106 protein-coding genes and 1 tRNA gene (1 of these 107 running past the window's edge) are annotated in these 115,343 nt (G+C 44.0%); 16 read left to right on the top strand and 91 right to left on the bottom strand.

The window, feature by feature from the left end:
* The 3 genes from BLU87_RS10830 to BLU87_RS10820 all read right to left on the bottom strand — a co-directional run.
* On the bottom strand, positions 1 to 1,038 hold the 5' portion of the coding sequence (locus BLU87_RS10830) for a sensor histidine kinase (RefSeq protein ID WP_217637497.1). Its footprint begins 339 nt before the window's first position; 1,038 of the gene's 1,377 nt are visible here — the first part of the coding sequence; its start codon is at positions 1,036 to 1,038; its stop codon lies beyond the left edge, outside the window.
* On the bottom strand, positions 1,025 to 1,705 hold the full coding sequence (locus tag BLU87_RS10825) for a winged helix-turn-helix domain-containing protein (RefSeq protein ID WP_092348102.1): 681 nt from the start codon (positions 1,703 to 1,705) through the stop codon (positions 1,025 to 1,027). The genes BLU87_RS10830 and BLU87_RS10825 overlap by 14 nt, the downstream gene beginning before the upstream one ends.
* A gap of 124 nt (positions 1,706 to 1,829) precedes the next feature.
* On the bottom strand, positions 1,830 to 2,276 hold the full coding sequence (locus tag BLU87_RS10820) for a hypothetical protein (RefSeq protein WP_092348099.1): 447 nt from the start codon (positions 2,274 to 2,276) through the stop codon (positions 1,830 to 1,832).
* Positions 2,277 to 2,551: 275 nt separating this feature from the next.
* Between BLU87_RS10820 and BLU87_RS10815 the strand changes: the two genes are divergently transcribed.
* Positions 2,552 to 3,334, top strand: coding sequence for a 4Fe-4S binding protein (locus tag BLU87_RS10815; protein ID WP_092348096.1), 783 nt, complete (start codon positions 2,552 to 2,554; stop codon positions 3,332 to 3,334).
* 219 nt (positions 3,335 to 3,553) lie between these two features.
* Here BLU87_RS10815 and BLU87_RS10810 read toward each other — a convergent pair whose 3' ends face one another.
* Genes BLU87_RS10810 through dsrO form a run of 4 tightly spaced genes read right to left on the bottom strand, consistent with a single transcriptional unit; the run spans position 3,554 to position 8,993 of the window.
* Entirely contained in the window at positions 3,554 to 4,126 is a 573-nt protein-coding gene (locus BLU87_RS10810; RefSeq protein ID WP_092348093.1) for a TorD/DmsD family molecular chaperone, read from the bottom strand.
* A complete protein-coding gene (locus BLU87_RS10805; RefSeq protein ID WP_092348090.1) occupies positions 4,126 to 7,191 on the bottom strand; it encodes a molybdopterin dinucleotide binding domain-containing protein in 3,066 nt (1,021 codons plus the stop codon). The genes BLU87_RS10810 and BLU87_RS10805 overlap by 1 nt, the downstream gene beginning before the upstream one ends.
* Before the next feature lie 3 nt (positions 7,192 to 7,194).
* The gene (gene nrfD, locus BLU87_RS10800) at positions 7,195 to 8,289 is read right to left on the bottom strand and encodes an NrfD/PsrC family molybdoenzyme membrane anchor subunit (protein ID WP_092348087.1); all 1,095 of its coding nucleotides are present in this window, start codon (positions 8,287 to 8,289) and stop codon (positions 7,195 to 7,197) included.
* Positions 8,290 to 8,291: 2 nt separating this feature from the next.
* A complete protein-coding gene (dsrO, locus tag BLU87_RS10795; protein ID WP_092348084.1) occupies positions 8,292 to 8,993 on the bottom strand; it encodes a sulfate reduction electron transfer complex DsrMKJOP subunit DsrO in 702 nt (233 codons plus the stop codon).
* A 299-nt stretch (positions 8,994 to 9,292) separates the two neighbouring features.
* Here dsrO and BLU87_RS10790 point away from each other — a divergent pair, with 299 nt between their 5' ends.
* The 3 genes from BLU87_RS10790 (at position 9,293) to BLU87_RS10780 (ending at position 13,723) form a co-directional block, all read left to right on the top strand.
* Positions 9,293 to 11,215 carry a sensor histidine kinase gene (locus BLU87_RS10790; RefSeq protein ID WP_175498358.1) on the top strand — a complete coding sequence of 641 codons (1,923 nt, stop codon included), beginning with the start codon at positions 9,293 to 9,295 and terminating at the stop codon, positions 11,213 to 11,215.
* A gap of 2 nt (positions 11,216 to 11,217) precedes the next feature.
* On the top strand, positions 11,218 to 12,576 hold the full coding sequence (locus tag BLU87_RS10785; protein WP_092348072.1) for a sigma-54-dependent transcriptional regulator: 1,359 nt from the start codon (positions 11,218 to 11,220) through the stop codon (positions 12,574 to 12,576).
* Between the two features lie 118 nt (positions 12,577 to 12,694).
* Complete coding sequence (locus BLU87_RS10780; protein ID WP_092348069.1) at positions 12,695 to 13,723, top strand: zinc-dependent alcohol dehydrogenase family protein; 1,029 nt, start codon at positions 12,695 to 12,697, stop codon at positions 13,721 to 13,723.
* Positions 13,724 to 13,997: 274 nt separating this feature from the next.
* Here the strand turns inward: BLU87_RS10780 and BLU87_RS10770 are convergent, their stop codons facing one another.
* Positions 13,998 to 14,657 (bottom strand): glutathione S-transferase family protein, encoded by a 660-nt coding sequence (locus BLU87_RS10770; protein ID WP_092348063.1) that lies wholly within the window; start codon positions 14,655 to 14,657, stop codon positions 13,998 to 14,000.
* Positions 14,658 to 14,814: 157 nt separating this feature from the next.
* The gene (locus BLU87_RS10765; RefSeq protein ID WP_092348060.1) at positions 14,815 to 16,008 is read right to left on the bottom strand and encodes a diadenylate cyclase; all 1,194 of its coding nucleotides are present in this window, start codon (positions 16,006 to 16,008) and stop codon (positions 14,815 to 14,817) included.
* Between the two features lie 142 nt (positions 16,009 to 16,150).
* Here BLU87_RS10765 and BLU87_RS10760 point away from each other — a divergent pair, with 142 nt between their 5' ends.
* On the top strand, positions 16,151 to 17,098 hold the full coding sequence (locus tag BLU87_RS10760) for a 2-hydroxyacid dehydrogenase (RefSeq protein ID WP_092348057.1): 948 nt from the start codon (positions 16,151 to 16,153) through the stop codon (positions 17,096 to 17,098).
* Between the two features lie 172 nt (positions 17,099 to 17,270).
* On the opposite strand, the gene glnA is transcribed toward BLU87_RS10760, so the two are convergent.
* The 19 genes from glnA to BLU87_RS10670 form a co-directional block, all read right to left on the bottom strand.
* Entirely contained in the window at positions 17,271 to 18,680 is a 1,410-nt protein-coding gene (glnA, locus tag BLU87_RS10755; RefSeq protein ID WP_092348054.1) for a type I glutamate--ammonia ligase, read from the bottom strand.
* An 80-nt stretch (positions 18,681 to 18,760) separates the two neighbouring features.
* A complete protein-coding gene (locus tag BLU87_RS10750; RefSeq protein ID WP_092348506.1) occupies positions 18,761 to 19,099 on the bottom strand; it encodes a P-II family nitrogen regulator in 339 nt (112 codons plus the stop codon).
* A gap of 231 nt (positions 19,100 to 19,330) precedes the next feature.
* Positions 19,331 to 20,647: a 23S rRNA (uracil(1939)-C(5))-methyltransferase RlmD gene (gene rlmD, locus BLU87_RS10745; protein WP_092348050.1), complete on the bottom strand. Its 1,317-nt coding sequence runs from the start codon at positions 20,645 to 20,647 to the stop codon at positions 19,331 to 19,333.
* Positions 20,648 to 20,649: 2 nt separating this feature from the next.
* Entirely contained in the window at positions 20,650 to 21,924 is a 1,275-nt protein-coding gene (locus BLU87_RS10740; RefSeq protein WP_092348047.1) for a diaminopimelate decarboxylase, read from the bottom strand.
* 17 nt (positions 21,925 to 21,941) lie between these two features.
* On the bottom strand, positions 21,942 to 22,418 hold the full coding sequence (locus tag BLU87_RS10735; protein ID WP_092348044.1) for an Lrp/AsnC family transcriptional regulator: 477 nt from the start codon (positions 22,416 to 22,418) through the stop codon (positions 21,942 to 21,944).
* A 135-nt stretch (positions 22,419 to 22,553) separates the two neighbouring features.
* Positions 22,554 to 23,528 carry a calcium/sodium antiporter gene (locus tag BLU87_RS10730; protein WP_092348503.1) on the bottom strand — a complete coding sequence of 325 codons (975 nt, stop codon included), beginning with the start codon at positions 23,526 to 23,528 and terminating at the stop codon, positions 22,554 to 22,556.
* A gap of 137 nt (positions 23,529 to 23,665) precedes the next feature.
* Positions 23,666 to 23,803, bottom strand: coding sequence for an SEC-C metal-binding domain-containing protein (locus BLU87_RS17870; protein WP_342743669.1), 138 nt, complete (start codon positions 23,801 to 23,803; stop codon positions 23,666 to 23,668).
* A gap of 187 nt (positions 23,804 to 23,990) precedes the next feature.
* Complete coding sequence (locus BLU87_RS10720; protein WP_092348038.1) at positions 23,991 to 24,515, bottom strand: DUF6691 family protein; 525 nt, start codon at positions 24,513 to 24,515, stop codon at positions 23,991 to 23,993.
* Complete coding sequence (locus BLU87_RS10715; RefSeq protein ID WP_092348035.1) at positions 24,503 to 25,057, bottom strand: YeeE/YedE thiosulfate transporter family protein; 555 nt, start codon at positions 25,055 to 25,057, stop codon at positions 24,503 to 24,505. Before BLU87_RS10715 ends, BLU87_RS10720 begins: the two co-directional genes overlap by 13 nt.
* A gap of 116 nt (positions 25,058 to 25,173) precedes the next feature.
* On the bottom strand, positions 25,174 to 25,674 hold the full coding sequence (locus tag BLU87_RS10710; protein ID WP_092348032.1) for a zinc ribbon-containing protein: 501 nt from the start codon (positions 25,672 to 25,674) through the stop codon (positions 25,174 to 25,176).
* A 117-nt stretch (positions 25,675 to 25,791) separates the two neighbouring features.
* Positions 25,792 to 25,965 (bottom strand): tumor necrosis factor receptor family protein, encoded by a 174-nt coding sequence (locus BLU87_RS17320; RefSeq protein ID WP_175498357.1) that lies wholly within the window; start codon positions 25,963 to 25,965, stop codon positions 25,792 to 25,794.
* Positions 25,966 to 26,307: 342 nt separating this feature from the next.
* A complete protein-coding gene (locus BLU87_RS10705; RefSeq protein WP_092348029.1) occupies positions 26,308 to 26,508 on the bottom strand; it encodes a hypothetical protein in 201 nt (66 codons plus the stop codon).
* Between the two features lie 125 nt (positions 26,509 to 26,633).
* Positions 26,634 to 27,788 carry an iron-containing alcohol dehydrogenase gene (locus tag BLU87_RS10700; protein WP_092348027.1) on the bottom strand — a complete coding sequence of 385 codons (1,155 nt, stop codon included), beginning with the start codon at positions 27,786 to 27,788 and terminating at the stop codon, positions 26,634 to 26,636.
* Between the two features lie 364 nt (positions 27,789 to 28,152).
* Positions 28,153 to 29,172 (bottom strand): glycine betaine/L-proline ABC transporter substrate-binding protein ProX, encoded by a 1,020-nt coding sequence (proX, locus tag BLU87_RS10695; protein ID WP_092348024.1) that lies wholly within the window; start codon positions 29,170 to 29,172, stop codon positions 28,153 to 28,155.
* Positions 29,173 to 29,217: 45 nt separating this feature from the next.
* Positions 29,218 to 30,057, bottom strand: coding sequence for an ABC transporter permease (locus tag BLU87_RS10690; protein ID WP_092348022.1), 840 nt, complete (start codon positions 30,055 to 30,057; stop codon positions 29,218 to 29,220).
* Entirely contained in the window at positions 30,057 to 31,310 is a 1,254-nt protein-coding gene (proV, locus tag BLU87_RS10685; protein WP_092348019.1) for a glycine betaine/L-proline ABC transporter ATP-binding protein ProV, read from the bottom strand. The genes BLU87_RS10690 and proV overlap by 1 nt, the downstream gene beginning before the upstream one ends.
* Positions 31,311 to 31,752: 442 nt before the next feature.
* Positions 31,753 to 31,827: transfer RNA gene (locus tag BLU87_RS10680), tRNA-Gly, on the bottom strand.
* 110 nt (positions 31,828 to 31,937) lie between these two features.
* Entirely contained in the window at positions 31,938 to 32,528 is a 591-nt protein-coding gene (gene pgsA, locus BLU87_RS10675) for a CDP-diacylglycerol--glycerol-3-phosphate 3-phosphatidyltransferase (RefSeq protein WP_092348016.1), read from the bottom strand.
* On the bottom strand, positions 32,528 to 33,097 hold the full coding sequence (locus BLU87_RS10670) for a lytic transglycosylase domain-containing protein (protein ID WP_245706461.1): 570 nt from the start codon (positions 33,095 to 33,097) through the stop codon (positions 32,528 to 32,530). Before BLU87_RS10670 ends, pgsA begins: the two co-directional genes overlap by 1 nt.
* Before the next feature lie 161 nt (positions 33,098 to 33,258).
* Here BLU87_RS10670 and nadB point away from each other — a divergent pair, with 161 nt between their 5' ends.
* The 3 genes from nadB to BLU87_RS10655 are packed head-to-tail and all read left to right on the top strand — an operon-like array spanning position 33,259 to position 35,363.
* Positions 33,259 to 34,872 carry an L-aspartate oxidase gene (gene nadB / locus BLU87_RS10665; protein ID WP_092348011.1) on the top strand — a complete coding sequence of 538 codons (1,614 nt, stop codon included), beginning with the start codon at positions 33,259 to 33,261 and terminating at the stop codon, positions 34,870 to 34,872.
* A 4-nt stretch (positions 34,873 to 34,876) separates the two neighbouring features.
* Positions 34,877 to 35,152, top strand: coding sequence for a chorismate mutase (locus tag BLU87_RS10660; protein WP_092348008.1), 276 nt, complete (start codon positions 34,877 to 34,879; stop codon positions 35,150 to 35,152).
* Position 35,153: 1 nt separating this feature from the next.
* Positions 35,154 to 35,363, top strand: coding sequence for a hypothetical protein (locus BLU87_RS10655; protein WP_092348005.1), 210 nt, complete (start codon positions 35,154 to 35,156; stop codon positions 35,361 to 35,363).
* A 36-nt stretch (positions 35,364 to 35,399) separates the two neighbouring features.
* Here the strand turns inward: BLU87_RS10655 and pyrE are convergent, their stop codons facing one another.
* From pyrE to BLU87_RS10630, 5 genes are read right to left on the bottom strand one after another with little or no spacing between them, the layout of a single operon-like run.
* Complete coding sequence (pyrE, locus tag BLU87_RS10650) at positions 35,400 to 35,951, bottom strand: orotate phosphoribosyltransferase (protein WP_092348002.1); 552 nt, start codon at positions 35,949 to 35,951, stop codon at positions 35,400 to 35,402.
* 54 nt (positions 35,952 to 36,005) lie between these two features.
* The gene (purF, locus tag BLU87_RS10645) at positions 36,006 to 37,415 is read right to left on the bottom strand and encodes an amidophosphoribosyltransferase (protein WP_092348000.1); all 1,410 of its coding nucleotides are present in this window, start codon (positions 37,413 to 37,415) and stop codon (positions 36,006 to 36,008) included.
* A 29-nt stretch (positions 37,416 to 37,444) separates the two neighbouring features.
* Positions 37,445 to 38,263 carry a phosphoribosylformylglycinamidine synthase subunit PurQ gene (locus tag BLU87_RS10640; protein ID WP_092347997.1) on the bottom strand — a complete coding sequence of 273 codons (819 nt, stop codon included), beginning with the start codon at positions 38,261 to 38,263 and terminating at the stop codon, positions 37,445 to 37,447.
* A gap of 1 nt (position 38,264) precedes the next feature.
* Complete coding sequence (locus tag BLU87_RS10635) at positions 38,265 to 41,243, bottom strand: phosphoribosylformylglycinamidine synthase subunit PurS (RefSeq protein ID WP_092347994.1); 2,979 nt, start codon at positions 41,241 to 41,243, stop codon at positions 38,265 to 38,267.
* Positions 41,244 to 41,269: 26 nt separating this feature from the next.
* On the bottom strand, positions 41,270 to 42,061 hold the full coding sequence (locus BLU87_RS10630; protein WP_092348500.1) for an MBL fold metallo-hydrolase: 792 nt from the start codon (positions 42,059 to 42,061) through the stop codon (positions 41,270 to 41,272).
* A 220-nt stretch (positions 42,062 to 42,281) separates the two neighbouring features.
* Here BLU87_RS10630 and gap point away from each other — a divergent pair, with 220 nt between their 5' ends.
* The 3 genes from gap (at position 42,282) to tpiA (ending at position 45,333) form a co-directional block, all read left to right on the top strand.
* On the top strand, positions 42,282 to 43,283 hold the full coding sequence (gap, locus tag BLU87_RS10625; protein WP_092347991.1) for a type I glyceraldehyde-3-phosphate dehydrogenase: 1,002 nt from the start codon (positions 42,282 to 42,284) through the stop codon (positions 43,281 to 43,283).
* Positions 43,284 to 43,355: 72 nt separating this feature from the next.
* A complete protein-coding gene (locus BLU87_RS10620; protein ID WP_092347989.1) occupies positions 43,356 to 44,546 on the top strand; it encodes a phosphoglycerate kinase in 1,191 nt (396 codons plus the stop codon).
* A gap of 34 nt (positions 44,547 to 44,580) precedes the next feature.
* Entirely contained in the window at positions 44,581 to 45,333 is a 753-nt protein-coding gene (gene tpiA, locus BLU87_RS10615; protein WP_092347986.1) for a triose-phosphate isomerase, read from the top strand.
* A gap of 5 nt (positions 45,334 to 45,338) precedes the next feature.
* On the opposite strand, the gene BLU87_RS10610 is transcribed toward tpiA, so the two are convergent.
* The 4 genes from BLU87_RS10610 to BLU87_RS10595 all read right to left on the bottom strand — a co-directional run bounded on the left by BLU87_RS10610 (position 45,339) and on the right by BLU87_RS10595 (position 48,276).
* Positions 45,339 to 46,286 carry an AEC family transporter gene (locus tag BLU87_RS10610; RefSeq protein ID WP_092347983.1) on the bottom strand — a complete coding sequence of 316 codons (948 nt, stop codon included), beginning with the start codon at positions 46,284 to 46,286 and terminating at the stop codon, positions 45,339 to 45,341.
* A 102-nt stretch (positions 46,287 to 46,388) separates the two neighbouring features.
* Positions 46,389 to 47,060 (bottom strand): response regulator, encoded by a 672-nt coding sequence (locus BLU87_RS10605; protein ID WP_092347980.1) that lies wholly within the window; start codon positions 47,058 to 47,060, stop codon positions 46,389 to 46,391.
* Positions 47,061 to 47,210: 150 nt separating this feature from the next.
* Positions 47,211 to 47,681, bottom strand: coding sequence for a nitrous oxide-stimulated promoter family protein (locus BLU87_RS17865; protein ID WP_092347977.1), 471 nt, complete (start codon positions 47,679 to 47,681; stop codon positions 47,211 to 47,213).
* Entirely contained in the window at positions 47,590 to 48,276 is a 687-nt protein-coding gene (locus BLU87_RS10595) for a Crp/Fnr family transcriptional regulator (RefSeq protein ID WP_217637495.1), read from the bottom strand. Before BLU87_RS10595 ends, BLU87_RS17865 begins: the two co-directional genes overlap by 92 nt.
* An 84-nt stretch (positions 48,277 to 48,360) precedes the next feature.
* On the opposite strand from BLU87_RS10595, the gene BLU87_RS10590 reads away from it, so the two are divergent.
* The gene (locus BLU87_RS10590; protein WP_092347971.1) at positions 48,361 to 49,251 is read left to right on the top strand and encodes a fibronectin type III domain-containing protein; all 891 of its coding nucleotides are present in this window, start codon (positions 48,361 to 48,363) and stop codon (positions 49,249 to 49,251) included.
* Between the two features lie 12 nt (positions 49,252 to 49,263).
* On the opposite strand, the gene prsR is transcribed toward BLU87_RS10590, so the two are convergent.
* Genes prsR through BLU87_RS10575 form a run of 3 tightly spaced genes read right to left on the bottom strand, consistent with a single transcriptional unit; the run spans position 49,264 to position 54,134 of the window.
* Positions 49,264 to 50,694: a PEP-CTERM-box response regulator transcription factor gene (gene prsR, locus BLU87_RS10585; protein ID WP_092347968.1), complete on the bottom strand. Its 1,431-nt coding sequence runs from the start codon at positions 50,692 to 50,694 to the stop codon at positions 49,264 to 49,266.
* Between the two features lie 41 nt (positions 50,695 to 50,735).
* Entirely contained in the window at positions 50,736 to 52,796 is a 2,061-nt protein-coding gene (prsK, locus tag BLU87_RS10580; RefSeq protein WP_092347965.1) for an XrtA/PEP-CTERM system histidine kinase PrsK, read from the bottom strand.
* The gene (locus tag BLU87_RS10575) at positions 52,797 to 54,134 is read right to left on the bottom strand and encodes a UDP-glucose dehydrogenase family protein (RefSeq protein WP_092347962.1); all 1,338 of its coding nucleotides are present in this window, start codon (positions 54,132 to 54,134) and stop codon (positions 52,797 to 52,799) included.
* 328 nt (positions 54,135 to 54,462) lie between these two features.
* On the opposite strand from BLU87_RS10575, the gene BLU87_RS10570 reads away from it, so the two are divergent.
* Entirely contained in the window at positions 54,463 to 54,747 is a 285-nt protein-coding gene (locus BLU87_RS10570) for a nucleotidyltransferase family protein (RefSeq protein WP_092347959.1), read from the top strand.
* On the top strand, positions 54,744 to 55,079 hold the full coding sequence (locus tag BLU87_RS10565; RefSeq protein ID WP_092347956.1) for a HepT-like ribonuclease domain-containing protein: 336 nt from the start codon (positions 54,744 to 54,746) through the stop codon (positions 55,077 to 55,079). Before BLU87_RS10570 ends, BLU87_RS10565 begins: the two co-directional genes overlap by 4 nt.
* A gap of 348 nt (positions 55,080 to 55,427) precedes the next feature.
* Here BLU87_RS10565 and BLU87_RS10560 read toward each other — a convergent pair whose 3' ends face one another.
* The 50 genes from BLU87_RS10560 to BLU87_RS10315 form a co-directional block, all read right to left on the bottom strand.
* Positions 55,428 to 56,795, bottom strand: a complete 1,368-nt coding sequence (locus tag BLU87_RS10560; RefSeq protein ID WP_092347953.1) for an MBL fold metallo-hydrolase — start codon at positions 56,793 to 56,795, stop codon at positions 55,428 to 55,430.
* A gap of 156 nt (positions 56,796 to 56,951) precedes the next feature.
* A complete protein-coding gene (locus BLU87_RS10555) occupies positions 56,952 to 57,266 on the bottom strand; it encodes a CcdB family protein (RefSeq protein WP_092347951.1) in 315 nt (104 codons plus the stop codon).
* On the bottom strand, positions 57,266 to 57,517 hold the full coding sequence (locus BLU87_RS10550) for a type II toxin-antitoxin system CcdA family antitoxin (protein WP_092347948.1): 252 nt from the start codon (positions 57,515 to 57,517) through the stop codon (positions 57,266 to 57,268). The genes BLU87_RS10555 and BLU87_RS10550 overlap by 1 nt, the downstream gene beginning before the upstream one ends.
* Positions 57,518 to 57,933: 416 nt before the next feature.
* Positions 57,934 to 58,572 carry an exosortase C-terminal domain/associated protein EpsI gene (locus BLU87_RS10545; RefSeq protein WP_092347946.1) on the bottom strand — a complete coding sequence of 213 codons (639 nt, stop codon included), beginning with the start codon at positions 58,570 to 58,572 and terminating at the stop codon, positions 57,934 to 57,936.
* A 124-nt stretch (positions 58,573 to 58,696) separates the two neighbouring features.
* The gene (locus BLU87_RS10540) at positions 58,697 to 59,080 is read right to left on the bottom strand and encodes a GxxExxY protein (protein ID WP_092347943.1); all 384 of its coding nucleotides are present in this window, start codon (positions 59,078 to 59,080) and stop codon (positions 58,697 to 58,699) included.
* Positions 59,081 to 59,164: 84 nt separating this feature from the next.
* On the bottom strand, positions 59,165 to 60,001 hold the full coding sequence (gene xrtA, locus BLU87_RS10535) for an exosortase A (RefSeq protein WP_245706460.1): 837 nt from the start codon (positions 59,999 to 60,001) through the stop codon (positions 59,165 to 59,167).
* 292 nt (positions 60,002 to 60,293) lie between these two features.
* Complete coding sequence (locus tag BLU87_RS10530) at positions 60,294 to 61,646, bottom strand: phosphohexomutase domain-containing protein (RefSeq protein ID WP_175498356.1); 1,353 nt, start codon at positions 61,644 to 61,646, stop codon at positions 60,294 to 60,296.
* Positions 61,647 to 61,648: 2 nt separating this feature from the next.
* Positions 61,649 to 63,073: a mannose-1-phosphate guanylyltransferase/mannose-6-phosphate isomerase gene (locus tag BLU87_RS10525; RefSeq protein ID WP_092347937.1), complete on the bottom strand. Its 1,425-nt coding sequence runs from the start codon at positions 63,071 to 63,073 to the stop codon at positions 61,649 to 61,651.
* 103 nt (positions 63,074 to 63,176) lie between these two features.
* Positions 63,177 to 64,079, bottom strand: a complete 903-nt coding sequence (locus tag BLU87_RS10520) for a glycosyltransferase family 2 protein (RefSeq protein ID WP_092347934.1) — start codon at positions 64,077 to 64,079, stop codon at positions 63,177 to 63,179.
* A gap of 35 nt (positions 64,080 to 64,114) precedes the next feature.
* Entirely contained in the window at positions 64,115 to 65,443 is a 1,329-nt protein-coding gene (locus tag BLU87_RS10515) for a polysaccharide pyruvyl transferase family protein (RefSeq protein ID WP_092347931.1), read from the bottom strand.
* Between the two features lie 199 nt (positions 65,444 to 65,642).
* The gene (locus BLU87_RS10510) at positions 65,643 to 68,153 is read right to left on the bottom strand and encodes a NosD domain-containing protein (protein WP_092347928.1); all 2,511 of its coding nucleotides are present in this window, start codon (positions 68,151 to 68,153) and stop codon (positions 65,643 to 65,645) included.
* A 10-nt stretch (positions 68,154 to 68,163) separates the two neighbouring features.
* Positions 68,164 to 69,294 (bottom strand): glycosyltransferase, encoded by a 1,131-nt coding sequence (locus BLU87_RS10505; protein WP_175498355.1) that lies wholly within the window; start codon positions 69,292 to 69,294, stop codon positions 68,164 to 68,166.
* A 35-nt stretch (positions 69,295 to 69,329) separates the two neighbouring features.
* Positions 69,330 to 69,914, bottom strand: a complete 585-nt coding sequence (locus tag BLU87_RS17815) for an acyltransferase (protein WP_092347922.1) — start codon at positions 69,912 to 69,914, stop codon at positions 69,330 to 69,332.
* 18 nt (positions 69,915 to 69,932) lie between these two features.
* On the bottom strand, positions 69,933 to 71,258 hold the full coding sequence (locus BLU87_RS10495) for an O-antigen ligase family protein (RefSeq protein ID WP_092347919.1): 1,326 nt from the start codon (positions 71,256 to 71,258) through the stop codon (positions 69,933 to 69,935).
* A 29-nt stretch (positions 71,259 to 71,287) separates the two neighbouring features.
* Complete coding sequence (locus BLU87_RS10490; RefSeq protein ID WP_092347916.1) at positions 71,288 to 72,163, bottom strand: glycosyltransferase family 2 protein; 876 nt, start codon at positions 72,161 to 72,163, stop codon at positions 71,288 to 71,290.
* 39 nt (positions 72,164 to 72,202) lie between these two features.
* Positions 72,203 to 73,705 carry a lipopolysaccharide biosynthesis protein gene (locus BLU87_RS10485; protein WP_139167537.1) on the bottom strand — a complete coding sequence of 501 codons (1,503 nt, stop codon included), beginning with the start codon at positions 73,703 to 73,705 and terminating at the stop codon, positions 72,203 to 72,205.
* 46 nt (positions 73,706 to 73,751) lie between these two features.
* On the bottom strand, positions 73,752 to 74,858 hold the full coding sequence (locus BLU87_RS10480) for a glycosyltransferase (RefSeq protein WP_245706459.1): 1,107 nt from the start codon (positions 74,856 to 74,858) through the stop codon (positions 73,752 to 73,754).
* A 77-nt stretch (positions 74,859 to 74,935) separates the two neighbouring features.
* Positions 74,936 to 77,515 (bottom strand): RIFT barrel domain-containing protein, encoded by a 2,580-nt coding sequence (locus BLU87_RS10475; RefSeq protein WP_092347907.1) that lies wholly within the window; start codon positions 77,513 to 77,515, stop codon positions 74,936 to 74,938.
* Entirely contained in the window at positions 77,512 to 79,380 is a 1,869-nt protein-coding gene (gene asnB / locus BLU87_RS10470) for an asparagine synthase (glutamine-hydrolyzing) (RefSeq protein WP_092347904.1), read from the bottom strand. Before asnB ends, BLU87_RS10475 begins: the two co-directional genes overlap by 4 nt.
* A gap of 1 nt (position 79,381) precedes the next feature.
* Complete coding sequence (locus BLU87_RS10465) at positions 79,382 to 80,350, bottom strand: glycosyltransferase (RefSeq protein WP_245706457.1); 969 nt, start codon at positions 80,348 to 80,350, stop codon at positions 79,382 to 79,384.
* Entirely contained in the window at positions 80,343 to 81,617 is a 1,275-nt protein-coding gene (locus BLU87_RS10460; protein ID WP_092347901.1) for a TIGR03087 family PEP-CTERM/XrtA system glycosyltransferase, read from the bottom strand. Before BLU87_RS10460 ends, BLU87_RS10465 begins: the two co-directional genes overlap by 8 nt.
* 46 nt (positions 81,618 to 81,663) lie before the next feature.
* Positions 81,664 to 82,317 (bottom strand): PIG-L deacetylase family protein, encoded by a 654-nt coding sequence (locus BLU87_RS10455; RefSeq protein WP_217637493.1) that lies wholly within the window; start codon positions 82,315 to 82,317, stop codon positions 81,664 to 81,666.
* Positions 82,286 to 83,125, bottom strand: coding sequence for a sugar phosphate nucleotidyltransferase (locus tag BLU87_RS10450; protein ID WP_092347895.1), 840 nt, complete (start codon positions 83,123 to 83,125; stop codon positions 82,286 to 82,288). Before BLU87_RS10450 ends, BLU87_RS10455 begins: the two co-directional genes overlap by 32 nt.
* Before the next feature lie 12 nt (positions 83,126 to 83,137).
* The gene (locus BLU87_RS10445) at positions 83,138 to 84,304 is read right to left on the bottom strand and encodes a class I SAM-dependent methyltransferase (protein ID WP_092347892.1); all 1,167 of its coding nucleotides are present in this window, start codon (positions 84,302 to 84,304) and stop codon (positions 83,138 to 83,140) included.
* A 23-nt stretch (positions 84,305 to 84,327) separates the two neighbouring features.
* Positions 84,328 to 85,563 carry a class I SAM-dependent methyltransferase gene (locus BLU87_RS10440; protein WP_092347889.1) on the bottom strand — a complete coding sequence of 412 codons (1,236 nt, stop codon included), beginning with the start codon at positions 85,561 to 85,563 and terminating at the stop codon, positions 84,328 to 84,330.
* A gap of 18 nt (positions 85,564 to 85,581) precedes the next feature.
* Positions 85,582 to 86,124, bottom strand: coding sequence for a dTDP-4-dehydrorhamnose 3,5-epimerase (gene rfbC / locus BLU87_RS10435; RefSeq protein ID WP_092347887.1), 543 nt, complete (start codon positions 86,122 to 86,124; stop codon positions 85,582 to 85,584).
* 10 nt (positions 86,125 to 86,134) lie between these two features.
* Entirely contained in the window at positions 86,135 to 87,181 is a 1,047-nt protein-coding gene (locus tag BLU87_RS10430) for an NAD-dependent epimerase/dehydratase family protein (protein WP_092347884.1), read from the bottom strand.
* 142 nt (positions 87,182 to 87,323) lie between these two features.
* On the bottom strand, positions 87,324 to 87,740 hold the full coding sequence (locus BLU87_RS10425; protein WP_092347881.1) for a hypothetical protein: 417 nt from the start codon (positions 87,738 to 87,740) through the stop codon (positions 87,324 to 87,326).
* Between the two features lie 26 nt (positions 87,741 to 87,766).
* The gene (locus tag BLU87_RS10420; protein WP_092347878.1) at positions 87,767 to 88,804 is read right to left on the bottom strand and encodes a FemAB family XrtA/PEP-CTERM system-associated protein; all 1,038 of its coding nucleotides are present in this window, start codon (positions 88,802 to 88,804) and stop codon (positions 87,767 to 87,769) included.
* A gap of 71 nt (positions 88,805 to 88,875) precedes the next feature.
* On the bottom strand, positions 88,876 to 90,189 hold the full coding sequence (locus BLU87_RS10415; protein WP_175498354.1) for an Ig-like domain-containing protein: 1,314 nt from the start codon (positions 90,187 to 90,189) through the stop codon (positions 88,876 to 88,878).
* 246 nt (positions 90,190 to 90,435) lie between these two features.
* Positions 90,436 to 91,317 carry an XrtA system polysaccharide deacetylase gene (locus BLU87_RS10410; protein WP_175498353.1) on the bottom strand — a complete coding sequence of 294 codons (882 nt, stop codon included), beginning with the start codon at positions 91,315 to 91,317 and terminating at the stop codon, positions 90,436 to 90,438.
* A gap of 101 nt (positions 91,318 to 91,418) precedes the next feature.
* Positions 91,419 to 92,735, bottom strand: coding sequence for a nucleotide sugar dehydrogenase (locus tag BLU87_RS10405; RefSeq protein ID WP_092347872.1), 1,317 nt, complete (start codon positions 92,733 to 92,735; stop codon positions 91,419 to 91,421).
* Between the two features lie 111 nt (positions 92,736 to 92,846).
* A complete protein-coding gene (locus tag BLU87_RS10400) occupies positions 92,847 to 93,779 on the bottom strand; it encodes an NAD-dependent epimerase/dehydratase family protein (RefSeq protein ID WP_092347869.1) in 933 nt (310 codons plus the stop codon).
* Positions 93,780 to 93,873: 94 nt separating this feature from the next.
* Positions 93,874 to 95,004, bottom strand: coding sequence for an XrtA/PEP-CTERM system-associated ATPase (locus BLU87_RS10395; protein ID WP_092347868.1), 1,131 nt, complete (start codon positions 95,002 to 95,004; stop codon positions 93,874 to 93,876).
* A 3-nt stretch (positions 95,005 to 95,007) separates the two neighbouring features.
* Positions 95,008 to 96,252 carry a TIGR03016 family PEP-CTERM system-associated outer membrane protein gene (locus BLU87_RS10390; protein WP_092347865.1) on the bottom strand — a complete coding sequence of 415 codons (1,245 nt, stop codon included), beginning with the start codon at positions 96,250 to 96,252 and terminating at the stop codon, positions 95,008 to 95,010.
* Between the two features lie 64 nt (positions 96,253 to 96,316).
* Positions 96,317 to 97,105, bottom strand: coding sequence for an XrtA-associated tyrosine autokinase (locus tag BLU87_RS10385; RefSeq protein WP_245706455.1), 789 nt, complete (start codon positions 97,103 to 97,105; stop codon positions 96,317 to 96,319).
* Between the two features lie 63 nt (positions 97,106 to 97,168).
* Positions 97,169 to 98,671: an XrtA system polysaccharide chain length determinant gene (locus tag BLU87_RS10380; RefSeq protein WP_092347859.1), complete on the bottom strand. Its 1,503-nt coding sequence runs from the start codon at positions 98,669 to 98,671 to the stop codon at positions 97,169 to 97,171.
* A 13-nt stretch (positions 98,672 to 98,684) separates the two neighbouring features.
* On the bottom strand, positions 98,685 to 99,485 hold the full coding sequence (locus BLU87_RS10375) for a polysaccharide biosynthesis/export family protein (RefSeq protein WP_245706453.1): 801 nt from the start codon (positions 99,483 to 99,485) through the stop codon (positions 98,685 to 98,687).
* Positions 99,486 to 100,805 carry a TIGR03013 family XrtA/PEP-CTERM system glycosyltransferase gene (locus BLU87_RS10370; protein WP_245706465.1) on the bottom strand — a complete coding sequence of 440 codons (1,320 nt, stop codon included), beginning with the start codon at positions 100,803 to 100,805 and terminating at the stop codon, positions 99,486 to 99,488.
* Between the two features lie 59 nt (positions 100,806 to 100,864).
* The gene (gene prsT, locus BLU87_RS10365) at positions 100,865 to 103,501 is read right to left on the bottom strand and encodes an XrtA/PEP-CTERM system TPR-repeat protein PrsT (protein ID WP_092347856.1); all 2,637 of its coding nucleotides are present in this window, start codon (positions 103,499 to 103,501) and stop codon (positions 100,865 to 100,867) included.
* 224 nt (positions 103,502 to 103,725) lie between these two features.
* On the bottom strand, positions 103,726 to 104,427 hold the full coding sequence (locus BLU87_RS10360) for a DUF4114 domain-containing protein (RefSeq protein ID WP_175498351.1): 702 nt from the start codon (positions 104,425 to 104,427) through the stop codon (positions 103,726 to 103,728).
* A gap of 282 nt (positions 104,428 to 104,709) precedes the next feature.
* On the bottom strand, positions 104,710 to 105,411 hold the full coding sequence (locus BLU87_RS10355) for a cytochrome c biogenesis CcdA family protein (RefSeq protein ID WP_092347851.1): 702 nt from the start codon (positions 105,409 to 105,411) through the stop codon (positions 104,710 to 104,712).
* A complete protein-coding gene (locus tag BLU87_RS10350) occupies positions 105,411 to 105,764 on the bottom strand; it encodes a thioredoxin family protein (RefSeq protein ID WP_092347848.1) in 354 nt (117 codons plus the stop codon). The genes BLU87_RS10355 and BLU87_RS10350 overlap by 1 nt, the downstream gene beginning before the upstream one ends.
* Positions 105,765 to 105,772: 8 nt before the next feature.
* The gene (locus tag BLU87_RS10345; RefSeq protein ID WP_092347845.1) at positions 105,773 to 106,006 is read right to left on the bottom strand and encodes a thioredoxin family protein; all 234 of its coding nucleotides are present in this window, start codon (positions 106,004 to 106,006) and stop codon (positions 105,773 to 105,775) included.
* A 28-nt stretch (positions 106,007 to 106,034) separates the two neighbouring features.
* Positions 106,035 to 107,342, bottom strand: coding sequence for a permease (locus BLU87_RS10340; protein ID WP_092347842.1), 1,308 nt, complete (start codon positions 107,340 to 107,342; stop codon positions 106,035 to 106,037).
* A gap of 47 nt (positions 107,343 to 107,389) precedes the next feature.
* Positions 107,390 to 107,722 carry an ArsR/SmtB family transcription factor gene (locus tag BLU87_RS10335; RefSeq protein ID WP_092347839.1) on the bottom strand — a complete coding sequence of 111 codons (333 nt, stop codon included), beginning with the start codon at positions 107,720 to 107,722 and terminating at the stop codon, positions 107,390 to 107,392.
* 194 nt (positions 107,723 to 107,916) lie between these two features.
* On the bottom strand, positions 107,917 to 108,321 hold the full coding sequence (locus BLU87_RS10330; RefSeq protein ID WP_175498350.1) for a pyridoxamine 5'-phosphate oxidase family protein: 405 nt from the start codon (positions 108,319 to 108,321) through the stop codon (positions 107,917 to 107,919).
* Between the two features lie 108 nt (positions 108,322 to 108,429).
* Positions 108,430 to 109,527: a glycoside hydrolase family 3 protein gene (locus tag BLU87_RS10325; protein ID WP_217637492.1), complete on the bottom strand. Its 1,098-nt coding sequence runs from the start codon at positions 109,525 to 109,527 to the stop codon at positions 108,430 to 108,432.
* Between the two features lie 227 nt (positions 109,528 to 109,754).
* On the bottom strand, positions 109,755 to 111,155 hold the full coding sequence (locus BLU87_RS10320; RefSeq protein WP_092347830.1) for an NAD(P)(+) transhydrogenase (Re/Si-specific) subunit beta: 1,401 nt from the start codon (positions 111,153 to 111,155) through the stop codon (positions 109,755 to 109,757).
* A gap of 7 nt (positions 111,156 to 111,162) precedes the next feature.
* Positions 111,163 to 112,695, bottom strand: a complete 1,533-nt coding sequence (locus BLU87_RS10315) for a Re/Si-specific NAD(P)(+) transhydrogenase subunit alpha (RefSeq protein ID WP_092347827.1) — start codon at positions 112,693 to 112,695, stop codon at positions 111,163 to 111,165.
* 736 nt (positions 112,696 to 113,431) lie between these two features.
* Here BLU87_RS10315 and BLU87_RS10310 point away from each other — a divergent pair.
* On the top strand, positions 113,432 to 113,956 hold the full coding sequence (locus tag BLU87_RS10310; protein WP_139167533.1) for a hypothetical protein: 525 nt from the start codon (positions 113,432 to 113,434) through the stop codon (positions 113,954 to 113,956).
* Between the two features lie 318 nt (positions 113,957 to 114,274).
* On the top strand, positions 114,275 to 115,021 hold the full coding sequence (locus BLU87_RS10305; protein ID WP_175498349.1) for a Gmad2 immunoglobulin-like domain-containing protein: 747 nt from the start codon (positions 114,275 to 114,277) through the stop codon (positions 115,019 to 115,021).
* Positions 115,022 to 115,145: 124 nt separating this feature from the next.
* Here the strand turns inward: BLU87_RS10305 and BLU87_RS18005 are convergent.
* The coding region (locus BLU87_RS18005) for a hypothetical protein (protein WP_092347818.1) at positions 115,146 to 115,343 on the bottom strand (198 nt) is incomplete at its 5' end.

The raw sequence follows: 115,343 nt of genomic DNA, 5'->3' as shown, positions 1-115,343 counted from the left end.
AGGTTTTATCGATTGTGTTTCAAGGACGATACTCTGCCCCTTTTCTTCACTCAAAGGATCATAAAACTCAATCAGATCGTGCAACAATTCGGCAACGTCAACTGCTTGAAAACCAACCAACCGACTTCCAGATTCGACTTCACTTATACGCAATAACGCTTTAAAGGTTGCCAGCAGACCATCGGCTTCACCGATAGCTTGCTCAATCAATTCATCATCGCAATTATCACCATGATCATTTTCGCGGAGCATATCAAGACGTCGCCGTAATCGGCTCAACGGTGTTCGCAGATCATGGGCAATGTTATTGGTCACCTGTTTCACCCCTTGCATCAATATTTCTATCTGGTCCAGCATTCGATTAAGAGTAGCAACCAACTTATCAAAATCATCATCCCCTCCTGAACTCGGGATACGATGGGTCAGATCTCCAGCCATGATGCGGTGACAGGTGTCATTGATAACTTCGATTTTGTGAACCATCGTCCTGCTCATCATAAAGCCCCCAACCAATGCGAGCACCACGGTCATCATCAACCCCCAGAAGAGGGCTTCACGTATCAGCACCTGGATCTCCACCAATGCATGGATATCTCGTCCAACCAAAAGATGAAAATCATCCCGCAAAGGAAATACTCTGACCAAAGCTTTATGTCGGTGATCCGAAGGGACAAGCGTTGAATCAAGTTGAAAGGACAACCATCCCTGTTCAGATGGTTGCTCCACAGGCCAAGTCCCGATGTTACCCAAAAGGGGTTTAAACTGATTGTCCGTGAGAAGGTAGATGGACGTATTCATCCCCTGCCGCGACAGGCGTTCATTGATCACCTCTTTCAGACCCGAAAAGCCTGAAAGGTCATAGCGCTCAGCCAAACCAGTAATTTCAGCATCAATCGTGGCTTCCGTCTGGCGCACCATATAGCCCGCTGTAGACCAATAAATAAAACCAAGCAGAAGCAACACTGACAGACCAAACAAGGTCATATAAATCAGGGCCAGCCGAAAAGTTGAACTTTTAAAGAGTTTAATGATCTTCACGGAGGACATACCCTGCACCACGGATCGTGTGCAGTAGAGGATTATCGAAATGTTTGTCAATTTTACTACGTAATCGACTGATATGAACATCGATGACGTTCGTCTGAGGATCAAAATTATAGTCCCAGACACTTTCCAGTAACATCGTACGCGTGACGACCTGACCACTGTAGCGCATAAGAAACTCCAACAAGCGAAACTCTCGCGGCTGTAAATCGACCTCGACCCCATTCCGTTTCACTCTCCTGGAAAGGAGATCCATCTCCAGATCACCAACCTTGAGCTTGGTCAGCTGATCGTTGGCTGTTGTATTTCTCCGAATAAGAACCTCTAGTCTGGCGAGTAACTCAGAGAAAGCAAACGGCTTGGTCAAATAATCGTCGCCCCCAGCACGAAGCCCTTCAACGCGAGCATCAACATCACCAAGGGCACTAAGAATAAGCACCGGAGTGCTGTTCCCTGCAGCGCGGACAGCACGGACAATCCCCAAGCCATCCAAACCCGGCAACATCCGGTCAACAACAAGAACATCATACGGCTGATCAAGAGCCATAAACAGACCATTGTTGCCATCATCCGCGTGATTCACACCATGACCACATTCGCCTAAACCTTTAGTCAGATACGCCGCAGTATCAGCATCGTCTTCGATCAGCAAGACTCTCATTTTACAGCCCCTATCGATAATCATCATCGGCATAATTGGATAACTCAAGTTCATTCTAAATATTAATCAGACCGGATGCAATTTAATCCCCGACAAGGAGAGAAACAATCTGAACAGAGCAGGTTCAACTCTTCATAAAGCTGAATTCGTCAGTTAACAACCATCCATTGGTCACAACCTCTGCTTCAACCCGATATCGCCCCGGCATCAAATGATGAGTGGGGAGTAAATATCCGCTTCTAAATGGTTGAGCGATGCCCATCATTTGCCTGCCGTCAGGAGCTATTATCGTTGCGACCACGTGAGCATTTTTGACAATTTTCCCCATCGAATCACTCACAAAGAGCATTGGAGATTCTGCGTTTGGGGTCGAATCTTCTGTCAAAAATTGTGTTCCAAAGTTGCCCATAATAAACCGGAGGTAGTAGTTCTCAGGCTCTGAAGCCTTGGTCGCAGTTTGTTCACCGACAGTATCGTCAATTTCCTCGGTTGGAGTCGCCAATGCCTCTGCGGGGAGAGAGATCGTCGTTGCAAAGAAAATAGAGAACAGGACTTGTAGCAATTTTTTCATGGTTTTCTCCTTTATGATTGTGCACGTCTTTGCACCTTTCTTTTTGGTGTGAATTATACACGCCCTCCATGAACAAGGGCTTACCACAACATTACAAATTGGTAAGGTCAATCATCGTCCTCTGTCTGTTGCCATCATCAGGACGAGATCAGAGGAAGTGAAACGTTTAAGTGTTCAGATCATTGCGAATGTGATAAAGATGTTTACCCTTAGACTCGATTTGTTATAAATTGCCTAAAAATAAACCTATCGCTTAACCACACGAAAGATTCTATATGGCCATAAACACTGCACATCTCATCTATTTTTCACCAACGGGGACGACAAGACGAACCTTAGAAGCCATTGTTACAGGGATTGCCCCAACACAAATCCACCATCATAACTTAACCCACAATTCTGCAAATTCGCCCTTACAAATATCTTCCGGAATTGCCATCATCGGAGTTCCTGTCTATGCAGGCCGTGTTCCTGCAGACTGTTTGCACAGAATAGCCAACTTCAAATCTGACAACGTTCCTACAATTATCGTGGCACTCTATGGAAATCGTGAATTTGAAGACGCTCTCGTAGAGTTGCGGGATGTCGCAACCACCCAGGGGTTCAGTGTCATTGCCGCAGGGGCTTTCATCGGCGAGCACTCGTATTCTACGCCAGAGAATCCTATTGCGGCCGGCAGACCAAATGCCGATGATTTGAAACTTGCACTCACCTTTGGACAGCAGGTTGCCAAAAAGTTAAAAAATCGCGACTTTAATACCCCGGAGATCGAAGGAAATGTTCCCTACAAAGAGAGGGTCAAGTTTGGTGGCCTGGCACCGGAGACCAATGAGGAAAACTGTACACTTTGTGGAAAATGTGCGGAAGTCTGTCCTGTTGAAGTGATTACTGTTTCAGACTCTGTCAAGACAGATGCGGCACACTGCATCATGTGTTGTTCCTGTATCAAAAACTGTGGATTTAATGCCAGAGCTTTTAACCATCCTGTCATCCAGGAACGGACAGAGTTGCTGGTCAATAATTGTGCTGTCCCTAAGACTCCCAAGATTTTCATCTAGTGAATATAGCTATCCTACTTGCCTAATAATTAAACTATTTTATTGAGTAATAGATTTTAACTATCTATTTATTAGTTCTTATTTATTTCAGGATCTTCTGAACAAAAAACAAAACTGAACTGCACTCTGCCGACATTCACGACAAGTGCAGTTCAGTTTATATGCTGCAGACACAAAGAAGATTATCGTATCAGAAATAATTCAGGGCAAATAATCACTTCAGCCCTCCTCCAAAGAGATCTCTGCAACTTCACAGGTTAAAGTGCCCAACAGCCGGTAAAGAGACGTTCGGGCTTCACGTTGGAGACGAGCTCCATATTCTCCCATCCAGCTGTTAATATGTTCAGTATGGAACATACGCGCCGTTTTAAGCAACTCATCCGCTGCATCAGCCTGCGCTTCTGCACTCTTGAGCAAAGCACTGAAAAAAGCCATCTCAAAGCCGATCTGATCAGGCATGCGTTGATTTTTCCAATAGACTTCGCTGCGAAGTGATTGTGGATCAAACTCAGCCTGTCGGTAATACTCTCTGACATCTATCGCTGCCTCTCCCCAATAACGTTGCTCACGTGCAAACGATTCAAAGGGACAGATAAAATGGGTAGATACCGGGTTAAAAAACAGTTCGTGATACTCCTCTAACAACAAATTGAGGGGTTCTTCACTGAATTCTTCTGGATCGGTAAAAACGCTTTTAAGCTCATTAATCAATTCGGCTGAAGGCGCTTTCAGGTAAATCGCCGCAGCGAGTTCAGAGACGGCTGCGGCTTCCTGTAGCGCATGGTTAGACATCAGACCTTCTCCACGCGGGCCGGTAATCCATTGCGGGCATTGGCGCCAAGAACAAAGTCCGCAAGGGTTGAAACCCCAGGACGGCTAGAATCGGTTAACCCGAGGCGATTAATAGCCACCCCGGCACTATAAGCTGAATCAGGTGTAAGTTTTTGTTGACCAAAGCTCATGGCATCGGCGCCGAAACGCCAATGCCCAAAGCCGTGCTCGATGCCAATGACACCCGGCATAATACCATCGCGAACGGAGACAACCCCGACAGCCTCGCCACTGGCAGTGACAAGGCGGAGACGATCACCGCTCTTGACTCCCAAACGACGGGCATCATCAGCATGCATGGCCAATTCATTGCTCGGCTTCAAATCACGCAAACGCTTAGCGGAGATAGTCCCGGAATTCATAAATTGACTCTTTGACGAAACCAATTTGAAGGGCCATTTAGCAGCAGGATAGGTATCACTTAGTTTGTCTCCATTGAGAAAGACCGGTGGAATCCAGCGTGCGGTGCCATGAAACCGCTCACCTGTCATGCTGTTACGATGATGCGCAAGAGTTTCGTTATAAATTTGCATCGGCGCCTTATATTTATGTGTCAAACCATCCGCCTGATAACTCTCCTTTTCACTTTCAAAACGTCCACCATGCGACATAACATAGGCCACCTTACGTTGTTCTTCGGGCTTAAGAACTTCTGCAAGTCGTGGAGCAAAGCGGTCAAGACCGGTCAGATTCATATCCTCATCATTAGCATCTGGAACTGGTTTGCCATCAAAGGCAATATTAGCAAAAAGGCGTAAATACCAGTCTTGTGGTCGATTCAACGGCCATAATTTACCATCGGCGTCAGGGATGGCTTTATCACCAAACCCAGGCAGATCCATCCGCTTGGCAACATCAATCAGGAAGCTCTCCATGCTGATCGGATCTCCAGCTGGTGTGGTTTGTTGAGGAGCGTCTACCGCGGGCCAACCGACAGTACTGATCTTTGTCAGCGTCCCACTCCAGGGGGTAGTTGAAGCAAAATATTCATAGAGAGAGGTATCTGGCACGATATAGTCACATTCAGCCGCAGTCTCTGAAACAAAGGAGTCGATACAGATCAACAAGGGAATCCGTTTCGGGTCGCGCAACTTATCCAGTTGGTTGGACAACCCAGACTGACCGTAAACCGGATTCGTGTTCCAAAACATCACCGCCTTAAGAGGATATGGGTAGCTATTTAACCCACCAAGCACAAATTCCGGCTGTAATCCTGCCGCCAGTGGAAACCATGGACCATCTGCCGGATAAGGGTTGCCAGTTTTCTTCTTACGTTTATATTCGGAGGTTTTTTCATAAGGGAAATCCTGTCTGGAGATGGTCACCCCCTTGCCTCCCACCTTGCCCGGGAATTTAACCATATTGTAACGGGGACCAGGCTTAACATCGGCATAACGCCCTCCTCCACTACTCATGCCACCCTTCCAGTTGAGGTTACCAACCAGGGCATTCAACATAACGATGGAATAGGCGGTATAAAATCCGTTGGATTGCATCGTGCCACCATGAGTGTCTGCCACCGCCCGACGTCCATAAGAGGTGAATTCCTGTGCTAGGCGTACGATGGTCTTAACGGGGACACCACAGGCTTCACTATATTCTGCCAGGGTCTGCTTGCGCGCCTCATCAAACAAAACTTGCAGCGCCGTTTTGACCGCGATTTGCTGATCTTTCACTTTGATAGTTTCGGCATAAAACAGACGTGCCGGGCCATTGGCTCGATCTTGGGCTACCGGTTGGCCACTGGCCTGATCAATGACAACCATACTTTCAGCGCTACCAATGCCAAGAGCATCAGCCCTGAGAATCGTCCCATCTAACGGTGAAGAGCTATCAGTGACCACCAGATGGGTTGCATTTGACCAACTGAGTTCACCCGCCTGTTTTGCTGCAGCAGCATTAGGTTGGCTGAGAAATTGTTCATTATAGCGTCCATTTTCAATGATCCAACGGATCATCCCCATGACCAGCGCACCGTCGGTTCCAGGGGTGATCGGCAACCATTCAGAACGGGTTCCAGACGCCAGACTGTTAGAATTAGACTGTACGGGATCAACAATAACGTACTTCATCTTTCCAGTGCTTCGAGCCTCAGCTAACAGCATTGCCTGTCGTTTAAACGGATTGCCAGCATTCCCCGGTGCTGTACCGATAGAGAGGTAATACTCACAATTGCTATAATCGGGCTTAAGGTGCGGGTATTTCTTCCAGTCTCCCAGCAACGCAGCGTAACCACCACGCATAGTGAGACCACAGTTACCCCGATGCCCAGTAAAATTCTTCGAACCAAAGCTCAATACGCCAAAACGTTTAGCAAAACTGAGCCGTCCATTTTTAAATCCGTTGATCATCGCCAGTTGATTGGAGCGAGGTCCCAATTCTGGAGCATTTGGATCAATCGGTGTTTTGGTATCACGGATAGCGCGCAATCCGTCGACCTGTCCTTCTCCGAACAGATTACCTCCTTCAACAACTTCATTGAGCAATTGTTCGTAACTGATTGGCTCCCATTGTCCAGCACCTCGCGATCCGACCCTTTTGAGAGGTGTGAGCACCCGTTTGGGGTCTGCGAGCATATCCAGTGCAGCATTACCACGGCTACAAGCCACAGAGCGTTGCTCCAGACCCTGCCCTTTGAATCCACTCATCGCCTTGAAACTATCACTGATGCGGACATCGTAGTCCAATGCTGGTGCGGTCGATAACGGATGGTATGGGTTACCACTGACTCGCAGGACCTGATTTGTCTTCCGATCGACCCGTGCCCGGATACCACAGAGGCTGGTGCAAGCGGTACAGAGACCATTAGCGACATATTGATCAGGGTTGGCAATAACTTCTCCGGTCTCAGGATCAACAGAACACTCAGGAGGGAGAGCATTGCCAGCGAGTAAATCAACTGGTTTTTCTCCAGCCCACCACCCCTTAGAGACAGCTTTGAGAGTGGAGGCACTCCCTGCAGCGAATACACCCAAGGCACCAACAGCACCAAGACCCTTAACAAAATTACGACGTTTAATCTTCATCGACTATAATCCTTCCTGTTGCTGACCGAAGACCTGCTTCCAAGGGCTGGTCCAGGTGACGAGAATCATCAATAATACCCACAATGCTAGAGGAGCCAAGGCTTGCATGAGTCCACCATGAGACCATAGATCAGCCGAAAACGGAGTCATCTCGAGACCACTGCGTGGAATTTGCTGTCCAGTGACAATAATATTCCAGCGTACAAGATAGGCTCCTGCCAGAGTCAGCACGCTGGCGAATAACAACATGGCTTTTGACTGACTGGAAAAATAGAGCAACACCATGGGGAGCAGGATGGCACCACCAAGGCCGAGAACAATGAAGTTTTGAAATCCGGCACTGAGGATATAGTCGAAAGCATAACGGCCCAAACTATCGCCAAAAACAAAGGCAATGAGAAACCAGAGGACTTGAGCAAACAGTTGCAGAAGCAGAAAGAATGCCATCCATCCACGTAGCAATTTGAAATGTTCGGGGTTTTTCCTCCCTGTGAGCACCGCAAAGAGGGTTATCAAACCTGCAGAAGCGGCCATAGCTGAACAGATAAAAATAATCGGCACAATTGAAGAGTGCCATAAATCCCGACCTTTAACTGCGGCTAAATCCATACTGCTGTAGAGAAACACACAACATGCGGCTACCAAGGCGAGATAAGCCAATAGCCGCAGAGACTTCTCACTTGTTTTCCCTGATCTAACAATCATTGTCGCCAAACTACCTGATCCAGAAACATGCCGTTGTTGCAGCGTCTGTCGCAAGATCACCAGTGCAAACAATGCTATCACGGTCATATAGCTCAAAAGAATAAAGACTCCCCAGGATAAAGGCGAAGTAAAGTGGGTGTTATAGATCATCGAAATAAAACGTAAAGGTTGATGCAGTTCGAGAATCAGATTAAGAGGTGCAGTTATTCCCAACCCTAATCCCAAAATCAGCCCGAAACTCGCGTACGGCTCTAGAGCTTTGATGCCAAAAGCACGCTGCGCGGCGGCCAAGGCAGAACAGGCTGCGCTGACCTGAATCATGAAGAAAAATTGGATGCTCGTCATTCCCCAATAGAGATCCTGAGATGGTCCCATAAATTCTATAATATGCATAATTATCCCCTTTTTCCAATCGAACGGCGTCCCTGAATGAGAGAAGTCGCTTCCTCCCCCAAGGTATTTTGTAGAGCACCATCAAGCGAAATATAATAAACTTGTGGTCGGGTCCCTTTGTCGGATTTCAGCACCTGCACCGGGTTATCCCGCAGATATTTAGAAATCATACTGTCAGGGTCGTTTAGATCACCAAAAATTCTCGCTTTACCAACGCAGGATTCAACACAGGCAGGGAGTAAGCCATTGCTGGTGCGTTGAATACAAAAGGTGCACTTATCAGCTGTTCGCGTTTGCTCATTCATAAAGCGTGCGTCATAGGGGCAATTTTGCACGCAATAGGCGCAACCGACACACATGGAGCTATCAACAACAACCACGCCGTCCTCTCTCTTGTAAGTCGCGCCGGTAGGACAGCCCGCTGTACAGGAGGGTTGCTCACAATGATTACACAAGCGTGGCAAAACAGCGCGGCGTGTCTGACCAAATGCCATCAATTCATAGTCTGCGACTGTGGTCCTGTGTTGCCCCTCGGGAAGGCGGTTTTCCATTCCACAAGCGATCGTGCAAGCCTGACAACCGACACAACGACGCAAGTCAATCAACATGGCATAGTGGGGTGAACGTGACTGACTTTGGAGACTGCCAGCCTGTGCCTTCGTCGGGACAAATAACTCAAGAAAATGTCTTCTGTTTGGATCCATTTGGCGTCCTTTTCATTCAGAACTTGGCGTTTAATCGTTCATGACACGGTGAGTACTTAAAGCAGAGTGGTTTCTATCCGTGACAAGACATAAGAGAATTCTTGATTACCAATTACAACTGTTATGCCAAGTTTTATAAAACTGCATCACTTCACGCTAACCTTCTGAAAAGTAGGAGTTTTTATTCCTTATTGACAAAACAACCCAATCCTCATACTTTACGGATGGTGCATGTTGCAACCATTTACAGCAACGAAAGAGACCATAAAGGTGCAAGTTGCAAAAAGGAAACAAAGACAATGCGCATGAGAATCAGTCAGAAAGTTCTCCTCGCCATGCTGGGAGTGACCATCGTATCACTTGGTATCTTTTCGTTCTTGATGATCACATCGACAGGTCAGATTCTACAACAAAACATCACTGGAAGAATTCAGGGGATGGCCGAATCATCAGTACAAAACCTGGTAGATCTGGTTGATCGTTCGGGGCGAACTCTCCATAGCATCGCCGCAACGATTGATGTTGCGGCTGTTCTTGCTGCTGAAGAGAATGGTGACCCCGCAGCAACTGTTGCAGCGCTACAACGATTGGAGACCACTTTTTTACAGTTTCAACGTCTTGATTCATCGCTACAGGCAATCCGGTTGGTCAATAATGCTGGACAGGAAATTGTCAAAATTCGCGAAGGAAAAATTCTACCTCGTTCAGGTGAAGATATCCCTGGCCTTGATCTGAAAACCATCGGCTCCATCGAAGACCGCTCCTTTTTTCAACACACCATGGAACTTCCTGAAGGAGAGACCTGGATTTCCAATTTGGAGCGAGGCTGGACTGAAGGAGGATTATATTGGTGTCCGGCTATGGTCCGCTTTTCGACACCGCTTTTCTATTCAGATGGCCGGCGCGCCGGAGCGCTGATCATCAACGTCTGGGGAGCCACACTCGGAGCAAAAATTAATAGTCTTATTACCGCCGATCAAGGACAAGCCTTCCTCATTGAACGTAATACTACAAATCCTGAGCGCAACGGAATCTACCTTTTTTCTCAGGATTCAACCTGCGAGTTTGGCAACCAGACCGGAAGTCATATCAATGTGTTCCAGCATTATCCAGAAACAATCACAACACAATGGATGGAGAATGATGAAGGGGTTATTTCTACCCCGGATTCCCGCGATCTACTCGCGTATACATTTTATTCTCCCTACAATGATGACAGTCGCGGCTGGGTCGTTGTTGTTGAAGCGCATAAAAAATACTTCATGCTCCCGCTCGTCGCCATCAAACAACAAATTCTCATCTCCACTGTCCTTGTTCTCATTTTTGCAGCTCTTGTCGCCGGTTTTTTCTCCCGTTCAATTACCCGGCCCATCCAGACAGTCATCGATGGAACCCATTGCATTTCTCATGACCTTTCTTGCCGGATTCCATTGCGCTCTCACGATGAAATCGGCACATTGACCAGCGAAATCAACCGTATGGCAATGAATTTACAAAGTAATCTTGAAGAGAAAGAACGGATTGAGGAGCAGATTCATAACTCTGAAAAACTTGCTTCTATCGGGGAAATGGCTTCGGGTCTCGCCCATGAACTCAATACCCCTCTCGGCAATATCCGCGCCCTCTCCTCTCTTGCCCGACAAGATTTGCAAAATGGTACCTTGAATCAGGAAACTCTAGGACAGGATTTCAGCGATATTATCGATCAAATTGACAAATCAAGCAAAATCATTTCGGGTCTACTTAGTTTTGCGCGGCGTCAAGCCAGCGAAAAAACTCTTTGCGATATTAACCAGTTAGTAGAACATTCTCTCGATTTAACCCGGATTAAAAGCACAAATCACAATATTCAGATCAGCTTTACCCCCAGTGACAACCTCCCGTTGATTAAAATCGATCAAAACCAGATTCAGCAGGTTTTTGTCAATATTCTCCTCAATGCTATTGACGCGATTGGTCATAATGGCTTTATCACTGCTGCCACTGCATTTCACAACGGTCAGATTGCGATAAAATTTAGTGACAACGGTAGCGGTATCGCCCCTGAAAATCTCAACCGTATTTTTGATCCATTTTTTACCACCAAAGAGGTTGGTAAAGGGACAGGGCTTGGCCTTTCAGTGAGTTATGGAATTGTCAAAAACCATGGAGGGACCATTGAAGTCGACTCAACAATTGGCACCGGAACCAACTTTACAGTGTTCCTGTCCGCAGGAGAATAATCATGAGTAAAGCTAAAATTATCATTGTTGAAGACGATGCCATGACCCGCCGGATTCTGGTACGGATGCTCTCTCCTCTTTATAATGTCAGTGATTTTGGCAATGGCGAGGATGCTTATCGACACTTTCTCGACCAAGGCGCCCAACTGGTACTTACTGACATGAAGATGCCCAAAATGGATGGTATGGAATTGTTGACGCGGGTCAAAGAAGCGAGTCCCGATACTGTCGTCATTATGATCACCGGCTTCTCCAGTATTGACTCGGCTGTCACCGCCATAAAACATGGGGCTCACGACTATATAGCCAAGCCTTTTGAGCCAGCAGATGTTGCCCATCGCCTGCAACGGGCGTTGCGCGAAAAGCGCCTGGAACAGAAGGTTGAAGCTTTAAATCAAGAGCGAGCGATAGATTCTGGACGTTACCATTTTGTCACCGCAAACGCTGAGATGTTGAATGTTCTTGAGCTTGCCAAACGGGTCGCGCGAACCGATAGTACCGTCCTGATTCAAGGAGAAACCGGCGTCGGGAAAGAGTTGGTCGCCCGCCTCATCCATCAATGGAGTCCTCGTAACGAATTCCCCTTTGTTCCTGTCAACTGTAGCGCCTTGGCTGATGGTGTCGTCGAAAGCGAACTTTTCGGCCATGAAAAAGGGGCCTTTACTGGTGCCGTGGGACACAGAATCGGCTACTTTGAAATGGCCGATCAAGGGACTCTATTATTGGATGAAATTGGCACGGCCAACAGTAACTTTCAAGTTAAACTATTGCGAGCTTTGCAAGATCGATCCATCTATCGTGTCGGCAGTGCCACTGCAATCAACGTCAATGTGCGGGTGATTGCTTCAACCAATCAGAATCTTAGACAGGAGGCAGAAGCAGATCTGTTCCGCAGCGATCTCTATTATCGACTCAGCGTCATGACCTTGCATATTCCACCGCTACGTGAACGTAAGGATGACATCCCCCTGCTGGTTGAATACTTTCTCAGCAAATATCGCCACATCAACCCGCGAGTCGTTGATATTGATGCCGCAGGCCTGACAGCACTCAATGCTTATAACTTTCCTGGTAATGTCCGCGAGTTGGAGAACATCATCGAAAGGGCAATGATCTTAGAGCGCGGCCGAACCCTGTCGTCAGAAAGTCTGTTCATTGATAGCCGTCATGTCTCTCCACCTGAGGAACCAACCGCGACAATGCCTCCGGGGGAAAATCTACCCATTCGCGAAGCTGAGAAACAGCATATTCTCAAAGTGTTGGAAAAATGCAACGGTAAAAAATTGTTGGCCGCAGAGATGCTGGGGATTAACAAAACGACGCTCTGGAGAAAAATGAAAAAATACGGGCTGGATGGTTAACCTCTCCTTGACCGCCAGGCAAAGCAACAGAGTTATTTTTTTCTTAAAAACTTCAGAGTAAGAAGAAAAACCTCCCCTTTATTGCATCGCATGCTATATTTTTTATAGGAGCGATAAAATGAAAGCGATGATATTGGAAAAGATCTGTGACCTTACGGTCGAGCGTGAACCGTTACGGTTGATTGAAATGTCAATCCCTGAACCTGCAGCTCATGAGGTACGAATCAAGGTGACAACCTGTGGCGTTTGTCACACCGAGCTGGATGAAATTGAGGGTCGAACACCGCCACCAGTGTTCCCGATGGTTCTAGGTCATCAAGTGGTCGGAGTCATCGACAAAGTCGGGCAACAGGTAGATCCAGGACGGATTGGTGAACGGGTCGGTGTGGCTTGGATCTATTCGTCTTGCGGCAAATGCCGCTGGTGTTTGCAGGGTCTGGAAAATCTCTGTCCAGAATTCAAAGCGACCGGACGTGATGCCAACGGTGGTTATGCCGAATATATGGTTGCCCTTGCAGACTTTGCCCATCCGATTCCAGCTGTTTTCAAAGATTCCGAAGCGGCTCCTTTACTCTGTGCCGGGGCAATCGGATATCGATCGCTCAACCTTGCAAAACTCACGTCCGGCGGTCCGCTGGGGTTAACTGGGTTTGGGGCGTCGGCTCATCTGGTTTTGAAACTGGCGCAAAAGAAATACCCTGATATGCCAATCTATGTCTTTGCTCGCAGTAAAAAAGAACAACAGTTTGCCCTTGAACTCGGCGCTGACTGGGCGGGTGGGACAGAGAGTGATCCGCCAGAGTTACTGGAATCGATCATCGACACAACCCCGGCTTGGCTGCCGATTGTGAACGCCATGCATCATCTGATGCCTGGTGGCCGTCTGGTGATCAATGCCATCCGCAAAGAAAATTTTGATCGCCACCTTTTGGCTGAGATTGATTATCCACAAGACTTGTGGCTCGAAAAAGAGATTAAAACTGTGGCCAATGTCACTCGCCAAGATGTGACTGAATTTCTCGAACTCGCAGCAGAAATCCCCCTGCATCCAACTTATGAGGAATTCCCTCTGGAGGCAGCTAACATCGCTCTGCTTGAACTGAAAGAACGTAAAATCCGTGGAGCCAAGGTCTTAAGAATTGGTTAAAAAATTCTTTACCCAAGCACGACCATACCACCTATCTATTTTTAGAAAGTCATTGGGATGAAAAATATTGCCATCTTGTCTCACATAATATTGCTTGGTTTACTGACTTTTGTCTTTATCAAATCCGGAGTTCCTGAAAGATCAGTTGATTGGGCGTGGAGAGCCCTGTTCATTGCCCTTCCCGTTATCAATTTGTACGTCCTCTTTAAATTCAAAAAAGAAAAAATGACGAAAGAGTAGACGGCTTCAACGGCAGAACATCAGTGTCATCTTATCACTTCTTGCCGGCAGCATAAGCGGCGTACTGGCCAATATAATAATCAACAGGCTCACCACCTAATTTAACAGCATCTCGCCCTTGCATTGCAGCGATCCAATCCAGTAATGAATGCAGTTGGTCAGGTATCTTCAACCCGCGATAGTGCTCAAGCAAAATCCAACGTTCGAACCAGGGATAAAAAGCAATATCAGTCAACCCAACCTGCCAACCATACCAATACGGCCCCTCACCTTTGCTCCGCTTTAATTCATTATCCAGAGTTTCAAGGACACGATACATTTCGGCAATAGATCGCTCCTGCCGATCTTCATCCTGTGCTTTGAGGGTTCGGTAAAAAGCTGGGACAAAGCTGGCGCCGGCATAGCTGATCCACTGTCTAGCCTCAGCTCTTTTTTGCATAGATTGCGGAAGAAGGGGTATTTCTGAAAAACATTCATTAATATATTCGTTGATGACCAAAGATTCATGTAACACAAAGTCCCCTTGTCGCAGAGCAGGGACTGATCCTGCAGGATTCATGTTAAGGAACCAATCCGGTTTGTTATGCAGGTTAATTTCGATCAGGGTAAACGGTAAATTCTTTTCCATCAACGCCAGACGACTCCGATGGGCAAAAGGACAGACACGTGCGCTAAACAATTCTATATCATTCATAATCGATCCCTATAAGTTTGCGAGAAAACGGCCGATGCTCATTTCGGGTTATTTATCGTCCTCGACGAACAGGTGGTGAAATCTGAGTTGCAATGACTTTGTGATAAGGAGGATATTACCACAAACAGGGGAATGGATAAATCGTCGGCAAAAATGACTACGGCCTGATCCTATCTGTCACAGAGACTTTTTCAACCAAAACCTTAACAGAGGTCGGGATCATTTTTTCGACGGTGAGCGTTCCCGGTAACATTATCTGAGAGTTATTCAATGAATAAGTCTGCCTTCCCAGCGCAGTCAAGGTCCCATCCAGAGAGATTAGTAAATCACCAGCTTTCAGTTTAAATAACTCCCTCCTCTCGCCGGTTAATGAGACGACCGCTTCAGGGGGAGTCACAGAGACAAACGCATAACCATCGGGAATATCCTGTACCGCAATGGGGACCGCAAAGTCCATGGTAACAACTGCGGAACCGGGGACAATCACCAACCAGATAATAGCGGTGACAAGCACCGAAAGAATTAACCGCACCCCTCCCCTAAGGTAAGATTGATAACGCTTTCTGCCACTCTCACGCGAAGCCAGATCTGCACCGAAAGCATTAATTTCATTAAGCAGCATCTGACTGTCGGTGATTGTTTCGAGTACACCCTCCCTGGCAACTGAGATATTGCCAGTCTCTTCGGAAACTACAAGAATAAGGGCATCGGACTTTTCTGACAGACCAATTGCAGCGGCATGACGGGTTCCACGCTCCTGCACTTGATCGTCGTGCTCCGTCAACGGCAACCGGCTGCTAAAACACTCAATCTGGTCACCATGAAAAACCACGGCACCGTCGTGTCCGGGAGAACTTGGATCAAACAAGCTCAAGAGTAATGGACGACTGACGCGTCCGTCCAGTCGGGTTCCCTCGGTTATAATATTATCCAGAGCCAGTTGCCCCGGCAGGATAATCAACGCTCCCCAGCGCCGATCGGATAATTCATACGCAACCCTGACTAGCATTTCGGGGACGCTTTTTTCACCCGGTAATAAATTTGTCCGCCGTCTGAAAACTAGATGAAACATATCATCGACAACCCGCCGGATCTCATTCTGATAAATGACGACAATAGTCAAGATAACGACAGCGGAAAGCCCTTGTAGAATTTTCACCGTAAGATTAAATTCCAGCTCATGAGTTATCAGCAGGATCACCCCGTAACCAATCAACCCAGCACCAATCTTCCAGGTTCTTCGAGCGCGAAACAGAGAAAACAAAAACCAGATAATCGCAGACGAAAATGCGATATCAAGTAAATCAGGAAAGCGGATTTCTTTGAGCAAGGCAAGATAGTTCAGAAACATCGGTCGACTCTCACGGCTAAGATTTTCAAATGCAAATGATCTTTTTTATTTTAGGGATGGATCTGTGATATAGAGAACTATAAGCTATATCAATATATTGATAGAATAACTATTATTTTTTTCTGACCATGAAGGACCAGATATGAAGATATTATTTGCAGCACCCGAAAACGCATGGGGTGGAATTTTCGATAAATTGCGTCACGCTCATCCTGACGTCGAATTCAACGCATCTGGCAGCTATAAAATTGACAGCCTCAAAGGGTTTGACGTTTTAATTCCAACCATGAGCCCCGTCAGTGAAACGTTGCTGAGGAGTGCCGATTCATTGCAATTGATTCAACAAATCGGTGCCGGGCTTGAAGGTGTTGATATTGAAGCCGCCACCTCACGGGGAATCACCGTTGCAAACGTCCCTACCGATGTATCCGGTAATGCTGATTCCGTTGCTGAGTTAGGCATCTATCTCATGATGGCGCTAGCACGTCAATCCCGGGAGATCCATACACATCTGCAAAACAGACAAATTGGAGCACCCATGGGTAAAGCATTGCAGGGGAAAACAGCAGGTTTGGTTGGCTTAGGAGGGATCGGCAAAGCGCTGATCCAACGTCTTCGCGCTTTCAATATGCGTCTGATAGGGATCAAATCAGTAGCCAGTGAAGAGTTTGCTGAACAATTCGGGCTCGACTGGGTTGGAAACCTTGCCAATCTACCTCAACTGTTGTCAGAGTCCGATTTTGTGGTTTTAAGTTTGCCAGACAGCGACGAGACTCATCACCTATTGAACCATAACGTCTTTCAATACATGCGACCTGGAACTTTCCTCGTCAACCTTGGTCGCGGTGGAGTGATTGAACGTCAGGCACTCCTCACTGCCCTGGAAGACGGAACCCTTGGGGGCGCGGGGTTGGATGTATTCTGGCAAGAGCCACCAGACCCACAGGATCCAATTTTTTCGCAAAATGTCATTGCCACACCCCATATCGGCGGCGTCACTGACGTATCCCTTGAAGGAATATATCAAAATGTCATTGAAAACATTCGCAGGTTAAAACAAGGGGAACCATTGCTACATTGTCGCAACTGACCTGTTTAGTAATCGCCTGCCCTCCGCACTGACCTGTTTTTGCACCCTTCTGAAACCCCGTAGCATAAACTAGCGCTGATCGACAACGACAAAGCCCCCGCATTGATCAATGCGGGGGCTTGAATTTTGAAAGGTTCCGCAATTGCGGAATTATTGTCTCAAATCAAGAGGACTAACAATCAAAATAGAGGGCAAATTCTTCTGGACATGGGCGCATCCTTACAGGGTCAATTTCTGACTCGCGCTTATAACTGATCCACATATCAATAACATCAGGGGTAAACACATCACCTTTAAGAAGGAAGTCATGATCTTTTTCCAGATGATCCAATGCGTCCTCCAAAGAACTGGCAACGACAGGAACATCTTTCAACTCCTCAGGAGACAGGCCATAGATATCCTTGTCTAAAGGTTGACCAGGATCAATTTTGTTTTCAATGCCATCCAAACCGGCCATCAACTGGGCAGCAAAAGCGAGATAACCATTAGCTGAGGCGTCAGGAGTACGATATTCGACCCGCTTGGCTTTTTCATTATTAGTGACAGGAATCCGTAAAGATGCTGAACGGTTGCGGTTAGAATAAGCTAGATTTACAGGAGCTTCAAAACCTGGGACCAAACGCTTGTAAGAGTTCGTGGTCGGGTTTGTGAAAGCACAAAGTGCTTTAGCATGCTTCATGATCCCGCCGATGTAATACATCGCCATTTTTGACAAGCCACCATAACCATCACCGGCAAAGAGGTTTTGTCCATCTTTCCATAATGATTGATGACAGTGCATCCCTGAGCCATTATCATTATAGATAGGTTTTGGCATAAAGGTGACCGTTTTACCGTTACGGAAAGCGACATTCTTAACGATATACTTGAACCATTTAAGGGTATCACCCATCTTCAAAAGAGAGTCAAAGCGCATGTCAATTTCGCTCTGACCACCAGTTGAAACTTCGTGGTGAACAGCTTCAATGGTCATGCCGACGCTCTGCAGAACCTGGACCATTTCATTCCGCAAATCAACATGTGAATCGGTCGGAGCGCAAGGGAAATAGCCCTCTTTGTGACGAGGCTTATAGCCTAAGTTAGGAAATTCTTCACGACCGGTATTCCAGACACCTTCGATGGAATCAACGGCATAGAAAGATTCGTTAGCACTGGAGGCGTAACGGACATCATCAAAAACAAAGAATTCTGGTTCAGGTCCGAAATAAGCAGTATCGGCAATACCGGTTGATTTAAGGAACGCTTCAGCTTTCTTAGCGATAAAGCGTGGGTCACGGGTGTAACCTTCACGCGTAATTGGATCCATAACATCACAAATAAGACTGAGGGTTGTCACCTCAATGAAGGGGTCAATTTGGACAGTTGAAGGATCTGGAACGAGCAACATGTCAGAATTGTGGATTGGTTGCCAACCACGAATAGATGAGCCATCGAAGCCGATACCTTCTTCAAAAGTTTCCTCGCTGAATTCAGCAATCGGAGTGCTGAAATGTTGCCAGATCCCGACAAAGTCCAGAAACTTATAATCTACCATCAAACAGTTATTTTCTTCTGCAAACTTAACGACTTCACTTGGTGTCATCTGTAATATCTCCTTTAAATGATTTATAAATTATCCATGTGCAAACAAGGAAAGGGAAACAACGAACAAGAGCGATTATTCTAAATGGCATCCTCACCGCGTTCTCCGGTACGGATGCGAACAATTTCATCAATAGGGGTTACGAATATTTTGCCATCACCGATGCGACCAGTCTTAGCGGCATCTGCAATCACATCTACGACTTTTGTCACTTGATCATCGGCGACGATAATCTCCATTTTGATCTTGGGGATAAAATCAACAACATATTCAGCTCCACGATAAAGCTCAGTATGTCCTTTCTGGCGACCAAAACCTTTAACTTCGCTCACCGTGATCCCCTGAATACCAATTTCATTCAAGGCTTCTTTCACTTCATCCAACTTAAATGGTTTGATGATGGCTTCTACTTTTCGCATTTGAAAGTCCTCCTGTGAATTCAACTCACTCATAATTTTTTTTATTGCTCCATAGGTTATAGCAAAGAGCAAGCCAGTATTGAAAAAAAATGAATCCCCCTATTTTTCAAATAGATAAGATAATCAAATGCTATAACCATTTTACAGCACAGCAACAACTGCCTAGAAAATAATCAGCTGAGATTCAATATGACTTAAATATATGCACACCAAGACGGTCTGGTGGTAGAATCATGAAAGGTGCCTAAGGAGTGAAATGCTCTCACAGTGATAAGTCTGTGGAAACATATCAATCGGTTGACTTGTCAGCAGTTCATAACCATTGCGGGTCAGAAATTGTAAATCTCTTCCCAGAGTTTGCGGATCACACGAAATGTAGATGATTTTATTCACTGGATGAGCCTGCAACTCTTTCATCGTAGCATAAGCACCACTACGGGGAGGATCCAAAACCAAAACATCAGGACGTTCTTTATCTCCCAAACGAACCAGGGCCCCTTGAGCAGATTGATTATAAAAGTCAACATTAACAATTTTATTCTGCCGACTATTTATTTTGGCCGCGTTGATGGATGCTGCTGCCCCCTCAATGCCAATAACGTGTTTGGCGCGCCGAGCAAGGGGGAAGGAAAAGTTTCCCATACCACAGTATAAATCCAGCACCCGCTCTGTCCCCTTCAGTTCGGCTAGCTTGAGAACAGATTCGATTAACAGACGGTTTTGTTCTAAATTAATCTGGGAAAAGCTACCAATCGCATATTTTAACAGGATTGGAGGCTGATCAACCACGATCTGCAAGGAAGCATTGCCAGAGATATGAACTAACTTGTTAGTCACAGTATTCTTGATAAACAGAGCAGCAGTAATATTTTCACTGATCAATAATTCAGTGAGGCCATCGACATCATGCCCCGAATAATGGACAACCGCAGAACAACAGCCACAGTCATCAACTCCAAGGTCTAGTTGGGCGATATCAGCAGCAAAAGGCGTCTGATCAATACAATCACGCAAGCGGACAAGTAACGTGTTGAGTTCGGGGGCGATGACTGGACATTCTTTCACTGCAACAACACTGTGACTTTTAGAGCGGAAAAAACCGGTGATAAATCCAGCAGAGCTATTCTGACACTTCACTTGGACCCGACTGCGATAATTCCATGGATTGACTGCGGGTATGATAGGTAATACGTTATTGATATCAATTCCACATTGATGTGCTAGCGTCTCCCGAAACAAAGAATCTTTCCAGAATAACTGTTCAGAGTAAGGGAGGTGTTGCCACTGGCAGCCGCCACAATCACCTGCGACAGGACACACGGGCTGACAACGGGTTGACGATGGTTTAATTGTTTCTATAATCCGAGCTTCAAGAAACTTCTTTTTTTCCTTTGTAACCCGACAAGTGACTACATCGCCGACAGCAGTATCTGGGATAAAAACCACCCGGCCTTCAAAGCGGGCCAAGCCTGCGCCACCATTAACCAGTGTTTCAATGGTTAATGGTGGCAGTTCTTGCCCAATCAGTGAGCTACCCAATGAGTGCAAAACTAACCCTTATTCTGTGCGGGGTGAAATTGGTCTACCTTAAAGTTCAGAGTTGCAAAATAGTCATCAAGTGTTTCTTCGCGGCGAATTAATTCGACCGAGCCATCGGCACGAAGTAACAATTCTTTGGGGCGCAGTTTAGCATTATATTGAAAGCCCATAGCATGACCATGAGCGCCCGTATCATGAATAGCCAAAATATCACCTTCGTCAATCTTCGGCAATTCCCGCTGGACAGCAAATTTATCATTATTTTCACAAAGCGAACCAGAGACATCATAGATATGATCCTTGGGTAGCGCTTCTTTACCGATAACATCAAGGTGATGATAAGCACCGTACATGGCCGGGCGCATCAACGCAGACATACACGCGTCGACGCCAATATAGTCACGATAAATATTTTTATGATTAATGGCAGAGGTGATTAAACATCCGTGTGGACCCGTCATAAAACGGCCACTTTCCATATACATCCGAGGTACATATTGATGCTTTGCCCGAAAAGCATTGAATAAAGCCGTAATTTCGGCAGCCATGGAATCCACATCCAGCGGAGCTTGGTCAGGACTATAAGGAATACCAAAGCCTCCACCGATATTGACAAATTCAAACTTGATCCCCAGCTCGGACTCTACCAGTTCAGCTATCTCTAGAACCATACGTGCCGTTTCCACCATATAGGTGTAATCAAGCTCATTGGAAGCGACCATCGTGTGCAATCCAAAGCGCTTAGCCCCGCGCTGTTGTGCCTGACGATAGGCAGAAACAACCTGTTCATGAGTGACACCATATTTAGCTTCAACCGGATTGCCAATAATCACATTTCCGGTTCTCCTTGGCCCTGGATTGTAGCGGAAACAGATCAACTCAGGAAACTCTGGGACCTTATCGATTAAAGAGATATCATCAAGATTAAGAACACAACCACCCTCCTCGGCTGCGACAGCAAATTCGACTTGGTTGGTATTGTTTGAAGTGAACATGATCTGTTCGCCACGCGCACCAACCTGACGGCTCAGACGGAGCTCACCAATAGAACTACAGTCAAACCCAAACCCCATATCAAACATGAGCTTGAGAATACTGGGATTAGGTAAAGCCTTAACAGCATAATACTCACGAAAACCATCAATCCCCGAAAAAATTTTCTTCAGCATCTCGCCTGTTTCGCGAATCCCGACCTCATCATAGATATGGAAAGGGGATCCATAATGGTCTACAAGCTGCGCGGCAATAGGGAATAGACGATCTTTGAAACTTTGTGACATTGGCATAAAAACGACTCCTTAAATTATGATGAATAACGGTTTAAATCTAACTTTCTAGTCTCTTTTATCGTGTTGAGAACAATATTGGTTTTTGTTTGTAACACCCCGGCCAGAGAACATATTTCGTCAGCTAGAACCCTGCCCAACTCCGCATTATCAGCCACACGTAACTTTAACAAGTAACCATCTTCACCAGCGACCTGATGAACATCTTGAACCCCTGTAACTTGAGTTAAAAGTGTAGCAAGATCAGCACGACTTGCTGACTGAACTGTAACCAGAACAAAGGCCATAAGCCCTTGATTAAAGGGGTGTGGATTAAGGCGAACTTCGTATCCTTGAATTATCTGCCGATCTTCGAGTTTTCGAATTCTCTCCAGAACGGCAGAAGGAGCCATACCAACTTGCCGGGCGACTTCAGCATTGGGAATCCGAGATTTCTCCTGAAGTATCTGCAGTATTTTATGATCTATATCGTCGATCGTTCTCTTTATATCCATAGTTAAAGAATATCATTCATTCCCTCGAGAATGTCAACCCATAGAGTCATAGATTCTTGATCTTTTTTACTTACTCGAGAAAATAAACCAACATGGTTGAGATAAGAGGAGGATATCAGGATAAAAAGTAAGGAGTTATGCGACACCAAAAACTTTTGCAATCAAGTAACCAGAATAACCAAGATAGATAGTTAAAAGCAACAATCCATCAATTCTAGAAATCTTCTTTTCACCATCTTTGTCAGCGCGTACCAAAAATAATGCCACGGTTAAAAGGCCCATCAACAGAGTATCACGATAGAGCACCTCAGCTCCTATTTCCATGGGACGAATTGCTCCTGCCAAGCCGACAACAGCCAAAGTATTGAACATATTTGAACCAATAACATTACCAATTGCGAGATCATGCTCCCCTTTACGGGTCGCTGCCAAAGCAGAGGCCAATTCTGGCAAGGAGGTTCCAATGGCAACCACAGTTAAACCGATAATCAGATCACTGACACCAAACCCACGGGCGATTTCTACAGCGCCCCAAACAAGAATCCGTGAACTGATAACGAGAAGAACAATACCAGCAATAAGCCAGATAAAAGCGCTTCTTCGAGACATAATGTTTTCATCTAACATCTCATCAACATCGGTCCCTAGACTGTCTTGTCGGTGCCGCAAACCGTGCCAGATTGACCACCCCATAAGAACGGTAAACACCAGCAACAAAATCCAAGAATCTAACCGGCTCAGAGTTAAATCCAGCAGAAGAGTAGCGCCAAGAGCTGTCACCCCAAGCAGAATGGGCAATTCTTTACGGAGGACCCCTGATTTCACCGTGATTGGACTGATTAAAGCGGTCAGTCCCAAGATCAGAGCAATGTTAGAAATGTTCGATCCATAAGCATTACCAAGAGCCAATCCGGGATTTCCTTGTAACGCAGAGACTGCAGAGACAACTAGCTCGGGTGCAGAAGTGCCAAAACCAATCACCACCATGCCAATCAATAGTGGAGGCATTCCTGCATATTGTGCTGTTGCTGCCGCCCCGTCGACAAAACGGTCAGCACTCCAAACCAGTAGAATTAAACCAAAAAGAAGGGCACAACCTGGTAAAATCAACGTCATAAAAAACCTGTAAGCTCAAAACATTAAATATAAATTGGGGACAGAATTTTAGTTCTGTCCCCAAAAAATTACAACTTCATAATGACTTGCAACCGAAATTAAACCCGCACCGGGTTTTAACGTCTCGACATTCAGCCATATTTCGGACTACAAGATTTGCTTGCTTCCTTTTTCTTCAATCGTAACTTTTCCAGATAGATCTGATCTTGTTCGAGATGACACTTCTTGTACTTAAGGCCACTGTTGCACCAGCAAGGATCATTTCTCATTGGAAGCACTGTTGGAGGAGCTGGTCCAAGATCCTCCTTCTCTTTAGATTTAAACAAACGACGGAACAGACCCATCATAATCTCCTGTAAAACTGTGTCGAAATAGAAGAAACAGATAAACATCCAAATACTTCGACGTGCATTTATTATTCATTAGCAAAACATAGCAACAAGCCTGGTTTAATCATCATAAGCCCTTCTTTTCAGCCCAGACAAAGAAACCAACACCGAAAGCAGCAAAGGCGACAATGATCGGCCAGGCTGGCACTCCAAGCAATTGAGGTAATGTTATTTTCCCGTAAGAGCCCCAACTTAAAACAGAATTCTCAAGGTAGGGATAAATCTCAGCATAAGCCGCTGCGCCCACCAACATCCCAAGGATAGCCCAAATAGCATGAATCCGCCCTTCAGCAAGCGCACCGACCGAAGTTCCAGGACAATAACCGGCAATCGCCCAACCGATACCAAACAGCAAACCACCAATGACAATGGCTGCAACCTGAGTAGCCTTCACACTCAATGCGATCAATCCCAATGAATGACAGGTATAAATACCGATCATTCCGACAATCACAGCGGTCAACATAAACTTGATGATGGTCATATCTTTAAGCAGCATGAAACCGACCTGTCTTTCAAAACGGAGGACTTCACCCTTCTGCAGCAAAAACCCAAAAATGATTCCGGTTATGAGTCCAATTATTTGTTCCATGACCGGCCTCCTGATCCATAAACTATCCGAGCAGTAATAATAGCGCCAAGGAGGAAAAACCCTAGGGCGAGTAAGCCGCTGACAGCAAGTTGCATATTCCCTGACATCCCATGTCCACTCGGACACCCCCCTGCCATTCGCGCTCCAAACATTAAAATAATACCGCCAATAAAGGCACCAACACCTCTAACAACAATGCTTGGTCCAAATCGCTCCCGCCAGATCGGTGGTACCATTTCAATTTTTGCGGTCTTTCCCATTCTTGATGAGATCAAGGATCCAGCAAAAATACCGACAACAAAAAGCATTTGCCAATCAACCTTGATCTTTTTCGACATAAAATAGGCGTTCTCTGCCACATGCTCAGAAGAGACAACCTGTTCAACAAATCCGACGGCTCTGACAAATGTCGTCGATGCCCCAATATACTTAGGTTTATCTAGGATAACAGTCGTCACTAAAACAGATAGAACCGCAAGCACTCCGACAAAAGCACCGGCGATATACGGACTCCATCGAGAGGCAAAAAACGAGATGTTCATATAATTTCCTTTCAAGCTTGCAACACACTAAATATTATTTACCATATATATGACTTTAAATATGATAACTAAACAAGTCGTATTTAGCAAATAAAATCGGTGGGAGGAAATTATTGTCAATAAGATTTTCGATAACGTGTCTCATGACACTTAGGACAAGGAGGAATCCGGCCGGTATGCCGCATATGAATTTCTTCCTTGCAATTTTTGCAGGTTAACGTTCCAGGACTGGTCACCTCCCCGGTTTTATACTCGAGTTGCTGTTCAGATTTTTTGGCCCAATCACTTAATGTTTCAGACGCATTGAGTAAAACTTTTGAAAAAAGGCTTTGTGCTCCGGCGACAATACGCTTAGGGTCAACGGCCTCCTTAACCGTTTCTTTGCCTTTTTTAGCGTTAGCAAAAGCATGTTCAAGGTCACGTCTTACATAAGAGGAGATCTTTTCCGCCTGCTCACGGGTAAAAGTTCCAGCAGAGGAGAGCTCATCACTCGCCTTTTTTAATGCCTCATCTAGATTTTTTCGTCCTCCCTCTAAAAGTTCCTCGGTACGAGACACAATTTTTTCATAAACAGTGACATCTTCTTGTTCTTGTTTTGGTTGGTTGTTTTCAGTCATGATTCCACTCCTTTATGCAATGTGATCATCGAAAGATCCCATATTAAGGATAACAGATTTTACAAGAAGCGTAAGAAGACAAGGATTTTAGAATGTGTTTTTTTGAGAAGAACGGAATCAATCAATTTTTTTATCTTCACCAGGTTTAATCGACATCAGCGCCAGAATTAACACTGCAAATGGACCGAGGATGAAACCGAGACAAAACCAGAGGTAACGATTCCTCCCTTTAGTTGAGGCAACAGAATAGGCAGCACAAGCAAATACAATTAACATTAATATTAAAGGCATTCAGGTCTCCCCTGCTCTAGTAAAATTATCAAGAGAATGATAATTCATTATATGAATAAATTTCCCTGACTGTTGCAATGGTTGTTAGCAGTTCAAGTGCCAATTCTTCAACCTTTATCTGCCGACAGAGCTTGAACATATTGGAATCGGTGTTACTCTATAAGTAGCAGGAAAGGAGGAATGCCTATCGAAGATGAAATAACGCAACTGAGTAGGTTTTCCACAAATCCGGCGCTTTCGGGATCCGGATAATCCCGTGAACAGGGAATTTCATAATTTATGAAACTAAAGAAGGCTCGCAGGTTAAACGCGAGCCTTACACTTTTTAAAGAGTCTTAAAAATCAACGAAAAACACCAAAGGCTAGATAGAGGAAGCCCATAAAGACAGCAAAAATAACAATTATAAATAAAATACGTGCCACCAGTTTAGCTAAAAATTCTTGAACACGGGGTGGCTTATTGCGATCAAGAATAAAAGACCATATCAGCGCAAAACAAACCGCGACACAGAGTCCGATCGTATATATAAGCCAAAGGCTCATAACTCTCTCCTTGAATGAGATCCGATGTCATCAACATCAGCAAACCTGCGATGACACCAATCGAAACAATTTGTTCAATCCGGGCAACGAAACCTTCCCCCTCCCCGATAAAGAATTAAACCAATTTATAAACTCAACTTAAGGATTTCTCGACTGACAGCCGGGGTGATATTTTTCTTCTCACCCAACCTGACCATGCTGTGTTGTTCAAGTTGTGCGACCACTTTGTCGATACTGTCATCTTTGATCCCATAGTCACTAAGACGGGTCTTCACCTGCATACGTTCAAAGAATAATCTGGTTTTTTCAATGGCTTGATCAATCCGTTGGCCATCTTCACCATTGACAATCCCCCAAACCCGCTCTGCATACTGTAATAGTTTTGCCGCTTTTTGTTCTTTTTTCACCGTCAGGACAGAAGGGAGAACAACGGCCAGGGTTTGCGCATGATCAAGCCCATAAATCGCTGTGAGCTCATGACCGATCATATGTGTCGCCCAGTCTTGCGGGACCCCCGCGCCGATCAAGCCATTAAGAGCCAAGGTTGCACACCACATAATATTCGCGCGAACGTCATAGTTTTGAGGATCCTGTAACGCAACGGGGCCTTCTTCAATCAACGTCAGGAGCAATCCTTCAGCAAAGCGATCCTGAACTTTGGCGTTCACTGGATAGGTCAAATATTGCTCGACAGTATGGACAAATGCATCGACAACACCATTACTGATTTGTCTCGCTGGCAGGCTGTATGTCGTGGTCGGATCCAACACGGAAAATTGTGGATACAGTAGCGGACTGGAAAAGGGGAGCTTTGTCTGCAGCGAACGTCGGGTCACGACAGCACCACTGTTCATCTCCGAACCTGTCGCCGGTAGCGTAAGTACTGTCCCAAAGGGTAACGAACTTTTTACCGCCGCCTGTTTAGCAAGAAGATCCCAAGGCTCACCTTGAAAATCAACGGCCGCCGCTATAAATTTGGTGCCATCAATCACTGATCCACCACCCACGGCCAGAAGATAGTCAATCTTCTCTAGACGAACCAACTCAACGGCTTTCATAAGAGTTTCATAACTCGGGTTCGGTTCTATCCCAGAAAACTCAAACAACGTGTAACCATTTAGAGCCGCTTTAACTTGGTCGAGAACACCATTACTTTTGATACTACCACCACCATAAGTGATCAGAATTCGATGATCTTTGTCGATCTCTGCAGCAATATCTTTAATACACCCTTCGCCAAAAATAATTTTTGTTGGATTTTTGAAATTGAATTTAAACATTTATTTTTTCAACCTTTCAAATCGGGATTACTACTAACACCAATATAATGATACAGCAGATTAATCAAGTATCTCATAAATTAATATAGATTGAAGCAAACCTTGTCAGAGGTCAAGTGATCCAGAATTGATAGTCGACTTCACATTTGCCCGACGGAACTAAAGAATCTTGAATATAACCCATACCTACAGCGAGATAAGTCTAGAAAGCCGCATCAGTTTCGAAAAGGATATATTATATTGTTGAAGTATGAGGTTAAAAAATATACCGACGGCGGAGTGAGAAATTATTGATAACCCGATATAAACAAAAAAGGCCGGCGAAATAATCACCGGCCTTTTTTTCAGCATAATCTGTTAGCGATCACATCGCTGCATTACGTGCTGCAGCGAGCCATCCGTCCCATTTATCTTGATTTTTTGCAATCCATTCCTTGACATGACGATCTATATCTTTCGCCGATTTCTCACCGTCTTGCATCTTGGTGTTTTGTTCATTAATGTCACTCAACGGGAGATTAAATACTCTAAAGAATTCTTTTGCTGCAGGATTAGCAGCTAAGAACTTTTTGTTGGCGACGATCTGAATGTCAGCAGCGACAAACCCGAGCTTAACCGGATCGCTGACAGCCCCTTCAATACCAGTAGCAGTCAGACGTTCAATAGATGACTGCTGGGCCTCTGTCGGTTTGATTTCAGGGACATTGATCCACATCACGTCTTTACCCGGCATGAATTTGAAGATGGTCCAGTTTGGAGCCCAGGTGTAGAAGAACGCCGGCCCCCCTGAATTGTAACGCGCTAGAGAATCGGCCATACTTGCCGAATAAGCTGCTTTGATCAGATTGATGTCATCTTCCAGGCCATAGACTTCCATGTGATGAGCAATCACTCCTTCACATGCCCAACCAGCGGGACAGGCGGTCAGATCAGCTTTGCCGTCGCCATTAGCATCGAAAGCTGCCTTGACTTCGGGGCGTTTGAAATCATCGAGCGACTTGATATTAAATTTTTCGACTTCTTTTTTTGAGACGAGGTAACCTTGTAGACCACCCGACTTAGCGACGTAGCCGACCTTTTCGCCTTTACTGTAGAAATCTTTCGGCATCTGGGCGTCATGCATTGGGAACCAACCGTTGGTCCAGTAATCGAGATCACCTAAAGCAAGGGACTGATAAAAGAGTGGGTTGGTCAGCTCTTTTGGTTTCTTCACGTTGTAGCCTAGTTCTTTCAATCCAGTCCGAACCAGAGCCTCTTGAAAATAACCTGTATTCCAGGTTGCGCGTGCAGGTTGTACTTTGGTTCCTTTTCCAGGTTTTTGCGAATCCGCAAATGCTGGCACTGTCAGCGACAGTAGTAACAATATCATCAGAATACGTTTCATACTTTTCTCCTTAATTAATGGTGATGGGTGAATTGAATTATAAAATTATTTTTGAGCAATCCCTTGAGTAATTCGATCAAGGACCATTGCCAGCAAGACAATCGATAAACCGCCGATGGTTGCCAAACCAATTTCTAATGTATTGAGCCCTTGCACGACCGGATTACCAAGACCACCAGCACCAATCAGGGCCGCAATAACGACCATCGACAGGGCCATCATGATGGTCTGATTGAGACCGGCCATAATTGACGGCATCGCCAGCGGTAACTGAACTTTATGCAACACTTGCCATGGGGTTGATCCGAATGCGAGGGCTGCCTCAACCAATTCCGGGTGAACCTGACGAATGCCGAGGCTGGTCAAACGGATGATTGGCGGTAGAGCAAAAACGATGGTGGCCAGAATTCCGGAAACCGTCCCGATACTGAACAACATGACAACCGGAATCAGGTAAACAAAAGCTGGTGTCGTTTGCATAGCATCAAGAAAAGGACGGAGAAACATCTCAAATCGGTCACTACGGCCGGCTAAAATTCCCAGAGGGACACCAGTGACGGCACAAAAAACCACCGAGCAAATGACCATCGCAAGAGTCGTCATGGTGTCATCCCAGAGACCAAGATAACCGACAAGAAAAAACGTAAAGACGGTAAAACCAGTGACTCTCTTACCCGCATAACGCCAGGCAGCAACAGCAAAGAAAGCAATAATCAACCAAGGTGGCAAGATAAAAAGAAGCCACTCCAACCCATCAAGACTGATCTCAACAGGAACTTTAATAACCTGAAAGAATTCACGGTAATTCAGGACTAACCAATCAACAAATGTTTGAATCCATGCATCAAGGGGTATGGTTTGTTCATCAAAATTTAAAAATCTCATCAGCTCGCTATCGCCCCATTGCCCTGGGGTTCTTCTGGTAATTGCTCTTCATCACTACTTCTATGCAGGGTGCGCAAAAAGAGATTTTTCGATACTGCGCCTATAAATCTGCCCTCATCATCCAGGATTGGTAGTGGCCAGGAGTGCCCTGCAACATGGGGCAAAATGTCCTGCAAAGAATCATCCTTATGGGCTGCAACAACCCCTTCGAGATAAGCATTAGGGATCAGATGTGGAATATCATCACTTTCGAGCATAGCGTGAAGAGAATCAGTCGAAACAATCCCTTTGAATACCTTGTCTCGATCAAGGACAAAGGCATAGTCTCGATCATTCTTTATCAATCGCTGTAGGCCAGTGCGTGGATTTTTACCATCGGTGATGGGGATAGTGACCTGGGTCGCGGTAGCAATATCACCTGCTGATAATATATTCGTTGGGTCAACCCCACGAAAAAAGGCGCGCACATAGTCGTCAGCGGGATTTTGCAGAATTTCTTCGGGAGTGCCAACCTGGACGACTCGTCCGCCTTCCATAATAGCGATACGATCGCCAATCCGCATAGCTTCATCAAGATCGTGGGAAATAAAGACAATGGTCCTTTTTGATTTTGATTGGAGTTTAAGAAGTTCATCCTGCATCTCGGTCCGGATCAGTGGATCAAGTGCAGAAAAGGCCTCATCCATCAACAAAATATCAGGATCGACTGCCAAACCACGAGCAAGACCGACCCGTTGCTGCATGCCTCCAGAGAGTTCATTCGGCATACTCTCTGCCCAGGCTTCAAGACCAACCTGTTCGAGAGCCTCCAACGCACGCTTTTGACGCGTGGACTTATCGATCCCGTCCATTTCGAGACCAAAAGCGGCATTCTGCAACACCGTCATATGTGGCATAAGGGCAAATGATTGAAAAACCATGCTCAACTTCGCACGTCTTAATTTGACCAACTGATCACTATTCATCACTGTGATGTCTTCTCCATCAATCAGAACTTGTCCGGCAGTTGGTTCTATCAAACGGTTAAACATCCGCACCATGGTCGACTTACCAGAACCAGACAATCCCATGATCACGAAAATTTCACCCTCGTAAATTCTGAAACTTGCATTCTGGACACCGACAGTTGTCTCGGTCTTTTCGAAAATTTCTTCCTTATCCAAACCTTGTTCAAGCATAGCCATAGCTTTTTTGGGAAACGGCCCGAAAATTTTATACAAATTTCTTACTTCTAATTTTACTTCTTCTTCCATTTTTAATCCTTCGATTTCAGGCAGTTACATCAAGCAATGAGAAAACATCAGCAAGAATAAAGGCCTGTACAATAAAAACAAACCATGGGCTACAGCCAATAGGAAGATGAAGCGGAAAGGAGGTTATCTGCTGTTAGCAGTATCCCAGGGATAAGTGTATTTAATTTTAAATCGGACAGAGCGACCCGCGACCTGACTTGTGGGAACCACAGAATCAAGCGCAACTCTGATTGAAAAGAAAATCTGCGAAACAACACACGGGGTGGAGTTCTTAACGATTTTCTTGCGGGACAAAGACGGAACACCCTGGCAGGGTGCCGCTTAGTCCAAACATACTACAGGTTTACCATTATATTGTCAAATCAAGGCGTTAGATTAACTTGACTTAAAAAATAAACAAAAAAAAAGCGACCAGACAATTTGTCTGGTCGCTTGAATTTTTTGGAGCGGGAAACGAGATTCGAACTCGCGACGTCAACCTTGGCAAGGTTGCACTCTACCACTGAGTTATTCCCGCTCAATAAGACTCGTTGTTACGAGCGGATGTATGTATAGCAAAACGACTTATCAGGTGTCAATAAAAATTTCATTTTTATAAAAATGAAAATATCTATTGATATCAATAGGTTACTTTTTCGCAAAAAGCTTAAAAAATTTAACGAAGTAATCGCCCCCGGACCAGACAGTCAAAAACAGCGAAATATAGAAGATAAAGATGCCGGCATTATGTAGTGATGGATAAAGAAAATCGAATTGAACTCCAAAAAACCAGTAATAGCGATAATGTAATAACAGACCAACAATAGCTATCATTTGAAAAATGGTTTTGTATTTACCCAGATCACTTGCCGCAATGACAATCCCCTCCGACGAAGCGATTGAACGGATTCCTGACACGATAAGCTCTCTGGCAAGAATAACAAAGACCGCCCAGGCTGGGACACGATCCAAAGGAATCAGCATAATCAGAGCCGCCATAACGATTAACTTGTCAGCCAAGGGGTCAAGAAATTTCCCCAGGATAGTGACTATATGCCACTTTCGTGCAAGATATCCATCAAGCCAATCTGTTATTGATGCTGCAGTAAAAACAAATGCGGCCCAGAAGCAGTTTTGTTTGGACTCAAACAACAGCAGAAAAACCACGAGAGGAACTGCGGCTATTCGCGACAAAGTGAGAATATTAGGTAAGTTAAGAAGCTTGGTTTCACTAGTCATCAGAAAGTGTCCTTTGAGCGCGAATAATAATCAAAATAATGCTTAACCTTTTTAACATAGTTCTGCGTTTCTTTAAACGGTGGAATACCACCATACTTACGTACAGCACTTGGACCAGCATTATATGCCGCAAGTGCATAATCGAGATTCATATCAAAAGAATCAAGCATTTTACGTAAATATAAGGATCCACCATAGATTGAATCTGATGGGTCGAATGGATTTCTCACGCCAATTTCCAGAGCAGTTGCCGGCATAAGCTGCATTAAGCCCTGCGCCCCTTTGCTTGAGACCACCTGGGGATCAAAATTACTCTCGACCTTAATAACCGCCTTTATCAACGACTTATCAAGTTTAAATTTCTCTGCAAAATGGGTAATCAGGGTTTCGAGACGATAGCGATCCCCTTCTCCGCGATAATAAAGAAATTTATTCGTTGTTGGAACATTCGTATAATGGACCCGACCTGAATCATCAACAAAACGGTATATGGCTGCTAACCCGGGAGATGGGACAACAAAGAAACAAACGAAAATAACCATTAATGTTTTTTTAAACGATATTAACATGAATGATTTATAACCTTTGCTTATTGATGCTGTCAAGCTAAGCCTGAAATCCTTGACATCCCCCATACCGAATCAGATAATACCGTCAAATTTCACCTTAACTCATCCTGAAACCAGCACAACAAAGTGTTGGATTCAGGTCAACAAAATTGGCGTTATCCATGAAAATCACATCAGATTTTTTAGTTATTGGTAGTGGCATTGCAGGTCTCTCCTATGCTTTAAAGGTTGCCGATAAAGGGACTGTCTCTTTGGTCACAAAACGTGAAATTGATGTGACGGCCACCCAACTGGCGCAAGGCGGGATTGCAACCGTTTTTTCAGCTGAGGACAACTTTCAATCCCACGCTGAAGATACCATGGTCGCGGGAGCCTATCTTTCAGATCCTGAGATTGTTGATCTCGTCGTCCAATCTGGGCCTCAAGCCATCCACGATTTAATCGATCTTGGTGTCAAGTTTAGCCGTAAAGAAGACGATCAATACGATCTGACTCGTGAAGGAGGCCACAGTCAACGCCGTATTCTCCACGCTAAAGACGCCACTGGCAGGGAGATTGAAAGGGCACTTGTTGAAGCGGCCCTCAAGCACCCCAACATCAACCTGTATCAACACCATATCGCGGTTGATTTGATCACAGAGAGTAAAGTTCAACAAAAAAAACTCGAGACCAACAGCTGCCTTGGCTCATACGTCCTCGATATAAAAAATCACGAAGTGATCGCCTTCGGGGCTCACTTTACCATCCTGGCAACAGGTGGGGCTGGTAAAGTCTACCTTTACACCTGTAACCCGGATATTGCTACTGGTGACGGCGTCGCCATCGGCTGGCGCGCCGGTGCAAATGTTGCCAACATGGAATTTATGCAATTCCACCCCACCACCCTATATCATCCGCTGGCGAAGTCATTTCTCATCTCTGAAGCCGTTCGCGGTGAAGGTGGAATTTTAAAACGTTCAGACGGCTACGCTTTTATGCCTGACTACCACACATTAAAAGATCTCGCTCCTCGGGACATTGTCGCCAGAGCAATTGATAGTGAAATGAAGAAATCGGGAGCTGACTGTGTCTTCCTCGATATCACCTATAAGGGTGATGACTTCATCAAAGGCCACTTTCCGATGATCTATGAAACCTGTCTCGGTTTCGGAATTGATATGACCAAAGAGCCAATTCCTGTTGTACCGGCAGCACACTACCTCTGTGGCGGGCTTAATGTTGACAAAAATAGCGAAACCAATATTCATAACCTCTTTGCCATTGGTGAAGTCGCTTGCTCCGGACTTCATGGGGCCAACCGGCTGGCGAGCAACAGTCTGCTTGAAGGGGCTGTTTTTGCCAAAATAGCGGCCGATGTTACCTTATCGAGATTAGAAGAGAATTTACCATCCCATCCACATGTCCCACCTTGGGATTGCGGTAAAGCAACGAACAGTGATGAGGAAGTGATCGTTGCCCACAACTGGGATGAGATTCGGCGTTGCATGTGGAATTACGTCGGCATTGTCCGTTCAGACAAAAGATTGCAAAGAGCAATGAATCGGATCCAGATGATTCAAGCAGAAATTGATGAATATTACTGGAACTTCCTCCTCACATCGGACCTGATAGAGCTACGAAACTTAACCACCGTTGCCCAATTAATTGTTCAAAGTGCTCTGTCACGACATGAAAGCCGCGGTTTGCACTATACCATCGACTATCCCGAACGGGATGACGCTAACTTCCATCGAGACACCATCATCCCCGGTGCTCGCTTTTCCGGAAAAGGATAACACCTTGGACATTGACGCCATTCGAAAAAGTATCAACCAACTCGATGACGACCTGCTACGGATTTTTAACCAACGCGCGGCGCTGGCTCTTGAAATTGGAGAAGTCAAAAAACAGCTTGGCTTACCAGTTTATGATCCTAAAAGGGAGAAACTTATTTTTAAACGAATGCAGGATAAAAATAATGGTCCTTTAGACAATGCTGCAATCATTCGCTTATTTGAGCGAGTCATTGACGAAAGTCGCAGTCTAGAAAGAACCCACGCCAAGAGAGATCAATAATATGCTGGTTATTATGAGAAGAGATGCGACTGAAAAAAATCTAGAACAAGTGAAGAATTTTCTCGTTGAAGAGGATTGCGATTTTCATCAATCAACAGGTGTTGATCGGATTATTCTGGGTGTCGTCGGTAAAACTAAAAATATTGAAGCACAACGATTGAAGCAAATCTCCGGCGTCCTTGATATCTACAGAATTCCTGACGAGAATTAAGCAGGGTGAGCAATTTACCCACCCTGCAACTTCATATTAACCGACAACCTCTGACTTGGTAAAGATCGTTCGTAACACCTGCCCCGCCCCTTCAATGGCCTCACGCGCGCCCTCTTCGCGGTCAACCAGAGTTATAATTCCAGCCACAACAAGCCCCTCCTCCTGAGCCCGTTCAACCGCATTCATTGAGGATCCACCTGTCGTCGTCACATCTTCAAGAATCACAACACGAGACCCTGGAGGTAAATTCTTACGTCCTTCTAACCACTGCCCAGTCCCATGCCCTTTAGGCTCTTTACGGATAATAAACGCGTGGACACTACTGCCATCCAACTGAGCCGCAATGGATGTCGCCGTAGCAATAGGGTCTGCCCCCATAGTTAAGCCGCCAACACCATCAATCGGTGCCGGAAACTTTTTAACTTCCTGCCAGAAAGCCTGACCAACAAGCAGACCGCCGCGAGCATGCAAGGTCGTTTGCTTACCGTCGAAATAGAAGTTACTTTTTCGTCCTGATGCCAGGGTGACTTCACGCTCTTCATAGGACAATTCACAGATAATTGCTTTTAGTTTTTCTTTAACACTCACCCTACATCTCCTTGAAATAAGATTAAACAACTAGAGCTAAACGCCTGATTTAAGTTAAAAAAGACCCAGCTGATTAGTGTCAGTTAAACGTGGAAATCGAATTGGATATTCACCGCTGAAACAGGCATCGCAGAAATCCACCTTATGATCACCAAATTGACGCAACGCTGCATGCAAACCGGCGATATCCAGATAGCACAGGGTATCAGCTGTTATGTAACGGGCAATCTCATCAATACTGTGGGAAGCAGAAATCAATTCCTTACGCGAAGGTGTATCGATACCGTAGAAACAAGGATAGCTTGTTGGCGGACTGGAAATGCGGACATGAACTTCTTTAGCCCCGGCATTTCTGATCATTTTTACTATTTTACGCGATGTCGTTCCACGCACGATTGAATCATCAACCACAACCACCCGCTTGCCTTCAAGAATTTCACGAACCGGGTTAAGCTTAAGTTTGACCCCGAAATGTCGAATCGACTGTTGCGGCTCAATAAAAGTTCGTCCAACATAATGATTCCGGATCAACCCCAATTCAAAGGGAAGGCCGGCTTCTTCAGCAAACCCCATCGCAGCAGGCATACCGGAGTCGGGGACAGCAATAACCAGATCAGCATCAACGGGATACTTACGTGCGAGCTGGCGTCCAAACTCTTTGCGCACCGGATAAACCATTCGATTAAAAATGCGACTGTCGGGGCGAGCAAAATAGATATATTCAAAGATACAAGGAGTATTGCGTACTTTCTCCTTGAAAGGAAAGTAAGATTTCATCCCTTTTTTATCGATAACAATCATTTCACCTGGCTCAATTTCACGGATATACTCTGCTTCAATGAGATCAAAGGCACAGGATTCAGAGGCAACGACAAAAGCACCATCCAGCTTGGCAAGACTTAACGGCCGAAAGCCACTGGGATCACGCACCGCAATTAATCTTGTCTCAGTGAGAAAAGCGAGGCTGTAAGCACCTTTGACCTGCTGCAGGGATTCACAAACCCTCTCAACCAACGACTCAGATTTAGCGCGTGCTATCAAGTGAACAATAGTTTCTGTGTCTGCTGTGGTTGAGAAAATAGAGCCACTCTTTTCCAATGCGCTGCGAACTTCCGGGGCATTGACAAGATTACCATTATGAGCGACAGCGATACTACCGCGAGAATAATCAACCATAATCGGCTGACAGTTCTTCATGTCGTTGCCACCAGCTGTAGAATAACGAACATGACCGATAGCAGAGCTTCCCGGCAATTTCGTAAAGATGTCATCGTGCTTAAACACGTCTGCAACCAACCCCATCCCCAAGTGAGCTTTCAACTGGATCCCATCGGAAGAAACAATGCCACAACTCTCCTGCCCCCGATGTTGTAAGGCGTAAAGCCCAAGGTAAGTCAGGTTGGCCGCTTCGGGGTGACCAAAAATTCCAAAAACACCGCACTCTTCATGAAGTTTATCAAACATTGATATTAATGACTCCCAAATAGGAATGGCTAAAGTAACTGTTTTTCAATAAAACGGACTGCGTTCTGGTAAAGCATTAAACCCATTCCCGCTTCCGGTAGCTCTTCACGAGTCCAACGAGGATGGTGGGTCCGATGGAGATAGGCTTCAGGATGGGGCATTAAACCAAAAATACGCCCACTTTGATCACAAATACCTGCAATAGCGGCAACACTTCCATTTGGATTTGCCGGATAATCCTGAGTTGGTTGCCCTTGATCGTTGGCATATTTCATAACCGTCAAGTGTCGATCCTCAAGTTGTTGCAGCACCTCTTCATCAGCAACAATAAACTTCCCTTCGCCATGACGAACCGGCAGATAGAGGTTATTCAATCCCTGCGTAAAAACACAAGGAGAGGCAGTATCGATTATCAACTGACACCAACGGTCTTCAAAACGGTCACTATCGTTGTGCGTCAACGTACAGGTCTGATCAAGATCTCCATCCAGGGCGGGCAAAAGCCCCATCTTAACCAGCAACTGGAAGCCGTTACAGACCCCCATCACCAGCTTCCCAGCACCAATAAATTGCTGCAGTTGCGTTACGAGAGAATCAGAACTCCCGGCAACGGGGGCATGCAAAAGACGGTTGGCGCCAGCTTTGGCACTTCCGAGATCATCACCATCAAGAAAGCCACCAGCCAAATTGAGGAAGTGATAATCATTCAGATTAACCCGCCCTGTCAATAACTCAGCAATATGGACGATGTCCACAGCGGCACCAGCTAAGTGGCAGGCATAGGCAACTTCGCGCTCACAGTTGGTTCCATTGCCAGAGATAACAATCGCTCTAACGGTTTTTTCCATACTACATCTCCCGTAAAGGCGCTTGCCACGCCTGCTTTAACTGTTCCAAGGATTGATGAAGCAGTCTCTGCCCCTGCAATCCGTTGATAATCAGATCACCGTCAACAACCTGGCCGATATTACTGCAACTCTGCGCGGCAAATAACGCTTCAAAGTTAGCTTGGTTCTCCACATGAACAGTGACCAGCAAGCGGCTCTGTGATTCCGAAAAGAGGATCTTGTCTTCACGGATAGCTGTTGTCGTATCAACCTCCGTCAGATCAATCTCCATGCCGAAACCGCCAGCAAACGCCGATTCAGCTAAAGCAACTCCAAGACCACCATCAGATAGATCATGGCAAGACGCAATCAAGCCTTGCTTCTGAGCCTGGTTAAGGGTGCGATAACGGAGCAGTGCCGCGTCAGCATCAACTTGTGGGACCTGACTTCCTAACTCATTATGTTGAGCATAATATTCTGAGCCCCCGAGTTCATCAGCAGTTTTCCCAAGAAGATAGACCAGATCACCACAACGCTTTACATCCATTGACACAGCTTGACGGACATCAGCTATTTTACCAATGACCGAAAATAGAACCGTCGGTGGAATGGAGATTTTGTTATCCCCAATCTGATAATCATTCTTCATTGAATCCTTACCGGAGATCAATGGCACCCCAAAAGCAACACAATAATCATATAAGGCCTGATTGGCGCGAACTAACTGTGCCGCCTTATATCTGCCATCAGGGGTCTTACTGCTTTCAACAGGATCACACCAACAGAAATTATCCAAACCGGCAACATGATCGATATCACCACCTACAGCAACATAGTTGCGCAGACCCTCATCAATGGCGCAGGCCATCATGTGGTAAGTATCAATATCGCTATAGCTCGGACAAATACCATGGGAGACAACAACACCGGCAAAAGAGTCAAGGACCGGACGAAACACTGCGGCATCAGAAGGACCATCATTGGTCACACCGAGCAGAGGTTTGATGACGGTCCCAGCCTGAACTTCATGGTCGTAACGACGGACGACAGATTCCTTGGAACAAATATTCAAGCGGGATAGCAATAGTTTTAATTCGTGGCCAAGATCAGTGGGCTGAGAAAACTCTGGCTCTGCCAGATCTCTGGGTTGCCATTTTGCCGGAATCACTAATTGCGGGACACCATCATGAACAAAATCCATCCCCAGATAGCAAACAGTCTTCCCCTGGTAAAGACAATGGAAATAACCGGAGTCGGTAAAAATCCCAAGATCGGTAGCTTCAACATCCATCTCTGTCGCCAGGGCGATAAACGCTGCCAAATTTTCTTCAGGGACAGCCAAGGTCATCCGCTCCTGAGCTTCTGAAATAAGGATCTCCCAAGGTTGTAATCCTGGATATTTCAGAGGAGCTCGATCAAGATGGAGTTCGAATCCTCCGGTATCCTCAGCCATCTCACCAACAGAAGACGAAAGACCACCAGCACCATTGTCGGTAATTGAATTATAGAGGCCACGATCACGCGCAATAATCAAAAAATCAAACATTTTACGCTGGGTGATGGGGTCACCAATTTGAACGGCGGTTACGGGTGAACCTTCATGCAGCTCTTCTGAAGAGAAAGTCGCTCCGTGGATGCCATCTTTGCCAATCCGGCCACCTGTCATAACAATATGGTCACCAATTTGAACCTTTTTCTCATGACAAGGTTTGCCATTCAACAAACGTGGCATGATTGCAGCGCTGCCACAGTACACCAGAGGCTTTCCGGCAAAACGTTCGTCAAACACAAGAGAACCATTAATGGTGGGAATACCACTCTTATTGCCACCGTGTTCAACCCCTTCGACAACCCCTTCAAAAATGCGTCGTGGATGCAACAAACGTGGCGGCAACGGCTTATCCATAAAAGGTGAAGCAAAACAGAAGACATCTGTATTAAAGATCAAACGGGCACCCATGCCTGTCCCCATACCGTCACGGTTAACGCCAACAATTCCTGTCAGGGCTCCACCGTATGGATCGAGTGCACTGGGAGAATTGTGGGTTTCAACTTTAAAAACAAGACTCCAGTCAGGGTCAAATTCGATCACCCCGGCATTATCCTTAAAGACTGACAGGCAGTAATCATCAGCACCTAGATCCTTACGCACCTGATCCGTGGCTCCAACAATATAGGTTTTAAACAGCGAATCTATGATTTGCACCTTCCCAGCTTCATCTTCATATTCGATCTTGGCTGAAAAAATTTTATGCTTACAATGTTCACTCCAAGTTTGCGCCAATGCCTCCAATTCGACATCAGTCAGTTCAGCTCCCAACCCGAAACGCTGACGCTCCTGGACAATCAGAGGGTCAGCGACATGTTGCTTAATTTTATGCATCTCCTCAAGATTGAGTGCCAACATACCCTGCCTGCTGATATCCAGCAGTTGTTCATCAGATATTTGCAAATTCAACGTTCTGACTTCTGGGGAAGCATCACTGGTGACTTTAGGGACCGTCGCATGGACACCTATCTGGGGATGAAGCTCATCACCGCTTAAAATTGTCCAGTATTGAATCAAGCCGTTCGCCAAAAAATCTCTGGCAACCTTTTCGGCCAACGATTTGTCCGTTAGCCCGGTAAACAGATATTGAGTGGAGGTGTAGACAGCTTCTCCATCTGCAAAAGGGCGTCCTGTCAGATACTGAATCGCCTCTTTTGCAGTGCGCCCGGTATTGTCAGTGACTCCTGGGCGGAATCCAACCTCGATCAGCATATCAAATTCGCTCGCCAACGGTTGATTAATCGCATATTCCTGAATCACAGGATCAGAGAATGGACCTGCCGCAACCTGTTCAACCTCGGTACTACTCAGAGCAGCATCAACAGTATAAACGTCTAAAGTCCGCACGGTTAAAAGATCGAGGTGGAGATGTTCTTCGATTTCTCGACGGATATGCTCTCCACGGGCATCTTTTATATTCTTTTTGAGTCCTACAATGATTCTCCAGGCCATTTTCTCTCCGAAAAAAATGATGTTATCTAAATTGAGGAAACCATGACAGCACTTGCATTAAAGCACGAACTCGCTTGTCTTTGTTGGCCAACAATAATTTCCGCTGTGAGGCCACAATCACCTAAAACCTTACGAAAAGATTCAACGGCAAGGGTGGGACAATTATTCTCTTCACTTAAATGTGCCAGGAATATGGCTTCAAGGCCAGGCCAGCAGATCTCTTCTAATAGTGAACAGGATTCATTATTTGATAAATGGCCATGCCGGCTTCGAATTCGCTGTTTCAAATCCCAAGGGTACGGACCATCCTGTAACATCTTTTCATCGTGATTGGCTTCTAACACCAATACGCGACATTGTTTAAGTTGTTCTGCAACTAAACGTGTCGACATCCCAAGATCCGTTGCAAAACCAATTTTCCCTTCACTGGACTCAATGGTAAAGCCGACAGGGTTAACAGCGTCGTGGGTCGTAGAAAATGAAGAGATTGATAAATTTTGGAAAGAAAATGTCTCCCCAACAGTGAAATGGTGCAAAGCTTTGATTTTTCCCAATTTCGGTAACGAAGCGTGGGTTAGACGATCAAGATGCACAGGCAAGTCATAACGTCGTGCAAGGGGACCAATGCCACCAACATGATCGTGGTGCTCATGCGTTACCAGAATTCCATGTAAATCCTCACCAGTCAAACCAATCGTCGAAAGGCGGCGTTCGGTCTCAACCCCTGACAATCCGGCATCAATAAGTAAACGGCTGCCATCAGCTTCGATCAATGCGCTGTTTCCACGACTACCGCTTGCCAGCAAACATACTCGCAATTGACTGTTCCTTTCATCCCCCTGAGGAGCGTTGCCCTTATACCTAAAATTGTTGCATGCCGCAAGGATAAAACCCATAACTATTTTCATTGAAAGTCATTTGCAAACGGCGTAACTTTATGTAGTCTTTAAGTAAGTGGTTCCGTTTCAATGTTGTTGGTCGAGAACCTATACAAACATATCATTCAACACTTATAAATATTTTTCAGGAGGCTCCATAATGTCTGTAAAAGTAGCGATTAACGGCTTTGGTCGAATTGGTAGAAATGTCCTGCGGATTGCCAGTCAATCAAATGCTTTTGATGTTGTTGCGGTCAATGACCTTACCGATGCGTCAACCCTGGCACATCTCTTTAAATATGATTCTGTCCACGGGACCTTTGCTGGTTCAGTGAAGACAGAGGGTGATAATCTCATCGTCAATGACAAGAAGATTAAAATTCTTTCCCAGCGAGATCCAGCCTTACTTCCATGGAAAGAGCTTGGGATTGACATCGTGATTGAATCAACAGGATTTTTTTCCGCCCGCGATCTTGCCGCTAAACATTTGACCGCTGGAGCTAAAAAAGTCGTTATCAGCGCACCAGGCAAGAATGCAGATACTACCATCTGCATGGGAATCAATGAAGCGCAATATGACCCTTCAGCCCATGATATTATCTCTAACGCCTCCTGCACAACCAATTGCCTCGCTCCAATTGCCAAAGTGCTACTGGAAGAATTTGGTATTGTCAGGGGAATGATGACTACGGTCCATTCCTACACCAACGATCAGAAGATCCTCGACCTTCCACATCGTGATTTACGGCGCGCCCGTGCTGCGGGACTGTCAATGATTCCAACTACGACCGGGGCAACAAAAGCAACTGAAATGGTAATACCACAGCTCAAAGGAAAACTTCAAGGGATGGCCATTAGAGTTCCAACGCCTAATGTTTCTCTGGTTGATCTTGTTGTTGAAACCGAGAAAGCGACCACCATTGAAGCGGTAAATGCTGCCATGCGAAAAGCTTCAGAAACCAATCTCAAAGGAATTCTCGACTATTGCGAACTGCCATTAGTCTCACGAGATTTTAATGGTTCTGCAGCATCATCGACCTTTGATTCATTGGTCACCAACGTCCTCGGCGGCACTATGGTTAAAACTTTGACCTGGTATGACAATGAATGGGGTTACTCATGCCGGGTTTTTGACTTGGTCTGCTATATCTCCGCCCATTGATTCTCCGATCGGCTGAACAACTGTTAAAAGTTTAAATATTAACAACTCAACAATGTAGTTCTGGAGATGTAGATGCTAAACAAGAAAACGCTCAAAGATATCAATGTCCGTGGCAAACGGGTTTTTTGTCGCTGCGACTTCAACGTCCCCATTGATAGCAACGGGAAAATAACTGACGACACCCGGATTCAGGCGGCTTTACCCACTATCCGTTACCTGATTGAACAAGGGGCGAAAGTAATTCTCGCATCTCACCTTGGGCGCCCGAAAGGGAAGCCTTCTGCTGAATTCAGCCTGCGTGCTGTTGCGACCCGCCTAAGCGACCGCCTCGGTCAAGAGGTCACCATGGCTCCCGACTGCATTGGTGAGAAAGTTCAACTTCTCGCTAACCAACTTCAGGAAGGTCAGGTCATCCTCCTCGAGAATGTCCGCTTCCATAGTGGGGAAACTGATAATGATCCCGCATTCGCCGCACAGCTCGCGGCCTTGGCTGAGATCTACGTGAATGACGCTTTTGGTACGGCGCACCGTGCACATGCCTCAACAGAAGGGGTGGCTCGATTATTACAACCTGCTGTCGCAGGCTTTTTAATGGAGAAAGAACTGCAATATTTAGGTGGCGCACTGGCAAATCCACAACGCCCCTTTGTCGCCATTCTTGGCGGGGCGAAAGTCAGTGATAAAATAACCGTCATTGAAAACCTGCTATCAAAAGTCGACACCATTTTAATCGGTGGCGGGATGGCATATACCTTCCTCAAAGCTCAGGGTGTTGAAGTTGGCCAGTCTTTAGTTGAAGAAGATCGGATAGCACTCGCCGGTGACTTGTTGGATAAAGCTCAAAAACAGGGGATAAAGTTTCTCCTACCAATAGATCATCTTGTTGCTGAGACATTTGCTGCAGACAGTGCATTCATTACCGTTCAAAATGCTGACTTTCCAACCACCGGCATGGGGCTCGATATTGGTCCCGCAACGATTCAATTATTTGAACAGCAGATAACTGCTGCAAAAACCGTTGTCTGGAATGGCCCTATGGGGGTTTTTGAGTTTGCCAATTTCGCCAAAGGCACTTTTGCAATAGCAAAAGCCTTGGCCGACTCAGACTGCATGTCAATTATTGGTGGTGGTGATTCTGTTGCTGCTGTAAATAAATCACATCTGCAACAACAGATGACCCATATTTCCACTGGTGGTGGTGCTTCACTTGAGTTCCTTGAGGGGAAAACTTTGCCTGGTATTGCTGCCTTAACTGACAAATAAAAAAAGCCTTGATAAAGTTATGAAGGGATAGATGATGCGCAAACCACTTATTGCCGGAAACTGGAAGTTAAACAAAACGATTAACGAATCACAGCAACTCTCTCGGCAATTGCTTGAATCACTCGGCACTGTTAGCAATAGAGAGATTGTCATAGCGCCTGTATTTACAGCGCTGAACGCGGTATCTGAAATCATTAAATCCTCATCAATCCTACTCGCTGCACAAAATTGTTACCCGGCAACAACGGGTGCTTTTACCGGTGAACTCTCCCCCCTGTTTCTGCAAGACGCCGGTTGCCAATATGTGATTATCGGTCACTCCGAACGGCGGCAGTTGTTACATGAAACAAACGCGTTTATCAATCAAAAATTAATCGGGGTCATTCAAGCGGGATTAAAACCCATACTCTGTATTGGCGAAACTTTACAACAACGAGAAGATGGACAAATGCTGGAGATCTTGGGTCAGCAGATTAAGGAAGGACTTGTCGACTTAACGACGGACCAGATGGCAACAGTCGTCATCGCCTACGAACCTATCTGGGCTATCGGCACAGGAAAAACAGCGAGCAGCGAACAAGCTCAGGAAGCCCATGCATATATTCGAAGTTTATTGCAAGAGATATTCAACTCCTCCGTGGCCGAACAAACAAGAATTCTCTATGGCGGTAGCGTCAAACCCGACAATATCGACACCTTGATGGCGCAAACAGATATCGATGGAGCCCTCGTCGGCGGTGCCAGCCTTAAAGCAGAAGATTTCGTTCGCATTGTACGTTTTTTGTAACGCTTTCAGATCAACTGGAAGCTGCGTAACAGAAAAATCCCCAGGGTTGTAAAAACCAACGATCCTAGTGAGGTCGCGGCAATTATAGCAGCCGCAAGATGGTGATTTCCTCCCATCGCTTGAGTCATAGGGTAACTCGCGGCAGCAGTGGGTGAAGCACACATCAAATAAAGCACTCCTAAGTGCTCGCCACGTAAGCCGATAAAAATCCCACCAAGGGTTATCGCCAAGGGGACGAAAAGGAGTTTCCCGGCGCTGGCCCAATAGAGAGCTTTTGAAGCATGGAATTCATGCAGTCGAATCGAAGCACCAGCACAAAGTAAGGCCAGAGGCAAAGTCATCCGCGCAAAATAGCCTCCGGTTGTCAAGAAAAATTCAGGGACCTTCAACCCACTCAAAGAAATAAGGACTCCCGCAATGATTGCCAGAATCAACGGATTTTTACCAATATTTATAAAAATTTTGCTATAGCTGGTTTGAGTTGTGGGATGAGTTTGATGCCCTGTCAATGTGATCACAGCAAGAACATTAAAAAGGGCCGTTAAAACTGCTAGATAAATTGACGCTGCTGCGACCACCTTATCACCAAAGGCACTGAGACAGAACGCCAAGCCGATGATCCCCATATTACTGCGAAACGCACCTTGGACAAAAGCTCCACGGTCAAAACGGTTATCCAGGTGAAGAGCTATCACGCGATCAATAAAGACAAAAACCAGAAGAGTTGCTAAAACGGCGTAGCCAACAAGTTTGACGGGCAGATTGTGGAGAAAGTCTGTTTCTACTAATTTGATAAAGAGCAAACATGGCAACGTGACCTTAAAGACCAAATCCGCCCCAACACTGGCAAACTCATCTGAAATCCAGCCGACACGCTTGAAGAGAATACCGAAACCAAGCATGCTGAAGATTGGCGCAGTAATCGCGAGAGAAAAACCTAAATCGGTCATCATGCGGAAAAACTCTACTTAAGAAAGGGAGATGAAAACAGAGAAATACTGTCGCTGGGGACTAAAAAAAGATTTCAATCCCCAACGACGTTGAATAAATTAGACTTAAGACTCTTTCAGAGCGTAGCCTGCACCTCTGACGGTATGGATTAATTTTTTCTCGTACTTTTGATCGATTTTATTTCGCAGATAGTTGACATAAACATCGATGATATTGGTAAAAGAGTCAAACGTGTAATCCCAAACATTCTCAGCTATCATCAGTCTGGTAAGGACGCGATTCGGATTACGGATAAAATATTCCATAAGAGCGTACTCTTTGGACGTCAAAGAGATCTCATCACCGGCACGCCACACTTTATGCGCAACGGGATCAAGACGGAGATCAGCAAAGAAGATCTCGGCCCCCCGATCATTCGAGCCACGACGAATCAAAGCACGACACCTGGCAACCAACTCAATAAAAGCAAACGGCTTAGCCAAATAATCATCAGCGCCAATATCCAGTCCTGAAACCTTGTCATCAACCGAATCACGTGCGGTTAAACAAAGTATTGGGGTCATGATTTTCTTTTCACGCAGATATTTGACAGCTGCCAAACCATCCATTTTGGGTAACATGATATCCATCAAGATCAAATCATAGGTACCTGATTCGGCCTTTTTGACACCTTCCTCACCGTCGAAAGCGGCGTCAACAGAAAAACCTTCCTCTTCAAGGCCTCTTTGAATAAACGTTGAAACCTTTTTTTCATCTTCAACAACAAGAATACGCATCGCTGCTCTCCTTTTCCTGCAATAGTCAGCCTCACACTGAAAAATATTTGTGTTTGGTGGCTCAAATTTATAATAATAAGAAACTTATTAGTCCAAGCTAGCAGAAAACCTCTGGACCCTCAAGAAAAAACAACTCAAACACGGTTCCTATTAAAAAAAATAATACCAAAGTAAATCCAATCTCCCTTTTTTTATTAATGCTTTACCGGAATACCTCATGATCTCTCGGACTTTTTCTCGATATTCAGAGCTATAGCAATGAACTTGACAATGTTTACATGCAGGTTTTTCAACTAAAGGACAGTTCAGTCTGCGCTCAATCGCATAAAGCAAAAACGTTTGACATTGTTGGCAACAGCTAAAACGCTCCAGCGCCGCAAGTTGAGGATCTAAACCAGACAGAGACTCCTTTTTTAAAGGGTGATGGTCATGACAATAGACGGAGGTAAACAACGCCAGAACTTTCAAGTCTTTTTTCTGCTTACGGGTCAGCGTTAGGTTGAGATGGCTCGATTGCTTTTTGATACGCTTAACCCTCCTTAAAACTTGCCGCCAAATCTCGCATACGTTGCAGGTCACGTCGGGTGATGACTTTCCCTTGGACCGAAATGATCTCTTCATCAGAAAGCTTGCGAAATGTTCGTGACAACGTCTCACTGGTTGTTCCCAGTTTAGATGCAAGCTGACTTTTGGAAACAGGAAGTTGAACCGTTGCTGCTGTTTTATCACCAAGACTGAGAAGATAGCGGGCTAAACGTGCAGGGACATCACGGAAGGTCAAATCCTCAATCTGGATGGTGAACTCACGTAAAAACCGGGAGAGGCCAGAAATAATGTTAATGGCTAAATGGGGATGAGAACAAAGAAGATCAAGAAATTCCTTTTTAGGAAAGAACAACAGCGTTGAAGCAACCAAGGTTTCAGCAAAAGCTGGATAACAACCATTATCAAAGATAGCTGCTTCAGCAAAACTATGACCAGGTAAGACCACATGAAGAATGCGTTCTCGCCCCTCAAATGACAACTTATAAACCTTAACTTTCCCGGATGCGACGATATAAAACCCATCAGCGTCTGCACCATCTTCAAAAAGAATCTCTTCTTTAGCAAATTCACGCTGACGCAATATTGATGTCAACAATTTCAAATCGTCAGTCGTAACCCCGGAAAACAAGGGACATTGTCTAATAACCTCGGAAAATTTTATATCCATCATTCACCCACAAATAAACAAAAGGGATTACCCCACACCGTAGTCTTTGCTATAATATTCAATCAATTAACCTAAGAGGATTAATTTATGAAGTCATATTCAACATTTATAGTTACCTTTCTTATCCTTGTCAATTCATTAAGCTTTGCTTTTGGTCAGGACATCACCCTCTCTTGGGATCCCAGCCCGACTGCAGGGGTCGATGGCTACAAAGTCTATTACAAACATGGGGATATGATTTTACCCTTTGATGGATCTGGAGCCCAGGAAGGTCCTTCACCTGTTGATGTTGGCGACACCCTGTCAACAACGCTGACAGGTCTTAATGATGGGGTAACCTACTATTTTTCAGTAACAGCCTATCAGGACCCTGATGTTGAAAGCACCTTTTCCAACATCGTCAGCAATAGCTGGCTCCCCGCGCTTTCGATTCCTGACAATAATGCCACCGATGAGCCAGTCCCTGTAACCTTCAGGTGGGAAACTGCCCCCTCAGGATATGACGTTAATTATACCCTTTTTTATGGCACGGACAGAGATGAAGTGACATCTGCAACCGCAATCACGTTGCCCCCACCCTCCCCTAAAAATCGGATTATCCCTATTGGGCTCGTTCTTATCTTGACGCTCTTCCTGCTCAAGCAACTAAAGTACCGGCCACTCATAGCCGCGCAGCAATTCATGAACCCGGTTTATACCTTGATGATCGTGGTCTTAGCTGGGGGAATTTTAAGCGCTTGTGGGGGTGGCGGAGGTGGTGGCGGAGAAACATCAACCGAACGTTCTGCGACCAGCACCGAGACTTCAGAACCCGACTCAGTCCTGTATTCGATTAATAAGGGGAGCAGTGATTATCACCAAGCTTTTGATCTGACAGGTTCAACAACCTATTATTGGAAGGTAGTCGCAACTGACACACAGGATCCAAACCTCACTTATGAGAGTGAAGTCAGATCTTTTACGACCGAAGACTTTTAATAAAAGTCACGGTTATTGTCCCGGATGCAACCCATGTTTTTTAAGCAGATCATAGAATGTTGGTCGACTGACCGCCAACTCTTCTGCAGCTTTGAGAATATTCCCTTGAGCCTGCTCCAATGCATGCTTCAATAACACCCGCTCTACTTGGCGTCGCCCCTCTTTGAGAGTCACCCCGGTCAAATCAAACTCGCCATTAAAAACGGTTACATTCTGTGGTTTTTGCTTAGCATGAGATTCTGTCATCTCGGCTGCGGCCTGTTTTTCTTCAAAACCCAGATCGCAGGGTTCAATAATTGGACTTTCGGCCATAACAACAGCCCTTTTCACCTTATTCTCCAACTCCCGAACATTTCCTGGCCATTGGTAAGTTCGCAACCATTCTATCGCAGCGGAACTATACCCTCTCACCTTCTGACCAAATTCCTGTCCGAAACGACGCAGAAAAATATTGGCGAGGAGCTCAATATCTTCACCTCGGTCCCGTAATGGGGGCAAATCAATAGTAATAACCCCGATGCGGTAATAAAGGTCCTCACGAAATTTGCCGCTTTTTATCGAGTTTTGGATATCGACATTAGTTGCCGCAACAATTCTTGTGTCAACTGAGATGTCATCTCGACCACCGACCCGTTGAATGACCTTTTCCTGCAAAAAACGGAGTAGCTTCACTTGCAGAAGCGGTGCCATTTCGCCAATTTCATCAAGGAACAACGTTCCCCCTTCGGCATATTCAACTTTTCCCTGAACCCGATTCTGTGCTCCGGTAAATGCACCTTTTTCATGACCGAAAAGTTCACTCTCCAACAAGTTCTCAGGGATTGCACCACAGTTTATAGCGACGACATTGCCATCTTTACGAATTCCTCGATTATGGATCGCCCGAGCAACAACTTCCTTACCGGTTCCACTCTCCCCAAGAATAAGGATAGGGACATCTATGGAAGCGACTTTCTTGATCATGGCAAAAACTTGCTGCATCTGCGGACACTGGCCGAAGATACCACTATAACCGTTGCTTTGATCGAGCGATGCAGAGATCTGGAGTCGATGATTTTCATCTTCAAGACTGGCAAGGTGGAAAGCCCGGGAGAGAATAATTTTCAATTCATCCAGATCTATGGGTTTGTGGTAATAGTCATAAGCGCCTGAAGAGACAGCGGCCAAGGCATTGGCGTGGTCCTCATTTCCCGACAAGACGATAATTTTGGTTGCAGGCGCCTGTTGCAACATGGATTGTAAACAGCGTAAACCCTCAGTCGCACCATCAATATCAGGAGGCAAACCCAGATCAAGGGTAACGACTCGGGGAGAGTGCTGTTTAAAAAATTTCAACGCTTCGTCGACAGATTCAGCCAACAGAATGCGGTATTCCTTACCCAACCCCCACTTCAACTGCTTCCTTATTTCTGGACTATCATCAACAATGAGTAATTTTTGCAAAATAATCTCCAGTATAAATCATAAATCTGGGCTAAAATTATTTAATTCTGTGAAGCGGCCAGAGGCAGTAAAAGGGTAAACGTTGTCCCCTCCCCTTCAAGACTGTGGACTTCAATTGTACCACCATGCGATTCAACAATCTGCTTGCACTGATAGAGACCAATACCAAAACCATGCTTCTTGGTTGTTTCAAAGGGTTTAAACAATCGGGTCTCAACAAAATCTGCGGACATCCCACAACCACAATCACTAATCTCTACAAACGCCTGTTTTTCTTTTTCTCCATATTTTACCCGTACGAAATCATCCTTTGATTTGGTAGCTTCAATAGCGTTGACAAACAGATTCAAAATAACCTTATAGATCTCTTCCTCGTCAACTGCAACACGAACAGATGAACCATCGATATCAATATTGGAACCGGCGGTTTCAGCTGCTTCACCAATAATTTTATCTAACGATACCGAGGCAATCACCAGTGCTGGTTTCTCCTTAATATTCTTCAAGCGACCAATAAGGCCCTTCATATTTTTAACCGTATTGCCAACGGTCTCCAACATGTCCTGCTGGAACTCGGGATTATCAATGTAATCCTTGGCATTGTCGAGCATCAGAGACAACCCTGAAACTTGATTTTTCAAATCATGAAGGACAAAGGTGGAGACCTTACCGATCGCCGCCAACTCCCTGGAAATCGTAAGCTGCTCAGATAAACGCAAGCCCTGCACCGTAGCGATAGCTTGTCGGGCCAACATCCGCAACAGATCATAATCTTCATAAGTCAGAATCTCATCTGCATCAATTTGTTCACCAAGGACAATAAAGCCCGCTAACCCTTCATCAAAGAAGAGTGGGACAACAAGAAAAGCACCGATATCATCAAAGGATTCAACCAGGGAATTGACAAGTTCGGGGTGTTCTTCCCGAAGATTGATAATCCACTCTTTTTGCTGCAGATTAACCACCAGCGGATCCGTTTCGGCAAAAGGACGCCAATCCCGCCGCGAGTTAAATGCAGAGGCATAGACGTAGGTCTTAGTTTCATAATCGTAAAGATAGAGGGCCGCCCCCTTGCATGCAAGAGAGTCACAAAACAATTCCAGAATTGAGCTTTGGATGTCACTCAGGGTCAATCCCGATGTCATTCGATCGGCAAATTTCTTCCATTGTTCCTGATAGTCATACTTACTCTGATAAAAATTTTTATGCAGAATAACTTTTAGCTTCCGTCGCAACTTCTCGGACAGAAACACAATGGCGAGACCCAAAATACTGAGCAGTAGAAGTCCTGAGAATATCTGTTTCGTGTGAGTGAGATTCAGATAACGCAACCCTTCTCCCACAATTCCCAATAAGATCAGATAGCCACCGACGATCAGCAACACAAAAGAACGATGGGCAATGCCACGCGAGAGCGCTAACTTGCTGCCGGAATCGCGGTAGAAATATGAATAGCCAAACAACAGACAAGCACAAAACACCGCAAGAGAGCGGATCGCCAAATAATTCATGTTGATTGAGCGGTACAACAGACTTTGACTAAAATAGAGAGCAAAAGAGACCAGTAGCAAGCCACTGCTCAAAACAATCAGTTTCACTCCCCAGCGTTGCGTCTGATGCAGCCCCGAAAGGGTCCGCTCCAACTGAACTAATCCAAAAACCAGATAGATCATCAACAGCAGATAGACAACAAATCCTTGCTTAGTCAGAAAAAAGATCTGTTCTTCGGCAAAATCGGGAGAAAAAAGAAGATTTTCTATAGGATTAACAATGACCGCAAATAACAAAGCGAGGGCGAGCACGACAGAGATCCAAAAGCCCTTCCCTTTATATATCTCTGAATTATCCCGAAAGGCGGTCTTGGTATGGAAGTAACAACATAAAATGGCAATGACTTCAAAAAAAAGACCGTACTTGCGCCAAAAAAAGATCTGCTCTGGCTGCTGCAAGGACCTTAAGTCGATAAAAGCCAATCCCGAAAAGAAAAACAGCGCCGCAACCAGAAGCAGAGTTGCAACCTGATAAGGACGGCGCAGGAGTAGAATCCCCCCCACAAGGGGGCAGATAATAATATTTGACCAGAGTAAGGCTTCAGTTAGCATCTAGCCTAGACGCCCAACACCAAAGTATTCAAAACCTTCATTGCGGATATAGTCAGGTTCATATTGATTCCGGCCATCAAAAATAATTTTCTTCCGCATGGTCCGACTCATCGCAGCGAGATCAGGATTTCTAAAAGGTTTCCACTCTGTGACCAGCAATAAACCATCAACCTGCTGCAACGCCTCATACTGGTTACCAACCAAGGTCACATCCCCAGATTCAAACCATTCAGCTGGTAATTCGTGCTGTGCTGTTTCCATTGCAACCGGATCATAGGCCAAGACTTTCGCTCCAGCTGCCAGGAGATCAGCTAACAATACCTTGGCAGGCGCTTCACGCATATCATCAGTTCCCGGTTTAAACGATAGTCCCCAGACACCAAAAGTCATGCCAGACAGGTTGCCATCAAAACGCTTTTCAAGTTGTCGGGTAAACCAGCGCTTTTGCTGCTGATTGCGTTTTTCGACAGAAAGCAAAACCTCAGGAACATAGTCAACCCCCTGAGCCATACGAATAAGGGCCTGAACATCCTTCGGGAAACAGGAACCACCATAACCACAACCAGGGTAGATAAACGAGAAACCAATACGCCCATCAGAACCGATACCCCGCCGGACATTTTCGACATCGACATCCATCAACTCACAAAGGTTTGAAATTTCATTGATGAAAGATATTTTCGTCGCCAGCATCGAATTAGCTGCATACTTGGTCATTTCTGCGTCACGCACTCCCATAAAGATTGTGCGTTCATGGTTATGGTTAAAAGGTGCGTACAATTGACGTATCAAATCCTGTGCCCGTGGGCTTTCGGTACCAACAACAATCCGGTCAGGTTTCATAAAGTCGTCAATAGCCGCCCCTTCTTTTAAAAATTCAGGGTTGCTCACGACATCAAATTCTATCTCAACCTTGCGTTTATCAAGTTCCTCCTGGATGGCAGCATGAACAAGATCAGCGGTACCGACAGGGACGGTAGATTTATCGACAATCACCGAATACTGCGTCATCAATTGACCAATTTCTCTGGCAACAGCGAGAACATATTGTAGATCTGCAGATCCATCTTCACCGGGAGGGGTTCCGACGGCGATAAAAAAAAGATTCGATTCAGTAATGGTATCAGCAAGACAAGTACTGAACCCCAAACGCCCTTCTTTAAAATTGCGTTCAACAATAGTCTCGAGACCGGGTTCATATATAGGTAAATGTCCCTGCTTTAATCCGTCAATTTTTGTCTGATCAACATCAACACAAGTGACACGATTCCCCATTTCGGCAAAACACGCCCCACTGACCAAACCAACATAACCGGTACCAATAACAGTAAGATTCATAAATCCCTCCTCTGGAAAGATTGCGATAAGATGATGAGTTCACATACGGGTAACTAAAAAATATCGGTAGCTTACAACTCTTCAGAAGAAATGTGAAGGTGGAAGAAAGGCAGAATCTAGGTTTTTTTCCACAGAAGACACTGAAATCACAGAAATGCAGTTGTCTGCCGCAGATAGGGGCGGATAAAATCTGATGAAGATCTATGACTGGATTAAATCAACAATCAAAATCAACGTGTTTCCGACAAATTGACTGAAAGTTAGCGCTAGTCATAGTCATTTATGGTATTATCGGATACAAGTTCACTTTATCAGAAAAAGAGTCGTCATGGACCGTCTTATAGAAACCCATCGGAAACAGATTTTACAATTGGCACGGCAGCGGGGAGCAAAACAGATTAAAGTTTTTGGCTCAATGGCAACCGACAGAGCCACAGCATCCAGCGACGTTGATTTTCTGGTTGAAATGCACAGTGGGAAATCTGCGTTTGCTCTTGGCGGGCTGCTCAAAGATCTTGAAGAACTGCTGGGCCGCCAAATAGACATGAGTACACCTAATGGTCTTCATCCGGCGATCCGCCATAAGATATTGCAGGAAGCCATTGAACTATGATAGATCCAGAGCGTGATCATATATATGTAGCACACATGATCGAGTGCATCCAACGCATTGAGAGTTATGTTGGCATGGATAAGAATAAATTCTTCCAAGATACACTGCTGCAGGATGCAGTCATGAGAGTGTTGCAAGTCATGGCAGAATCAAGTCAAAGACTTTCTGAAGATATAAAAACTTTACAACCAGGTATCGATTGGCGAGGTATCTCAGGTTTTCGCAATATTCTTGTTCATGACTATCTGGGAGGAATCGACCTTGATTTAATTTGGCAAGTGATAGAAACTGAACTACCCCGACTGAAAAAATCCTTGATCCAAATGAGATAGCGATCCATCCGCCAGCCTGAACAAAACATTCTGCCATTCATAAACAAAATCACCTGAAGAACCAGCATCCTGTGCTAGACCTTTTTAAATTTCTTTGCGATCTTCGCGTGCTCTGCGAGAGGTATTTTTTGACTTTTCCCCTTAAGATCATACATCATGTAACAGGGATTTTAGGGATAAAGTGGATAAATCAAAACTTGCTCCTGATGTAGATACAAGGATGTAATGGTTTATCCCCAGTATCCCCTTCATCCCTGAAGATTGGATTTTGTCTTTCTTAATGACAAAACAATTTTATCAAGTTCAATCCGTATTTATCTGTGTCAATCCGTGGCCAAGATTAGTTTTTTATCTAGGAATCATCACCCTGAACTCATCAGACAGCAATTGCAACTGCTCTTTAAGTTTTTGTTTCGCGTCGGAATCGCCATGAACCAGATAAATTTTCTCAGGCTTATGACGCATCCGTTTCACAAAATTTATCAGATTCCTTTGATCAGCATGGGCAGAATAACCGCTCATCGTATAAACACCAGCAGCAATATCATAACGTTGACTGTCCAATATCACATAACCATGCGCAGGACCATATTGTTGAATTTTTTGCCCGGGTGTCCCTTCCGCCTGATAGCCGACAAAGAGAACATCCGTGCGTGGGTCACCCAGAAGAGCTTTGAGGTAATTGACAATCCGTCCGCCTGAACACATTCCGCTACCGGCAATGACGATACAGGGACGCGCTGTCTTCTGTAGATAAGCAACGGTGTGTAAATGATCCTGATGGGTATCAATGGTGGTCATCTGCTCAAATGCAAGGGGATGTCGACCCGACCTGTACCTATGACGCGCTTCAGCATCCCAGAGTCGAAATAACTTTTTATAGGCATCAGTAAAACGACTGGCAAGAGGAGAATCGATAATGATCTCCAAATCATCCCAAGGCAAGTCTGATGTCGCTTGCTCGGTCCGATGACGATGAATCAAATCTTCTAGCTCATACAGAAGCTCCTGCGTCCGACCGATACTGAAGGCTGGAATCAAGATCGTACCACGATCGGATAAAGCTTTTTCAATGACTTGCTTCAATTGAGCTTTGCGTTCACGGCGTCCACTGTGATTGCGGTTACCATAAGTGCTTTCAAGAATCAGAGTATCAGCGCGATAAGGGGATTGTGGTGCCGGCAGTAAAGGGGCATAGGGTGCGCCAAGATCGCCGGAAAAAACGACTCGTTGCCCGCTGACATGACACTCAACATAGGCAGAGCCAAGAATATGACCTGCAGGTTTCAATTTTATTTTGAGTCGATCTGGCGCGGGTGAGATTGTCTGCCACTGCTGAAACGGCACCGGAACAATCAGTTTTTTAAGTTGGTTCAGAAACTGATCGATCAGCCGTCGATTGCGGGTAAAACCAATCTTGACCGCATCCTCTAACACGAGCGGAAGTAGCACCGCTGACGCCTCAGAACAATAGATTGGCCCGTTAAATCCAGCGGCAAGTAAGTACGGGATACGACCAACATGATCGATGTGCACGTGGGTGACAATCAGGGCTTTGACCTGCTCGATGGAAAAATTAATCTCCTGACTCTGCTGCTCATCACCCTGGAACAGGCCGCAGTCAATCAGGATTGAAGCATTTTCAGCATAGATAAGTTCATGACATGAACCAGTCACACCTTGTGTGGCTCCATGAAAATGAATGTGTGGATACATGATTCCCCCCCTCTAAAAATCATCTTGACAGGATCAACAGGATAAAAGCAGATATTAAATCTTACCCCTAAAACTGTTTTTCTGGCTTTTGACTTCCATAAAACTTTATCAGACTTTTATTCTGTCAAAAAAGTCTTTGACCCTCATGATTGTCTGTCAGAAACCACTCAATAAAAAATCAATGGCCCCAAGTATCTCCGTCCGGTCCTCGGTAAGAGACATCACTTTAATGCCTAAATCACAAACAGGGTAACCAGCCATTTCGGGAGTAGACATTGCAACATCCTGCCCCATAACTTTAAATCGGGGGCACAGCTTTTTAATCTCCATATCGGTTGAAAAAATGGGAACAAGAGGAATAACGGTACGCGTGGCTAGTTTTTGGTGTAAGTCATGCTGAACATCAAGAAGAAATGGAATGACTGTCCTAGATTCCGGATCAGCGTTTTCGTAAACATCAAACTGAGCCATTAAAATCTCCTTTTGCTAGCAGCAAAAACACCATTTATTTCGATTCGGGCGTTATATGCTTCGATAGCTTCTTCATTTTCAGCAAGCCACTGTTCTTCCATTATTTTTTTTAACTTCACAAGAACTGCATCCTCAAAAGTCTGTGACAAATTTATACCTAATCCCTTAGCATTCTGTAGGAGATCTGCATTTGCAGTTAGATTGACCGGTTTCTTGGGGGCATTTACATCATAAACATATTGGGATTTCATAAAATCCTCCTCTATACGCATTCGTTATACGCATAGATTGCCGCAATACTAAATGTGTGTCAAGTTCAATAGCTGTAGCAAGTTAAAGCTAAAGTTATTAACTGGCTTCATATCGTTTTTAATGGGGAGTTCTCGGAATATTGAAGTTCATGACAAGAACCAGTCACACTATGAATGGCACCATGAAACGGGATGTGTGAATACATGATTTCCCCCTCTAAAAATCATCTTGACAGGATCAACAGGATAAAAGCAAAAACCGTTATTAGCCGCAGATTAACGCGGATAAGGATAGATAAATTGTTTCTTTCTTATTTATTTTTGCTGTCTAGGGATCTATGCATACTCAGCGAAATCTCAGATGTTGATTTTAAATCAGCATTTATCTGCGTAAATCTGCGGCCAAGGGTTGAATTTTATCTCGGCAATGACTCCTGTATCGCCGGTAAAAAGGATTTTATAAAATCTTCACCAATCAATCTCGCTTCATCTTCTCCATCTTTCACCATCACTGATAATCGAATAAACGATGAATCACGACGATTACTTAAAAATGAGTTTTTTGCCATTGCCAGCTTTAAAGCATATTCGTTGGTCAAAAATTGATCTTGCACTTGGAACCAATAAAGAAACAACTGCTGTTGTGAATCTTTCTGATAAAGAGAACTGACATAGCTCATCTCCTCACCATTGACAACCAACTGACGGGCTTCGCCATTGAGACGATTCCAACCGCTCCCCGGCAGACACTGTTTGGGGGAATGAATCGGACCACTATTGGGGCCACCATCATGGTAACCAATATACAAAGAGACTTGATCACGCCCTTGCCCCTGATAACTGCGTGAAAGATAGTCCGTAGGAAGCAATACCGCAAGGACCCGCTCATCAAAACGAGCCTGTCCCGTCATCGTCCAACCACCGACCTGTTGAGGGAATAAAGACAGGGGTTTATTGACAGGAACAGCAGCCTCAGAACGGGTATAAACATAGAGAGCGGCAAGACCAAGGAGGATATAAAGAACGATAAAACGCCAGGTTTTAATTACTTGCATAAAAACTCACAATCCATTTAGCCGCAGATAAACGCAAATTGACACGGATAACGTCAATACCTTCAATAATGATTTTAAACAGATGCTTCTGCATTTGAGTTTAGACTATCTTGGGTCAGCATTTCTAAAAGTTATTGACAACCCGCTTAACCTCAACTCTGTTGTGACCGAAGTTAATCAGCAACCCCAGTTTCTTTTGCGTTGCTTTCAAATAATTCAAGCATTGAGCCAGATGAATGCTATCAATATTTTTTACCGCCTTAAGTTCGATAATAATTTCATCATCAACAACCAGATCAGCAAAATAGTCTCCGACGTCAACTCCATCATAATAGACCTTGATAGGTTGCTGTCGAGATACGTCCAGACCACTTTTCACGAGTTCGTGGGCAATGGCATTTTCATAGACTTTTTCCAGAAAGCCATATCCCAAAGAATTTCCAACAGCATAAGCACAGCCAATGATCTGTTCACTCAAACTATTAAGATACGCCTCATCCTTAATCATTTAGCCCCCCAAAAAAATAAAGAACTGGTCTTGAATTTAATCAGATTTTATCTGCGTTCATCTGCGGCTAAAATTGCATATGAACTATGACCAGACTTTCCGCAACACCCCACTACTCACAAATAACAACACCATCGCCAGCAAAAAAACTCCCATCCCGGCAAACTCGTGGAAAAATCCTTCTGCAGCAGCTGCCCCATAATACTGCGCCAGAAAACCGGTTCCAATCACCCGAATCATGTTGGTCAAAATGGCAATCGGGATTGTCAGCAGCACCAGAAACACCATGGCACTTCTCTTTTTTTGTGAAAAGACGGCCAAGGCTACCCCCAATGCCAATAACGACATCAAGGAGCGCAAACCACTACAGGCATCGGCGACTTCAAGGACCGTCTGCGGAAACATGATAATGTTCCCCTCCCGCCAGACAATAACACCCATCAACTTAAGAGCAATAACCGAGAATTTAGCGACGAACAATTTCAGTGGAAACGCCATAGCGTCATAAATAATATAAGGGAGCGGAATCATGAAGAAGAGAAAACCAATGGGGAGAAGCAACGATTTTAGCCATTGCCAACCAAGAAGGAAAACCACCATTCCGGCCAGCAGAAAAACCACTGAAACTCTTTTGGTGAAATATTCTTGTGCTGCGACACCTGCAATCAGAACCACCACAGCAAACAATATTAACACTAGGCCACTGTTCGCTGGCTTGACTGGCAGAGAGGTTAATTCATCTTTCTTTTGCCAAATAAAATAGGCTGAAATTAATGGAACCAATAACCCATGCGAATAGTTCGGATCGTTCATCCAGTCCGCATAAAGGTTCTGAAATATCCCCGCATACACCCCTATAATTCCGAGGATAAGGGCAACAAGCAAGCCGATCTGAAATTTTGATGATTGCAATATCGTCACTAATTCAAGTCCCCTCTGGACAAGAGCAATAAGAACAATTTATTAACTAGTTTTTAAATTTACTGTTTAGGCCCCTGCTTGTCAACACGTGACGGACTGTTTGCAATAGATGAATGTTTATTAAGAATAAGTGGAAATAAAGAGATATACTCAAAGGGTTTATGGCTAGTAGTCCTAAACTGCTGCAAGACAAGGGAGAATAAGCATCCCTCATCTAAAACAAAGTCAGAACCTTTGCTTGACATGACCTATAAAACTGTTAGAAGTAAACATCTTTATCCTGAGATTAATATCAGCCTATCCGATCAATCAAGCCCAGTAATTCAGCTGTTTTTTCTTCCATCAACTTTATGTTGCCACAACTTTCAACATTAAGGCGGATAACTGGCTCAGTGTTAGACTCACGCAAATTAAAGCGCCATTCTCCCATATCGAAGCTCAAACCATCCGTATGGTCAACACTTATAGCAGCGGGCTCATATTTCTGTCGGATTGATTCAAGAACCTGAGTTGAATCATTAACGTGTCGATTAATCTCGCCACTCGCAGGAAACTTACCGATCCGCTTCGCGACAAGTTGTGAAAGGGGCAAGCCACTCTTACTCAGTAGCTCAACGACCATCAACCAGGGGATCATGCCACTGTCACAGTAAGCGAAGTCCCGAAAGTAATGATGAGCGCTCATTTCTCCGCCGTAAACTGCATTCTCAAGACGCATCCGCTCTTTGATGAAGGCATGTCCCGTCTTACTCTGAATCGGAGTGCCACCCGACTCCTTAACAATGTCAATAGTATTCCAGGTTAAACGTGGGTCGTGAATAATCTTTTGTCCAGGATTGTTTGCCAACAATGCCTGAGCAAGAAGACCGACAATATAATACCCCTCGATAAATTCTCCTCGCTCATCAAACAGGAAGCAGCGATCAAAATCACCATCCCAGGCAACTCCAAGATCAGCCTGATATTCAAGCACAGCATCTCTGGTCAAAGAGCGATTTTCAGGTAACAGCGGATTAGGAATACCATTGGGGAATGTTCCATCGGGCTGGTGACAAATTTTAATGACTTCGATGGGCAAATGGTTTTCCAGAAAGTCAATAATCGGGCCAGCGCAGCCATTACCAGCATTCATGACAACTTTAAGTGGTTTCAAGCTGGATCGATCAAGATAAGAAAGGAGATGATCTATGTACTGGTCTTTAAAGCAAGCCGATGTGACCTGAGCAGTCTTAGCTGCTGGAGCGAAATCTCCTGCTTCAGCCAGTAGTCGAATCTTATCCAGACCGGTGTCACCGCTAATTGGCTTGGATTGTTCCCGCACCAGTTTCATCCCATTATAGTCAATAGGATTATGACTGGCAGTGACCATAATCCCACCATCAAGTTGTTGGCTGAAGGTGGCATGGTAGATCTCTTCAGTACCGCAAAGACCGATATCCAAGACATCACAACCGCCTTCGGTCAATCCCTTAGCCAATGAATCACTCAAAGATTGGCTGGAGGTGCGGACATCATGACCGATAACAACCTGTTGTGGCTGTAGAAATTGCGCATAGGCTCGACCAATGCGCCAGGCAATTTCATCATTCAGCTGATCAGGCAAACGGCCACGGATATCGTAAGCTTTAAAACATTCTATCTGCATTGTTATTCCGGTTTTTGTGGCTCTCGGCCATAATTATCTTCAAAACGGATAATATCATCTTCGCCAAGATAACTACCCGATTGCACCTCAATAATTTCCAGAGGTATTTTACCTGGGTTTTCCAGACGATGAACTTCACCAAGGGGGATATATGTCGATTGATTTTCAGAAAGAACCATAACCCGGTCGCCACAGGTGACGGTTGCTGTTCCCTTGACGACAACCCAGTGCTCAGCACGATGATGATGCTTCTGTAACGATAAACTGGCCCCCGGGTTGACAGTTATTCTTTTGACCTGAAAGCGTTCCCCAGTATCGATCCCTTCATAAGCTCCCCACGGACGATTCACCCGGCGATGTAAAAGTGCTTCATTGCGCTTTTGCTGCTTTAACTGTTCAACAATCGCCTTCACATTTTGGACCTGATCCCTTTTTGCGACCATAACCGCATCAGCGGTTTCCACCACGACCAGATCTTTGACGCCAACTGCGGCAATCAAGCGGTGACTCGCATGGAGATAACAATTGCCTGCATCCGCAGTCAAAACATCACCAATGATAACATTGCCATCCTCATCATGTGGTTGAACATCCCAGAGAGCGGACCAGGCGCCAATATCATTCCATCCAGCAGCCAGTGGAATCACCACAGCCTGATCAGTTTTTTCCATGACCGCATAATCAATGGAATCTGCTGGACAGGTTGAAAAAACAGTTTCATCCAACCGTTGGAAATCCAGATCTGTCTGCATACCGGCAAAAGAAGACTGACACACCGAAAGCATCTCAGGCTGATAACGTTCCAACTCCTCTAGATAACGACTGGCACGGAACATAAACATGCCGCTATTCCAATAATAGTCACCGCTTTGAAGGTATCGCTCTGCTGTTTCTAAATCCGGTTTTTCAACAAACTCGGCGACGGGATATGCAGAGCGCTTGCCACCCTGCTCCGCCCGAATATAGCCATAGCCGGTTTCTGGTAGGGTTGGAACAATGCCAAAAGTAACAAGATTTCCTTGTTCAGCTTGTTCTACACCGATTTGAACAGCTTGGTGAAACGCTGAAACATCTTGAATTAAATGGTCAGCAGGCAAAACCAAAAGGATAGGATCAGCGTCACCTTTCTGAGCATGAAGTGCGGCAATAGCAACTGCTGGTGCTGTATTGCGACCGCAGGGTTCAAGGATGATAGCCTGAGCCTCTAGACCAAGCTGCCTCACTTGCTCGGCGACCATAAAACGATGAGCGTCGTTACAGACAATCAGAGGGGCATCAACATCCTCGATACCATCCAGCCGACTGATCGTCTCCTGAAGCATTGTTTTATCGCCAGCTAAAGGGAGAAGCTGCTTAGGATAAAGCTCACGTGAAAGTGGCCACAGGCGGGTACCGGCACCACCAGATAAAATTACAGGTAAAACCATGAAATCCCTCCGAATTGTAAATCATATCAAAATGCTGTGTTCAGGATAATCCATCTAGCACAGAAAATAGCAGGAATAAGTTCAGTGGTTAGACTGAATTATTTTACTTTATGCCCATACCAAATTTATGTTGGAGGCATTCGAAAAGTTCTGAAGTAAGTATATTTTTTCTCCAAAATGAATATCTTAAAAGATAGAAAACAAGTGATATTTTTTGATTAATCAAAATTGGTGATTTATTAATTGACTTATAATATTGATAAATATTACGCCACGTTTGCAACGCTAGATTCTTTTTAGATAAATTGAAGAACTTTTGGAGTGTATCATTATCTTTCATGTCCCAACTACTACTCTCTTCATGAATCCTTCGGTTAAAGAGATGCTCAGGAACTTCATATATTTTTCCGTAAAGGGTTAACTCTGCGATTAAGTTAATATCGGCTGAAATATAGGCTTTCATTCTTGCTGTTTGGGCCAATAGATCCCGCCTTATAAGCCCATACATTAAGTTTTGCAATCTTATATTCTCCAAACACGTTTTAAAACGCTGATAAGGAGTATCCTGCATGAGGGCTAAATTATCATCGTATTTTCTTACAAAATTACCGTTGTCATCAATAATATATGTTTTCCCATATGCCAATACAACGTCTGAATGCTCATCCAAGACCTTCAAACATTTTTCGATAAGAGTTGGCTCAATTGGGTCATCAGCATTTTGCCAACGAAAAAACTCTGATTTAGCAGGGAGAAAAGAACGTTCGTAATTCCCTGCTGCCCCGATATTTTTAGGATGCCGTTCGTAAACAATACGAGAATCTTGGTCAACAAACTGTCTGCAAATTTCTTCCGTTTTGTCAGTGGAAGCGTTATCAGAAATATAAACCACAAAATCAGTGTAGGTTTGCCTCAACACTGAATTCAATGTTTCCTCTAAATATCGTTCTCCATTGTATACTGGCAAACCGATACTAACACGTGGTATATGAGAACTCCCTGCCAATTTGCCCTCCTTACATTAAAATTAAGAATAAAATTTTAAACAACAAAATCACGCATTTTCATGTATTGATTTTCTACAATTCCAGAATAATTATCAGAATTTAATTTGATTGCATCTTTAATTGATTTTTCATTTACGACTAGATCTTTGAATAATAATTTAAGTTCATCCAAGTTGAAATTCGCAATATCAAGACAATATTTTTTTTGGCCCATTTCATCAGCTAATTCAAAATATTTATAATGATGGGCTAAGGCGATTACGGGCAGTTGAGACATAAAGGAAAACAACAAACCATGAAATCGGCTACTTATTACATAATTACACCTTGCATAACTTCGAAACACATCAGGATAATTCACAATTTCAGGACGAATAACCCTAGTGCTGTCAACTAACAATGGATCAATCTTTTCCAAGATATCGTCAATTGCCCGGTTGTCCATAACGAGTTCATTGGGAATAAAAACTAATGAGTACCCTTCTGACAGAAGCCAATCACAAAATTTTGAAATTTTTTCAACATACGAATCATATTTATTTTGATCAGAAACAATCCAGGTTCGAGGATCACAAAATGAAATGGGATTGATACCGACCGTGAAAACACCATCAGTACTTGTTGGTGTTTCATCTATTTTGAATTTCATCGAAAACGCCATATCGGGGACAAGTTGAACCGCTCCAACACGCCATGACTCAACAAGCTTTTTACTCCGTATATCTCTGACGGATCTATAATGGGCTAAACGTAAAGCGGATAAACAAAAAAACTTTCCCAAAAAAGTGTCAATAACTCCAGCACCAACACTTAAAAAAGCTATTTTACATCCTGAGAGCCTGGCAAGAAGACACCAACGAAACAAACCAAAAGGATAGCGCCAAGCCCCGCCCCATTCTTCATTTAATTGTCCAGACCCAGACATGACCATCAAATCAAGTGTTTTTACTCTCTCTAAAACAACAAAAGAAAATTTAATTTCTTTAACTATCAAAGAGAGAATGAGTAAAGTATTTTGTACAACCTTCGCTAACCTGAAAATGAATTTTGAAGTCTTTATAAACCCAATAATCCTTACTTTAAACGAAGAACCACCATGGTTATCTACTTTATCTACAGGGATGCCATCAGACCCTGCAGTCTGTGTCTTTGTTAGGAATACTCGATGAATTGAATAAGCTTTAATATGATGACGCAAAGCAACATTTTCAGGTTGTTGACAAATCCCAACAATTTCTGCGTTTGGGATATGCCTTTTTAAACCAGCTATGGTTGCATCAGCAACAGCTGCATCTCCCATATTTTCGAATCCATAAGTACCAAAAACACCAATGTGTATTTTTCGTTGACTCTTTTCAATCATAACTAAAATATTCCAATATTCTTAAATACTAAATATCTATCTTCTTTTACATATGATCAGCCTCGTGTGGCTTCCCTAATTAAAACAAATTCGAAATTTATGAATGTCTTTTTTAGTTAACAAAACCCTCTGAAGCAGATTTACAGTAACCTTTGGTTCAGAGGGTTTAAAATATAACCATTAACTTTTATTAAATGCTCTAATTAATTTTCACGTTAGGCGGAGGCAAAATATTTTGATTTAGTTGATCCGCACCAATGTCAATGCTACCTGATCTCGGTTCACCATCAAAATCATCAATCAACCCCTCAATAGTTGTACCACGCCCTGTAACAGTCGCAACAGAACTTGACAAATGTAAATCTCCTGTTTCCGTACTGTTAAACCATAAGGATTGAGCGTTCTCAACGTTGGTGGTTTTAGTAGCCCCTACGCCAGAGAATATAGCGATCTCTTTATTGGTCAAATTGTTTGTAAGAACAACACCAGTTGTCGTTGTATCCCTGATTTCCATTGCCGCATAATATCCACTTGGATCCATCCAGACAGTATTATTGTAGATCTTGCTATTCTGAGAGTCTTGGATATCAATTCCAACATCCGGGAAAGTCCCAGAACCATCACTGGTAATCATGTTATTTCTAATTGTAGCCACACCTGAATTATGCCAGATTCCAATACCGCGATCACAGTTAATAATTTTGTTGCGTTCAATTGTATTTGACCCAGAATAGTCAGTATTAGACCAAAGATGGATTGCATGTTCAGCAACAGAGGTGTTAGGGCTTTTAATATTTTTAAACACGTTATTCTGAATCACCCACCCTGAAGCACTATGCGCATCAATGCCTCCTGTATAATAGTTAAGTGGCGGAGTTGTGAACTCAAACAAACAATTTTTTATCGTAACATTACTTGTACCAGAGGTACCTACAGCCCCTTTGACCATTTGTTCATAAGTATTGAAAATACGAACGTTATCAATCGTTGTCCCATTACCGGACCCATTCCCATTAAAGAAAAGAGCATGCCAACCGACGCGACCGACAGTCAAATCTTTGATAGTTGCATTCTGACCATAGGCTCCTTGAGGAAAATAGAAAATTGATTTAATATTCGCACCAGATGTCATCGCATCACCCAGAATGATCACATCATCCCTTTTCCCTGTTGCCCCCCTGACTATGACGTTGGGTGCATCAATAGACAATGCTGCCGAATTTAGGGTGTATGTTCCAGACGCAATGACAATCTCATCGCCATCACGTTCTCCGTCAAAAGCGGCATAAAGCTCAGACAGCGTATCGACATAAACCTGTCTATCTCCGGCACCTTCACAATCAAAAGTAAATTTATCGTCGGTATCGTCACAATCAACCCCATCTGCTGATGATTGCAGGATATAAGTCCCGCCTGGGTCGGACCCATAATTTGAACAAGAGCCAGATAAATAATAATTATCATTGTCAGCATCTATGCAATAACTGTATGTTGGAGTTGGTGAATCACCATCAACTTGATAAACGTGAATAGCGACTTCGCCTCCGCTAATTGGTTCTGCTGCATAAATACGGCCTGTCGTTTCATCGAAAGCAACTGACTGGTAAAAATCTGTAGCGCAGCTATTGTTGTAAGCTTCTGATGGAGTTTGTTCATAATAGGGGGATGGCTCGTCAGAATCCAACGTTCCAGCGGCAACTGCTTCAAAATCATCAACATCGTACCACCAGAATTTCGGTGAATAAGGCGGGTTATTTGGCCCTTGACGTGGCGTACAAATTGCCGACGAGCAACTAGAACCATAACAATAACTGGAGTTTGTCCCGGCAATTCCGACAAAGAGGACGGCTCTTTTACCACCCCACTCAACCCATGCACCACCTTTAGCGTGGTGGCTCATGGAATAGTCAGTAAAATTAGTAATTGGTGCCGACGATGTACCCCCTTCAGCCGTGTCAATACTTGGATACCTTAGTAACTCAGTCGAAGGGATATTAGTTCCACTCGACGGAGGATTTCCGACTGCCCATGGAGCAGTGGCGAACATTGTCGGCCCGTTAGAACTTTGATTTGCAAAACCGCGATGATAGCCAACAATTAATGATCTCCCGCTTGTATGTTTATCAGCCCAAGGTTGAGGAACGAAAAAAGCATAACCACCAACCTTGTTAACCATGCTCCCAGCGGTTGAGGTAATATTCCAAGAACCAGCCTGATTTGGGCTTGATAGGTTTGCATTGACCCAACCGAGGGATGTGAACAGCGAGTTATCAACATTGTAAAATGTATAACTTGGCGTGTAAATTTTAGCAGCGGTCTGTGACCCTCTGGGCTCGGAATAAGCCGGTTGTCCTTGTGTATCTTGAGGTGCCGCTGTTGAAATAGTAATCTTGCTTTGAATAATCGAAGCCCTTGGCAGTGAGGATGTAGCACCAGTACCCAGAGGTGCTGGTATTGTCACTTCGCCAAGATAGCCCCCATTTCCTTCAGTTCCACGTCCGGCGAACAAGCTGCCTGAACCACCATTTCCAGCAGGGTTTATTGCAATTTTCCAACCACCATAAGAATAATCCGTTGGCATCTTGAATGCCCCGAGATATTCTAGGCTAGCAGGATCAATTCGATTTGAAACGTCAGCGGTGGCAGAAAAACTAAACAAAAAGGAAGATACAATTACCGCAGACATAAATGTGACTATTTGACTTTTCATTTAAGTACTCCTATCCACTGTTATTTTTTAAATTCGCGAGGCATTCCGTGTATACTAAAGCATATTCCCTTGCCATTCGTACATTTGAAAACTTTTCCTGTACCAAAATTCGTCCTGAATTAACAGTATTGTAGCACATTGGGCAATTTTCTAGATGCCTTTTTAATATTAAAAAAAGAGCTTCCTCATCACCGGTTTTGAATAAAGTTCCCGTTATCTCATGTTTGATTAACACACGGTTACCAGGAATATCAGAAGCGACCACAGGGACCTTAGCTGCTAATGCCTCCATAATGCAACGCGGCACACCCTCACTCAAAGAAGGCAGAACGAGTATATCAAAACACTTTAAAAAAGAAGTGGCATCAGAACGATAACCTGAAAACTTAACTTGTTGCGCCAAATGGAACTGTTCAACTAGACACTCTAATTCTGGCAAGGCTGGGCCCTCGCCAATCAGGTACAACTTGAAGAAGTAAAAATCTGACAATGGGGAATCAGTTAGCATTTTAAAAGCACGTATCAGGGTTGGGATGTCCTTATCATCAATTAAGCGTCCGATATAGCCAATGATATATTCGTTGTCTTTTTTCATAATAGACAAGGGAGACTGATCAATTTCGTCAATATCAACACCGTTTAAAATATATCTAAGTTTTCTAGAGGGGATTTTCCCTTTAAGCCCTTTCAGTAATTCTTCAGACAATGGGCAAACAGCATCCATCAACTGAAAAAACAAACAATCCAGCCATTCATAAAATTGTAATTTTTTGCCAGGATTTTTCGTCCATCCATGGGGAGTAGAAATCACTTTACACCCTGCCAATCGCCCAGCCAACAGTCCGATAATATCTGACTTGTATCCGTGACCATGGACGATTTCAATGTGGTTTTGTTTAAACCAACGAGAGAGTCGGATAATCGACAGAGGGTTAAAGCTACCGCGAGTGTAAAAGTCGATAGCGTCAAGATCACGTTCAAGAGCGCCAGCAACTACAGCGCTTTGCCCTTCAGCGGCATCATATAAATTAACTAGTGTACAGGAAAAAAGGGAAGTATCAATCGCACGCATCAAGGCTAAAACCCATTTCTCAGCTCCATACAAACCACTACTAGCGATCAGGTGGACCACTTTCTTCATACCGCTAATTTCTCTTATCTCTTTAGACATATAGCTTAATCAAGACGATTTTTAAGCATTTTTGCAGGGTTTCCCCCAACGATACTGTAGGGTTCTACGTCTTTAATGACGACACTCCCGGCAGCTACAATTGATTTTTTTCCAATATTCGCCATAACAACTGAGCTATTTCCCAACCATGAGTCTTCACCAATGACTATGGTCTCCAATTCGCCCCCCTGCTCACGCATGGGGGTATCCAAGCTGTCAAAGTTGTGTTGTTTTTTTCCGCTGATAATATCGACATTACTTCCTAACATGACATCATCTTCTATCCGACACAGTCCAATACAACAATTAGTTCCGATGTACACTCGCCGACCAAGTTCGATGTCACGTTGATTAAGTCGCGTGCCAAACTCAATACAACAATCGTTATGGCATTCCTTTAATGACAAACAATAAAACTGCTGCCTTAAATAATTCCCTGGGACACCAGGGAACAGACTCAAGAATTGTGAACAGCCTTGGAAAGACAAATCGTTTTTCAATAAAACCTCTCCAATCAACATAATTCCATAAACAGGAAAAATAAACAGCAGAGCGATCAGTCGGATAATTGTTTTTAATAAATTTTTCATTTTAAAAACCCGCATTCTTTACTGTCTGGAGAAAGATGAACGAAACGTAGGGTTAAATTTTCGTAAATAAATTTGATACAGCGCATTATTAAAAAGCAATAGCACAAAAAAAACTTCATAAGTGTTTAAACTTAAAAAAAGAGAACAAACTATCAATCCGCTAAATGACGAGATACTGGCATTATTGCAAAGCCCTATAAACTGTATTTCTTCATCTATTGGCTGAGCACTGGTCCACCGCCTTATTTTCAATGCATTATTGAAGAAAAATCCGACAATAACAAGATATGCGAGGCCAGCTCCCACACCTGACTCGGCAGCAAACTGAACCAATGTATTATGTGCAACCATATGCCTACTTTCAATATAGTCAGGCAAGGCTGTGATAAAAGAACTAAGTCCAACCCCTGTAATAGGATGACTCATAATTATGCGTAGCCCTCCTTTCCAGGCAGTAATACGATCACCAGCTGAATTCTCACCTTCGATATTAACAATATATTCACTGCGATTGTGCATCACATCGCCAGCTTGTAATTGATAAAACAACATAAAAACTAACACCAAGGGAAAAGCAAGTATCTTTCGATTTGACAAAATCAATATAGTCATCATTATAACTATGGAACCAAGCAGGCCTCCTCTGGATCCCGTTAAAAAAATAGCGTGCCACCCCAAAGGAATAAATGACCACAGCAATAATTTTAGCCATTTTTTTTTGATCTGCCATCCCAAGTAATACACAAAAGGCAATCCAGAGACAAAAAACATAGCAAACGTGTTTTCATCACGGTAGATCCCCTGTCCAAAAACACTAGTAGGCCCCATCAATCGTCCATGATTAAACTGGGCCCAATTCTGACTAAAATACTGTATATTTGCCCAATAAGTCAGAAAAAGCGTAGAAACAACCAATATGCCGAACAAATAACGAAGCTTATATAGTTCATCTATTTCGAGAACCGAAATAAAATAAAAAATAAAAATTGTATTATATAAAGAAAATATTTGTTTGGGCCCTAAACCCGAAAAAGAAAATGCAGAAACATAAGGACCCCAAAAAAAAGAACAAACGATACACAACCAGAGAAAAACAAGCCAACCATTTTGTTTATTGAATAAAAAAGAGGTATCATATCTTTTATTCAAAAACTTCATTAAGACACCAACAATGGATGCTATCGCAACAACTAAAGAGACCCGCTGTCCATCAAAAACCCACCACCAGATATATTGAGGCCCAAGCAAGGCGAGTAGATAATAAGTTACAATGCCGATCCACGGCCGAAATAGTGCAGCCCCCCCGACAGATGCCAAAATAGTTAATAGAAGAATTTTGCCCATAAGAATAAACAGTCCAAATACAATAGAATCTAAGCACGGCCAGCTAAAACCCTGGCCAAATCATACCAGCAACTCAAATCGAAAGGCCATCGAGCTAGAGCGTGCAAATAATACGCTATTGACATAACCAGATCCCCTGAGCTAGCAGATGCCCACGCTGATGTACGATATGTTTTAGACCAAATTTTGGCGATTGAAATTCGAGTTAATTGAAGACCTCGTGGTGTATTTAAAATCGATCGAATAATTTCATTTCGAGTTAATGCCTGACGCTTGTAATTTCGACTTTTACCACCCGCATGGAACCTATACTTAACCAATGGTTCAAGACAAACACCGATGTTATGATATGCTGAAATCGTCAACCAAAGAGCCCAATCCTCACAGGTATAAAGTTTATCGTCATATCCGCCAAACTTTTCATAAATTGTTTTTTTTACGACAACGCTACTGTTAGTAATAAAATTACCGCATAAAAGTTTTTCAAAAATATCACCTTCTGGCATTTCACAAATATCTGAATGGATTTGGGGTAAATCTCCAATTTCGCCGATATTATACCTGTCTGTATAAACTAGATCGCAGCCATTGCTTAGTTTATCTTGTTGCTTTTTTAACTTATCAGGCATCCAAATATCATCAGCATCTAAAAAAGCTAAATACTCTCCATTGGCTTTACTAGAACCAAAGTTTCTAGCGACAGAAACACCTGAGTTTTTTTGCTCATACAAAGTAACTTTTTCTCCAAAAGAACGCACAATTTTCCTAGTGTTATCTGTTGAACCATCATCAATGACAATAATCTCAAAATCAACATTCACCTGATCGAGCGCTGATTCCAATGTTTCTTTAATAAATTTTTCTCCGTTGTACACTGGAACAATTACGCTAAATAATCCGTTCATGTATATACACCTTTTATAATTATTATTTCACCTGAGTGATCAATTCTTATCACTTCTTCCTAATATCAACTTAATGTAAGAATAATATTCTTTTAAATTTTCAATGCCCTTTGGGGTTAACAAAAAAACAATTATATAAAGTGCAGCAGAAACAATAAATGCGAGAGTCAAAACAAGTATGATATTTTTGTCTACGACATTGAGAAGGAACAAGGAACACACAAGCCCCATTAAAACACTTGCGAGAAAAGGTCTGGATACAGATTTAAAAAAATCTAACATCCTTATAGGCGAATCTAGAAAACTAAAATACAGAAGAGGGAGAAAGACTAAATAATTAGAGATTGTATAGGCTATTGCAACTCCTTTAGCTCCCCATGGTACTCCAAAGAAAAAAGAACAGCTTATCACTGTAGCTTTTACTACCCCAAGCTTAAGATTCATCCTGCTTTTCCCTTTAGAGATGAGAACCATCCCCAAAGTTCCAACTACGGGTTGTATAAGCGCTGCAATAGCTAAAATTTTAAAAATTTCACTGGCACCAATCCACTGGGTTCCTAACAGAAAAGTAATAAGAGGATCAGAGCAAACAAACATAAAAACAACAATAGGCATTGAAATAAATGCTAACAAAGAAACACACTTCATATAATAACTTCGATAGTGATCAGGATCAGCCTGTAAACGACTTAATGCTGGCATCGCGACAGTAACCATCGGGTCACGTAAGTTTGTCACTGGAAGCATAAGTAACTGATATGCCTTGCTGTAAAGTCCAAGAGCCCCACTCCCGTGGTAACGCCCAATCAAAACATTGTCCAAATTCGTTGAAAAATAACTGACAATATTAAAACCAACCAGATCAATACCAAACTTGATCATACTACCAACCCCAGCGTTACGTGACGGCAGTCCAGGATTCCATCGACACGCCGACCAAAAACATATGGTTGAGCATGTCGTACTAGCCAACGTATTAAAGACTAGGGCCCAGTATCCGGCACCATGATAAGCTGTTACTATGGCGACCAAGAGACCTACTATCATCGAAAAAATACGAATTTTAGCAATCGAGTAAAAACGCATCTGTCGAGTCAGCAATGCCGAATGTTGAACAGACAAACCAATCATGAAGAAAACCAAGGACAACGACAGCATAACAGCAACCATCTCAGGGGTATTATAAAACCATGCTGCCACGGGAGCCAGTGCTGCTATTATAATGGTTAGAAATACTCCAATGAGAACATTTATCCAAAAAAGGGTACTGACTTGATTATGGTTGATTTCTGCACGTTGGATTGTCGCTGTTGACAATCCCAAATAACTGAAAATATTTGCAAACCCCGTGATAGCCACAGCCATGGCATTAATACCATAATCTTCAGGACTTAATATCCTCGCTAAAACCATGGTTGACCCCAACTGAAGGACAAACATAATTCCCTGAGAAGTCAAGGTTACGGCACCACTTTTCAATGACCTTTTTTTTAAATCTGAATTCAAATGGGACGTATCAAATATATGATGATATTTATGCAAAATGTTGCCTCTGTAGAAAGTGTAAAAACTTATACTCTAATTGGTATTACCTGTACATTTGCATATAATTATTCATCATATTTACCACCGAAAATGTTTCATTTACCCGTTTTTGGGCTGCTGCTCCCATTTTTTTTGCTAAAGCAGGGTTATGTAATAATTCATTTATACGCTGAGCAAGATGATCGTCATTATCACAGGTCACTAAATAACCAGTTATGCCGTCCTGAGTCACCTCACCATTCCCACCGACATCTGTAACCACAGAAGGAACTCTGCTAGCCATTGATTCAAGTAAAGTCACTGAAATACCCTCAGAAAAAGAGGTCAATAAAAACACGTCAAACATTTGATAGATTTCGGGCAAATCAAAACGTAACCCTATAAATTTAACTTTTTCTGCTATGCCAAGATCGAAAGCCATTATTTTTAGTTGCTCTTCCTCTTCTCCTTGACCAGCAATCACTAAGCAACAGTCCGGATGAAACTGCAAAACAAGCTTAAACCCTCTGAGCATCATCGGTATATTCTTAATGCTGTTTAGACGAGCAGCTGTACCGATGATGTGACTTTTATCATCCAAGGCCAAATCTCGCTTTTTAGCAACAATATCAAAATCCGGGTTCATTGCCGTGCAGTTGATCCCATTATGAATAACTTGTATCCGTTTTCGGGGAAAGTTATCGTACGTCGCCATAGCTTCTGCAGTTGCCGCCGAGATTGAGACCAGATGATCAACACCCAATGCCAACAGAGGATTAATAAGAGTTCTCTTCCAACTTTTTCTATCAGGATAAAAACGCCCATGCTCAGTATAAACAACCTTTTTACGCCCTGCCAGAAAAGCCGCAGGTGTTGCATAGACCAACGGTGAGTATTGATGAGCGTGTACAACTTCAACTTGCTCAACTTTGATAATAGCTCGTAGCCAGGCAATCATTTCAAAATCGAACCCCTGCTTACGCCCCTTACAATAGACCTTATAACCCTCAGCCTGAAGTTTCTGACCCAAATCACCAAGTGAATCCATACAGCAGACGATTGGCGGATTGTCTGCAAACTCAGGATAACGCACCATGTCATAAACCAGACGCTCTGCACCCCCGACAACCATCGAGATAACGACATGCATTATTTTAGGTACTCTGTCCACTTAAACCTCTTCAACCACTGATTTTCACAGATTACACGGATGTTTTTAGTCTCATTGTAAATATTTTTAATCAAAATTCAGGAACTTAACCTTGCTTTCAACCATGCAACTTCGCGCTTAGGGTTCGTTTGAACGATAACTCGCCCGAACTCCCAAAAATAACGCTCAATGACAGACTTCAAACTCAAGCCTGGAATTTTTGTAGCTAAGTTTTCCGATGACTTATGTGAAAACAGCGGAATTTTATCTCCCTGCCTTAACCGCTCACCAACCCAACCATTTTGCAGTATTAAAGCAATTGGCCGGGTTAATCGACTGGTTTTATGACGTTTAAGTTCCTGCTCAGCATAGTCATAAAAAAAACTGGCCTTTTGCACAAACAGATCCTGCTGATTTTCGTCAGAAGAGTATCTTGCAGCATGATACAAAATGACACTTTTTCGCAGATCCTGCGCTGCCCAGGTTTCATTGGGATATTCAAGAATTTCTGGCTTATTCAGGTAGGGATATTCATTCTCGAGCATCCAGTTGGCATAGTGAAGGAGACTTAGCCGGGCATGGTTAAAACCGTCATCCAGTTGTTCCAATTCCAGTTTTTTATCAAGATATTTAGCAACTGCATTCAAAAGAACGGTATATGACCAGCCGATTTCAACGTTCAATAAGTCTCTTAAGGTAATATCATCTTCTGGATGAAGAGTGCGCTGCAAAATAGCTTCTATCTGTACAAGCCAGGTTTCATCTCCACTCACATCGAAAGCATCAAGACAGGTCGTAATCGCATTACCCGTACCACGAGTAAATGGGTAAAGCGGAAACAATTTTGTAACTCCAGAATTGCTTCGCCACAAGCGAACATTATCAACAAAACGTTTGGTCGCAGCTAAAATTGTCTGCGGTCCACTCAGAGACACTAGCTCCCATTGTGCCAGTTGAAGTACCGCTTCTTTAAAATCGAAATTACCGGTTTGAAAATAGTGCACTACAAAACCACTAGAGTAGCAATGCTCAGATCCTGGTCCACCTCCACCACAATGTAGTTCATAGGTAGCTTTTTGTTCTCTGGAATAGGATCGGTGACCCGCTAATCCGGCGTTGACATAATGATCTGTATGCCAGAACAGACCATGATTATATTCTTCTCGATCTTGATCAGTATGATACATATCAATGTCACGGACATGTGCAGCTAATTCATGGGCAAGTTTAAGCCAGGAGAAGTCGGCTGCGGTAAAAGCTTTTTTATAAACGCCAGCGAGCAGATCATACTGATTGTTGTAATGAGAGATAAAAGGGGCAGAACCTTTATGCTCTACCGCCTCGTGATCAGCATAAATTTCACCAAAATTTCGCCAACCGTATTCATCGATCAACTCCCGTTTAGCAATAAAATCACCCGCTGACACAAACTGATCGACAAGATCATTATCCCCAGGGAGATCAGCAAAAACCCCGGAAGCATGAAAAGCTTCTGGAGCAGGGAGAACGTCCAGTGGCGCGCTGGCCCAAGTTAAGCTGTCCCGCTCTGCGCTGAAGTCAGCAAAAAACAGGTGGGTTTTCTGTTCTCCCCCCTGCAATTCAAATACATCGGGAAAACTTTCAGGAAAAAGAGACACTTCAATGCAAGCATCTGTCAGAATAATTTGTTTCGGAAATTCCTGCCAGAATAGCGGACTCGCGACAGCTACCCCCTTTACTTCTTTACCCACCCAGACATGCGGGATTGCCCTTTCGCCCTGAAGGACGGTTTTTCCACCATCCGTTAGCCGATAGCCTTTAAATGTCAGCGGAACCTGCCCTGTACTATTTCTATGATTTGGACTCTGCCATTCTTGCCCACCACTCGATTCCTGATAAATAGTAACTGGGTCGCCAGCAGAAAACTCTAGAGCCTCTTGTCCGATTTCCGGACGACAAACGATTGTTTTTTGCAAATCAGAAGACAAGTCAAAACGAAAACTTAACGACTGAAACAAGATCGATCCCTGGTCCCCAAGATCCCAGAGCCCGTGGGGATGTGCGGCCGCTTGCGGATTGTGTAACTGCATGGCAGCTTTAACCGTCATCGTCCCGGCATAAAAGTGTAAGCGGCATTTGAAATGCAGGACTGAATCTACAAAGTGACCATGTAAACAAATGACAGCATGGTAAGGTCCTGAATCTTCAATGATAAGTTTGTCGACCATGGGTTTAAGTAAGTTATCACCGTCCAGCTTCAAGTTACAACGACTTGAGTCTAGAACCTTATCACCCGATAATGATTCAACTTGCTTAAAGGGCTTAAAAACATGGGTATCGATATAAAAGCAACCTGCGCCAGTATCAACCCGCCACTCATCAGCTCCTTCTTCAATCAGTATCTGCTGTTGCCAATCGGCTTGTTTGTCCTGCTGAGAGAGCGTCCAGGTCGTTGTACTAAGCGCCGGGACTTGCACTTGATAATCAACCAATAACCACTTTATTGAACCATCAGGCCATCTTTTCAAACATTGTGTCTGACAGGGATGAACATCACCATCGGGATGGCTTATCACAAAAGAGCTGTCCTTAGTCCACCAACCTTTCGGTACCGGAACACCAATCCGCACTGGCTCTCCACAACGTTCAATTCCAGTATTCTCGCGAACCACAATAGCAACAGTATAAGCAGAGTTCATGGACAATACTCCTGCTGCCAGAGTGACAACATCAACAGACTCCAGAGAATAGTGCCATGATCAACCTTCCTACTTTGATGTTCCTGCCAGAGCTTTTGCACATCGTCAATCGATAAAAGATCACCCAAGGAAGGAGAATGAAATAGAGATTTTTCCGTATAGCTTTTCAGATCATTGCGGAACCAATGGTCAAGCGGGACGCTGAATCCCTGTTTACGTCGATTCAATATGGACTGTGGCAAGAACTGAGAAAAGGTTTTGCGTAGGATAATTTTTTTACCGCTGTTTGATATTTTAAAATGACTAGGTAGCGATGCGGCAAATTCTATAACTCGGTAATCAAGAAAAGGAGCTCGCACTTCGAGACTATGTGCCATGCTCATACGATCAACTTTCACCAGGATATCGTCCGGCAAGTAGGTTTTAAGGTCGGTATAAATCATCCGTGTGGCATGGTCAGCGGTGGCAACTTTTTGGTAATGACGAAGGGTATGTTCTGCCGGATCATAACCGCGACAATCGCTTCTGAGATGTTCAGAAAGGATGCCATTCAATGTTGAATCATCCATGTAAGTGTTGGTTCGATAAAACGCTCGCGCCGGCTCGGACATAGCACTCCCAGTCAAAGAATGCAGTTTTCGCGGCAGCGGATGACTCCAGCCTTTCGACAGGCCGTGCAACATGGTCAGCAGAGGCCGCGGCACGTTATTGCGCACAATATCTTCTTTCAATTCCACTGCATACTTTTGGTAACCGCCGAAGCTTTCATCGCCGCCATCACCTGCAAGAGCAACGGTGACCGCCTGACGCGCCAGCCGTGAAACATGGAAGGTTGGAACCGCAGATGAGTCGGCAAAAGGTTCGTCGAAATATTTTGGCAAAAGTTTAATGGTATCTTCTAGCTGGGTCGTGACTCTATATTCTTTATGATCGGTTGCAAACAACTCAGCAACTTCAAGGGCAAAGGGAGATTCATCAAATTTTTTATCATCGAAGCCAATGGTACAGGTTTTTACAGGCTGACTGGATGTCTTTGCCATCAAGGCAACAATCGCACTTGAATCCACCCCGCCACTCAGAAAGGCGCCCAAGGGAACATCAGCTATCATTCTCTGCGCGGTACTGTGCTGAAGAAGTTCATACAATTGTTCCTGAGCATCCGCTAAACTGATCTGTGATTCCTTGAAACAGACATCCCAATATTCAGAAATAACCGGCTTTTGACCTATGGACAATGTCAGACAATGCCCCGGCGACAATTTATAGATCTGCTGATAGATTGTCTTTGGGGAAGGGATATAATGATATTTAAGGTAATCGGCAACGGAAGTTGGGTCGATTTTGAAATCCAGCCCAGGGAACTGCAACAACGCTTTGATCTCTGAAGCAAAAGCGAGCCGATCATCGCCGCCATGATAGAAATAAAGAGGTTTTTTACCGATGCGATCACGGGCTAAAAATAGTTGTTTTTTATCCATATCCCAGAGCGCAAAGGCGAACATGCCGTTCAGATAGGACAAACAATCAGCGCCATATTTCTCATAGAGCGCAAGAATGACTTCGGTATCTGTGCGGGTGTTAAACTGGACCCCTTCCTTTTGTAGATCATTTTTCAGTTCCTGGAAATTATAAATTTCGCCATTAAAAACAATCACCTTGCGTCGATCCAAGGAAAACATCGGCTGATTGCCTTGAGCCGATAAATCAATAATACTAAGCCGTCGATGGGCTAAACCAACAAAATCATCCAGGTATTCACCACCGGCATCAGGGCCGCGATGGCGGATAACGTTGCCCATGCGCTCTAAAACTTCCTTACCGGAAGAGGGCGAAACAGTTCTTAAAAATCCAGCGATGCCACACATTTTAAGTTTTTCCCACTTTGAGACTGCGAAGTTCGCTGACAAAAGCTAGGCCTCGAGCTAAAAAATAAACATTCAATAAAACAAACAATTGTCCCGCCATTTTTGTATTCCAAGCATGACGTATTTTCCAGGACGACAAAAGAACGATAGGTAATTGCCATACAACTAATAAGATGAGCCAGCCGCTATTTATTGTTTTTACATCAAAAGAACCAAAGAGCAGTAGAAATAAAACAAATAAACCAGCCAAGAAACAGTAAAAAGGCGGAACTAAGATGCTGGGCAATTCCCGCAGATTGAAAGTTCGGTCAAGTAGTCGATGTACATTGCTTTTAGACCGCCAAATTTCCTTTTTAAAAAACTCCGAAATTGTCGCTGGCTCTCGATGATGTATCGCAATAATGCGCCTGTCTGATAATAACTTCCCAATTTTACTTAGCCGAAAAGACAGATCATAATCCTCACAAGTGATTAAATCCTCATCAAATCCATGAACCGCGATGAACGCTTCTCTTTGAACAAAAACATTAGCTGATTCATGCCATTCTACCTCCTCAACGTCCTTTTTTTTCTCTCTAATATAAAACCAAGTTTTTTGGACCCAGGTTGCATTTGGAGGTAAAACCACAGGACTGCCAAAAGAGACAATTTCACTTTGTTTCAAATAGCGAGAGGCTGCTGCTAACCAACTATTAGTAACAGTACAATCCGCATCAAGGAAAACAAAAATCTCACCTTTTGCCTCAGAAGCGCCATAATTTCGCAATCCGGAGATGGTTAAATCGGGTTGAATGAATGTCTGCGCGCCCAATTCTTTAGCAATGGCGACTGTCTGATCAGTAGAACCATTATCGACAACAATCACTTCATATTGAGCATGATCATAGTCGACGGCAAAGATAGATTCGAGACAATTCTTAATATTGTGCTCTTCATTTTTAGCTGGAATAATAATTGAAAAATCAATCATGCATCCCCTCCTCCCCAACCGCTTGGCCTTCCTTTTCAGGACGCAACAGCAATGCCTCCAAAGCCAGCATATTGGTCTCCCAATCAAAGCAGGAAATTACATAATCCCGAGCAGCACGCCCGATGATATTTGCCTGCTGCGGGTCATCCAGTAAGCGACAAGTCATCGAGATGAAATCCTTGGCCGTATCAGCGATTAGTAAATGGTCACCGGAGACTGCTTGCACGCCGGCGTTGGCTCTGGAAGTTGCAACAACAGGCTTCTCCATAGACATGGCTTCAAGCACTTTATTTTGTACGCCGCGGCCTTGATGCAATGGGGCCACACAAACATCTGCGAGCTTATAGTAAGCACGAATATCATCGACAAAGCCGGTTACAAAGATGTTAGTCCGCGCCGCTAAAGCCTCTATCTCAGCAGTAGGATGACTTCCTACAATATAGAAGAGCAACTCAGGGTAGCGCTGTTGAAGATGTGGCCAAACCTCCTCGATGAACCAAAGTACCCCTTTGATATTTACGGGGTAATCCATTGCGCCGGTAAAAACTATAGCTGGAGCGCATTTTTTTGCAATGAGATCTATTGTTGAGTCTACGCAAGTTGGTGAAAAACACTGATGATCAACACCATTGGGGATGACAGCTAAGTTTTTGCACTCAGGACAATGGGTATAAAATAACTCCGCTTCACCGGTAGAGACCAATACCGTATGATTAAAATAATTTTGAATCCGCTGCTCATATTTCAGCAAACGACGATATTCAAGATGATACAACTTATTGAGTGGAAAACTTGAATCGCCTGCATACTGTAGCCACTTATCAGAATCTACATCACAAAAGTCCATAAACAATTGTGGTTTCTTGATAGAATCAAGTTGAGACAATGCTTTCGACTTAAAAATATATTCGGCCATGGATGATGAAAAGCAAAATATAGAGTCGTACTCCTTGGTTTGTAACCAGGCATCAAAGGTTCTCTGCATAATTTTGCTATAAAAATACCTGCTACTGAGAGCTCGCCCCTGAAGCAAGGCCATTCCTCCCCTAATTTTGGCAATTCGAGGGCTTAAAGGAAAAACCTCAACCCGGTTACACAATTTTTCCAAATCAACTTTGTATTTAAGATCTTCCGGTTCATCAGCAAGACAGAGCAAATCCACCGAATGCCTTTGCGCCAGATACTTCAATTCATTGAAAGAACGAATTTTATCCCCTTTATTAGGAGGAAATGGAATGCGATGGACGATAAATAAAATTTTTTCCATAAAAACCTTCAATCCATGTACAGCACCTAATTAAAGTTAAACTTTGTCATATCGTGAGCTTTTCTTTATAAGAATAAAAAGCTTCAGCATATCGCTCAGAAGCATTTATTTCCATCCCCCGAATTCTCATTAGCGATTTAAAGAGTTCTGGATCGAACCAATTTTTGTCTCTCTGCGATTTATAGCTACCATCAATAAGCAAAACCTTTTTTAGACTGTATTTTTCATTAACCGGCACGTATGCATTCGGCTGCCCCATATCCCCATCATATTTAGGAATCTCATATTCCAGTATCAAATGATTTCTGAAGGTATTTAAAGTTAACTCTGAAACAAGTCTGTGGTCTTGATGTTTATCCTGTCGATAATGAGTGAATATCAAATCAGGAGAAACCTGCTGCTTTATCTCTTCATAAAAATCTTTAACTTCATAGCCGAGATAAGGGAGGAAACCATCCCTGAAGTCTTTAATAATGATGTTTATATGCTTAGCGTTATGCAAAAACTTTTCCGCACAGGCCTGTGCTTCAGCGGCTCTGACTTCATTGGAGCAGAAGACCACCCAGGTACAGTCGATAGCTCTGTTTGCAGTGAGTTCCAGAATTGTGCCACCACAGCCAATTTCAATATCATCACAATGGGCACCAAGGCATAGAACCTTCAGCGGTTCATCGGTGTGTGGCAGGTTCAGTCCTAACACTTCGTACTCCTTCCACTTTATATTTGTCATTTTTCAACCAGACTTCCCAAGGTGCTCCACCTTTGGCATAAGCCTCATCAAGAGTCTGTTTGTCTTTATAGGTATCCATACTGGCCCAAAACCCCTTATGTTCCCAAGAAGTCAGCTTCTTGGCTGCAATCAATCGCTGGAACGGATCTTCAACCAGTTCTTCACCCCATTTTAAATAATCAAAGATTTCTGATCTGAGGACGAAATAACCGGTGTTGATATAAAGCCCGGAAGTCCCGATATGACTGATACTGTTCACCAGACCGTCACCCTCCCTGGTGACAACGTGAAAGCTCTGCGATGGTTGATATGCGGTAAAACTTGCAACTTTATCTGTTTGGGGTTTAAACCATTCAATCATCGTATTCAGATTCAAGTCTGATAAACCGTCACTGTAGTTCGCAAGAAACATCTCCTCCCCTTCAAGATGTTCCTTAACCTGCATCAGCCTCATACCAATATTAGAGTTAATTCCGGTATCAACAAAAGTGATACGCCAGTCATCAATATCGGTATTCAACATCTCAATGTGTTGACCGCCTTTTGTGTAGACAAAATCGTTAGAAATAGTCTCGTCGTATTCGACAAAATATTTTTTTATGGTATCCGCCATATGCCCTAGGCAAAGGATAAAATCCTTGTGACCATAGTAGGCATAATAACGCATGACATTCCAAAGTATCGGACGGTATCCTAGAGGGACCATTGGCTTGGGAATTTTCTCTGAGTACTCCCGTAAACGCATCCCCTGTCCACCACAAAAAAGTACGACTTTCATCTAAGCTCTCCTTTATAAAGAGTATACTTTTGGATTCACGCCCATAGCAGACATTGTCTTGGTAATCTCATCTTGATAGACCCCATTCATGATAATAACGGTATCAGGTTGATAGTCTTTCAAAAATTCAGGCTGGACATAACGGCTACCGATTCCCGGAATATAATTTCCTTCCATGTTCGGGTTAATATCAACAACGTAGTCAATCAAGCTAAGATCTGAAAATTGTGTCAGGAAACCAACAGACTTTGAACCGCCCCCCCAGACAACAACCTTTTCTCCAGACTCCTTCATCTGCTTGAGCCGCTTTTCCCATTCACTCAGTTGTTGGTTTATTTTCGTTTTAAAGTTCTCAATTCTTACCTTCTGATCTGCAACTGTTTCTTCAATCGGAAAAGTTTTTTCTGCCGGAGTGTCGGAAGGGACAGCTTCAATCAGTAGATACTGATCGCTATAGTCCAGACGGATATCAAGAACATCAAAACCCGCATTGCGAAACAGACGACCAAGGGAGCCGGCACTGAAATAGCTGCAATGTTCGTAGTAAATATCCCAAAACGCTTGAATATCGAGAATTCTATTAATCTGAGGAATCTCAAAGAACACAACAGGCTTTTTTTGTCCAAGGGACATACGAATCAGTCGGAGGAAATCATAAGTATGAAAAATATGTTCAAACGTGTGCCGACAGCAGATAAAATCCGGATTCAGCGCTCCGTGTTTTTCTGAATAGTATTCTTTATAGAAGGTAAGATGCTGATTGGATTGTCGACCATCCTCGTAGGCAGGATCAACGCCAATGCCAATTCCACCAGCAAGCTTATTGAGGAGGTTTATAAAGTCACCCTTACCGCATCCGATCTCCAGGATTGTCTTTCCTTTGAGGTCATATTTGGAGATTAATTCGTTAGAAATCCGAGTGAGATATTTCATAAAGGTCTCGGAAAATCCCTGCTGATCCTCATAACCCAGAGTGAAATAGTCAGTGTCGGTATCATAAAGGCGGTTAAAAATAAATCCACATTGTTGACAGATTCCAAGACCAATATCTTTTCTTGGGACTGCTAACGCTTCGGCCTTTGACTTGACTGTAACAATGCTATAAACAGGTGCGTTTTTTATCAGGAAAAAGTCCTCGATTTGATGACTTTTACAACTGGGACAGGCTTCATGATGCATAATATCATTCTCTCAAATAGGAATTAAAAAACTGCTACTTCGGGAATGGGCACGACAAATTTTCCGCCCCAATCATATACATAGGAATTCTGACTGATGATTTCCTTTTTCAAATTCCAGGGCAAAATCAAGAGGAAATCAGGCTGAAACTTTTTAATCCCATCTGGATGATAGATAGGGATATGCGTCCCAGGTGAGAATTTACCTTGTTTATGTGGATTACGATCGACGGTGAAATCAATAAAATCGGTGCCGATACCACAGTAATTCAACAATGTATTTCCCTTACCTGGAGCACCATAGCCGACAACAGTTTTACCCTTACGTTTACAGTTGATAAGAAACTCAAGCAATTTACGTTTAGTTTCTCGGACCTGCTCTGCAAATGATGCGTAAGTCGCCATCTGAGTCAAACCAAAGTTCAGCTCTGAAGTCCGTAGATCAGTTACCGCCGCCAAAGTTGGATGACTTTTTTCCCCGGTATGACAGGCATAAATACGAAGCGATCCACCATGGGTCGGTAGTTGTTCAACGTCAAAAATAGTCAAACCGTGGGCCGCAAAAACTTTCTCTACTGCGATGAGTGAAAAATATGAAAAATGTTCATGATAGATGGTATCAAACTGGTTTTCCTCCATAAGTCTCACCAAATGAGGAAACTCCATCGTGATAACACCTCTTTGCTTTAACAGCAGCTTCATTCCGGCAACAAAGTCATTGAGATCCGGGACCTGAGCAAGGACATTATTCCCCAACAACAGATCGGCTTGCTTGCCATCATCGACTAGGCTTTTCGCCAATTTCACGCCAAAAAACTCAGTGATCGTTGTTATCCCTTTATCAATCGCTACTTGAGCTACATTTTTAGCCGGTTCAATCCCCAAAGCCGGTATTCCCGCCGCTACAAAGTTCTGCAGCAAATATCCGTCATTACTGGCAAGTTCGACAACATGGCTCGAATCATTAAGAGAGTAACGAGAGGTCATCATCTCCGTATATGTTTTAGCATGTTGCAGCCAGCTGTCAGAATATGAAGAGAAGTAGGCATAGTCACAGAAAATTTCATGGGGATTCACATATTCTTCAAGTTGAACTAAAAAACACTTGGGACATACATAAACATGAAGTGGGTAGAAAGGTTCCATCATGTTTAAATGATCCGCATCTATGTAACTTTCACATAAAGGGGTCATACCCAAATCAACGAACGTATAGTTCAGACTTTCACCGCAAAAACGACAATGACTGGATGTTTTCATGCCTTGTACCTCCTTGGCTTACGTCAACATATCCAGGGTGAAATCGGGCCAGGACATATCTTTGTCAGCTATGACAACTGGATCTATTGGCAATTTAATACCGACTTGAGAATCATTATACCGAAGACCTCTATCTTTTCCTGGAGCATAAAACTCGTTGGTAAAATAAGTAATTTCAGTATCATCGACAAGAGTAATAAATCCCTGAGCAAAGCCCTCTGGTGAATACAACGCTTTATGATTCGACTCAGTCAGTTCAACGCCATACCATTGGAGAAAAGAACTTGACTCAGGACGTATGTCAACAATCATGTCAAAAATGGCCCCTTTAGTGCAGCGAATCATTTTGCTTTCCTGATAAGGAGCTATCTGAAAATGCAAACCACGCAATGTCCCCTTTTGACGACTTAAAGACGTGTTTATTTGAGCAATTTCTGAATTCAAACCGGCCTCCTGCATTTCTTTTTTGCACCAGGACCGACCGAAAAAACCACGCTCGTCACCAATCTTGTTGATCTCAATAACAAAAGCACCCTTGAGTGGCGTTTCAGTAAAAATCATAACATATTCCTTATATGATCCATTGCAGTTGGTCATTCAGCTTGCCATGCTTCTGAAGTCGACCGATGACATGCAAACGCATAAGCTGAGATTCCCGATATTGTGAATCATGGAAATCCATTTCTAGCAGGTTATTTTTGATTTCAGTTATTGTCGACGTAAGATTCTCACTGGGTTGATGATTAGGAGCGAGTTGCTTGAATAAATCGAAATTTGCTCGATAAGAACGCTTATCTGGAGGAGCATCAGGGTTTACAGAGATGTCAACGCCAGGAATAACTTCGGCTGTCGCTTCCGCCAATGAAAGCATCGTCGTGTTCCACTCGTTGCTACCTGAGTTGACAGCTAAAAAGTGACCACCATTAGAGGATGACCGAGTGATGGCCCAGTCCATGGCACGAGCCATATCCTTGGTATTGATCATCGGACGCCAGGGAGTTCCATCACTCAAAATTGAAATATGTTTATTAACAATGGCACCAGCAACAAAATCATTTAAGACAAGGTCCAAGCGAAACCGGTCAGACCACCCACAAGCTGTCGCAAATCGATGGCACGTAACTGTAAAATTGTCATCAGCCAATTTTTCTAACGCTTCCTCTGCAGCAACCTTTGACCGCGCATAAGCTGTTAGCGGATTCAGCTTGTCTGTCTCTTTACGAGGTGAATCATCGGCCTGCCCATACATTGAACAACTTGAAGCATAGACAAAGGATTTAACCCCGTTCCTCTTTGCCATTTCCGCTAGGTTGGTTGCAGCCCTATAGTTGATATCCATCGTCACTTCTTCAAATTTGTTACCGATGGGATCATTTGATATTGCAGCAAGATCAATGATACCATCGACCCCCTTGAGAAGCTCTTCAGGAAATGCACGGATGTCTCCAAAAACCTGTTTATTCAGTTTGATTTCCGGCAACATTGCCGCGTTAGTTAAGCAATGGGCAAAGTAACCAATGTCAAACCCGATCAACTCTCCATCAGGATATGATTTTCGCAACTGGCTAATAACACTTGGTCCAACATAACCAAGATTTCCAACAATCAAAATTTTCATAATATTCCTCAATTTTAAATATGGTTGTTAATACAGTTAACCTTTTGAGCCGAACTTACCAGCAACGGCATAACATAGTTACTGGACAATGCTGTCCAGAACCCATAACTTTTGCCTTAAAATATTTTCTTTCAAACTCATTTTACCACGAAACTATTGGCAGATTTTCGAATTCTTTTAAAAAAAATAATGGTAACTCAAGGAGGTTTTGCAGAATTTCAAGAAAAGTAAAAACAAATGGTATCTTTTTAAAGACGTTTTTTATTTGATGTATTTCAGACACAGTCGTTTCTACTATTATCTTATTCTGAGGTTGCAAGTGATCAGGATTCTCTGTTGTCTGATCAACAATGACAGCTTGCACCTTCTCTTTCCATATCGGATAAGAAGTCATATTATAACTTGTGCTGGAATCGATTGAATTTATTGAGAAACATTCTATTTCTACATTGGGGATACGTAGATAAAGATTCTGAATTACAGACAGAATGAAGGTTTCATCTTCTATTTTTTTGTTTCCATAGTGGCCAAAAATGCCGATAACTTTCAGCTTAGACATCTTTAAAGCATTTCACCCGAATCACATTAGAGAGAGATATATCGACGAATAAGTGGTCCTAAACTGTTACACCAGAAAAGCGGCATTTTCATCCAAATCCTTTCAGAAATCATTCTAAGTTTTGAAGGTTTAAAAGGAATTAGCTCCTCTTTATCTGCCAATAAATCAGACCATAAGAGGGGCCTTGGTGTAGCTCCCCATTGTTTTTTGAACCGATACGTACCTTCACCGATCGTTGATCGTCCAAAATCGAAAATTTTATACCCATGATCAGCAGCGAATGACAAAAAGTTCCAATAAAGGAGAACGTTAGCATTTTGAGAATTATAACGCCGCAACGAGGATGCCCAAGGAATAGATACAGTCTCTCGATGCATCAGGATAATTCCGCCAGCAGCTAACTCACCATCTGGAGTAAATACGAGACCAATTTGAGCACTGTTGGCATAATTTCTGACAATGGCCTTTATCCACTTAAGGCTATGAACAGGAGAACCAAGATCGCGCATATTTTCAGAAAAAATCTGATAGAAATCACTAACTAATTCAAGACCACCCAATTTAGCTGTCAAACCGTCTTTAAGCGGTTTTTTAATTTGGCTACGCAATTTTGATTTTAAACTGCTCAGATAGATTTCCGATGATGTTGGGAGCTCTAGAACCATCCTGACTTTCTGATCACCATCCGTTACATCTTCAACTGAAGTTCGGTGTTGCCCCGTTCTATATTCGATCCCTGAAATACCATCCTCAATTCCCAATTCTTTCGCCTTATGAATAAGCAGCGTTTCAATCTCTGCGCTATCGACTAAGCATCCCCCAACATCACAATACGGCAGAGAGACATAGTTGCATCCACAAAAAGGGCATTTAAGGATGATCATGGGAAGTACGCCACAGATTTGTTCATCCTCTTCAGCAATAAGATAGCAGGACTTAAATCGGTAGGCCTCGGTTACGGCCTTCTTCCAAGCAAACTGATGGTAAGCGAGACTATCTGGATGGTCTAAAACATAACGATTCCATTCCTCTTCATCCTGATCCGTAGCTTTACGTATTTGCATAATTATTATTATAAACCTCGATAGAGAGCTTAAAATTAAAACTTATCTGCTCAGCGGAATTGAAACTATAATTAGCGAGGTGAAACTGCCGTTTGGATTGCTGTACCCCCTGTTATCAATCCCTGCCATAAAATGGGACGCTCCGGTCCTACCCACATCGGATGATGGCCGCTACCACTTTGATCTACAATGTTTTCTGGTGTCGGGTTTAAATTTAGATACCACGGCAGTTGTACTGATCCCGGTGTTTTAATTTCCTGCTCGATTTCACTGAGTGTCAACACCTTGTCATAAAACTGAAAACCACGAAGCACACCGTTCCAAACCTCGTGTCCAGGATTCCATGGAGCATCCCCAACCGCAAGCACCGGTGCAGGAGGATCAGGGGAAATGTCAACAGAATATCGTATTACTTTACTCATGTCTGGCCAGTCCCAATAAAACTCGTGAATTGTTGACGCCTCTGATATCCAACAAATTGCGACCTGAGTATACCAGCGGTCATAAATCACGTTACTGTCATTGGTTACATCTTTACCGGGTGGAGCTGCAATCTCCCAAAAGTGCTGCGACTCTGATTGCCAGTCTGGATAAGGATGAAAACCATAGAAGGTATTTGAGGGGAAAAATGCTCCATTATTGCCCCAGAAAAAAGCAGTATAGTAGGATTTCTGTTGTCTTGGATAGAGGTGCCAGATATATGTCGCGGGAAAAGCAGGCAAAGGCTTATCAAATTCAAACCGCATCGTATTACGGACTTTGGCACTACCTGGAAAATCCAGACCATAGATAGTAGTAACAGGAATAACTTGAAGGGTAGCCGTGGCGATCTCATCTGTAGTTTCTGCAATGATTGTGATATCCCCAGGAGCTGTTGCTGTCAGGAAACCGTTTGCGTCTATAGATGCCTTTGACGGAGGATCTACCCTCCAAGAGATCTCTTTGGTAAAAACTTTGTCACCTGTTGTTTTTGACACAATACTGAATATTAGTGATTCTCCTACCAGCAACCGAGCCTCGATCGGTGAAACCGATAATTCTTCGGTCTGAAGGTCGGAGACAGTCACCTCGACAGCTCTGCTTTGTCCTTCAAATGTTGCGATTATCATCGCATTCCCGGCAGCTAATGCAGTGACATACCCTTGTTCATCAACTTTCACCAGAGAGGGACGATTGGAGGACCAGGACAAAACCTTCCCTGTTCTCCCTGCAGAATCACCAATAGTCGCTTTCACCTGCTTCAGAGAACCTACTTTAAGTGTGGGAGTGGCCGTTCGTGCTGAAAGAATATTTCCTGCAAAATCACTTATTGTTGCGACAAAAGACAATGACTGACCAACGAGCAGATGCGCCTTTTCTGGGCACACCCAGATATCTACAGCCATATCATCTTCGTGGACAGGAGGACCTTGATCGAGAGCAGAGCGATCGCATCCCCATACGAGAAGGATTAAGAATAAACAGACAAAAACTTTGCCGGAACCCTTAAATCCAGCATCAAGGCTCAATCTGTAAAGGATAACATGTAAAGACTTACCTATCATAGAGATCCAAAGCTTCACTCGATTACTGTAAATGCCAAGATATCGCAGCCAAACAATTTATTCTGATTGTACCAGTGGAGAAAAAGGTCAATCGGACATCGACAATCCATGCTTTATTGAACTAAAAGAAAAATCTGATATTAATCTCTTGAAACGACTTTCAGTCTTACCCAAATTCAAATAATGCCTGAACCGGCTTTTGGCACTTGCACCGGCCATTCGTGGCTGCTGTGGATCAAATTCCCAAGGATGCAGATAAAAAACAAAGGGCTCTTGCTCCTTGTTATTAATCTGTTTCAAACCCCACCGGGTTATGGCGTATGGAAGCAGGCGAAAGTAACCACCACCTGCAATAGGCAGATTTCTATCTCCAAATTGCAAGGTTGTAATTGGAATCTCCTGAATACCCGTTTGTCCATCCATTAATGCTGGACTATCTTCCCATTTGCCCCCATTTTTTACTGCATATCCCGAAAACCTTGGCCAGTCAGGAATCCCATAGAAGTCATGCTGCATCGGGAAAATACTGGAATCATATTTAAATCCCGCCTCAAGCAATTCATCAAAAGCCCAAGAGGTCTGGCGGGTAATCGAATAGCTTGGAGCACGATAACCCAGGACAGCAGCCCCAATTTGATCTTCCAACAACCCTTTTCCACGACGGATATCCTGTTTGTAAGTCTCACGATCCTGTAACGCAACCCGTTGATGAAGATAACCATGGCTTGCGACTTCATGGCCTAGATTTGCAATTTTAACTGCTAGTTGCGGGTATCGTTCAGCAACCCAACCGAGGATAAAAAAAGTGGCTTTAACTTCATTGTCAGCAAGTAGTGAGAGAACCAAGTCAGTATTACGTTCAACCCGACACTCACGTCCAGCCCACGTTTCAGGAGCGGAAAGTTTTTCGAATGCTGAAACGTGAAAATAATCTTCAACATCGATAGTAAGATAATTTTTTATCGCCATAAGTTGTTCAATCCTTCAACAGGTGTCCTAAAAATATCAATAACAGCTGAATTGATTTTATCCGTCTTTATCTGTGTTCATCTGCGGCAATAAGGCATTTATCACAAAGACCAATAGGTTAGACCCGCATTCTCAACGTCTCGCCGCTTAAGAATTGATTTAACATCAACAACGACACCGTTACCGTTGCCATTTGTACAAAATTGTGTAAGAGCAGAAATTCCAATATCCGCAAATGCTTTGTGACTCACAGCATAAATCACCGCATCAACCTTGCCGACAGCATTCAGATCAATCAACTCCAAGCCATATTCATAGCGGGTTTCATCAGGGTCAGCCCAAGGATCATGAACCATAACTTCGACACCGTAATCTTTAAGTTCTTTAACAATGCCAACAACCTTTGTGTTGCGGATATCCGGAACATCTTCTTTAAAGGTCAGACCCAGGATAAGAACTTTGGAGCCTTTAATAACTTTACCGGAGCGAATCATCTGCTTCACTGTATTTTCAGCAACATATTTTCCCATACCATCATTGATACGACGACCTGCAAGGATGACCTGGGGCAAATAACCGATCTGTTCTGCTTTGTGGGTCAGGTAATAAGGATCAACCCCAATACAGTGACCACCAACTAAGCCCGGAGTAAACTTAAGAAAATTCCACTTGGTTCCAGCGGCAGCAAGGACATCCATGGTCGGAATGTCCAACTTGTTAAAGATCAGCGATAATTCATTGATCAACGCAATGTTAAGATCGCGTTGGGTATTCTCAATAACTTTTGCCGCCTCTGCAACTTTGATACTTGAGGCACGATGAACACCAGCAGTGATAACCAGTGAATAGACCTGAGCAACTATTTCCAGAGTCGCCTCATCCATACCGGAGACGACCTTCATGATTTTTTCAACTGTATGAACCTTATCTCCTGGATTGATCCGTTCTGGAGAATAGCCAACCTTAAAATCAACCCCACATTTTAAACCCGATTCACGCTCGAGAATTGGGACACATATATCTTCTGTCACTCCCGGATAAACGGTCGACTCATAAACGATAATTGTTCCATTTTTCAAGTTCTGACCAATTGTCTTTGACGCTTTTTCCATAGGGGTTAAGTCGGGGTTATTATTCTGATCAATGGGAGTTGGAACAGTAACGATAATAAAATCAGCTAATTTTAAATCTTTGGGATCTGTCGTGTATTCAATCCGTGTCTTTTTCAGGTCTTCGGCTGACAGTTCACCGGTAGCATCATAGCCAGACAGTAACTGTTTAACCTTTTCTGCATGAATTTCAAATCCAATGACATCGACTTTTTTTCCAAAAGCTGCAGCCAGAGGAAGGCCGACATACCCTAAACCCACAATAGCTATCTTAGCTTGCCGATTAATTATTTTATCTATTGTTATCAAATTCCAATCTCCTATTGTCATGAACAATGCCAATGACTTAACTTTAACATGTTCTAAGTATTATGTTTTTATCATTGTGAAAATCTGTGTTCAAACAATCCAATGAGTCGTTCAACACTTAGTAAGATACCAATCATAAGTCAGCTTTAATCCTCTTGCAACTGAATACTCTTGTTGGTATTGTAATAAATCCACAATCTTGCTGTTATCTGCTAGCGAGTATTTTATATCTCCAGACCGCGGTAAAGAATAGCAGATATCAAGTTGATTACCAGACAACCTTTGTATCAATGCCAACAACTGATTCAAATTTGTTTGCAGACCATTTCCAACATTCATAGCGGATTGGTATGCACACTGACTACGAACCGCAGCAGCTATTAGCGCCACAAGGTCAGCAACATAGACAAAATCACGACTCTGTTCTCCATCACCAAAAACAGTCAAGGTCTGGCGGTTGATCGCTCTTTGCATAAAAATGCTGATAACACCAGAATAAGGGGAAGATGGATCTTGTCTAGGACCAAAAATATTAAAAAAGCGAAAAATGACCGGCGATAAATCATATTGGCGACGATAAAAATCAATATAATATTCACTTGCCAGTTTATCGGCGGCATAGGGGGTTAAAGGTGCCAGTTTTGTAGATTCTGAAACCGGGATAACTTCAGTGTTGCCATAAACGGCAGCAGAAGAGGCAAAAACAAAGCGTTTAATAGCATGTCGCTTGGCTGCTTCTAAAAGATTAACCGTACCAACCAGATTAACCTGATGGGTTTCAATTGGATCATCAACAGAAGCTTGAACGGAGGCTACTGCAGCCAAATGAACGATTGCATCGCAATTTTTTGCTGCATGTAAAACGATTTCGGGATCGCGGATATCACCCTCAATAATCTTCAACCGCGGATGACTTAAAGGAAGGTTGGTACGATGTCCGGTACTGAAATTATCGAGAACCGTGACATTATTCTTTTTTGCAATTAACACATCAACGAGATGGGAACCGATGAAGCCCCCCCCGCCAGTCACCAGTATTTTCACGCGATTTCATCCTCTTTCTTAATTTAAAGGAACCTAAAACAAAGTGAAAGACAGGCTTAACTTTAAACTGCTCACAACATTGCTTGTGGTTAAATTATTCAATTTTGGATCTAAGCCCCATAGACTCTTCAATGCTCGACCGCTTGCCGTCAACAAGAAGTGATTGTCGCAATCTGTCAATTTGTGCCGATATTTTTTTCAAATGATCATCAAATTGTCCAAATTGAGTTTGTTGCTGATTAATCAGATATTCAAGAATACTTCCTTGGCTGGAAAGTCGTTCAAGGATAGCTTCTTTTTCGGAGCGGTTAGCGTTAAGTTTGGCATAGTTATCCTCAATGCGAGCTAATCGGCTATTCAGATCAACGGGGTCATGAGGCCCACTTGAAGCATCAAAACCACTTCCCTGCATAACAGGCTCATCAAAAGAGAGTTCGGTCAAAGCATCTTGAACAAGATCCATATCGATCACTTTCGTCTCTTCGACAAAAGCCGATAGAAGAAGAAAGTCACAAATCAGATTAATCAACCGTGGGACACCACCGCTAAAACGGAAAATGGCATCAATAACACCATCCTGAAAAGTCACACAGTCGCGATTACCAACAGTGGCGAGACGATGATAGATATATTCCTCAGTTTCTTCACGATTTAAAGGGTTGAGGTGACAACTTATGCTGATCCGTTGTCGCAATTGTCGCAATGATGGCTTAGCAATAATTTGTTTTAATTCTGGTTGTCCAACAAGGATGATTTGCACCATCTTAAAGTTGTCGGCTTCAAGATTAGAGAGTAAACGGATTTCTTCTAAACCTTCCTCTGAAAGGTTCTGCGCCTCATCAATAATAATAATAGGTTGACGGTTCGACGTACACTCCTCTAATAGAAAGTCATTTAAGTCGGTTATGAGCTCAACCTTATCTTTACCTTTTGTTTCCAAACCGAAATCAGTATTGATCATGGCGACGAGCTGATATCCGTCAACACGCGTGTTGAAAATCATTGACAAGGTAACATCAGTACTTATCTTGTTAATGATGTCTCGGAGCAGAGTCGTTTTACCAGAACCAACCTCCCCGGTCAGCAGGGTAAATCCAGCATTTTCTTGAACGCCGTATTGCAGATAACTGAGAGCTTTACGATGCCCTTTACTTAAATAAAGAAATTTGGGGTTAGGTAGAAGGTCAAAGGGTTTAGCACTCAGACCAAAAAACTCTGTGTACATATTTTAAAACCTGACTGTCACACTCAAAGTGATAATATTATTATTATAATCATTGTCATCGATATCAGATTCGTTGATGCGGAAACGATATCCAAGAGATGCCAAGAAACGGCGATATTCGTAATCAAGGGAGGTGCCGAAGGTCATTCGATTCACATCTTCATTGACATCAAGGTCATCGAACTGTGCATATTCGTACTCAGCATCAAAATTGACGGTGACAGCTCTGGCCAACGGTTTGGCAAAGTCAAAACGGACACCATAGGCCGTATCTTCCCGATCAAGACGGATATAATCAGAATTGTTCCAGAAGATCTCAGTCGATGCGGTTAAAGACTCTTTCACATATGCAGCACCAAAGCGTGCCTCTTTTGTCTCTGTAAGCCCATCTTCTGCCGTCACAACGAAATCTTGAGAATAGGTCAAGGAAAACGTCACAGGTTGAGAAAGACGGTAGGCTATATCGACAAGCCAAGTCGTACTGTCTGTATCCAAGCCGGAGTCATAATCAATCTGGCTATAACCACCTTCCAATGATAGAGTCGTACGGCCACCTAACTGCTGAGTCAAACCTAAGATATAGTCCTGTCTGTCAAACTCATCAGCGTTGTCATCTGACATTTCAATCGCATAAGCATAACGTGCAAAGGCTTCTGAACTCGCTGATAGCTGCTTCACCAACGAGATACGTCCTTCATGTTCTTCAGTATCATCCCCGCGAGGGTCAACATAGTCTGCCCGAGAATAGGTATAACCAAAAAGAAGGGAGAAGGTTGGCATCAACTGAAGTCGATATTCTGGAGTTACTGTGGTCCGATAGACCGTTGATCTATTTTCAGCATCACTGTAAGCGTAATCATCACGCTCATCAATGGTTTCACGGCTGATAACTTCTGCAAGGTACAGGGTAAATGGTCGTCCACGAAAAAACAGTGCATTGGCGTCTGCCTGCTGAACATCCTTAAAGTCATCCAGATTTTCACTATCATTATTTTTATACAGACGATAGCGAAGTGAATAGTCGACCGATGCTTCAACCGAACGATTTTGATAACTTAAATTGACACCTGGCTGAATTGTCGTAATCCAATCCTCTTCTTCATTTGCTGAGTCAAGAAAAATATTATCATTATACTCTTCCTCAACAGTTAGGCGGGGGTGTATTTCAACTTCAGCCCATGAACTTATTGTCGAAAAGACAAAACAAATAGACATTAGAATAACAACAGAAATTTTCAATGATTTCATAATTCGCCCCTTGTAGAAATGGCAAAATCAGGCTACATGCACAATTCTGCAATAAATAAACTATTTAATCATAATCATAATAATAGCCGCTGGTCGTTTTAAAGAATACACGCGCGTCGTTATATACAACGCCAAGCAAGTTATGATCCTTAAACTCTTCTAAAGCTTTAACCACATCATCTTTATTGGCCTTTCCTTCTCTGACAACAAATAATGTTGCATCGAGGAAACTTGCCAACACTCCGGCATCTGCAAATGGGTGAGAAGGGGGTGTATCAAAAATGACATAGCGCTCAGGATAACGATCTTTTAGTTCGTGGACAATCTCCTTCATCCGATTTGAAGACAGCATATCCAAGGGGTCTCTGACGGCTTCACCAGCAGGAAGAATAACTAATTTCCCAACACCAGTCTTTATTAATGCTTTCTCTATCGGTAAATTATCTCGCAAACAATGAACCAAACCAACTTTTGGGTTAATATCCAGATATTTATGCACTGATGGGCGGCGCAAATCAGTATCGACTAACAAAACCGTATGATCCTGTTCTTTAGCTAAAGAGATAGCAAGGTTCAGAGCTGTCATCGACTTGCCCTCTTCACTGGCTGTGCTCGTCACCATAATTGTATTTAAAAATTTATCACCTTTGGTCAAAGCAATAACGGTTGACCGCAGCTTATTGAATTCTTCAACAACAATGGTTTTTTCATCCCGCGCAGTTGCCAACATAAGATGATCTATCTTAAGCGGAACAACATCAAGCAAAGAATTGATCATGTTCTTGACTGTTTTGGGACGAATCGGTGCAGCGTCATCTACTTTATTTCGCAGAGTAGATTTATTTTGATTCACCCTAGTCCGTTGACTGGAGACTTTTTTTAATGCTTCTTCGATTCGACTCATAATCCAGAATGCCTAGCGTAGATAAATTTCATAAACAAACACACCTGCAAAACCCAGAAAATAGACTCCAGCAGTAAAAACGACGATGAAATCAGTTCGCCAAACTTTTTTGGCGATTGCAGGATCAACAATATTTGGCACAACGGCAAGAACATCAATTCCAAGACCTTCAAATACGCTGACGTCCCGAATGCGATTATCCATGGATTCAAGCAGATAGATGACCCCTACGCCACAACCAAGCCCCCCAGCGACAGCAAGAAGAAACATCTTCATCATATTTGGAGAAACAGGAACCTCTGGTAATACAGCGGCGTCAACAATACGAAAAGTTGCAGCCTTATTGCCAATCTCCATTTGTTTAGAAACTTCGGACTGACTCATTCGCCCAAGCAACTCATCATAAACATTGCGGATAGAGTCTCTCTCTTGGACAAGAATGCCAAGCTCTTTGCGTGCTGTTGGCACTTCCCGAAGTTCACTTTCTCGCTTGGCAATGGTTTTTTGTAAATTAAGTTTTCTGGCCCCTAAAGATGAGAGCTCCGCATCAAGTTCAAAGACACGCCCTTGCAAGTCCTGATGTAATGGGTTCAATGATGTCAAACGCGTACGTTCAGGCTTACTTGCATTGTTATTAGGCTCAGTGAGTCGCTTTTTCAGAGTGTCAATCTCTGATTTTAATCTAATCACTTCTGGATAGTTATCTGTATATTTGAGGAGAAGGTTGTTTAAGCGGCTTTCCATCTCCGCAAGACGATTCCCTTCAGCACTTTCACTGACCATATCAATCGTTTCTGGGAGGGAATCAAGCTGGCTTTGAATTTGTTTTTTTCTGGCTAATAGGGTGTCTTGGTTCAACTCTATGGTTTCAATCTGATTTTCCAATTCCCTGATATTAGCTAGAGTCGCACCCTCGTTAACAGAAAAATAAATTCCATTTTTCTTTCTAAAATCGATTATTTTATCTTCTGCAGCCTCGAGCTTGGCCTTAAATATCTCTATTTGTTCATCTAGAAATCGGTTAGCACCATAAGTTTCCTCCCTTTTTGCTGAAATATTTTCTTCAACATAGGTCCCAACAAGAGTGTTCACGAATTTCTGCGCAAATGAGGGGTCTTTATCTACCAAAGAGAGGGTAAAAAGCTCTTGTCCACGGATTCTCAAGTTGATCCGCTTAATTAAACCAGAGATATAATTTTGTTGCTCGGCAATCGGCTTAGCAAAGATTTCTGATCCAACCTCTTCCAACGTTTTCGTCACCAGATCACGACTGAGTATCGCATAGCGAAGAACGCGAATTCGATCATTAATATCAGGAGAAACAGCGATGCCACGAACCAAACTATCAATGACATTTCGCTCAATAAATACAGTCGTATCGGCGCTATATTTTTTAGGCAAAGTAAAGCTGTAGACACCGATAACAGTCATCACCATCAACGCGACAAAGACAAACAAGTATCTATGCCGATGAAGAGCACGAAGGTAACGGAGTAATTCTTTAAAGTTTTGCATAGATCAAAAAATCCTAGAAAATACTTTCTTCGACAATAACATAGTCACCGGGCTTTAAAGCAACATTGGCGGAAATATCTTTCCCTTTTGTCACCTTTTTAAGATCAATTTGATGTTTGACCTTATCTTTGCCGATAACAAAGACGCTTCCTTCTTTGGCGAATTCTGTAAATCCACCAGCGGTCAGGATAGCATCCATAACCTTCATTCCTTCATAAAATTGGAGACTTTGTGGCGCTGTGACTGCTCCCATAACATAAACAATATTGAGTCGGTTACTTGGGATAAAAATGATATCCTCAGCTTTAAGCTGAATATCCTGAGACATATCACCTTCAAAATAAAGACGATAAAAGTCGGTATTTATTTTCTCATTGTTCCGGGAAAGATAAGCTCTTCGCAAATCAACTGTTGACAAGTCTCCGAGTTCACTTAGTAATTTAAGCAGTGATGTCTCTTTTGTCATATCAAAAACGCGAGACACGCCCCCCCCGGTGATATAGACGCGATTATTGATAATCTGTTGCACCGAAACGGTTACTATCGGTTGCTTGATATACTCTTTCATCTTGGTAGAAATGGTTTTACTCAAATTTGCCGGTGTCGATCTGTCTGCCAAGACATCGCCGACAGCAGGCAAAGTGATTTTTCCATCAGGTCTGACGGTGACAGAACGACTCATCTCAGGAACCCCCCAAACGGAGACCTCTAGAACATCTCCTTTACCAATTAAATAATCTGCGGCAGCTGCAAAGCCAGAAAAGCTCCCCAGAGTCAATGACACAATAAAACAACTGAGCACTATTTTTTTCAACTATCGACCTCCAAAACCCGTCAAAACAACACGGATCGTATCAATTATAATTTTGAAATCGAGAAAGACAGAGTAGTTTTTAATATAAAACAGGTCATAACGCATTTTTTCAAGAGCATCTGCGTCCGAAGCTCCATAAGGATAACAGACTTGAGCCCAACCCGTAACACCTGGCTTCACAAAATGTCGGATGGAATAAAAAGGGATGGTTTCCTTTAATTTTTCAACAAACGCCATCCGCTCAGGGCGAGGACCGATGAAACTCATGTCCCCCTTAAGAACATTATAGAGTTGTGGAATTTCATCCAGACGAGTTTTGCGTAGAAACTGACCAATACGCGTCACCCGGGGATCATCTTTTTGTGCCCATACAGCTCCGGATTGTTTCTCTGCATCTTGCCCCATCGTACGAAATTTATAAACAAAATATTCTACTTCATTTTCACCAACCCTGAGTTGCTTATAAAACACTGGGCCGGGTGTATCCAACTTGATAATGACGGCCAGAACAGGAAAAAGAGGTGAAGAAAGGAGCAGACCAATAACCGAGAAGACAATATCATAAATACGCTTATAACCACGCATAAATGGGGTCATCCGAAAGCTGTGAGTATAGACAAAGGCACTTGGCTGCATGTTTTCAATCAGCAGACAGCCTTTGACTTGTTCGAAGTACGTGGTCGCTTCAACTATTTCAATACCGCGCAACTTACTCCGCATAAATTCTTTGAGTGGTAAATTACCACGTCGTTCATTGAGCGCCACAACTAACTTTTGAGGTCTGTAGTCATGGATGAGGCTATCAATCTCTTTAATATTTCCGACGATCAAAGCCGGGTCAACTTCAGGGTCCCTTTCAGTGCAGGAAACAAAGCGGACAAAACTATGAACGTTCTGGTCTTTGGGCACGATTTCAGCGATACTTTTTGCCAACTCCCCGGCACCAACAATCAATATTCTAGTTGCAAATTGTGCTGAGTGTGAAAACTTACGGATCAATAATCTCGACCCATATTGAGCACAGCAGAATAAAACCAGAGAAATCAGCAAAATCCCCCGTCCAATTTGTAAAAATGGGAGCAAATAGAAGAGCGCTGAGAGGAGAAAAAAACTCCCCACTCCTGTTGAAAGAACCCGATAAAACAGAAATTTCCGACTAACAAATTTTTGTCGCTCGTAAAGCTCAAATAGGTATGAGAAAAAAAACACGACACACAAGCAACTCAATACCTCGAGAATACTCCAGGAAAAGAGACTCTCAGAAATGGTAACATGACCAAACCGAATCAGATAAGCCCCTGCCAAGCAAAGATAAGCCATACAGATATCGATTATGATAATAAAATATTTCGCTCTGACCATCATAATTCAATGACTCGTTATAATGTGTTTAGTAGCTCTTCGGCTTGCTGAAGCTCGCTCTTATCACCAGACGCGATCACTTCTTCTAATAAGCCTTTAGCAATGGAATCCTCTCCGGTTTCAATTTTTGCCATTGCTAGATGCAGCGTTACCGCAGCAACACCAGGGAGGAGATCATGAGCCTTTTCGAGTAAATTGGATGCATCCTCAGCACGACCATTCTTAATCAGGGCATATCCTAGAGTGTCCATGATCCGGGGATCATTAGGCTGCAACCGGTACGCATCCATAGCGTAGTTAAGCGCCTCCTCTTCTTCGCCAAAATTGTCCATCAATAGGTAGGCGAGATTATTTAATGCCGAGGTGCTTTTGTTATCAAACTTTATCGCGGACTTATAATACTCCAATGCGGCCCCTTTATCACCATGACTTTCTTTCAAAAAGCCGAGCGCGGAATAGGCTGGGGCAAAACGTGGCGCCGACTGAATTATCCGCTGATAAAGTTGTTCCGCTAACTGTGATTTATCATCTTGCTCAAAGGTTCGTGCTAGTTGCATTTGCAATCGTAGCGGATGAGGCACCGTCGCAATCCCCTGTTGCAAAATCTTTACCGCCTCTTGTTTTTTTTCTTGTCCTGCTAAAAAAAGAGAAGAGAGTAAATAAGGGTATTCCTGGTCACCGTCTGAGGATAACACTTCTGAGATCAACTTATCTGCTTTGGCTGATTGACCGGATGAGAGATAGAGGCGGACTAAAAGATTATTGCCGCGCTCAGCTGAAACACCTGACAATTCAATGTAAGCTGTCTCAGCATCATCCCACTGTTGTTGCTGCAAGTGCAGCCCCCCCTTGAGCTCCAATAGTGGCATAGAATCTCGAAAAGATTGCAGACCACGGTCAACAATAGCTAGAGCTTCTGCCGTTTGTTTTTTCTTCAACTGATACTGAGCAGCAGCGACGAAGCCAGATTCAGTGCCCGTAGCTTCTATCTGCCCATACATTTTGTCGACGTCAGAAACTTTACCTTGGACATTATACAATGCGGCAATACCCAGTAATGCCCTAAGATTTTTACTGTCGGCAGAGATTACTTGATAATATTCAGCGATAGCTTTTTCATAATTTGATTGCGAGGCGTAGTAGGAGGCAAGGTTAAAATATGGGGTTAAATAATCGGGGTTAGCCTGTTTTGCTTTCTCCAGCGCAGCCAAAGCCTGTACTGGTTTTTTTTGCGAAAAATAAGCTGCAGCCAGATAATTGTTTAAAAGGGCATCGGCCTTGGATCCATCCATCCCATCTTGCAAGCTCTGTACTGCCGCTGAATAATTTTTTTGTCTAAGATAATGAGTGACCAACATCAGACGCCCATTCAAGACTTCGGGAGCAGCATCAACAGCCTTGACCAAATCAGCTTCACCTTCCGCCCCCTGCCCTTTTGCCAAATGAAAAATTCCGCGTTTCAAATGTGCATCAGCTAAATCCGGATCTAAATCTGTTGCAGTCTCAAGTTCAGCCATCCCTTGATCATATTGGCCATCTGCGAGATAGGCGCTTCCTAGAATGTTATGAGCGTACGCATTATCTGGATTTGTCCGGAGAACTTTTTGAACCTCAATGATAGCGTCATCAAGACGTTTTTGTTTGAGCAACGTCATTGAAACAAGAATTCTGGCCCTCTCAAAGCTCGGATTAAGATCAAGTGCTTTCTGAAATTGGTTCAGAGCAATCTCATAATTTTCCAATCCATAATAACTGAGACCTAAAAAGAAATAGGAAAGGAGATGCTGCTGCTTTTTCAATGAATCCTCTAAAGCGATTTTGGCTTCTTCATACTTCTCCTGGCGATATAACAAAAAACCGTTTAAACGTGATCCGTCTGAACGATCAGGAAAACTGGATAGAAGCTTGTCAATAGAAGCCTGTGCTGCGGCCATATCGCCAAGATCCATCTGTAAAATGCCTGACATATAGATAGCTTGAAGCTGCTTTGCATCCACCTGAATAATATTAGAATAAGCAGTAAGGGCAGCCTCACGATTCCCTTGACGCGTCTCAATGGAAGCCAGCAAGTAGTAAGCTTCGATCAGCTTATTATCAATAGAGATAGCTTCCTGCAGATATTGCTTCGCTATGACGAAATCTTTCTTCTGCAAATAAACCTTTGCTAAATTCAAACGGGGATCGATCGCAGTCGAATCAAGTTGTAAGGCTTTTTTGAAAAATTGTTCAGCAGAATCTATATCTCCGGATGCACCATGTGCTCGGCCATATAAAACTAACGACTCAACTGTCTCATGGTTATTAGAGTGGTATTTATCGAGTTCAAGAAGCGCTTTTTCGGGTAATTTTTGGTTAATATAGATGGCTGCCAGTTTCAACAATAAATCAGTTTGTGAGGGATTTTGCAGCAGAACTTTTTGAAATTCTTTTTCTGCCCGATCAAAATTTTCTGAGCTTAGATAGGCTTCCGCCAACCCAATGCGAGCATCGAGATAGTTGACATCTTTTTCCAGGGCATTTTTATACAGAACGACAGCACCACGAAAATTTCCTTCAGCACTTAGTCGGTTTCCTTCTAGCAATAATTCTTCTTTGGATTGTCCCCCACAAGAAACGATAAAAAGGAGAATAATTAAAATTAAGAGTCTTTGCATAGCCCCCACCTTCTGGAAAGTGTTTGTATTAATAAGAAGTCTTAGGACAAAACATATTAAAAATATGTGATTTTTAAATATAAACAGCGTCCATTACAGAACATGTAAGTTAAACAGAATACAGTAAAAAAGCAAGCAGGCTTTAGTTTTTCTAACCGAACGAACACAAAAAAAGGGTGGTGCCTTACGCACCACCCTTTCTCCATTTTAATGTGTCTTTTGGCTTATGATTTACGACGCTTCAAGAAAGCGAGACCAACAAGACCAGAACCTAGGAGGAGGAGGGTTGCTGGTTCTGGAACTGGCGCTATGTCAGAAATACCTACAACCATGTCAGTAAAGTCCTGGTCACCGCCACTCCATAAATCTTCCGCGGCAAGAACATAATTTGAACCCATAACTTCCCACGCAGCATTATCACGAGTATCAAAAGTCAAGAAATGATCATATTGATCAGCATTGAGTGAAGTATGGGTGTAAAAAGTTTGACCATTATTGGTAGGGCTAGTCAAGTAGAACCCAAAGCGATTATCACTAATGGCAATAGAGTTGTTACTTGTAGAGACGCTACCACCTGTAAAATCAAATGTGACCGTAGTCGTAGAGTTCAAAGGATCTTGATTGTCATCCCAAAGACCCTGGGCAGCACCATTAAAAATCTCCAAAGTGTTATCAGCAACTACATTTCCTTGCGTGTCAAAGGAGTAAGTATACAAACCAAAAGTGTTTGTATTTTGATACCCCGCAAACTCAAACATTAAGAAAGCGGTTATATCATCTCCACCCGTAAAGCTAAACGCCTCATCACCAGTATCAGAATAGTTTCCAGCACTCGTAACAAGCTGATTAGATGAAACAGTCAAAGCCATTCCGTGTGTTGAAGTAAGCAACAAAGCAATAGTCAATAATAGCAATTTAATTCTCATTTGTAGACTCTCCATTTGCCTCTGATTGAGGTATAAGCGGTATATTCATATGGTACAAGTAAATTTTACTGCACTATAATGTATTACATCAATTGACTAACGCACATATTGTACCAAACCATAAGTGCTTGATTTACAATCATTTATTTTCAACAAATAGACGATGTAAATTTTTCCGACATTTTTTTCAAAAGTCCTATTAGAAGAGATATATAAAACAAAAAGATTGCCATCACTTAAGGTTCGTGAACCTTAACCATTGCAATTTCTTTAAAAGATCATTTATGCAGCACTATACACCAACCAAAACCCACCAGCTATGACCAGTAGTCCGCAGATCCGTTTGATCCAGATTGTCCCCTTAGAACCTTCAGTCCAATTGAGATAGCGTTGTACTTTTTCAGTAAAAGTTCCGGCAAAGACAATGACGGCACAATGGCCGAGACCATAAGCAAGCAACAGGAGAGCGGCAAAAATCATGCTGTTGTTCGCCTCGGCGAATGCAACCCCGAGGACCGGTCCCATAAATGCGAAAGTACAGGGTCCCAGCGCCACACCAAAAACCAACCCTAGGATAAAGGCCGCAAACATTCCTTTACGGCCCATATTGATCTGTCCAGGGCCAGACCATGGCATCGGGATAACACCGAGAAGGTGAAGGCCGAAGAGGAAGAATATAATCGCCACCGACCAATTACCGTAAGGGCCGAGATCTCCCAACATTCGCCCAGCCAAAGCGGTCAATAATCCGATCAAAGCAATGGAGAGAAGGATACCGATAGCAAACAGATTTGATATGACAAACGCTCGACGTGTACTCATGCGCCCTTGGCCATCGATAAACCCAACAATCAGGGGGATACTCGCAAGATGACAGGGCGAAAGGAGAATACTCAAAACACCCCACCCTGCTGCCGCAGTCAGCGCAATCAAAGGAGTAGCATAGACAGCCTGGCTGAGGCTTGTCATCAGTTGTTCAACCATCAATTATGACCTGTAAATTGGTAACCTAACTCCTGCCATTTATCCAAAATCTCATCACGGGAATAAAAACCAGTGTGGCGGTAGAGTTCGTCCCCATTTGCAGCGAAAAAAATCTGGGTAGGAATCATGCGGATTCCATAGCTTGCCGCTGCGTTTCGATTCTTCCATGCATCGATAAATTCAACCTCCATTTGACCGGAGAAATCATCTTTAAGTTGCTCAAGAATGGGTGCCATTTTAATACAAGGAATGCACTTGTCAGCTCCGATATCAATCAATTTTGGCAAGTTGTTTGCCATGACGGTTGTCGCCAACAAAAATACCGACAGCGTTATTAAAATAATTTTCTTCATTATCAACCTCATCCAATCATTTTCTCAATATCAATGACACTCGGCACTTTACCGGTCACCAAAACTTTGCCATCAACAGCTAACCCAGGTGTGGTCATGACTCCAAAACTCATGATCTGGTTGATGTCGGTGATCTTTTCAAGTTCATAGGTAAGCCCGAGGCTGTCGGCAGCCTGTTTGGTGTTCTCAGCAAGTTTCTGGCATTTGGCACATCCGGTTCCTAGAATTTGTATTTTCTTCATAGTCTGACTCCTTGTAATTGATGTTCAGTTAAAATATGGATCCGTATATTAACCCACTGATGGTGGCCATCACCATCACCAACAGGACAAAAACGATGGTTTTTTTGGTCCCCATGACACTGCGGATGACGAGCATGTTCGGCAGAGAGAGAGCAGGTCCTGCCAGGAGGAGAGCGAGGGCGGGACCTTTACCCATGCCAGCTCCCATGAGTCCCTGCAAAATAGGGACTTCGGTGAGGGTGGCAAAATACATGAAGGCACCGAAAACGGAGGCGAAAAGATTGGCAAATAGTGAGTTTCCGCCAACCAACGAAGCGACCCATGCTGATGGGATCAAACCTTCATGACCGGGACGACCGAGGAGAACTCCGGCGATTAAGACCCCGATTAACAGTAACGGTAGGATCTTCTTGGCAAAGTCCCAACTTTCATTGAACCAGTCACCCATTTCACCGTCACGGGTGCTTTTGAGGTTACTCAATGTTGACAATCCAATAACCCCAAAGGTGAAGGCCAAAGCGGGTTGATGCGGGAGAATGATCGCAGAGATCACAGCTGGTAGCGATGCTAGCACGATGCGGACGATACCGAGCCGGAACCAGGTGGCAAGCATGAGGGCTAAGGCGACAGAAAATCCGCTGGTAATAATCCATTTGGCTGCGTAGATATCATGCCATAGTCCGCTGGCTGCTTCAGTTTTTCCCCAGTTGGCAAAAACCAGAATCCCGACCATGCTGGCAAAGTAGAGGGCGGTTTGCCACAAGGGACGGCCATCGTCCTCGGCTCCCATCATCGGCGCGGCGGCGGCCTTCTCCTCTTCTTCATGACGGAAAAAGAAGTTCATGGCCAGGCCGATTACGATGGCGAAGATGACGGCACCAACGGCCCGCGCAATCCCCATCTCTGGACCGAGGATTCGAGCCGTCAGAACGATGGCGAGAATGTTAATCGCTGGACCTGAATAGAGAAAAGCACAGGCAGGACCAAGACCAGCGCCCATGCGGTAGATCCCAGCAAACAGAGGTAAAATAGTGCAAGAACAAACCGCGAGTATAGTTCCGGACACAGACGCAACACCATACGCCAAGACTTTATTGGCCTTGGGACCCAGGTACTTCATCACCGCCGATTGACTGACAAATACGGCCACAGCTCCAGCAATAAAGAAGGCTGGAACCAGACAGAGGAGCACATGCTCTTGAGCATACCACTTGACCAGATAAAGGGATTCGATGATTGCCCCTTGAACTCTGGAACTTTCTACCGGTAAAAAGAAACACGCACCAAAAACAGCCACGATCCAAAACAGCGGCTTCCATTCATTTTTCCAATTCATAACGATTGCCTTATTGGCTAAATAGCCAACCTTTCAGATAAAAAATTTTACATTCTAAGAATGTTAAGATGTGAAGAATGATCCTTCACCTGAGCCTCGAGAACGGACTCGACACAACCAAAAAAATTAAGGATACAAGGGACACGTAACCGGTAAAACACCTGATTTCCACGTTTTTCATCAATCACCAACCCAGCTTGCTTCAACACAGATAGGTGTTTAGAAACCGTTGAGATGTCAGCGCCAATCATCTCGGTTAATTCACAAACACAGCGCTCACCTTTTGACAATTCTTCAATCATGAAGAGTCGACTGGGATGCGCCATTGCCTTGAGAACTTTTGCTCTGGCTTCCAGATGTTTTCGAGTTTCTATCTCCATTTGCTTCTCCCTAAGTACTTGGCAATATAGCCAAGTAGATTCACGCTGTCAATATAATTTTATAAAGAATCTAAGAATGGTGTCGTGGACTGACAGTCACAGGGAAAACAGAGTCACTTAATTATGGTGACACAAATGACCTGCCAGGCAATGCAGACAGGACAATGTTGTCGTTGTCCTGTCTGTCAAAAGGCCTAACCCATTGCAATCAGGGGACGAACTTCGGTGACATCGAAAACCACTCCAGCAACAATCCCATCTGCAGCAGCTGCACCTGCAACCTCAGCTATAACTTTTTTGACACGGTCAAGAATTGAACCTTCTTTTTGAATCTCACGAACTTGCAAATAGAGCCTATAACCAGGTGTGGTAAAAACAACCGGGCTTTCAGCGATACATAAAAATACTGCAAGGGGGTTTTCCGCTAAATTCTGCAAAGTGCGGTTGTTTCCTAGTCCCATCACAATGGTTCCATCCTCTGTTAGCTGAGGGCTGCCAAAGTAAGCGACATTGGGTTGTCCCTGTGTATTCGCTGTAGCAATTGTCCCGATATAGCCGAGAGTATTGACAATTTCCAAAATTTTTTGATCAATTTTCATCTTTAATCCTCCTGTGGAGACAACGTTATTGGATCGGCAATAAAAAAGCAACTTCCACAATACCCAACGGATAATCATTGCCCGGGATCGGCCGTATACTCCCGGAGACTAATTCCAATCCAACTTTGCAGATCTTTTTAATCGCATAATCCGCTGGTATGATTGGTCAATTCGCTCTTCTCTAAGGGTTCCATTGCGGATCAGATCTTTGATAACAGCAATGGCACGCGGTACCACCTGTTCATCGTAGTGGAGATTGTTACCAAAAACCAAAATGTCGATCCCAGCGGCTAAGGCTTTGCTAATTGCAACATCAAAACCATAATAATCGACAATTGCCCCCATCTGCATATCATCAGAGATAACCACTCCCTCAAAACCAAGTTGTTGACGCAAAATACCGTGAATAGTTGCTTTTGAGAGAGTTGCGGGATATTCACTGTCGAGTTGGCGGTTAAAAACATGCGCCGTCATAATCACATCGGCTTGACCTGCGGAGATAATCTGCTGATACGGGAGAAGCTCACGCGCAGACCAACTCGCGCTCACATCAGTCAAACCGAGGTGTGAATCGCTACGCGAACTACCATGCCCAGGAAAATGTTTGAGTGTCGTCAAAATTCCATGCTGATGGTGCGCACGAATATAATGAAGGGCGTGTTCAGCCACTTTTTGCGGATCAGCAGAAAAGCAACGTTCGTATTTGGCAATAACAGGGTTATCAGGGTTGCTGCACAGATCAATGACGGGAGCCAAGTTGAGACCAACCCCAATGTCAGCCAAGGTGCGAGCTAACTTAGCCGTCTCGGTCAAGGTGCGAGATAAATCGTCCTGTTGCCCCAGTTCCATGTGTGAACAGGTCGCAGGAAATCCGGTTCTCTCGTTCAGGCGAGCGACATGACCACCCTCTTGATCAATAGCGATTAATAAGGGGCGGATTGAAACCTGTTGCAGACTCGAAATCAGGGCTTTAACTTGTGGTGGTGAGACAATATTTCGTTGCCATTGTGCATTGATAACATCGTAATCAAACAGAATCACCCCACCAAGATGGTATTTTTGAATATCCCTAACGATAAAATGATTTTCATCGACCGTCGCCCCACGAAAGCCAACCATCAACATCTGTCCAATTTTCTCATCCAAAGATGGAGATGACGGAGAAGGCATGGTCTGAGAATAAGCAGTAAAGCGAGTTACAGGCAAGAAAACAACCATAAAAATCAATAAAAAGCGTATCAAACACCTGCAGCTCATAAATAGATTTTATCCCCATAAAAAACAAAAAGCAGCATACGACAATGGCATCTGCCACTGTCGTACCTGCCCTTGTAAAAGCGTGAACGCATTGACTCTACCTGTCACGACAAGATGTTCAACCACCTGCATTACCGCGGCACTTAGAGAACCTAGTAAATAACGGAACACCTGAATCACAGAGCTTCAAGCACCGACGGCAGCGTATCTTTGGCGTCACCGAACAACATGCGCGTATTGTCTTTGAAGAATAGCGGATTCTGCACACCGGCATAGCCCGTTGCCATGCTCCGTTTCAGAACGATCGACGTTTTGCCTTTCCAGCACTCGAGAACCGGCATGCCGGCCAAGGCGCTGTTGGGGTCATCAATAGCTGATGGGTTGACAATATCGTTGGCACCAATAACCAGAGAAACATCAACCTTGGGAAAGTCAGCGTTAATTTCATCCATTTCAAAAACGATGTCGTACGGCACTTTTGCTTCAGCCAATAATACGTTCATCTGTCCAGGCATGCGCCCGGCAACTGGATGGATTGCGAACCGCACATTAACACCCTTGGCTTGCAAAGTGCTGGTGATCTCAGAAACGATTTGCTGCGCTTTTGCGACGGCCATTCCATAACCAGGAATAATCATCACTTCCTTGGCATTGCCAAGCAGTTCGGCTGCTTCAATCGCAGTCACCGCTGACACTTCGCCTTCCTGTTCACCACTTGCAGCGGAGACTGTTGTCCCTCCGCTAGAGCCAAAGCCACCGGCTATTACCGACAGGAACTTGCGGTTCATTGCACGACACATTATATAACTCAAAATTGCGCCGCTTGAACCAACCAGCGCACCGGTCACGATCAACAGATCATTATTCAGCATAAAACCGGTCGCTGCTGCCGCCCAACCTGAATAGCTGTTGAGCATGGAGATGACAACTGGCATATCGGCACCGCCAATTGCCAAAACCATATGGATACCGAACACCAGCGCAAATCCTGTCATGATTATCAACGGGAGCATGCCGCCACCAGCGGCAGATTGAATAACGAATTCCCTGCCCAACCAAATGACTGAGAGGAGCAATCCAAGATTGAACCAATGGCGGCCTGGTAAGGTGAGTGGTTTGGAGCCGATACGACCGGAAAGTTTTGCGAAGGCAACAATTGAACCGGAGCATGTGAGCGCTCCGATCAGGATGCCGAGGTAAGTCTCGACGTCATGGACCGTCAAATAAACACCCGTCATATGCACGGAAGTATCTGCAAAATTCGCATAACCAACCAGCACAGCTGCCAGCCCAACCAAACTGTGAAGAATGGCAATAAACTCGGGCATTTCCGTCATCTGCACCCGTTTGGCCAACAGCAGTCCGATACTGCCACCCACAACCAGAACGGTCAGTAATTCAATATAGTGATTTGTGACTACACCAAGGACGGTTGCCAACAAGGCGATGACCATACCTGTGATGCCATACCAGTTACCGCGACGTGCAGTTTCCTGGTTGGAAAGGCCGCTTAAGGCCAGAATAAATAGAACGATAGCCGCGATATAAGAAGCGGTCACAACACCTGAGCTAATCATAATAATCTCACTTGTGAAACATATCGAGCATACGACGCGTCACGGCAAAGCCACCGACGATGTTGATGCTGGTTATTAAAAGGGTGCACAAGGCAATCCACTTGATCATGCTGCCTGTACTGCTGACTTGAATGAGCGCGCCAATAACGATGATGCTAGAAATAGCGTTGGTGACACTCATGAGTGGCGTATGCAATGCTGGTGTGACATTCCAGATCACCATATAACCAACAAAACAGGCAAGCACAAAGACAGTAAGGTGCTCCATGAGGTCAGGCGGTGCGACTGAGCCAAGACCGAATAAAGCCAGCGCGGCAATGCCAATGGTCAGAATCGGCCCCCATACGGACTTCTTCTTTTCAACGGCAACCGGTGCAGGTGTAGGTGCAACCTTTTTCGGCGCTGCTGAGAGCTTAGGAGCGGGCGGCGGCCAGGTGGTTTTGCCACCGGTACACACCGTCGCACCTCGAATGACCTCATCGTCCATGTCAATAAGAATCTCGCCATTTTTTCCCGGCGTCATATCGGTGATCAGGTTGTACAAGTTGTTGCTATACAACTGGCTTGATTGTGTCGCCATGCGGCTCGGGATATCGGTATAACCGATGATTGAAACGCCATGTTTAACAACGACTTTTCCGGGTTCTGTTAATTCACAGTTCCCCCCTTGCTCGGCGGCCAGATCTACCACCACGCTACCAGCTTTCATCGACTTGATCATCTCAGCAGTAATGAGCCGTGGCGCCGGTTTTCCCGGAATCAATGCGGTGGTGACAATAATATCGACATCCGCCGCTTGCTCTGCAAACAATGCCATTTCGGCCTTGATGAACTCGTCGCTCATCACTTTGGCGTAGCCGCCTTCACCGGTCCCATTCTCGTCTTTGAAATCAAGCATCAGGAATTGAGCGTCCATGCTTTCGATCTGTTCTTTGACTTCGGGGCGCGTGTCAAACGAGCGAACAATCGCTCCCATACCTCTCGCGGTGCCGATGGCGGCTAACCCTGCCACTCCAGCTCCTATCACCAGCACCTTGGCGGGTTGTACCTTACCTGCTGCCGTGATCTGCCCAGTAAAAAACCGGCCAAAGTGCTCCGCAGCTTCAACAATAGCGCGGTAGCCAGAAATATTTGACATCGAGCTCAGCGCATCCATCTTCTGCGCACGCGAAATCCGCGGGATGCAATCCATTGCGATGGCTGTTATGCCACGATCAGTCAAGTTCTTTAACAAATCAGGGTTCTGTGCCGGCCAAAGAAAACTGATTAGAGTTTGACCCGATTTCAGTCGCTTAACCTCGTCGCCCTCGGGTGCTCGTATTTTAAGTACGACGTCGGATTGGGCCCATAGGTCATTAGCCGATCCGACAATCTCACAGCCAGCAGCGGCATACGCATCATCTGTGTAGCTGGCCGCAGCTCCCGCCCCAGCCTCAACGGCGACACTGAAGCCCAACTTTGACAGTTTGGCAACCACTTCTGGAGTCGACGCCACACGTCGCTCCCCTTGATGAATTTCCTTTGGAATTCCGATCTTCATTTACTAAACTCCTGCCTCAAGTACTATTGGGCGGTGTCGCCCTCATCATTCACCAGCTCGCTGCCGGTAACGAATTTCGATGTATTTAATGCATCGATTGTAACCTCAACGGTAGCCAATCCCGCCGTTGATTATGATGGTCTGCCCCAAGATGCAGCATTTCTCTAACAGAATTGCCTAATGGAATTGCATTTCTCCGCCATATCCCAGATAACAAAATATCATTCATAGTAATATCTTCTCTATTAAGTTTAATCCCATCGTCTCCAACCTTCAAGTCGATTTCAAATAAAGTATTAGTATGTGGTGCTTAAACAATATCGGGGACGCGGGAAGTTGTTGTTTGGCTCAGCATTTGGTAGATCCACCACATAACGCCATCCCCCAATTCGTGTATAACGATACAAATACGGCGAATACACATCCACATTTATGCTTGAGTATACTTGCACAGTTTGCTAACTAGTAACTTCTTGTCGTCGATTGAGTTTTGACGGTTCACATCGAGGTGAAGGTAAGACATGGTTTGTATCCTTTTCTAAAATATTTCACGACCGACTATCAATCAGACAGAGAAAAGTCTATCAAGCAATCCGGGGGCTTATCCAATAAAGCAGGGCATTTCGAAAAAAATGATGATATATTTATGTGGTTATCAATTTTGCCAACTGCAGAGGATTTTCTCCCCAAACACGGCAAGAGCACTTTTCAGACATTCATCAAACAGGACAAATCCATGATGCCATGCAAATTGATTATTCTTTCTGCCTTACTGGTGGCTTCTATCTCCACAGCATGCAGCGGTACAGGAGGTCACAGGATGGCGGCGTCAATTCATAACGTATCGGCCACTGAACACACCCCCCTTAAGGAAGCTTCTATTCTGCAAACCTGGAGTGGAGATTATCCTGTGGCCCAGCTGAGTCGGTTACCGGTCGAACATGTTCAATCTGCGGTTGGCTTTGTTAGAGATAAGGCCACTTTCGCCGCCGTTTGGGAGGCCTTCAAGCCAGGTGAAAATTTGCCTGAAGTCGATTTTGACAAAAACATCATTGTCTTTAACCGCAACGTCGATTTTTATAACCGTACCAACATCATCAAGGTGACCCTCAAAGACGGTGTGGCCGAGGTCCTTGCCATGGAGACCAGGTCGGCGCGACCAATTGATGATCGGGCGGCTATGGCACTTGCGGTGATACCGCGTGACGGAGTGAAATTTCTCCGAGTTGGCGCGGAACTGGTTGCCGTGAGACAAAAATGACCCTCTCCCTTTTTTTCAGTTTGCTGTTCTTCCCTTTTCTTTTTGGCTGCGCACCCCCCCCATGACGTCGGTCGGAGAACCGTTCATGCCGAAAGGCAGAATACGTCAACTCCAGAAAGCGGCACTTATCAAATTGAGAATAAGTGGGTTCACCTTACCGACGGTCGTGCAGAGACGGAAACGATTATCGGCTCCCTCTCGAAATCCGTCACCACCCTATTCTCCCAACCTATTTATGGCGACCTAGACGGAAATAATGAAGCAGATGCGGCCCTGCTTCTGGTCCGGCAAGAGGGTGGAAGCGGGACATTTGTTTATGTGTCTTCAGCCCTCAATGTGGGCGGAGATTACCAGGGAACCAATGCGGTGTTTCTTGGAGACCGGATTGCACCGCAAAGTGTCGAGATCCGTTCCGGCAGCATCATTGTTCTTTACAAAGACCGACGAGCCGACGAGGCAATGGTCACGATGCCCTTGATTAGTAAGACAAAACGTCTTTCTTTTGAGGCTGGCCGACTGAAGGAAATCTTTCCTGCCGATGAAGACAATCAGCTTGAGCAGGGATGGGTAACGATCGGTCACGAGGTCCGATCGTTCCTACCATGCCGGAAAACGGAGCAGCACTGGTTGCTCGGAGACTCGCCGGCACTACCGGAGATCATGGCGACCTACCAGCAGGCGCTCTCCGATTTCCCTCCCTATCCCCCACTGTTCATGATGCTGGCCGGAGTTTCTGCACCGCTCCCCGAAGACGGTTTCGGAAATGACTACGAGACAGCATTCCGCGCCAACCAGTTAGTGGAGGCCGATCCCCAAGGACACTGCCGCAGCGAGTTTATTGTGGTAGAAAGCCCCGCACCAAGCCAGCACATCAATGCGTCGATCAAAGTGGGAGGAAAAGCTAGGGGCTCTTGGTATTTCGAAGGAGATTTCCCCCTGTTACTGACCAATGCTGCAGGACAGGTCCTCGCCCAGGGATTTGCCACGGCGCAGAGTCCATGGATGACCAATGAGTGGGTTCCCTTCACCGGAGTTCTTGGGCTCTACCTCAAAGAAGGGGGATAAAAAGATCCTGACCTGAAAAAAGGCATACCAAAGAATTATGGTATGCCCCATAAATTGATCAAATTTCCAACCAAAGAAAGGAGATCAATCTATGGAAAGATTATTAACAGGATTAGTCGATTTTTCAATCAAAAAGGTCATCAGCGTCAGGCCTGCTCGATTGGAAGTTGTTTACAACAGAGAAACCTGTTGTCCCCAATGCGGGAGTTTGAGAAAAAGAATCAAGGCGAGTTTCTGGCGAAAGATTAACAGCACCCCACAGCAGGGGCACCCTGTTACCTTGCTTGTTTATTGCCATAAATATCACTGTAAGCAATGCCAT

The sequence above is a fragment of the Desulfuromusa kysingii genome, assembly GCF_900107645.1.
In the GTDB taxonomy this organism is placed as follows: Bacteria; Desulfobacterota; Desulfuromonadia; order Desulfuromonadales; family Geopsychrobacteraceae; genus Desulfuromusa; species Desulfuromusa kysingii.
This window is presented reverse-complemented; position numbering and strand designations above follow the sequence as displayed.

What these genes read in the sequence shown, in the direction of transcription:
- BLU87_RS10825 (WP_092348102.1), bottom strand. Translation starts at nt 1,705, where the DNA reads ATGAGAGTCTTGCTGATCGAAGACGATGCTGATACTGCGGCGTATCTG.
- BLU87_RS10820 (WP_092348099.1), bottom strand. Translation starts at nt 2,276, where the DNA reads ATGAAAAAATTGCTACAAGTCCTGTTCTCTATTTTCTTTGCAACGACG.
- BLU87_RS10815 (WP_092348096.1), top strand. Translation starts at nt 2,552, where the DNA reads ATGGCCATAAACACTGCACATCTCATCTATTTTTCACCAACGGGGACG.
- BLU87_RS10810 (WP_092348093.1), bottom strand. Translation starts at nt 4,126, where the DNA reads ATGTCTAACCATGCGCTACAGGAAGCCGCAGCCGTCTCTGAACTCGCT.
- BLU87_RS10805 (WP_092348090.1), bottom strand. Translation starts at nt 7,191, where the DNA reads ATGAAGATTAAACGTCGTAATTTTGTTAAGGGTCTTGGTGCTGTTGGT.
- nrfD (WP_092348087.1), bottom strand. Translation starts at nt 8,289, where the DNA reads ATGCATATTATAGAATTTATGGGACCATCTCAGGATCTCTATTGGGGA.
- dsrO (WP_092348084.1), bottom strand. Translation starts at nt 8,993, where the DNA reads ATGGATCCAAACAGAAGACATTTTCTTGAGTTATTTGTCCCGACGAAG.
- BLU87_RS10790 (WP_175498358.1), top strand. Translation starts at nt 9,293, where the DNA reads ATGCGCATGAGAATCAGTCAGAAAGTTCTCCTCGCCATGCTGGGAGTG.
- BLU87_RS10785 (WP_092348072.1), top strand. Translation starts at nt 11,218, where the DNA reads ATGAGTAAAGCTAAAATTATCATTGTTGAAGACGATGCCATGACCCGC.
- BLU87_RS10780 (WP_092348069.1), top strand. Translation starts at nt 12,695, where the DNA reads ATGAAAGCGATGATATTGGAAAAGATCTGTGACCTTACGGTCGAGCGT.
- BLU87_RS10770 (WP_092348063.1), bottom strand. Translation starts at nt 14,657, where the DNA reads ATGAATGATATAGAATTGTTTAGCGCACGTGTCTGTCCTTTTGCCCAT.
- BLU87_RS10765 (WP_092348060.1), bottom strand. Translation starts at nt 16,008, where the DNA reads ATGTTTCTGAACTATCTTGCCTTGCTCAAAGAAATCCGCTTTCCTGAT.
- BLU87_RS10760 (WP_092348057.1), top strand. Translation starts at nt 16,151, where the DNA reads ATGAAGATATTATTTGCAGCACCCGAAAACGCATGGGGTGGAATTTTC.
- glnA (WP_092348054.1), bottom strand. Translation starts at nt 18,680, where the DNA reads ATGACACCAAGTGAAGTCGTTAAGTTTGCAGAAGAAAATAACTGTTTG.
- BLU87_RS10750 (WP_092348506.1), bottom strand. Translation starts at nt 19,099, where the DNA reads ATGCGAAAAGTAGAAGCCATCATCAAACCATTTAAGTTGGATGAAGTG.
- BLU87_RS10740 (WP_092348047.1), bottom strand. Translation starts at nt 21,924, where the DNA reads ATGCCAATGTCACAAAGTTTCAAAGATCGTCTATTCCCTATTGCCGCG.
- BLU87_RS10735 (WP_092348044.1), bottom strand. Translation starts at nt 22,418, where the DNA reads ATGGATATAAAGAGAACGATCGACGATATAGATCATAAAATACTGCAG.
- BLU87_RS17870 (WP_342743669.1), bottom strand. Translation starts at nt 23,803, where the DNA reads ATGAGAAATGATCCTTGCTGGTGCAACAGTGGCCTTAAGTACAAGAAG.
- BLU87_RS10720 (WP_092348038.1), bottom strand. Translation starts at nt 24,515, where the DNA reads ATGGAACAAATAATTGGACTCATAACCGGAATCATTTTTGGGTTTTTG.
- BLU87_RS10715 (WP_092348035.1), bottom strand. Translation starts at nt 25,057, where the DNA reads ATGAACATCTCGTTTTTTGCCTCTCGATGGAGTCCGTATATCGCCGGT.
- BLU87_RS10710 (WP_092348032.1), bottom strand. Translation starts at nt 25,674, where the DNA reads ATGACTGAAAACAACCAACCAAAACAAGAACAAGAAGATGTCACTGTT.
- BLU87_RS17320 (WP_175498357.1), bottom strand. Translation starts at nt 25,965, where the DNA reads ATGCCTTTAATATTAATGTTAATTGTATTTGCTTGTGCTGCCTATTCT.
- BLU87_RS10705 (WP_092348029.1), bottom strand. Translation starts at nt 26,508, where the DNA reads ATGAGCCTTTGGCTTATATATACGATCGGACTCTGTGTCGCGGTTTGT.
- BLU87_RS10700 (WP_092348027.1), bottom strand. Translation starts at nt 27,788, where the DNA reads ATGTTTAAATTCAATTTCAAAAATCCAACAAAAATTATTTTTGGCGAA.
- proX (WP_092348024.1), bottom strand. Translation starts at nt 29,172, where the DNA reads ATGAAACGTATTCTGATGATATTGTTACTACTGTCGCTGACAGTGCCA.
- BLU87_RS10690 (WP_092348022.1), bottom strand. Translation starts at nt 30,057, where the DNA reads ATGAGATTTTTAAATTTTGATGAACAAACCATACCCCTTGATGCATGG.
- proV (WP_092348019.1), bottom strand. Translation starts at nt 31,310, where the DNA reads ATGGAAGAAGAAGTAAAATTAGAAGTAAGAAATTTGTATAAAATTTTC.
- pgsA (WP_092348016.1), bottom strand. Translation starts at nt 32,528, where the DNA reads ATGACTAGTGAAACCAAGCTTCTTAACTTACCTAATATTCTCACTTTG.
- BLU87_RS10670 (WP_245706461.1), bottom strand. Translation starts at nt 33,097, where the DNA reads ATGTTAATATCGTTTAAAAAAACATTAATGGTTATTTTCGTTTGTTTC.
- nadB (WP_092348011.1), top strand. Translation starts at nt 33,259, where the DNA reads ATGAAAATCACATCAGATTTTTTAGTTATTGGTAGTGGCATTGCAGGT.
- BLU87_RS10655 (WP_092348005.1), top strand. Translation starts at nt 35,154, where the DNA reads ATGCTGGTTATTATGAGAAGAGATGCGACTGAAAAAAATCTAGAACAA.
- purF (WP_092348000.1), bottom strand. Translation starts at nt 37,415, where the DNA reads ATGTTTGATAAACTTCATGAAGAGTGCGGTGTTTTTGGAATTTTTGGT.
- BLU87_RS10640 (WP_092347997.1), bottom strand. Translation starts at nt 38,263, where the DNA reads ATGGAAAAAACCGTTAGAGCGATTGTTATCTCTGGCAATGGAACCAAC.
- BLU87_RS10635 (WP_092347994.1), bottom strand. Translation starts at nt 41,243, where the DNA reads ATGGCCTGGAGAATCATTGTAGGACTCAAAAAGAATATAAAAGATGCC.
- gap (WP_092347991.1), top strand. Translation starts at nt 42,282, where the DNA reads ATGTCTGTAAAAGTAGCGATTAACGGCTTTGGTCGAATTGGTAGAAAT.
- BLU87_RS10620 (WP_092347989.1), top strand. Translation starts at nt 43,356, where the DNA reads ATGCTAAACAAGAAAACGCTCAAAGATATCAATGTCCGTGGCAAACGG.
- tpiA (WP_092347986.1), top strand. Translation starts at nt 44,581, where the DNA reads ATGCGCAAACCACTTATTGCCGGAAACTGGAAGTTAAACAAAACGATT.
- BLU87_RS10610 (WP_092347983.1), bottom strand. Translation starts at nt 46,286, where the DNA reads ATGATGACCGATTTAGGTTTTTCTCTCGCGATTACTGCGCCAATCTTC.
- BLU87_RS10605 (WP_092347980.1), bottom strand. Translation starts at nt 47,060, where the DNA reads ATGCGTATTCTTGTTGTTGAAGATGAAAAAAAGGTTTCAACGTTTATT.
- BLU87_RS17865 (WP_092347977.1), bottom strand. Translation starts at nt 47,681, where the DNA reads ATGAAGAGATCATTTCGGTCCAAGGGAAAGTCATCACCCGACGTGACC.
- BLU87_RS10595 (WP_217637495.1), bottom strand. Translation starts at nt 48,276, where the DNA reads ATGATGGATATAAAATTTTCCGAGGTTATTAGACAATGTCCCTTGTTT.
- BLU87_RS10590 (WP_092347971.1), top strand. Translation starts at nt 48,361, where the DNA reads ATGAAGTCATATTCAACATTTATAGTTACCTTTCTTATCCTTGTCAAT.
- prsK (WP_092347965.1), bottom strand. Translation starts at nt 52,796, where the DNA reads ATGCTAACTGAAGCCTTACTCTGGTCAAATATTATTATCTGCCCCCTT.
- BLU87_RS10575 (WP_092347962.1), bottom strand. Translation starts at nt 54,134, where the DNA reads ATGAATCTTACTGTTATTGGTACCGGTTATGTTGGTTTGGTCAGTGGG.
- BLU87_RS10570 (WP_092347959.1), top strand. Translation starts at nt 54,463, where the DNA reads ATGGACCGTCTTATAGAAACCCATCGGAAACAGATTTTACAATTGGCA.
- BLU87_RS10565 (WP_092347956.1), top strand. Translation starts at nt 54,744, where the DNA reads ATGATAGATCCAGAGCGTGATCATATATATGTAGCACACATGATCGAG.
- BLU87_RS10560 (WP_092347953.1), bottom strand. Translation starts at nt 56,795, where the DNA reads ATGTATCCACACATTCATTTTCATGGAGCCACACAAGGTGTGACTGGT.
- BLU87_RS10555 (WP_092347951.1), bottom strand. Translation starts at nt 57,266, where the DNA reads ATGGCTCAGTTTGATGTTTACGAAAACGCTGATCCGGAATCTAGGACA.
- BLU87_RS10550 (WP_092347948.1), bottom strand. Translation starts at nt 57,517, where the DNA reads ATGAAATCCCAATATGTTTATGATGTAAATGCCCCCAAGAAACCGGTC.
- BLU87_RS10545 (WP_092347946.1), bottom strand. Translation starts at nt 58,572, where the DNA reads ATGCAAGTAATTAAAACCTGGCGTTTTATCGTTCTTTATATCCTCCTT.
- BLU87_RS10540 (WP_092347943.1), bottom strand. Translation starts at nt 59,080, where the DNA reads ATGATTAAGGATGAGGCGTATCTTAATAGTTTGAGTGAACAGATCATT.
- BLU87_RS10530 (WP_175498356.1), bottom strand. Translation starts at nt 61,646, where the DNA reads ATGCAGATAGAATGTTTTAAAGCTTACGATATCCGTGGCCGTTTGCCT.
- BLU87_RS10525 (WP_092347937.1), bottom strand. Translation starts at nt 63,073, where the DNA reads ATGGTTTTACCTGTAATTTTATCTGGTGGTGCCGGTACCCGCCTGTGG.
- BLU87_RS10515 (WP_092347931.1), bottom strand. Translation starts at nt 65,443, where the DNA reads ATGATTGAAAAGAGTCAACGAAAAATACACATTGGTGTTTTTGGTACT.
- BLU87_RS10510 (WP_092347928.1), bottom strand. Translation starts at nt 68,153, where the DNA reads ATGAAAAGTCAAATAGTCACATTTATGTCTGCGGTAATTGTATCTTCC.
- BLU87_RS10505 (WP_175498355.1), bottom strand. Translation starts at nt 69,294, where the DNA reads ATGAAGAAAGTGGTCCACCTGATCGCTAGTAGTGGTTTGTATGGAGCT.
- BLU87_RS17815 (WP_092347922.1), bottom strand. Translation starts at nt 69,914, where the DNA reads ATGAAAAATTTATTAAAAACAATTATCCGACTGATCGCTCTGCTGTTT.
- BLU87_RS10495 (WP_092347919.1), bottom strand. Translation starts at nt 71,258, where the DNA reads ATGGGCAAAATTCTTCTATTAACTATTTTGGCATCTGTCGGGGGGGCT.
- BLU87_RS10490 (WP_092347916.1), bottom strand. Translation starts at nt 72,163, where the DNA reads ATGAACGGATTATTTAGCGTAATTGTTCCAGTGTACAACGGAGAAAAA.
- BLU87_RS10475 (WP_092347907.1), bottom strand. Translation starts at nt 77,515, where the DNA reads ATGAACTCTGCTTATACTGTTGCTATTGTGGTTCGCGAGAATACTGGA.
- asnB (WP_092347904.1), bottom strand. Translation starts at nt 79,380, where the DNA reads ATGTGTGGCATCGCTGGATTTTTAAGAACTGTTTCGCCCTCTTCCGGT.
- BLU87_RS10465 (WP_245706457.1), bottom strand. Translation starts at nt 80,350, where the DNA reads ATGATTGATTTTTCAATTATTATTCCAGCTAAAAATGAAGAGCACAAT.
- BLU87_RS10460 (WP_092347901.1), bottom strand. Translation starts at nt 81,617, where the DNA reads ATGGAAAAAATTTTATTTATCGTCCATCGCATTCCATTTCCTCCTAAT.
- BLU87_RS10450 (WP_092347895.1), bottom strand. Translation starts at nt 83,125, where the DNA reads ATGAAAGTCGTACTTTTTTGTGGTGGACAGGGGATGCGTTTACGGGAG.
- BLU87_RS10445 (WP_092347892.1), bottom strand. Translation starts at nt 84,304, where the DNA reads ATGCATCATGAAGCCTGTCCCAGTTGTAAAAGTCATCAAATCGAGGAC.
- BLU87_RS10440 (WP_092347889.1), bottom strand. Translation starts at nt 85,563, where the DNA reads ATGAAAACATCCAGTCATTGTCGTTTTTGCGGTGAAAGTCTGAACTAT.
- rfbC (WP_092347887.1), bottom strand. Translation starts at nt 86,124, where the DNA reads ATGATTTTTACTGAAACGCCACTCAAGGGTGCTTTTGTTATTGAGATC.
- BLU87_RS10430 (WP_092347884.1), bottom strand. Translation starts at nt 87,181, where the DNA reads ATGAAAATTTTGATTGTTGGAAATCTTGGTTATGTTGGACCAAGTGTT.
- BLU87_RS10425 (WP_092347881.1), bottom strand. Translation starts at nt 87,740, where the DNA reads ATGTCTAAGCTGAAAGTTATCGGCATTTTTGGCCACTATGGAAACAAA.
- BLU87_RS10420 (WP_092347878.1), bottom strand. Translation starts at nt 88,804, where the DNA reads ATGCAAATACGTAAAGCTACGGATCAGGATGAAGAGGAATGGAATCGT.
- BLU87_RS10415 (WP_175498354.1), bottom strand. Translation starts at nt 90,189, where the DNA reads ATGGCTGTAGATATCTGGGTGTGCCCAGAAAAGGCGCATCTGCTCGTT.
- BLU87_RS10410 (WP_175498353.1), bottom strand. Translation starts at nt 91,317, where the DNA reads ATGGCGATAAAAAATTATCTTACTATCGATGTTGAAGATTATTTTCAC.
- BLU87_RS10395 (WP_092347868.1), bottom strand. Translation starts at nt 95,004, where the DNA reads ATGTACACAGAGTTTTTTGGTCTGAGTGCTAAACCCTTTGACCTTCTA.
- BLU87_RS10390 (WP_092347865.1), bottom strand. Translation starts at nt 96,252, where the DNA reads ATGAAATCATTGAAAATTTCTGTTGTTATTCTAATGTCTATTTGTTTT.
- BLU87_RS10380 (WP_092347859.1), bottom strand. Translation starts at nt 98,671, where the DNA reads ATGCAAAACTTTAAAGAATTACTCCGTTACCTTCGTGCTCTTCATCGG.
- BLU87_RS10370 (WP_245706465.1), bottom strand. Translation starts at nt 100,805, where the DNA reads ATGGCTTATCTTTGCTTGGCAGGGGCTTATCTGATTCGGTTTGGTCAT.
- prsT (WP_092347856.1), bottom strand. Translation starts at nt 103,501, where the DNA reads ATGCAAAGACTCTTAATTTTAATTATTCTCCTTTTTATCGTTTCTTGT.
- BLU87_RS10360 (WP_175498351.1), bottom strand. Translation starts at nt 104,427, where the DNA reads ATGAGAATTAAATTGCTATTATTGACTATTGCTTTGTTGCTTACTTCA.
- BLU87_RS10355 (WP_092347851.1), bottom strand. Translation starts at nt 105,411, where the DNA reads ATGGTTGAACAACTGATGACAAGCCTCAGCCAGGCTGTCTATGCTACT.
- BLU87_RS10350 (WP_092347848.1), bottom strand. Translation starts at nt 105,764, where the DNA reads ATGAAGAAAATTATTTTAATAACGCTGTCGGTATTTTTGTTGGCGACA.
- BLU87_RS10345 (WP_092347845.1), bottom strand. Translation starts at nt 106,006, where the DNA reads ATGAAGAAAATACAAATTCTAGGAACCGGATGTGCCAAATGCCAGAAA.
- BLU87_RS10340 (WP_092347842.1), bottom strand. Translation starts at nt 107,342, where the DNA reads ATGAATTGGAAAAATGAATGGAAGCCGCTGTTTTGGATCGTGGCTGTT.
- BLU87_RS10335 (WP_092347839.1), bottom strand. Translation starts at nt 107,722, where the DNA reads ATGGAGATAGAAACTCGAAAACATCTGGAAGCCAGAGCAAAAGTTCTC.
- BLU87_RS10330 (WP_175498350.1), bottom strand. Translation starts at nt 108,321, where the DNA reads ATGAAAATTGATCAAAAAATTTTGGAAATTGTCAATACTCTCGGCTAT.
- BLU87_RS10320 (WP_092347830.1), bottom strand. Translation starts at nt 111,155, where the DNA reads ATGATTAGCTCAGGTGTTGTGACCGCTTCTTATATCGCGGCTATCGTT.
- BLU87_RS10315 (WP_092347827.1), bottom strand. Translation starts at nt 112,695, where the DNA reads ATGAAGATCGGAATTCCAAAGGAAATTCATCAAGGGGAGCGACGTGTG.
- BLU87_RS10310 (WP_139167533.1), top strand. Translation starts at nt 113,432, where the DNA reads ATGATGCCATGCAAATTGATTATTCTTTCTGCCTTACTGGTGGCTTCT.